At 47.1% G+C, this 115,343-nt stretch carries 101 protein-coding genes, 1 tRNA gene and 1 other RNA gene (1 of these 103 running past the window's edge); 49 read left to right on the plus strand and 54 right to left on the minus strand.

Features of this window, described 5'->3' with window-relative positions:
- The first annotated feature begins 394 nt into the window (after positions 1-394).
- The 9 genes from rsxA to ACED36_RS06995 all read left to right on the plus strand — a co-directional run bounded on the left by rsxA (position 395) and on the right by ACED36_RS06995 (position 10,786).
- Positions 395-976, plus strand: coding sequence for an electron transport complex subunit RsxA (gene rsxA, locus ACED36_RS06955; protein ID WP_016958374.1), 582 nt, complete (start codon positions 395-397; stop codon positions 974-976).
- Positions 976-1,566 carry an electron transport complex subunit RsxB gene (rsxB, locus tag ACED36_RS06960; RefSeq protein ID WP_016958375.1) on the plus strand — a complete coding sequence of 197 codons (591 nt, stop codon included), beginning with the start codon at positions 976-978 and terminating at the stop codon, positions 1,564-1,566. Before rsxA ends, rsxB begins: the two co-directional genes overlap by 1 nt.
- The gene (gene rsxC / locus ACED36_RS06965; protein ID WP_371732999.1) at positions 1,563-4,052 is read left to right on the plus strand and encodes an electron transport complex subunit RsxC; all 2,490 of its coding nucleotides are present in this window, start codon (positions 1,563-1,565) and stop codon (positions 4,050-4,052) included. Before rsxB ends, rsxC begins: the two co-directional genes overlap by 4 nt.
- Before the next feature lie 2 nt (positions 4,053-4,054).
- Positions 4,055-5,116 carry an electron transport complex subunit RsxD gene (rsxD, locus tag ACED36_RS06970; protein WP_016958377.1) on the plus strand — a complete coding sequence of 354 codons (1,062 nt, stop codon included), beginning with the start codon at positions 4,055-4,057 and terminating at the stop codon, positions 5,114-5,116.
- A complete protein-coding gene (gene rsxG / locus ACED36_RS06975) occupies positions 5,113-5,745 on the plus strand; it encodes an electron transport complex subunit RsxG (RefSeq protein WP_016958378.1) in 633 nt (210 codons plus the stop codon). The genes rsxD and rsxG overlap by 4 nt, the downstream gene beginning before the upstream one ends.
- Positions 5,742-6,434: an electron transport complex subunit E gene (locus tag ACED36_RS06980; RefSeq protein ID WP_016958379.1), complete on the plus strand. Its 693-nt coding sequence runs from the start codon at positions 5,742-5,744 to the stop codon at positions 6,432-6,434. Before rsxG ends, ACED36_RS06980 begins: the two co-directional genes overlap by 4 nt.
- Before the next feature lie 24 nt (positions 6,435-6,458).
- Positions 6,459-7,100: an endonuclease III gene (gene nth / locus ACED36_RS06985; RefSeq protein WP_016958380.1), complete on the plus strand. Its 642-nt coding sequence runs from the start codon at positions 6,459-6,461 to the stop codon at positions 7,098-7,100.
- A 117-nt stretch (positions 7,101-7,217) separates the two neighbouring features.
- A complete protein-coding gene (gloA, locus tag ACED36_RS06990) occupies positions 7,218-7,634 on the plus strand; it encodes a lactoylglutathione lyase (RefSeq protein ID WP_016958381.1) in 417 nt (138 codons plus the stop codon).
- Between the two features lie 254 nt (positions 7,635-7,888).
- Positions 7,889-10,786 carry an HD domain-containing phosphohydrolase gene (locus tag ACED36_RS06995; RefSeq protein WP_371733001.1) on the plus strand — a complete coding sequence of 966 codons (2,898 nt, stop codon included), beginning with the start codon at positions 7,889-7,891 and terminating at the stop codon, positions 10,784-10,786.
- Positions 10,787-10,875: 89 nt separating this feature from the next.
- On the opposite strand, the gene ACED36_RS07000 is transcribed toward ACED36_RS06995, so the two are convergent.
- Complete coding sequence (locus ACED36_RS07000) at positions 10,876-11,712, minus strand: OmpA family protein (RefSeq protein ID WP_241819056.1); 837 nt, start codon at positions 11,710-11,712, stop codon at positions 10,876-10,878.
- A gap of 228 nt (positions 11,713-11,940) precedes the next feature.
- Between ACED36_RS07000 and rnt the strand changes: the two genes are divergently transcribed.
- The 5 genes from rnt (at position 11,941) to ACED36_RS07025 (ending at position 19,828) form a co-directional block, all read left to right on the plus strand.
- Positions 11,941-12,621: a ribonuclease T gene (gene rnt / locus ACED36_RS07005; protein WP_017004804.1), complete on the plus strand. Its 681-nt coding sequence runs from the start codon at positions 11,941-11,943 to the stop codon at positions 12,619-12,621.
- A 273-nt stretch (positions 12,622-12,894) separates the two neighbouring features.
- Positions 12,895-14,217, plus strand: a complete 1,323-nt coding sequence (locus tag ACED36_RS07010; protein WP_016958385.1) for an outer membrane protein transport protein — start codon at positions 12,895-12,897, stop codon at positions 14,215-14,217.
- Between the two features lie 444 nt (positions 14,218-14,661).
- Complete coding sequence (locus tag ACED36_RS07015) at positions 14,662-15,909, plus strand: outer membrane protein transport protein (protein ID WP_017004803.1); 1,248 nt, start codon at positions 14,662-14,664, stop codon at positions 15,907-15,909.
- 22 nt (positions 15,910-15,931) lie between these two features.
- A complete protein-coding gene (locus ACED36_RS07020) occupies positions 15,932-18,340 on the plus strand; it encodes a VolA/Pla-1 family phospholipase (RefSeq protein ID WP_371733053.1) in 2,409 nt (802 codons plus the stop codon).
- Between the two features lie 165 nt (positions 18,341-18,505).
- Entirely contained in the window at positions 18,506-19,828 is a 1,323-nt protein-coding gene (locus ACED36_RS07025) for a Na+/H+ antiporter family protein (RefSeq protein WP_016958388.1), read from the plus strand.
- Between the two features lie 91 nt (positions 19,829-19,919).
- Here ACED36_RS07025 and ACED36_RS07030 read toward each other — a convergent pair whose 3' ends face one another.
- Complete coding sequence (locus tag ACED36_RS07030; protein ID WP_016958389.1) at positions 19,920-20,258, minus strand: Grx4 family monothiol glutaredoxin; 339 nt, start codon at positions 20,256-20,258, stop codon at positions 19,920-19,922.
- Positions 20,259-20,520: 262 nt separating this feature from the next.
- Between ACED36_RS07030 and sodB the strand changes: the two genes are divergently transcribed.
- The gene (gene sodB, locus ACED36_RS07035; RefSeq protein WP_016958390.1) at positions 20,521-21,105 is read left to right on the plus strand and encodes a superoxide dismutase [Fe]; all 585 of its coding nucleotides are present in this window, start codon (positions 20,521-20,523) and stop codon (positions 21,103-21,105) included.
- A 170-nt stretch (positions 21,106-21,275) separates the two neighbouring features.
- Here the strand turns inward: sodB and asd are convergent, their stop codons facing one another.
- On the minus strand, positions 21,276-22,394 hold the full coding sequence (asd, locus tag ACED36_RS07040; RefSeq protein ID WP_016958391.1) for an aspartate-semialdehyde dehydrogenase: 1,119 nt from the start codon (positions 22,392-22,394) through the stop codon (positions 21,276-21,278).
- A gap of 570 nt (positions 22,395-22,964) precedes the next feature.
- Here asd and nhaC point away from each other — a divergent pair.
- From nhaC to ACED36_RS07055, 3 genes are all read left to right on the plus strand, one after another.
- The gene (gene nhaC, locus ACED36_RS07045; protein WP_016958392.1) at positions 22,965-24,407 is read left to right on the plus strand and encodes a Na+/H+ antiporter NhaC; all 1,443 of its coding nucleotides are present in this window, start codon (positions 22,965-22,967) and stop codon (positions 24,405-24,407) included.
- Positions 24,408-24,806: 399 nt separating this feature from the next.
- On the plus strand, positions 24,807-25,535 hold the full coding sequence (locus ACED36_RS07050; RefSeq protein WP_016958393.1) for a nucleoside recognition domain-containing protein: 729 nt from the start codon (positions 24,807-24,809) through the stop codon (positions 25,533-25,535).
- On the plus strand, positions 25,535-25,996 hold the full coding sequence (locus tag ACED36_RS07055; protein ID WP_016958394.1) for a YjiG family protein: 462 nt from the start codon (positions 25,535-25,537) through the stop codon (positions 25,994-25,996). Before ACED36_RS07050 ends, ACED36_RS07055 begins: the two co-directional genes overlap by 1 nt.
- 161 nt (positions 25,997-26,157) lie before the next feature.
- Here ACED36_RS07055 and ACED36_RS07060 read toward each other — a convergent pair whose 3' ends face one another.
- From ACED36_RS07060 to yejK, 7 genes are all read right to left on the minus strand, one after another.
- Entirely contained in the window at positions 26,158-27,561 is a 1,404-nt protein-coding gene (locus ACED36_RS07060) for a TRAP transporter large permease (RefSeq protein WP_017004800.1), read from the minus strand.
- The gene (locus ACED36_RS07065; protein ID WP_017004799.1) at positions 27,558-28,127 is read right to left on the minus strand and encodes a TRAP transporter small permease; all 570 of its coding nucleotides are present in this window, start codon (positions 28,125-28,127) and stop codon (positions 27,558-27,560) included. The genes ACED36_RS07060 and ACED36_RS07065 overlap by 4 nt, the downstream gene beginning before the upstream one ends.
- A 54-nt stretch (positions 28,128-28,181) precedes the next feature.
- Positions 28,182-29,168: a TRAP transporter substrate-binding protein gene (locus ACED36_RS07070; protein WP_371733003.1), complete on the minus strand. Its 987-nt coding sequence runs from the start codon at positions 29,166-29,168 to the stop codon at positions 28,182-28,184.
- A 205-nt stretch (positions 29,169-29,373) separates the two neighbouring features.
- Complete coding sequence (locus tag ACED36_RS07075; RefSeq protein WP_083248034.1) at positions 29,374-29,697, minus strand: nitrous oxide-stimulated promoter family protein; 324 nt, start codon at positions 29,695-29,697, stop codon at positions 29,374-29,376.
- A gap of 96 nt (positions 29,698-29,793) precedes the next feature.
- Complete coding sequence (locus ACED36_RS07080; RefSeq protein ID WP_017004797.1) at positions 29,794-32,250, minus strand: ATP-binding protein; 2,457 nt, start codon at positions 32,248-32,250, stop codon at positions 29,794-29,796.
- A gap of 42 nt (positions 32,251-32,292) precedes the next feature.
- Positions 32,293-33,576: an Hpt domain-containing protein gene (locus tag ACED36_RS07085; RefSeq protein ID WP_017006682.1), complete on the minus strand. Its 1,284-nt coding sequence runs from the start codon at positions 33,574-33,576 to the stop codon at positions 32,293-32,295.
- 213 nt (positions 33,577-33,789) lie between these two features.
- On the minus strand, positions 33,790-34,803 hold the full coding sequence (gene yejK / locus ACED36_RS07090) for a nucleoid-associated protein YejK (RefSeq protein WP_016958400.1): 1,014 nt from the start codon (positions 34,801-34,803) through the stop codon (positions 33,790-33,792).
- A gap of 76 nt (positions 34,804-34,879) precedes the next feature.
- On the opposite strand from yejK, the gene ACED36_RS07095 reads away from it, so the two are divergent.
- The 5 genes from ACED36_RS07095 to ACED36_RS07115 all read left to right on the plus strand — a co-directional run bounded on the left by ACED36_RS07095 (position 34,880) and on the right by ACED36_RS07115 (position 39,934).
- Positions 34,880-35,098 (plus strand): YejL family protein, encoded by a 219-nt coding sequence (locus tag ACED36_RS07095; protein WP_016958401.1) that lies wholly within the window; start codon positions 34,880-34,882, stop codon positions 35,096-35,098.
- Positions 35,099-35,154: 56 nt separating this feature from the next.
- The gene (locus tag ACED36_RS07100; RefSeq protein ID WP_017004795.1) at positions 35,155-37,029 is read left to right on the plus strand and encodes a DUF3413 domain-containing protein; all 1,875 of its coding nucleotides are present in this window, start codon (positions 35,155-35,157) and stop codon (positions 37,027-37,029) included.
- Positions 37,030-37,161: 132 nt separating this feature from the next.
- A tRNA-Pro gene (locus tag ACED36_RS07105) sits at positions 37,162-37,238 on the plus strand.
- Positions 37,239-37,368: 130 nt separating this feature from the next.
- Entirely contained in the window at positions 37,369-38,127 is a 759-nt protein-coding gene (locus ACED36_RS07110) for a sulfite exporter TauE/SafE family protein (protein ID WP_016958403.1), read from the plus strand.
- 211 nt (positions 38,128-38,338) lie between these two features.
- On the plus strand, positions 38,339-39,934 hold the full coding sequence (locus ACED36_RS07115) for a diguanylate cyclase domain-containing protein (RefSeq protein WP_016958404.1): 1,596 nt from the start codon (positions 38,339-38,341) through the stop codon (positions 39,932-39,934).
- On the opposite strand, the gene ACED36_RS07120 is transcribed toward ACED36_RS07115, so the two are convergent.
- From ACED36_RS07120 to ACED36_RS07130, 3 genes are all read right to left on the minus strand, one after another.
- Positions 39,916-41,850, minus strand: a complete 1,935-nt coding sequence (locus ACED36_RS07120; RefSeq protein ID WP_016958405.1) for a DNA topoisomerase III — start codon at positions 41,848-41,850, stop codon at positions 39,916-39,918. The two genes, ACED36_RS07115 and ACED36_RS07120, sit on opposite strands and share 19 nt — an antisense overlap.
- 111 nt (positions 41,851-41,961) lie before the next feature.
- A complete protein-coding gene (locus ACED36_RS07125) occupies positions 41,962-42,510 on the minus strand; it encodes an NAD(P)H nitroreductase (protein ID WP_016958406.1) in 549 nt (182 codons plus the stop codon).
- A gap of 107 nt (positions 42,511-42,617) precedes the next feature.
- Positions 42,618-44,627 carry an NADPH-dependent 2,4-dienoyl-CoA reductase gene (locus ACED36_RS07130; RefSeq protein WP_016958407.1) on the minus strand — a complete coding sequence of 670 codons (2,010 nt, stop codon included), beginning with the start codon at positions 44,625-44,627 and terminating at the stop codon, positions 42,618-42,620.
- Positions 44,628-44,786: 159 nt separating this feature from the next.
- On the opposite strand from ACED36_RS07130, the gene sppA reads away from it, so the two are divergent.
- Both sppA and ansA read left to right on the plus strand, forming a co-directional pair.
- Positions 44,787-46,643 (plus strand): signal peptide peptidase SppA, encoded by a 1,857-nt coding sequence (gene sppA, locus ACED36_RS07135; RefSeq protein ID WP_016958408.1) that lies wholly within the window; start codon positions 44,787-44,789, stop codon positions 46,641-46,643.
- 86 nt (positions 46,644-46,729) lie between these two features.
- On the plus strand, positions 46,730-47,740 hold the full coding sequence (gene ansA, locus ACED36_RS07140) for an asparaginase (protein WP_026024047.1): 1,011 nt from the start codon (positions 46,730-46,732) through the stop codon (positions 47,738-47,740).
- Between the two features lie 90 nt (positions 47,741-47,830).
- On the opposite strand, the gene ACED36_RS07145 is transcribed toward ansA, so the two are convergent.
- Complete coding sequence (locus ACED36_RS07145; protein ID WP_016958410.1) at positions 47,831-48,115, minus strand: YeaC family protein; 285 nt, start codon at positions 48,113-48,115, stop codon at positions 47,831-47,833.
- A 396-nt stretch (positions 48,116-48,511) separates the two neighbouring features.
- Here ACED36_RS07145 and ACED36_RS07150 point away from each other — a divergent pair, with 396 nt between their 5' ends.
- Positions 48,512-50,278: a calcium-binding protein gene (locus tag ACED36_RS07150; protein WP_016958412.1), complete on the plus strand. Its 1,767-nt coding sequence runs from the start codon at positions 48,512-48,514 to the stop codon at positions 50,276-50,278.
- Between the two features lie 177 nt (positions 50,279-50,455).
- The gene (locus ACED36_RS07155) at positions 50,456-51,331 is read left to right on the plus strand and encodes a DUF2989 domain-containing protein (RefSeq protein WP_016958413.1); all 876 of its coding nucleotides are present in this window, start codon (positions 50,456-50,458) and stop codon (positions 51,329-51,331) included.
- Positions 51,332-51,415: 84 nt separating this feature from the next.
- On the opposite strand, the gene msrB is transcribed toward ACED36_RS07155, so the two are convergent.
- Positions 51,416-51,805: a peptide-methionine (R)-S-oxide reductase MsrB gene (gene msrB, locus ACED36_RS07160; protein ID WP_016958414.1), complete on the minus strand. Its 390-nt coding sequence runs from the start codon at positions 51,803-51,805 to the stop codon at positions 51,416-51,418.
- A gap of 586 nt (positions 51,806-52,391) precedes the next feature.
- Between msrB and gap the strand changes: the two genes are divergently transcribed.
- From gap to ACED36_RS07185, 5 genes are all read left to right on the plus strand, one after another.
- A complete protein-coding gene (gene gap, locus ACED36_RS07165) occupies positions 52,392-53,387 on the plus strand; it encodes a type I glyceraldehyde-3-phosphate dehydrogenase (RefSeq protein ID WP_016958415.1) in 996 nt (331 codons plus the stop codon).
- Positions 53,388-53,481: 94 nt separating this feature from the next.
- Positions 53,482-54,345: a D-hexose-6-phosphate mutarotase gene (locus tag ACED36_RS07170; RefSeq protein ID WP_016958416.1), complete on the plus strand. Its 864-nt coding sequence runs from the start codon at positions 53,482-53,484 to the stop codon at positions 54,343-54,345.
- 396 nt (positions 54,346-54,741) lie between these two features.
- Positions 54,742-56,676, plus strand: coding sequence for a PrkA family serine protein kinase (locus ACED36_RS07175; protein ID WP_016958417.1), 1,935 nt, complete (start codon positions 54,742-54,744; stop codon positions 56,674-56,676).
- Positions 56,677-56,713: 37 nt separating this feature from the next.
- Positions 56,714-57,985: a YeaH/YhbH family protein gene (locus tag ACED36_RS07180; protein WP_026024046.1), complete on the plus strand. Its 1,272-nt coding sequence runs from the start codon at positions 56,714-56,716 to the stop codon at positions 57,983-57,985.
- 46 nt (positions 57,986-58,031) lie between these two features.
- Positions 58,032-59,576, plus strand: coding sequence for a SpoVR family protein (locus ACED36_RS07185; protein ID WP_016958419.1), 1,545 nt, complete (start codon positions 58,032-58,034; stop codon positions 59,574-59,576).
- A 108-nt stretch (positions 59,577-59,684) separates the two neighbouring features.
- Here the strand turns inward: ACED36_RS07185 and fadR are convergent, their stop codons facing one another.
- Complete coding sequence (gene fadR / locus ACED36_RS07190; protein WP_016958420.1) at positions 59,685-60,536, minus strand: fatty acid metabolism transcriptional regulator FadR; 852 nt, start codon at positions 60,534-60,536, stop codon at positions 59,685-59,687.
- A gap of 671 nt (positions 60,537-61,207) precedes the next feature.
- Here fadR and nhaB point away from each other — a divergent pair.
- Positions 61,208-62,788, plus strand: coding sequence for a Na(+)/H(+) antiporter NhaB (gene nhaB, locus ACED36_RS07195; RefSeq protein WP_016958421.1), 1,581 nt, complete (start codon positions 61,208-61,210; stop codon positions 62,786-62,788).
- Between the two features lie 86 nt (positions 62,789-62,874).
- Positions 62,875-63,414, plus strand: a complete 540-nt coding sequence (dsbB, locus tag ACED36_RS07200) for a disulfide bond formation protein DsbB (RefSeq protein ID WP_371733004.1) — start codon at positions 62,875-62,877, stop codon at positions 63,412-63,414.
- Positions 63,415-63,505: 91 nt separating this feature from the next.
- On the opposite strand, the gene ACED36_RS07205 is transcribed toward dsbB, so the two are convergent.
- Together ACED36_RS07205 and ACED36_RS07210 are read right to left on the minus strand one after the other, a co-directional pair.
- A complete protein-coding gene (locus ACED36_RS07205) occupies positions 63,506-63,904 on the minus strand; it encodes a (deoxy)nucleoside triphosphate pyrophosphohydrolase (protein WP_371733005.1) in 399 nt (132 codons plus the stop codon).
- A complete protein-coding gene (locus tag ACED36_RS07210) occupies positions 63,901-64,545 on the minus strand; it encodes a YecA family protein (RefSeq protein WP_016958424.1) in 645 nt (214 codons plus the stop codon). Before ACED36_RS07210 ends, ACED36_RS07205 begins: the two co-directional genes overlap by 4 nt.
- 259 nt (positions 64,546-64,804) lie before the next feature.
- Between ACED36_RS07210 and ACED36_RS07215 the strand changes: the two genes are divergently transcribed.
- Positions 64,805-65,479 carry a hypothetical protein gene (locus ACED36_RS07215; protein WP_016958425.1) on the plus strand — a complete coding sequence of 225 codons (675 nt, stop codon included), beginning with the start codon at positions 64,805-64,807 and terminating at the stop codon, positions 65,477-65,479.
- Positions 65,480-65,607: 128 nt separating this feature from the next.
- Here the strand turns inward: ACED36_RS07215 and dusC are convergent, their stop codons facing one another.
- Both dusC and ACED36_RS07225 read right to left on the minus strand, forming a co-directional pair.
- Positions 65,608-66,594, minus strand: coding sequence for a tRNA dihydrouridine(16) synthase DusC (gene dusC, locus ACED36_RS07220; protein ID WP_016958426.1), 987 nt, complete (start codon positions 66,592-66,594; stop codon positions 65,608-65,610).
- A 2-nt stretch (positions 66,595-66,596) separates the two neighbouring features.
- Entirely contained in the window at positions 66,597-67,040 is a 444-nt protein-coding gene (locus tag ACED36_RS07225) for a YcgN family cysteine cluster protein (protein ID WP_016958427.1), read from the minus strand.
- A gap of 205 nt (positions 67,041-67,245) precedes the next feature.
- On the opposite strand from ACED36_RS07225, the gene ACED36_RS07230 reads away from it, so the two are divergent.
- The gene (locus ACED36_RS07230; RefSeq protein WP_017007410.1) at positions 67,246-67,509 is read left to right on the plus strand and encodes a YkgJ family cysteine cluster protein; all 264 of its coding nucleotides are present in this window, start codon (positions 67,246-67,248) and stop codon (positions 67,507-67,509) included.
- A 2-nt stretch (positions 67,510-67,511) separates the two neighbouring features.
- Here ACED36_RS07230 and ACED36_RS07235 read toward each other — a convergent pair whose 3' ends face one another.
- Positions 67,512-68,093 (minus strand): sugar O-acetyltransferase, encoded by a 582-nt coding sequence (locus ACED36_RS07235; protein ID WP_017004780.1) that lies wholly within the window; start codon positions 68,091-68,093, stop codon positions 67,512-67,514.
- 65 nt (positions 68,094-68,158) lie between these two features.
- Between ACED36_RS07235 and ACED36_RS07240 the strand changes: the two genes are divergently transcribed.
- Positions 68,159-69,598 carry a hypothetical protein gene (locus ACED36_RS07240; protein WP_017004779.1) on the plus strand — a complete coding sequence of 480 codons (1,440 nt, stop codon included), beginning with the start codon at positions 68,159-68,161 and terminating at the stop codon, positions 69,596-69,598.
- 120 nt (positions 69,599-69,718) lie between these two features.
- Here the strand turns inward: ACED36_RS07240 and ACED36_RS07245 are convergent, their stop codons facing one another.
- From ACED36_RS07245 to ACED36_RS07270, 6 genes are all read right to left on the minus strand, one after another.
- Positions 69,719-70,177, minus strand: coding sequence for a peptidylprolyl isomerase (locus ACED36_RS07245; RefSeq protein ID WP_016958431.1), 459 nt, complete (start codon positions 70,175-70,177; stop codon positions 69,719-69,721).
- Positions 70,178-70,384: 207 nt separating this feature from the next.
- A complete protein-coding gene (locus ACED36_RS07250) occupies positions 70,385-71,122 on the minus strand; it encodes a 3'-5' exonuclease (protein WP_016958432.1) in 738 nt (245 codons plus the stop codon).
- 9 nt (positions 71,123-71,131) lie between these two features.
- Positions 71,132-73,015: a DUF294 nucleotidyltransferase-like domain-containing protein gene (locus ACED36_RS07255; protein WP_017004778.1), complete on the minus strand. Its 1,884-nt coding sequence runs from the start codon at positions 73,013-73,015 to the stop codon at positions 71,132-71,134.
- A 98-nt stretch (positions 73,016-73,113) separates the two neighbouring features.
- The gene (locus ACED36_RS07260) at positions 73,114-74,748 is read right to left on the minus strand and encodes a BCCT family transporter (RefSeq protein WP_016958434.1); all 1,635 of its coding nucleotides are present in this window, start codon (positions 74,746-74,748) and stop codon (positions 73,114-73,116) included.
- A gap of 509 nt (positions 74,749-75,257) precedes the next feature.
- Positions 75,258-76,892 carry a BCCT family transporter gene (locus ACED36_RS07265; RefSeq protein WP_017005801.1) on the minus strand — a complete coding sequence of 545 codons (1,635 nt, stop codon included), beginning with the start codon at positions 76,890-76,892 and terminating at the stop codon, positions 75,258-75,260.
- Between the two features lie 293 nt (positions 76,893-77,185).
- Complete coding sequence (locus tag ACED36_RS07270; RefSeq protein ID WP_017004776.1) at positions 77,186-78,493, minus strand: dicarboxylate/amino acid:cation symporter; 1,308 nt, start codon at positions 78,491-78,493, stop codon at positions 77,186-77,188.
- Between the two features lie 371 nt (positions 78,494-78,864).
- Between ACED36_RS07270 and ACED36_RS07275 the strand changes: the two genes are divergently transcribed.
- Complete coding sequence (locus ACED36_RS07275) at positions 78,865-79,746, plus strand: LysR family transcriptional regulator (RefSeq protein WP_017004775.1); 882 nt, start codon at positions 78,865-78,867, stop codon at positions 79,744-79,746.
- Between the two features lie 59 nt (positions 79,747-79,805).
- Here ACED36_RS07275 and ACED36_RS07280 read toward each other — a convergent pair whose 3' ends face one another.
- From ACED36_RS07280 to ACED36_RS07290, 3 genes are all read right to left on the minus strand, one after another.
- Complete coding sequence (locus tag ACED36_RS07280) at positions 79,806-81,431, minus strand: methyl-accepting chemotaxis protein (protein WP_017006116.1); 1,626 nt, start codon at positions 81,429-81,431, stop codon at positions 79,806-79,808.
- A 380-nt stretch (positions 81,432-81,811) separates the two neighbouring features.
- The gene (locus ACED36_RS07285) at positions 81,812-82,657 is read right to left on the minus strand and encodes a LysR family transcriptional regulator (RefSeq protein WP_016958439.1); all 846 of its coding nucleotides are present in this window, start codon (positions 82,655-82,657) and stop codon (positions 81,812-81,814) included.
- 153 nt (positions 82,658-82,810) lie between these two features.
- The gene (locus ACED36_RS07290; RefSeq protein WP_016958440.1) at positions 82,811-83,134 is read right to left on the minus strand and encodes a hypothetical protein; all 324 of its coding nucleotides are present in this window, start codon (positions 83,132-83,134) and stop codon (positions 82,811-82,813) included.
- A 359-nt stretch (positions 83,135-83,493) separates the two neighbouring features.
- Here ACED36_RS07290 and ACED36_RS07295 point away from each other — a divergent pair, with 359 nt between their 5' ends.
- Positions 83,494-84,699 (plus strand): alanine--glyoxylate aminotransferase family protein, encoded by a 1,206-nt coding sequence (locus tag ACED36_RS07295; RefSeq protein ID WP_371733006.1) that lies wholly within the window; start codon positions 83,494-83,496, stop codon positions 84,697-84,699.
- A 22-nt stretch (positions 84,700-84,721) separates the two neighbouring features.
- Here ACED36_RS07295 and ACED36_RS07300 read toward each other — a convergent pair whose 3' ends face one another.
- The 4 genes from ACED36_RS07300 to ACED36_RS07315 form a co-directional block, all read right to left on the minus strand.
- Positions 84,722-85,750, minus strand: coding sequence for a hypothetical protein (locus tag ACED36_RS07300; RefSeq protein WP_371733007.1), 1,029 nt, complete (start codon positions 85,748-85,750; stop codon positions 84,722-84,724).
- 197 nt (positions 85,751-85,947) lie between these two features.
- Positions 85,948-87,423 carry an EAL domain-containing protein gene (locus tag ACED36_RS07305; protein WP_371733008.1) on the minus strand — a complete coding sequence of 492 codons (1,476 nt, stop codon included), beginning with the start codon at positions 87,421-87,423 and terminating at the stop codon, positions 85,948-85,950.
- Between the two features lie 342 nt (positions 87,424-87,765).
- Positions 87,766-88,836, minus strand: a complete 1,071-nt coding sequence (locus tag ACED36_RS07310) for a hypothetical protein (RefSeq protein WP_017004771.1) — start codon at positions 88,834-88,836, stop codon at positions 87,766-87,768.
- Positions 88,837-88,932: 96 nt separating this feature from the next.
- Entirely contained in the window at positions 88,933-89,982 is a 1,050-nt protein-coding gene (locus ACED36_RS07315) for a hypothetical protein (protein ID WP_016958445.1), read from the minus strand.
- Between the two features lie 494 nt (positions 89,983-90,476).
- On the opposite strand from ACED36_RS07315, the gene ACED36_RS07320 reads away from it, so the two are divergent.
- From ACED36_RS07320 to ACED36_RS07330, 3 genes are all read left to right on the plus strand, one after another.
- Positions 90,477-91,730, plus strand: coding sequence for an aromatic ring-hydroxylating dioxygenase subunit alpha (locus ACED36_RS07320; protein WP_371733009.1), 1,254 nt, complete (start codon positions 90,477-90,479; stop codon positions 91,728-91,730).
- A 118-nt stretch (positions 91,731-91,848) separates the two neighbouring features.
- Positions 91,849-92,964, plus strand: coding sequence for a hybrid-cluster NAD(P)-dependent oxidoreductase (locus ACED36_RS07325; protein WP_016958447.1), 1,116 nt, complete (start codon positions 91,849-91,851; stop codon positions 92,962-92,964).
- A 350-nt stretch (positions 92,965-93,314) separates the two neighbouring features.
- Positions 93,315-93,464 (plus strand): hypothetical protein, encoded by a 150-nt coding sequence (locus tag ACED36_RS07330; protein WP_016958448.1) that lies wholly within the window; start codon positions 93,315-93,317, stop codon positions 93,462-93,464.
- A 114-nt stretch (positions 93,465-93,578) separates the two neighbouring features.
- Here the strand turns inward: ACED36_RS07330 and focA are convergent, their stop codons facing one another.
- Positions 93,579-94,421 (minus strand): formate transporter FocA, encoded by an 843-nt coding sequence (gene focA, locus ACED36_RS07335; RefSeq protein WP_026024043.1) that lies wholly within the window; start codon positions 94,419-94,421, stop codon positions 93,579-93,581.
- 297 nt (positions 94,422-94,718) lie between these two features.
- Between focA and ACED36_RS07340 the strand changes: the two genes are divergently transcribed.
- Positions 94,719-95,972 (plus strand): DEAD/DEAH box helicase, encoded by a 1,254-nt coding sequence (locus ACED36_RS07340; protein ID WP_017004767.1) that lies wholly within the window; start codon positions 94,719-94,721, stop codon positions 95,970-95,972.
- Between the two features lie 138 nt (positions 95,973-96,110).
- Here the strand turns inward: ACED36_RS07340 and ACED36_RS07345 are convergent, their stop codons facing one another.
- The gene (locus ACED36_RS07345; RefSeq protein WP_016958451.1) at positions 96,111-96,593 is read right to left on the minus strand and encodes a DUF1456 family protein; all 483 of its coding nucleotides are present in this window, start codon (positions 96,591-96,593) and stop codon (positions 96,111-96,113) included.
- A 299-nt stretch (positions 96,594-96,892) separates the two neighbouring features.
- Here ACED36_RS07345 and ACED36_RS07350 point away from each other — a divergent pair, with 299 nt between their 5' ends.
- The 3 genes from ACED36_RS07350 (at position 96,893) to ACED36_RS07360 (ending at position 99,368) form a co-directional block, all read left to right on the plus strand.
- Positions 96,893-97,231 (plus strand): hypothetical protein, encoded by a 339-nt coding sequence (locus ACED36_RS07350; protein WP_016958452.1) that lies wholly within the window; start codon positions 96,893-96,895, stop codon positions 97,229-97,231.
- Positions 97,232-97,517: 286 nt separating this feature from the next.
- A complete protein-coding gene (locus tag ACED36_RS07355; RefSeq protein WP_371733010.1) occupies positions 97,518-98,666 on the plus strand; it encodes an iron-containing alcohol dehydrogenase in 1,149 nt (382 codons plus the stop codon).
- A gap of 303 nt (positions 98,667-98,969) precedes the next feature.
- Positions 98,970-99,368 carry a VOC family protein gene (locus tag ACED36_RS07360; protein ID WP_371733011.1) on the plus strand — a complete coding sequence of 133 codons (399 nt, stop codon included), beginning with the start codon at positions 98,970-98,972 and terminating at the stop codon, positions 99,366-99,368.
- 23 nt (positions 99,369-99,391) lie between these two features.
- On the opposite strand, the gene ACED36_RS07365 is transcribed toward ACED36_RS07360, so the two are convergent.
- From ACED36_RS07365 to ACED36_RS07425, 13 genes are all read right to left on the minus strand, one after another.
- Positions 99,392-100,810, minus strand: a complete 1,419-nt coding sequence (locus tag ACED36_RS07365; RefSeq protein ID WP_371733012.1) for a hypothetical protein — start codon at positions 100,808-100,810, stop codon at positions 99,392-99,394.
- A gap of 224 nt (positions 100,811-101,034) precedes the next feature.
- Positions 101,035-101,562 (minus strand): spermidine N1-acetyltransferase, encoded by a 528-nt coding sequence (speG, locus tag ACED36_RS07370; RefSeq protein ID WP_017005599.1) that lies wholly within the window; start codon positions 101,560-101,562, stop codon positions 101,035-101,037.
- Between the two features lie 223 nt (positions 101,563-101,785).
- Entirely contained in the window at positions 101,786-102,043 is a 258-nt protein-coding gene (locus ACED36_RS07375) for a hypothetical protein (protein WP_371733013.1), read from the minus strand.
- A gap of 252 nt (positions 102,044-102,295) precedes the next feature.
- On the minus strand, positions 102,296-102,655 hold the full coding sequence (locus ACED36_RS07380) for a hypothetical protein (RefSeq protein ID WP_017004761.1): 360 nt from the start codon (positions 102,653-102,655) through the stop codon (positions 102,296-102,298).
- A gap of 248 nt (positions 102,656-102,903) precedes the next feature.
- Positions 102,904-103,173, minus strand: coding sequence for a hypothetical protein (locus tag ACED36_RS07385; protein ID WP_017004760.1), 270 nt, complete (start codon positions 103,171-103,173; stop codon positions 102,904-102,906).
- 5 nt (positions 103,174-103,178) lie between these two features.
- Positions 103,179-103,832 carry a hypothetical protein gene (locus ACED36_RS07390; RefSeq protein ID WP_371733014.1) on the minus strand — a complete coding sequence of 218 codons (654 nt, stop codon included), beginning with the start codon at positions 103,830-103,832 and terminating at the stop codon, positions 103,179-103,181.
- Between the two features lie 358 nt (positions 103,833-104,190).
- The gene (locus ACED36_RS07395; protein WP_371733015.1) at positions 104,191-104,826 is read right to left on the minus strand and encodes a hypothetical protein; all 636 of its coding nucleotides are present in this window, start codon (positions 104,824-104,826) and stop codon (positions 104,191-104,193) included.
- A 234-nt stretch (positions 104,827-105,060) separates the two neighbouring features.
- Complete coding sequence (locus ACED36_RS07400) at positions 105,061-106,752, minus strand: DUF2326 domain-containing protein (RefSeq protein ID WP_371733016.1); 1,692 nt, start codon at positions 106,750-106,752, stop codon at positions 105,061-105,063.
- Positions 106,739-106,975: an ABC-three component system middle component 6 gene (locus ACED36_RS07405; RefSeq protein WP_019282689.1), complete on the minus strand. Its 237-nt coding sequence runs from the start codon at positions 106,973-106,975 to the stop codon at positions 106,739-106,741. Before ACED36_RS07405 ends, ACED36_RS07400 begins: the two co-directional genes overlap by 14 nt.
- Positions 106,962-107,513, minus strand: a complete 552-nt coding sequence (locus ACED36_RS07410) for an ABC-three component system protein (RefSeq protein WP_371733017.1) — start codon at positions 107,511-107,513, stop codon at positions 106,962-106,964. Before ACED36_RS07410 ends, ACED36_RS07405 begins: the two co-directional genes overlap by 14 nt.
- Before the next feature lie 17 nt (positions 107,514-107,530).
- Complete coding sequence (locus ACED36_RS07415) at positions 107,531-107,881, minus strand: hypothetical protein (RefSeq protein WP_371733018.1); 351 nt, start codon at positions 107,879-107,881, stop codon at positions 107,531-107,533.
- Between the two features lie 704 nt (positions 107,882-108,585).
- Positions 108,586-108,682: signal recognition particle sRNA small type (gene ffs, locus ACED36_RS07420), an RNA gene on the minus strand.
- 136 nt (positions 108,683-108,818) lie between these two features.
- Positions 108,819-109,553, minus strand: a complete 735-nt coding sequence (locus tag ACED36_RS07425; protein WP_371733019.1) for a hypothetical protein — start codon at positions 109,551-109,553, stop codon at positions 108,819-108,821.
- A gap of 194 nt (positions 109,554-109,747) precedes the next feature.
- On the opposite strand from ACED36_RS07425, the gene ACED36_RS07430 reads away from it, so the two are divergent.
- On the plus strand, positions 109,748-110,059 hold the full coding sequence (locus ACED36_RS07430) for an MGMT family protein (RefSeq protein WP_016958467.1): 312 nt from the start codon (positions 109,748-109,750) through the stop codon (positions 110,057-110,059).
- Positions 110,060-110,087: 28 nt separating this feature from the next.
- On the opposite strand, the gene cutA is transcribed toward ACED36_RS07430, so the two are convergent.
- Positions 110,088-110,435, minus strand: a complete 348-nt coding sequence (cutA, locus tag ACED36_RS07435) for a divalent-cation tolerance protein CutA (RefSeq protein ID WP_016958468.1) — start codon at positions 110,433-110,435, stop codon at positions 110,088-110,090.
- Between the two features lie 134 nt (positions 110,436-110,569).
- Between cutA and ACED36_RS07440 the strand changes: the two genes are divergently transcribed.
- A complete protein-coding gene (locus ACED36_RS07440) occupies positions 110,570-111,280 on the plus strand; it encodes a DUF1223 domain-containing protein (protein ID WP_016958469.1) in 711 nt (236 codons plus the stop codon).
- Between the two features lie 103 nt (positions 111,281-111,383).
- Here ACED36_RS07440 and ACED36_RS07445 read toward each other — a convergent pair whose 3' ends face one another.
- Positions 111,384-111,803, minus strand: coding sequence for a YbaY family lipoprotein (locus tag ACED36_RS07445; RefSeq protein WP_017005788.1), 420 nt, complete (start codon positions 111,801-111,803; stop codon positions 111,384-111,386).
- Positions 111,804-112,037: 234 nt separating this feature from the next.
- On the opposite strand from ACED36_RS07445, the gene tesB reads away from it, so the two are divergent.
- Positions 112,038-112,901, plus strand: a complete 864-nt coding sequence (gene tesB / locus ACED36_RS07450) for an acyl-CoA thioesterase II (RefSeq protein WP_371733020.1) — start codon at positions 112,038-112,040, stop codon at positions 112,899-112,901.
- 127 nt (positions 112,902-113,028) lie between these two features.
- Here tesB and ACED36_RS07455 read toward each other — a convergent pair whose 3' ends face one another.
- From ACED36_RS07455 to ACED36_RS07465, 3 genes are all read right to left on the minus strand, one after another.
- Positions 113,029-113,952, minus strand: coding sequence for a porin (locus tag ACED36_RS07455; RefSeq protein WP_017004753.1), 924 nt, complete (start codon positions 113,950-113,952; stop codon positions 113,029-113,031).
- A gap of 336 nt (positions 113,953-114,288) precedes the next feature.
- Entirely contained in the window at positions 114,289-114,597 is a 309-nt protein-coding gene (locus ACED36_RS07460) for a hypothetical protein (RefSeq protein ID WP_371733021.1), read from the minus strand.
- Positions 114,598-114,709: 112 nt separating this feature from the next.
- On the minus strand, positions 114,710-115,343 hold the 3' portion of the coding sequence (locus ACED36_RS07465; protein ID WP_371733022.1) for an ABC transporter transmembrane domain-containing protein. It continues 1,136 nt past the right edge of the window; 634 of the gene's 1,770 nt are visible here — the last part of the coding sequence; its start codon lies beyond the right edge, outside the window; it ends in the stop codon at positions 114,710-114,712.

The following is a 115,343-nucleotide window of genomic DNA, read 5'->3' on the forward strand; positions in this document are numbered from 1 at the left end:
GCGGACTGTTAATCCGTATGTCGCAAGTTCAAGTCTTGCAGGGGGAGCCACATTACGAAGGCCTTGTCGAAAGACGAGGCCTTTTTCGTTTGGGATTTTCACTGCGTGATTTGTTGCAAGCCTAGGCGTCCCCAATAAGTCTTGCAGGGGGTGCCACATTACAAAGGCCTTAACTAGGCGTCCCCGACGAAAGACGAGGCCTTTTTCGTTTGGGTTTTAAAAATCCCCTACCTAACTGTTATTAATCGTTTACTTGCATGTAAAACAAAGGGGCATTTCGCACAAAGATCGTTCATTACTCCCCTTTTGATGAAAAACCCTTCTGCCTATCTGTTGTTATAGCGGCGTCAAACGCCGATAATACAAAGATCTTTATAAATTTTCGAAGAATGGCATGACTGAGTATTTGTTGCTTCTTGTCGGCACTGTCCTTGTGAACAACTTTGTGTTGGTTAAGTTTCTTGGCTTGTGCCCTTTTATGGGTGTGTCAAAGAAACTTGAAACCGCAATTGGGATGGGGCTTGCGACCACCTTTGTACTGACTCTCGCGTCAGTAAGCGCCTATTTGGTCGAGACCTATATATTGGCGCCGTTAGGCTTAGAGTACCTGCGTACCCTTAGCTTTATTCTTGTTATCGCCGTTGTTGTACAATTCACAGAAATGGTCGTACATAAAACCAGCCCAACGCTCTATCGTTTGCTGGGCATTTTCCTGCCTCTGATCACAACCAACTGTGCCGTTCTGGGTGTTGCTCTGCTAAACATTAATGAAAGACATAACTTTATTGAGTCGATCATTTATGGCTTTGGTGCTGCCGCAGGGTTCTCATTAGTGTTGATTTTGTTCGCTGCCATGCGTGAACGCATTGCTGCAGCCGATGTGCCAAGCCCATTTCGTGGTGCTTCCATTGCAATGATCACCGCTGGTCTGATGTCGCTAGCGTTTATGGGCTTTACTGGGTTGGTGAAATTGTAATGACCGGAATTTTTATTGCGGTACTGGCTATCGCCGTTCTCGCCGCTATATTTGGTATTTTACTCGGGTTCGCATCCATTCGCTTTAAAGTGGAGTCCGACCCTATCGTTGAACAGATCGATGCCATCTTGCCCCAAACACAGTGTGGTCAATGTGGCTATCCAGGTTGTCGCCCTTATGCAGAGGCGATTGCTAACGGCGACACCATCAACAAATGTCCTCCTGGTGGTCAGGCAACCATCGAAAAGCTCGCCGATTTGATGGGCGTGGAAGTAACAGAATCCGCCCACGAAGAAGAGAATGTCAAAACCGTCGCTTTCATTATCGAAGACGACTGCATAGGCTGTACCAAATGCATTCAAGCCTGCCCTGTTGATGCCATTATTGGCAGCACAAAAGCCATGCATACTGTAATTAAAGATGAGTGCACTGGCTGTGACTTATGTGTTGCCCCCTGCCCGACTGACTGTATTGTAATGATCCCTTTAAAAACAACGCCTGAAACATGGAAATGGCAGTTAGAACAAATCCCAGTTGTTCAGCTCCCGAGCGAGACTAACAAAAACGACAAGGGGGTTAAGCAAGCATGATCGCCCTTATCGAAGAAATAAAACAAGGTCAAATCTGGGATTTCCATGGAGGCATTCATCCACCAGAAAACAAACGCCAGTCGAGTGAGTTCAGCATCCTGCCCGCAGAGATTCCAAACGAGATCGTTTTGCCGCTGAAACAACACATCGGCACAACAGGTCAACTATTGGTGGCTGTTGGCGAAAAGGTGCTAAAAGGTCAGCCACTGACCAAATCTGACATACTGCAATGCTGCCCCGTTCACGCGCCTACGTCAGGAGACGTTATTGCGATTGAACCTCGCACTATCGCGCATGCCTCAGGTTTGTCAGAAACCTGTATCGTGATTCGCCCAGATTTTGATGATAAGTGGTGCGACAAAGTCAGCATGTCTGACTTCCACACAGCCTTGCCAGAAATATTGATCGACCATATTCGCATGATGGGCATTGCCGGCATGGGTGGCGCGGGTTTCCCATCCGCCAGAAAACTGCAAACCGCGCTCGCACGCACAAAAGTGCTGATCATCAACGGTGCAGAGTGCGAACCTTACATCACGGCAGATGACCGTCTGATGCAAGAATATGCAAAAGAAATAATCCAAGGCGTTGAAGTACTTCAACGTATCGTCAGCCCGAAATTGACGGTGCTTGCGCTGGAAGATAATAAACCAGAAGCCATTACTGCGCTGAAGGCTGCTGTCGCGGGTAAGCCGGATATCCTTGTGCAGGTCGTACCGACCAAATATCCGTCAGGCGGTGAAAAGCAATTAATCAAACTGATCACCGGAAAAGAAGTGCCAGCCAAGTCAATTCCCGCGGCTATTGGCGTGATGATGCAAAACGTAGGAACTGTCTTCGCGATTAAACGCGCAGTGATAGACGGTGAGCCACTGATCGAGCGTGTCGTAACACTGACAGGCAATACGTTGCGTGAACAGCGAAACCGATGGGCGCTGCTTGGTACACCCGTCCGCTTCTTGCTGGATAAACACGGTTACGAACCAGAGAAAAAATTGGAACGTCTGATCATCGGCGGCCCGATGATGGGATATACCGTACCGCATGCAGATGTTCCCGTTACCAAAGTCACTAACTGTGTTCTGGTGCCAAGCCGACGTGAAATAGCTCCCTCACAGGGTGAAATGGCTTGTATTCGTTGCAGTGCTTGTGCCGAGGTTTGCCCAGCATCTTTGCTGCCACAGCAATTGCAGTGGTACGCCAAAGACCAAGATTTCGACAAGTGCCAGGAGTACGATCTGTTTGATTGTATTGAATGTGGCGCCTGTGCCTACGTTTGCCCAAGCGAAATACCCTTAGTTCAATATTACCGACAGGCCAAAGCTGAAATTCGTACTCGTGATGCGGAAAAAGTGGCTGCCGAACGCGCTCGAGAGCGCTTCGAAGCCAAAAAAGTACGCATGGAGCGAGAAAAACAACAACGCGAAGCACGCCATAAACTCGCAGCAGATAATCGCCGAAAAGCGATGGAGAAATCCGGTGACGGCGATGCCATTGCTGCTGCCATTGCACGTGTGAAGGCCAAGTCCGAACAAAGCAGCACCGAGACCGCCGTTAAACCTGCTGTGGCCGCAGCAATTGCAAGAGCAAAAGCCAAACAAGCGGAAGCTGCGTCGCAAGGTCAAAGTGAACCTGACAACAGCGAAATGAAGCTATTGCGTGAAGAGCGTAAACGTCAGGCGCGTGAACGCAAAGCGCAAATGGAGAGTATTGGCCCAGAAAAAGGCGCTGACGACTCCTCTGCGGGTTCTGAAAAGAAAGATGCTGTTGCCGCTGCGATTGCTCGCGCTAAAGCGCGCAAGGCCGCACAACAAACTGACTCTGAAACGCCGGCTCAAAACGCAGCTGTAGAAAGCGAAACGGCTGCTGATGTTGATCCAAAGAAAGCTGCGGTTGCCGCTGCCATCGCTCGTGCAAAAGCGCGCAAGACCGCACAACACGCTGACGTTGAAGCACCTGCTCAAGACGCAGATGTAGAAAGCGAAGCGGCTGCTGACGTCGATCCAAAGAAAACCGCGGTTGCCGCTGCCATCGCTCGCGCAAAAGCGCGCAAGGCCGGACAACACGCTGACGTTGAAGCACCTGCTCAAGACGCAGCTGTAGAAAACGAAACGGCTGCTGACGTCGACCCGAAGAAAGCTGCGGTTGCAGCAGCCATCGCTCGTGCAAAAGCGCGCAAGGCCGCACAACAAACTGACTCTGATGCGCGGGCTCAAGACACCGCGGTGGATAACGAAATCGTTGCTGAAGCGGACTCGAAGAAAGCCGCTGTTGCCGCTGCTATTGCTCGCGCCAAAGCGAGGAAAGCTGAACAGCAAACGCAAAGTTCAACAGAAAGCCATTCACAAGAAAAAGTGGACGCTGAAGCTCCTTCACCAACACCAGCCGCTGACGTCGATCCGAAGAAAGCTGCCGTTGCTGCTGCTATTGCTCGCGCCAAAGCGCGCAAAGCAGCGCAGAAAAAAACTAATGACGAGGATAAGTAACAGTGGCCTTTTTTATTGCCAGTAGTCCACATAGCCACAACCGCAAAAGCACCAGCGATATTATGATGATGGTGTTTTTGTGTGCCGTTCCCGGCATTGCTGCGCTTTGTTATTTCTTTGGTTGGGGTGTTCTGTTTCAGGTTGCTATTGCGTCTGTTACCGCCATCCTTGCAGAAGCCGCCATTGTCGCGCTTCGACAACGCCCCGTTAAACGCTATTTACAGGATAACTCCGCGTTACTCACTGGTATGTTAATCGGCGTTTCCATCCCGCCCTTCGCGCCTTGGTGGATTGCGGTTATTGGCAGTCTGTTTGCCATTGTTATTGCAAAACATCTCTACGGCGGGTTGGGACAAAACCTTTTCAACCCAGCAATGGTTGCATATGTCGTCCTACTGATCTCTTTCCCGGTTCAAATGACAACTTGGCTGCCACCCTCTTCGCTTTTAGCACAGCCTCTTGGCTTCTTGGACAGTGCATCAAGCATTTTCACGGGCTTAAGCACCGATGGTTTCAGCGTCAACCAACTGCGTGTCGCCGTAGATGGTATGACCATGGCAACGCCACTAGATACGATTAAAACGGCGTTGCTCGCAGGAAAAACCGTATCAGAAGCGGTGTTAGATCCTGTTTTTGGTACCTTTGCAGGACTTGGTTGGGGTTGGGTGAATGTAGCATTCCTCCTCGGTGGATTAGCGCTGCTAAAGCTGAAAGTGATTCAATGGCAAATCCCAACGGCAATGCTAACCACCTTGTTGGTTTTCAGTGTTATTGGTTACGCCATCAGTCCCGACGCTGTCGTATCACCGCTATTACATCTGTTTTCCGGCGCAACCATGTTAGGGGCGTTTTTCATCGCCACCGATCCTGTTTCCGCGTCCACCACCCCAAAAGGTCGCTTGGTATTTGGCGCAATGATTGGCGCACTGGTGTATTTAATTCGCACCTTCGGTGGCTTTCCTGATGGTGTCGCATTCGCCGTTTTGATCGCAAACATGTGCGTGCCTTTGATTGACTACTACACCAAGCCAACCGCCTATGGCTATAAAAAGGAAAGCAAATGATCCGCGCAATGCGAAACAACGGAGCGATTCTCGCTTTAGCGGCTTTGCTTTCAACGGGCTTGGTCGCCATAACAAACACACTGACGAAAGACACCATTGCGGAACAAGAACGTCTACAACTGTTACAAGTGCTCAATCAAGTGATCCCTAAAGATCTGCATGACAACGCCTTGGCACGACAATGTACTCTCGTGACGAATCCCGCTCTAGGAACGGATGCACCGATGCCAGTGTACGTTGCTACTAAAGATGGTCAGCCAACCGCTTTAGCCATCGAAGCCATTGCCCCCGATGGGTATAACGGCGCAATCAAGGTTTTGGTGGGTATTGATACCAACAACACCGTGCTGGGTGTTCGCGTACTTAAGCACGCAGAAACACCGGGGCTGGGCGACAAAATTGATCTCAACGTGTCTGATTGGGTACTGTCTTTCAGTGATAAACCCCTTGAAGGTGCAGACGACAAACGTTGGGCCGTTTACAAAGATGGCGGCCAGTTTGATCAATTCACTGGGGCGACAATTACTCCTCGCGCCGTGGTTAACGCAGCGAGAAAGGCTGCCTGGTATGCCATGCAAAACATAGACACCATTGCTCGTCAGCCGCTTGATTGTGGAGATGCAAAATGAGTCAAAATCGCGAACTAATGAAAAATGGATTATGGCTAAACAACCCGGCTATCGTTCAACTGCTTGGGCTTTGTCCGCTGCTGGCCGTTTCTGCCACAGTCACCAATGCACTGGGGCTGGGGATTGCCACATTGTTGGTCATGGTCGGCTCGAATCTTATCGTCTCCTTAGTGCGCGAGTGGGTGCCCAAAGAAGTCCGTATTCCTATCTTCGTGATGATTATTGCCTCCTTGGTAACTTGCGTTCAACTACTCATGAACGCCTACGCTTTCGGCCTGTATCAGTCGCTGGGTATCTTTATTCCCCTCATCGTCACCAACTGCATCATCATTGGACGAGCGGAAGCTTTTGCATCAAAAAATGCGCCTCTCCCTTCGGTGCTAGATGGTTTCTGGATGGGCATGGGCATGACCGCTGCGCTCGTCGTTCTGGGTGCAATCCGTGAGCTAATGGGCAATGGCACCTTGTTTGACGGTGCAGACCGCCTACTTGGCGATTGGGCCGCAGGGCTTCGTATTGAAGTGTTCCACTTTGATAGCCCTTTCTTGCTTGCCATGCTGCCACCGGGTGCGTTCTTAACTGTTGGCTTCCTGATCGCTGCTAAGAATGTAATAGATGCTCGCCAAGCAAAAAAACAACCGAAAGAAAAAGCAGTTATCGAACGTGTACGCATTACGTCTGCCGACTAACAACCCGATTTCAACGGATGAAGCATGAATAACCAAAAACGTGTTGAGATACTAGAACGCCTTCGCGCAGAAAACCCGCATCCAGAGACAGAATTAAAATGGCGTTCGCCGTTTGAACTTTTGATTGCAGTCTTACTCTCGGCGCAAGCGACGGATGTGAGTGTAAATAAGGCCACGGATAAACTTTATCCGGTCGCTAACACCCCCCAGACGATATTGGATCTGGGCGTCGATGGCGTGAAGGAGTACATCAAAACGATTGGGTTATTCAATTCCAAAGCAGAAAACGTCATCAAAACCTGCAAGATTTTGTTAGAGCAACACGGCGGTGAAATACCAGAAGATCGTGAAGCGCTTGAAGCCCTGCCCGGGGTTGGTCGAAAAACTGCAAATGTTGTGCTTAACACCGCTTTTGGCTGGCCGACCATTGCAGTAGATACCCATATTTTCCGAGTGTCCAACCGCACCAAATTCGCCGTGGGTAAGAATGTCGACCAAGTAGAAGAAAAACTACTCAAGGTTGTCCCAAAAGAGTTCAAAGTCGATGTGCATCATTGGCTTATTCTGCATGGTCGCTATACCTGCGTAGCCAGAAAACCCCGCTGTGGCAGCTGCATTATTGAAGACTTATGCGAGTTCAAAGACAAGGTTTATCCCGACGAATAACGTCGTTAGAAAACCAATGTATACGCTAGAATTTACGCCGCATAAGACACATCAATATACTGTTTCAGGCAAATCAAGCTGATACACTATCGTGCATTTAAATTTAAGGAGAGCAACATGAGCAACGGTCGTATTCTTCATACCATGATCCGCGTTGGCGACTTGGATCGTTCGATCGCTTTCTACACCGACGTCATGGGCATGCAACTACTGCGTAAAAATGAAAATGAGCAGTACGAATACACATTGGCTTTCGTTGGATATGGCGATGAGTCAACAGGCGCAGTGATTGAACTGACCTACAACTGGGGAACTACCCAGTACGAACATGGTTCGGCATTTGGTCATATCGCGATTGGCGTCGATGACATCTACGCAACCTGTGATGCACTGCGTGCTGCAGGCGCAAACATCACGCGCGAGCCTGGCCCAGTAAAAGGCGGTTCAACAGAAATCGCATTCGTCGAAGACCCTGATGGCTACAAAATTGAGCTCATCCAAAACAAAAGTGCATCAGCGGGTTTAGGCGACTAGCCTCGTTCTTTTGTAATGGGCCATGCCTCAAGCATCTTGTGGATGTGGCCCTGCTTCTCTCCTCCCAGCTTCCCCGCTCTCCGCTATTCCTCCTGTCTCCTTTTCAGTGCATAGAAGGCATCTTCACCATCACGACAAAGCATCATTTCAATTTCATCATTACGTGATGCAATTCAAACGATTAAATGAAATTACTCTAAGCGAAAAATGTTCTGATACGCTTTGTCTATATCTCACTTTCAAGACACCACCCTATGATTGAGCGCCGCTATACGCTTCAGATACATATTGCCGGCATTTTCTTTGTCGTTGTTTCTATACTTTCCATTCTTCTCATCGTATTGAGTTACCAAAACTCAAAAGCGCTCAATCATCAACTGGCGACCGAGCGAACAGAGCAGAATGTCGAGCAGGTAAAACTATCATTTCAAAGGCTTATAGCGCCAGTTACCACCTCTTTAGATGCGTTAGCCGTATCGGGTTATGGTCAAGACCCTAGCAGTTCAACCAACACAACATGGCTAGCAACCATCAATGCCATCATGGCAAAGAACCCTGATGTTTTATCAATTTATCTTGGCTACCCCGACGAGCAATCTGCTTTTGTACGTTCGACCAGTGCCGCGTTTATGCGCCAGCAATTTTCGACGCCCGTTAATAGCCATATTATGGTCGATATCAATACAGCCAACGGTCACCAAGAACGTACCTATTACGATGCAAACCTAAGCTACATTGGCAGCGATGTGAATAAGATTGATTATCTGCCAACAACAAGGCCTTGGTACCAAGTCGCACCCAGTGACGGTGGCATTCACATTACCGACCCCTATTTTTATTTTTTCATACAACGCATGGGGATTACGCTCTCACGTCAACTTCCAGACAACTTAGGCGTTATAGCGGCAGACATTACGTTGGCTTCGCTATCAAATTTCCTCGCCACACTCACTGACTCACCAGACACGCAATTGCTGCTACTTGATGAAAACAAAAATATTATTGCTCACAATGGCTTTCTGTCCCATGCTGATGCCGCATCACCAAATGAACGACTGTCATCGATGGCTCGCTCACCACTGAACCAACTCTATGCTGCTTCTGAACTGACGGAGTTAACCCGCAATGTCGAGCATATTGATCAAACGTGGATGCTCAGCCTCGTCCACATCAAGTTTGCGGGTGGCAAAGGATTGTGGCTCGCAAAAGCCATTCCTGAACAGCAACTGATCGGTAGCGCACTGAATGCGAGGAATAATCAAGTTGCCATCAGCGCCTTGGTACTCCTCTTAGGGACTCTTATGGTGCTTTGGGCATCAGCCCAGATCGCTAAGCCTCTACAATTACTCGGAAAAGAAACCCAGAAAATTCGCAATCTGGATTTTTCAAACATCTCTCTTCCAACATCCTCCATTGCAGAGGTCAAAACCTTATCCGAGTCCATTGGCGTCATGGCCGATACCATCAGTGGCTTTTTAGACACGTTACATCGTGTGTCAAACAGCTCTAATTTCGATTCATTGCTCAACGATATAGTCTCTCATTGCCACCACGCATCAGGGGCCGATTATGTGCTGATGTGGACGACATCATCTGAAGATAGCAACGCTTTATCTTTGACTGCTTGTTATCCTCAAAATGCCGATGACAATACAATTGATATCGGCATGCTCATCGCGGAGTCGCCCGAGATTTCCAATGCACTTGAATGCCAGCAGTTCTTCAGCTTTACCCCTTCATCAACAGATATTCAGCGAGGCTTTTTTCCCGCGGATCTCAAACGTGCTTGGATTTTGCCGCTTAACAACCGTGAAAATGAAAGCGTGGGATACGTGTTAGTCGGTTTCAATCGAAACGTCCCCGATCACCAAGAAGAAAAAATTCATTTCATTACGCAATTTTTAGGCTTTGCCTCCCTAATCAAAGAAAACTGGGATCGTGTTGCGGCTCAAAAGCTACTGTTTAAGTCTTTTGTCGAACTGATGGCATCTGCTATCGATACCAAATCGCCATACACAGGTGGGCATTGCCAACGCGTACCAGAACTCACATTCATGCTTGCCAATGCGGCGAGTAATGACACCAAGGATTTTCCCGATTTTACGCTGGATGAACAAAGCCAAGAAGCCTTGTATTTTGCAGCTTGGCTGCACGACTGCGGTAAAGTGACAACACCAGAGTATGTCGTCGATAAAGCCACCAAACTAGAAACTATTTACAACCGCATCCATGAAATTCGAACACGCTTTGAAGTCTTAAAACGCGATGCTGAAATTCGCTACTGGAAAAAACGGATTGAGGGCGAGAATGTTGCTGACCTCGATCGCTGGCTCAGTGAAGAGCACAAAGCACTGGATGCAGATTTTGCATTTATTGCTAAACATAACCTCGGCAGCGAGTTTATGGACAATCAAAACATCACACGTTTAGAAGAGATTGCATCAAGAACTTGGTATCGCACCATTGATGACATGCAGGGTCTGTCGTGGGAAGAAGAAGATCGCCGTCAGCCCAGACAAGAGCAGACATTACCCTGCAAAGAACATGTCATCACCAATAAGCTGGACCATCAAATTCCATGGCTATCCCAGCAGCTTGAGACTTTTAAAAACTGGGAGTTCAAGCTGCCCATTCCTGAGCTTCAATACAACCGCGGCGAGTTACATAACCTGTCTATTCAACGTGGAACGTTGACTAATGAAGAACGCTTCATTATTAACGACCATATTATTCAGACCATTAAAATGCTTAGGAAGCTCCCCTATCCTTCACACCTTCAACGCGTACCTGAGATAGCCGGTGGTCACCACGAGAAACTCGATGGCAAAGGTTACCCCTACGGCTTAGATGAAACCAACCTGTCTGTCGATGCTCGTATCATGGCCATTGCAGATATTTTTGAAGCACTGACCGCCAGTGACAGACCCTACAAGAAAGCCAAAACACTAAGTGAAGCGATGAAGATCTTAGCTTTCATGGCGAAAGACAAGCATATAGACCCGAAGTTATTCCGTCTATTTATCGAGCAGAAAGTCTATTTACGTTATGCAGAATCTTTCTTACCACAATCACAACAAGATACCGTTGACGAACAAGCATTACTTGCGATGATTACCCCTAAAGAAAAGGCTGAACCCGCCGCCGTAACGTAAATGAGCACTCGACATAGTCGCACTCAATATACAAAAAGCCCCGACGTTTTCACGCGGGGCTTTCAGTATGAATTTAACATTGTCACAAGTTAGATAATGGAACGCCCCAGCGAGATAACAACACGTCGGTTCTTGTTTCGCCCGATCGGACTATCATTATCCGCAATCGGCCTGCGCTCACCAAATGCCTCGACTTGAATGCGATCTTTTGGTAAGCCCAGCGACATGAAATATTCTTCCAGATTCTTGGCTCTTACTTCAGACATACGCTGATTCGCCGCCTTTGCGCCTCGACCATCGGTATATGTCGCCATCAACACCAAGTCGATATCTGGGCTGTATCGAACGAATTCAGCAATTTGTGCTAATTTCGCCATAGACGGCTTATTCAGTTCATCACCATTATCATTGTAATGAAGCACCGTAAATGCGATATCTTCAAACGAATAGGGCAATAAACCAGAGATACAGTTACTGAATTCATTATAAGGTTGCTGGAAAGACACGGCTGAAAGCGCGACCTCTACTCGCTTCCCACGGCTCTGCCACTCTTGAAAACTAAAAGTAGGAAAACGCCCATCTTCTAGTTCGGCCAACATACTCCATGCCGTTTGACCATCAACATAGCCGTCAAACTGCTTAAAAAATCGCAGTCGGTCAATGTATTCTGCAGCGTCGCCCGGCCGCCAAACTGCAGGCATAGAGACCAAAGCCACATTTTCTGTCTGTCCCATCGGACGGCGCATTTCCAGCTCAAAATCCAAATTGATTTTCTTGCTTGCACGTGAAGTAAATGTCGCCATGCCGTAGTTTGGGATCATGTGCTCTACACGGCACTCAATCGGCGTATCAACCGTGACTTGCCATTGAGATTCCAGCGGCTTCGCACCATAGAATTTGCTCGCATTAGCCGACAGCGGCAACATGCTTGCAGCGATGAGAAATGTCAGCAGTGGAGAGGTGTTTGATCTCTTCATGGCAGGGCAGTTTCCTGTTTCTCGTGGTGGCTCGAAGTGGAATGGTGCTGTTTACCATATCGGTAAGTGACGCCATATCTTTAGGGTTTATTTTAATCCGTAGAGCCTAAAGTAGAAATGAAAATACCCCGCGCTTCTGCCATAATACTCGCCTGATTTTTATTAGTTGCAAGAGACATGACTCAAGAAACCAACCTTAACACGCTAAGAGCACGATTCCGCGGATACTTTCCTGTTGTTATCGACGTCGAAACCGCAGGGTTTAACTCAAATACAGACGCTTTGCTGGAAATATGTGCCGTAACCTTAAAAATGGACGACGATGGTTGGTTGTCTCCTGATAAAACAATTCATTTTCATGTTGCTCCATTCGAAGGTGCAAACCTTGTCAAAGAAGCACTTGAGTTCAATGGCATTCGCGACCCCTTCAGCCCGCTTCGCGGCGCGGTTAGCGAAGAACACGCGCTAAAGGAAATCTTTAAGCTTGTCCGTAAAGAACAAAAAGCATCAGGGTGTCAGCGTTCAATCATTGTCGCGCACAACGCGAACTTCGATCACAGCTTCGTGATGGAAGCCACTCGACGCTCTCTCCTCAAGCGCAATCCATTCCACCCGTTTGCGACGTTTGACACGGCGGCATTAAGTGGACTGGCACTAGGACAAACAGTGCTCGCAAAAGCCTGTAAAACCGCAGGCATCGCCTTTGACAACCGCGAAGCGCACTCAGCACTTTATGATACAGAGCGTACCGCAGAGCTGTTTTGTGAGATTGTTAACAGATGGAAGACATTAGGCGGTTGGCCTGTTCTTGAAGTCGAGAGCGATTCCGAACAAGCCGCTGATGAACAAACAGATTAGACACATCTAAATAAATGGCGGAACTGATTGAAATATAAGACAGTCCGCCTTCCTTACCAAAATATCAAACACCAAATTCAAACAAAAGTTTGAATTCCTCAAAAATCCACCCCAAATAGCAATCAGATCTCGCGCAAACTATTGATAACAAAACATCTACATTTTTAATCTTGTGCCTATACTTTTTTTGACTAACTCGCTCTACCATTTTTGAGAAATAACGCAAAAAAGAAGCGAGAACCATACAAGGCAGTGACAAAGAGGCAAAATTAGATGAAACCAATAGCAAAACGTACCCTACTAGCTACCGCCGTTGCTTTAGCAGCATTTCAAGCACACGGTGCAGGCTTCCAAATTAGCGAACATTCAGCAAGTGGGCTAGGCAGAGCATTTGCCGGCGAAGCCGCAATTGCAGATAACGCCGCCGTCGCAGTTCGAAACCCAGCCGCTATGACCATGTTTGACTCCGCACAGGTTTCTGGTGGTTTGTCATTTATTCAGCCGGATGTAGATGCGACTGTTAAAACTGTCGGAACTACGCCAGCGAGTGCATTGCCATCTACAGTTTCATCAGATCACAGTGATGTTGCTCCTGACGCGATCGTCCCTTATTTCCACTATGTCAGGCCCATCAATGATAAATCTGCGATTGGATTTTCTACCTTCTCTAACTTTGGCCTCGCAACAGACTATCCATCTAACTCCTCCGCTGGTCCTATTGCAGGCCAAACCGAATTGCTTACCATTGATTTCAATCTCAATTTCGCGCACAAGGTTTCAGAACAACTAAGTTTAGGTGCTGGCCTGAATGCTATTTATGCGGATGCATCGCTAACAAGAAATGCTGGTGCTGCAGTATATGGCGCATCAGCGCCTACATTGGCTGCAATTGGGGTAACACAACCTACCGATGAAGTAAGTCATCTTGCAGGAGATGGCTGGGGGTTCGGCTGGAACATTGGAGCGCTATGGCAAATTAACGAAAAAAACCGCTTAGGGGTAGCGTACCGTTCTAAAGTCGACGCCACCTTAGAAGGGGATTACCGTGGCGTTAACACTGCTTATGTTGGAAAAACTGGGGCATCAGTGCCTGGTGAGCTTGAACTAAATTTACCCGATGTGTTGGAGTTATCTGGCTATCATGAAGTAGTACCAAAATGGGCAATTCATTACAGTGCGATGATGACAGGTTGGAGCTCATTCCAAGAATTAAAGGCAACAAGTACTAATACAAACTGTGGCAGCTCAGCGGGCAATTTCGATGGTGTCTGTCTGCAAAAAGATGAAAAGTGGGAAGATAGCTGGCGCTACGCTGTTGGTGCGACACATTACCTAGACAGTCAATGGACGCTTAGGGCTGGTGTTGCATATGATGAGAGCCCGGTAAAAGAAGAATACCGAACTCTCAGCATTCCTGATTCTGATCGTACTTGGTATAGCATTGGGGCAACCTATGCGAGTTCAGACGATTTAACTATTGACGCTGGTTTTGCATACCTGAGCGGTGATAGCGTAACGGGATCTGAAGATGGCTTCACATTTGAAGCAGGTGGAGACGCTTATATCTTCGCGCTTGGTGCCAATTACACCTTCTAACCGATTGTTTTAAATATGAGAAAAGCCGATTTTTTAATCGGCTTTTTTTTGTTGCCTATCACAAAAGTGAAATCTTCTCTTCCCTCCCGTCACTCTGTTATTTGGGTCAACAAGCCACCTTTCAAACAAACGTTCACTTAACCCGCAAGCCATTTCAAACAGTAACCCCCTAATAATAAAGCGTTCATGACAATCCATACCATTTTAGTGTTTTTACTTAAAACGCAAGTTTTAAAACTAGGCACCGATACCTGACATTCCATACAGAAGCATTGCTTTTAACAGGTATTTAACATTCCTGTGCAACATGACATATTGACTATTCAAAAGATCCGACCAGCTTGAATAGTGGCTTGCTTTAAGCTGCAACGTTTTTCAAATTATTGAAAAAAATGGACTTTGATTAAACAACAATCAAAAAGCTCAATTTGGACGAGAGGCTCTATGTCAAAAAAATTATCAAGAATCGCGATAGCGCTGGCTGTCGCACTCGCTGCCCCTAGTGCTTGGAGTGCGGGTTTTCAGGTATCCGAGCACTCGGCCAGTGGTTTGGGTCGGGCATACGCAGGCGAGGCAGCAATGGCGGATAACGCTTCTGTAATGGCTCGCAACCCTGCTTCAATGGCGTTATTCACTGAGACACAAGTGTCTGGCGCTCTTCACATTGTTGACCCAGAAATTGATATTACAGACAAAACAACTGGGCAAAAAGCATCTGACGTTGCTCCAATGCAGGTTGTTCCCGCATCATACTATGTCAATCCGCTAAACGATAAGTGGGCATTTGGTGTTGGCCTTTATACAACATACGGTGTAGCTACTGATTACCCAGATGCTTTCAACGCAGGCGATCTTGCAGGAGATACTTCTTTAGTTTCAGTGAACTTGAATCCAGCAGCCTCCTATCGAATTAATGACAAGTTCAGTGTGGGTGCAGGCCTCAATATTGTTTATGCCATGGCTGAGTTAAATCGCCATTACGGTATCGCTTCAACAGCCGTATCCAACGATTTTAGTGACAAACTGATAACCATGGAAGGTGATACCTGGGGTTTCGGTTGGAATGCAGGTGCAGTCTATGAACTCAGTGACAAGCATCGTTTTGGACTAGCTTATCGTTCTCGTATCGACCTCGAGTTTAATGGTGATTTCACCGATCACTCTGGAAACATCATCCCAGGCGGTGGCGAAACCAGTGGAGACCTAAACGTTCCCCTCCCTGCCATTGCCGAATTTTCTGGTTTTCACCAACTCAATCAAACTTGGGCCGTTCATTACAGCGTCATGTGGTCTCAATGGAGCAAATTTACAGAGCTAAAAGCCACGGGAACAGGCTGTTCATTAACCAATGGAATCTGTTTTCAAAAAGACGAAAAATACGATGATGCATTCCGTTATTCAGTCGGCACTACTTATACGCTTGATGAAACCTGGACGTTACGTACTGGTTTCGCCTTTGATGAACAAGCGGGTAAATCGACACTCAGTATCCCAGATACTGATCGCTATTGGTTTTCTGGTGGTGCCACCTATCAATACTCGCCACAACTCTCTTTTGACGTAGGTTTGACATATATCTACAGCAAGTCAAACACCTTAAAGGAAAGTAGCAGCGTATCGGGTATCGACTTTACCTTCGATGGCAAAGGCGCTGCGTATCTCGCGGCAATGCAAGCCAATTACACCTTTTAACATCAGTCGAGGGAGATGAATGATGTATTTAGACTTACCAAGCAATAAAACCCGACTAGCGCTGATGTTAACAGCTGCATTTGGTCTTTCCGCATGTGGAGAGTCCGAATTAAGTGGCAACACTGGCTCTGGCGTTTTTGAAGAAGCTTATATTCAAGAAAGCTTAAAAGCACCTACCAAGATCAGCTTTAACCTCTCTGGCAGTGATGCAACGATCCCTGGTCCTAGTTTCTTATTGATGGACACTAACGACGGCACATTAAATATCCCCACCAGCGATGCAAGTGCCACGCAATCCAGTATGAGTTCAGGTAATCGTGCTGCTCTAGCTGCAAATCTCGCCGATCCAAGAGCAGCAATGGGCACCATGGATGGTTGGCCTGTCTCGATGCCGATAGTCATGCCGTTTGAAGGCGCAGGGTTAGCTGATGGCGTGTTGGCATCAGGTGTCGTTGTTGCTCAACTGACTGAAGGATTAACAGGCTCTCCAAACCTTAAAAAAATGTTGGTAAATGGCACGGATTACCAAGTCATTTCTGATGCAAAAAACGATCGCCTCATCATTCAATTCGCCGACTCATTATCAGAAAAAGGTGAGTATATTATTGCACTCACAGACGACCTGAATGACGCCAACGGCGATGCACTCGGCATGTCGTCCTCCTATGCAACACTGGTTTCTAAATCAACAACCATTGTGAATGATTCTATCGCTACCGCCGCTCAAGTGACCAAAGGAATCAATGCAATCTTTGCTCAGTTGGGGACCGCGAACGAGGATATTATTTACAGTTCTTGGTTTACGACACAATCAGTCGGCGACACGCTATATGCGACTAAAGCTGCGATTGCGACAGGAGCTGGATTAGGAGACTTCGGTGCAGTCTGGAAAGATTCCGCTAACCCCAATGATGTTAGCTTAACAGGCGCTTACTTTATGTCGGTTCCTGCGTCAGGTCAGGATTATGCAACTGCACTGCCTGCCGACACCAATTTTGCTAGCTACATTGAAACGAACAACGGTAGCGATGCTGCAGCCTTGGTTACCGCTTATGCGCTCGGTACCGTGACTGTTTCAAAGGGCACAGTCAAACTGCCCTACTTCTTGGAAAAAGACGCTTCGACTTGGAACACAACACCGTTTGAATCGGCGATGCCGAGCTTGGCAATCGTTTCCAATGTACTCAATGGCGACAATTCCGATGACGCAAGTGCGGTTGGGCAACAACTCGTGGCGGCTGGTGTTGATTTAACCACATTGGCGACAGACCCTGCCGAACAACTCAAGCTTGTTGGCCTCACGTTAACCAAAGCAGACGGCTCACAACTAGATTCAGAGCGTGTTATTACTCGCTATAACCCTGTTCCTCAGCTTAAATCTTTGGAAGACGTGCCATTTATCCTCTTCACCCCAACAGCCCTGGTTGGCTCACCCGGTGACATGGAACTGGTGATTTATCAACACGGTATTACGTCAGCGAAGGAAAATGCCTATGCGTTTGCTGCCAATGTTATTAATGGCGCGAAAACTCTCACCAAAGACATTGCGGTTATTGCTATTGATCAGCCATTGCACGGTGAGCGAAGTTTAGATGCCACACGCTCAGCCAATGTTGATCCGACGGCTTTCTTGAACTTGACTTACCTACCTGTAGGTCGTGACAATTTAAGACAAAGTATGCTGGACAACATGGGCCTAAGGGCTGCAGCATCAATCACTCAGTCGGTTACCGCATTTGCAGGCACACCGTTGGCACCACTAGCAAACACTGCGGTGACAAACCCGTCTCTATTTGGTCACTCTCTAGGAGGTATCACAGGGTTTGGTACTGTCGCCATGGCGAATAGCACGCTTGACGATGCGGCAGGCGACGCCATATTTAAGTTCTCTCGTGTTGCGGCAGCCAATACCGGTGGTCAAATCGCCAACTTGTTGTTGGGCTCTAACACATTCGGCCCTGGCATCATTGCCCAGGTCACGAGTGGCACAACGGATGCAACAAAGGCGGCAGAACTAGTTAGTAGTTTTGCTTACGCGGCACAGACGGTTATTGATGCCGTCGACCCATTCAACTTGGTGGGTGAAAATGACCTCAATGGCACTAACGTTTTAGACGCGTTGCCGATTCATATGCAACAAGTGAAAAATGATGCGACAGTGCCAAACACGGTAACCGATGCGCCGTTTGCGGGTACAGAACCGTTAGCAACGAAGCTTCAGTTAACCACTGTTGATAGTGCGTCACAAACGACAAGCAATGGCAGAAACTTCACTAAGTTCAGTGATGTTGGTAAGCACAGCACTGTGATTTCTCCTCAAGAAGACGATTTTAGTGACCTTGGGCATACCACAGAAATGCAAAGCCAGTTGGTACAATTCCTAGCAGGCAGTTCCGATTATGCGGTGAGTGACACCAGCGTTCTAGAATAATCTCCCTAGACCTCCCCCAAAAGGCCAGCACCCGCTGGCCTTTTTTATTTCCGCTAGTCGCCCAATTTCCCCTCGACAACCTCAAAAATATCCGCAAACTGTGACCTTCGTCTTTTTGGGATAAATATTGGCCCGCATTTGGGCTGGAAGTAGGGATAAGAAATCATGAATCCAGTAGTCATTTCAGTTTGCGTGATGCTGGCATTAGCGCTGATGCGCGTGAATGTCGTTGTCGCGTTAACCTTTAGTGCCGTTCTTGGCGGCTTGGTCAGTGGCCTATCACTCACCGATACCATTGCAGCCTTTGAAGGCGGGTTGGGCGGTGGTGCGACGATTGCACTCAGCTATGCCATGCTGGGCGCATTTGCCGTCGCGTTGAGCCGCTCTGGCATTACGGATTTACTCGCTCATGGCATCATCCGAAAACTGCATGGTAAAGACAATGCCGCCGCATCAAGTGCACTCAAATATATGGTACTTGTCGCACTTGCATTGCTAGCTATTTCGTCGCAGAACGTCATTCCGGTTCACATCGCCTTTATCCCAATTGTTATCCCGCCGTTGCTGCATGTGTTTGCCAAACTGAATATGGATCGCCGCCTTGTTGCTTGTGTTCTCACCTTTGGTTTGATCACGCCATACATGGTGTTGCCTATTGGTTTTGGCGGGATTTTCCTCAACAATATTTTGCTCAAAAACCTTCACGACAATGGGTTAGATGTCGTCGGCAGCCAGGTGCCACAGGCCATGCTATTACCCGCTGCAGGCATGTTGTTTGGTGTGCTGGTTGCAACCTTCATCAGTTACCGTAAACCACGCCAGTATTCTGAAGAGAAGATCCTCGCAGCAGAGCCTGAAAAAACCGAATTCAAACCTCAGAATATCGTTGTCGCCGTTTTTGCTATTGCCGCCGCGCTGAGTGTGCAGCTTTATACTGGCTCCATGATTGTCGGTGCTTTAGCCGGCTTTATGGTGTTTACCTTTGGTGGCGTCATTAAATGGAAAGACACCCAAGACGTGTTTACCCGCGGTGTACATATGATGGCGATGATTGGTTTCATTATGATTTCCGCCGCAGGCTTTGCCGCAGTGATGAAAGCCACTGGCGGGGTTGAGACCTTAGTGGCGTCGCTGTCTGACGCGATTGGGGACAACAAACCGCTGGCGGCGCTGCTGATGTTGGTTGTTGGTTTACTGGTGACCATGGGTATTGGTTCGTCGTTTTCCACCATTCCCATCATTGCCACCATTTACGTGCCACTTGCGCTGGCATTCGGCTTCTCACCAATGGCAACCATTGCTTTGGTTGGCACCGCAGCAGCACTGGGTGATGCGGGTTCTCCAGCGTCAGATTCGACCTTGGGTCCAACATCTGGTCTCAATGCAGATGGTCAGCATGAACACATTTGGGATACGGTTGTGCCGACCTTTATTCACTACAACCTGCCATTAATTGCCTTTGGTTGGATAGCGGCCATGACCCTATAGCATTCAAACAGTGCTTCTAGCAAACAGACACAAAAAAGCCGCTGAATCAGCGGCTTTTTAACATTATAGCGTCACAGACTGACAAAACGGACTAGCTGTTTTCTTCAGTGTCACGACGTGCTGTCGCGTTTTTGATCAATGGCTGAAGTTCACCTTTCTGGAACATTTCCAGAATGATGTCACAACCACCAACCAACTCGCCTTCAATCCACAGTTGTGGAAAAGTTGGCCACTGTGCATAAATTGGCAGCTCAGCGCGGATATCTGGATTTTGCAGAATGTCTACGTAAGCGAATTTCTCGCCACACGCCATCAGCGCTTGGCTAGCTTGAGAAGAAAAGCCACAGCTAGGTAGCTTAGGTGAGCCTTTCATGTATAGCAGGATCGTATTTTCTTCAATCTGCTGTTTAATTTTATCAATCGTTTCCATTACTTCCTCGAACACCAAGTGTGATGATTACCTTGATTCTAACTGGGAAAGGGTTGGAAAAAAACGCCTAAAATCTTTAGGGTCAAATTCAGCCGCTTTTTTAAAAAATTATTCTTTTAATAAAGTAAAACCTTGCTAAACTGTTTCGCAGTCAGTCTATAAGTAGATACGTCACCTATAGGTAACACTCCTACAGTGTAAGACAAATCTACAGGAAGCAATAATGTCAGGGGGAAACCCCGCCATCATGGAGAATCGAGTAATGGCATTTCAACTACCAGCTCTTCCTTACGAGAAAAACGCGCTAGAACCACATATTTCTCAAGAGACTCTGGAATACCACCACGGTAAACACCACAACACTTACGTTGTTAAGCTAAATGGCCTAGTTGAAGGTACTGAGCTTGAGAGCAAATCTCTGGAAGAGATCATCAAGACCTCTACCGGTGGTGTTTTCAACAACGCGGCACAAATCTGGAACCACACCTTCTACTGGCACTGCCTAAGCCCAAATGGCGGCGGTGAGCCAACGGGTGATGTTGCTGATGCAATCGCTAAGTCATTCGGTTCTTTTGAAGAATTCAAAGCGAAATTCACTGATTCTGCAATCAACAACTTCGGTTCTTCTTGGACTTGGTTGGTGAAGAAAGCAGACGGTTCTTTGGATATCGTTAACACGTCAAACGCAGCGACCCCTCTTACTGAAGAAGGTGTGACTCCTCTGCTGACTGTTGACCTGTGGGAACACGCTTACTACATCGATTACCGCAACCTGCGTCCAGACTACATGAATGCATTCTGGGCACTGGTTAACTGGGAATTCGTAGCACAGAACCTGGCTGCTTAATTTTCCGTTCACCTTGTGTGAAAGATGATAATACCTCGCCTCGGCGGGGTATTTTTTTGCCCAAAATTCAACGTGATTGTTTCTATCCCAAATAACAGATACAAAAAAGCCGCTGACGAACAGCGGCTTTTTTTAATTATTTACAAACCTGTTATTTTTGCGAGATGCGCTTAAGCCACTTCTGACAAAATAATGCGCAGTGTACGGCGAAGCGGTTCTGCTGCCCCCCACAACAGCTGATCACCCACGGTGAACGCGTTGAGGAAATCATCACCCATGGTCATCTTACGCAGACGACCAACAGGAACAGACAATGTGCCCGTTACTTTCGCTGGTGACAGTTCTTGAACCGTGATATCACGTTCGTTCGGGATGACTTTCACCCAATCGTTATGTGATGCGATGATGCTTTCAATCTCGTCCATCGGCACATTTTTCTTCAGTTTCAACGTCAGTGCTTGGCTGTGACAACGCATGGCACCGATACGCACACAAGTGCCATCAATCGGTACTGGGTTATCTTGAATGCCAAGGATCTTGTTGGTTTCAACCGTACCTTTCCACTCTTCTTTGCTCTGACCGTTTTCACGCTTCACGTCGATCCATGGAATCAATGAGCCCGCAAGTGGCGCACCAAACTCAGATGTTGGGAAGCTAGAAGAACGCAGTGTTTCTGCCACTTTACGGTCGATATCTAAAATAGACGTCGAAGGGTTTGCCAACTCAAGACCCACTGAGTCGTTAACCACACCCATCTGGCTGATCAATTCGCGCATGTTTTTAGCACCTGCACCAGACGCTGCCTGATACGTTTGCGCGGTCATCCACTCAACCAAACCTTCTTGGTACAGACCACCAACGGCCATCAGCATCAGACTGACGGTACAGTTACCACCTACATAGGCTTTCGTGCCTTTGTGGATGCCTTCTTGAATTTGCTTAAAGTTAACGGGATCAAGCGTAATGATGCTGTCTTCTTTCATGCGCAGTGTTGATGCTGCGTCAATCCAGTAACCTTTCCATCCTGCTGCCAGCAGTTTTGGATATACAGCCTCGGTATAGCTACCACCTTGGCAGGTAATCACGATATCGAGTTTTTTCAGGCTATCAATATCAAATGCATCTTCTAACAAACCCGCGTCTTTTCCGTAATTCGGCGCTGGAATGCCAATTTGAGAGGTGCTGTAGAAAACAGGCTCGATAACATCGAAATCACGCTCTTCTACCATGCGCTGCATCAGTACAGAACCAACCATACCGCGCCAGCCGACTAAACCTACTCTTTTCATTCGCTCTCACACTCCTTGTTATAATCTTCTCGCCCTATCTTGAAAATTAACGACACAAATAACAAGCAAAAACTGCATCTTTTTGCCTAACTCAGCGAGGCAAATCAAGGCAATCATGCCGACAGCCAACGAATTAATGATATTACCCCTCATTGAGTGAAATATAGGGCATTACTCTCTGTTTTTTTAAGTTTTCGGGGGATCTCAAAATCCCAACCACATCAATAAAAGTGTTTATCACTGGTAATTATCATATGAAGGATTAAAAAAACAAAAATTTCTGCTTACTCAGAGAAATTCGTGAGTTTGAAACAAAAATTCACACATTAGAAAAACACCCACGAAACACATTTAAAACACTTAAATCAACAAATAAACCGTCAATTAGACACAGTAAACCATGAAAAATAACGCACCTGACTCAAAGCTCACATAAAACGAAATACTTGTTCACCCCTTCATCCCTGTTTCTATAAAGTATGCGTCGCCGCCAGGAAGGCAGTACCGACAGCCCCTATATGGATATTTCACCGGCAGGAGCCATTGGGCCCGACATAGAAGGTTTGAAATATGCAAAAACACTCGGCGCAACTCCCTTCGTTATTCCAAGTATTCACTGCGCTTGGTCTGTTTCTCTTACTGGCATTCTCTTTCACAGCAAAGCTGGATTTGCCTATTCAGTTAGCGCTTTATATCGGCTGGTTCATCGTTATCGGCCTTGGTATTAAGCTAGGGCACAATTACAAAGATCTCGAAAAAGCAGCCACACAAGGCATATCTAACGGCCTTGGCGCTGTGCTGATCTTGCTCGCGGTAGGCGCGCTCGTTGGTACTTGGATTGCAGGCGGCATTGTCCCCACCATCATTTATTACGGCTTGAATGCTATTCATCCGTCGATCTTCCTTGCCGCTACCATGGTCATTTGTTCGTTGACCGCATTGGCAACAGGCACGTCTTGGGGAGCCGCGGGTACAGCTGGCATCGCAATGATGGGGATAGGACAAGGGCTGGGCGTTCCAGCGCCTGTCACCGCAGGTGCGGTGCTTTCTGGCTGCTATTTTGGCGACAAATTGTCTCCGCTTTCAGATTCAGTGATCCTTGCATCATCCATGTCTGGCGTTGAAGTCGTTGAGCATATCAAGGGCATGTTGCCAATCGCTCTGATCAGTTACGTTATCACAGGGATTCTGTTTACCGCTCTGGGTCTTCATTATGCCGGCAATGTCGATATGGCTCAGGTCAATGACGTCATCATTGCAATGGAAAAACAATTTGTAATCACCCCACTAAGCTTCGTCCCTGTCGCCATTGTCTTGGTATTGCTCGCTTTACGTTTACCGTCTTTCCCCGTTATTTCACTAGGGTCTGTTCTGGGTATCGTATGGGCGATAGTGGTTCAAGACATGGCACCGCTGAAGGCCATCAATACGGCATGGGCACCGTTTTCCATTGAATCTGGGGTCAGCTTTATCGATGCAATTCTTAATCGTGGTGGCATGGAATCCATGCTTGGTTCTGTGGCGGTAATTATATTCGGCCTGGGATTTGGCGGGCTGCTGGACAAAGTCGGTGTGCTTGAAACCATTGCGAAAGTGTTTGAAAGCAAAGTGAACTCGGCAGGCAGTTTGGCTACATCAACCATTGGCACCGCGTTTCTGGGTAACGTGTTTGGCTCCGCCATGTATGTATCGCTGATCCTGACACCAAAAATCTGTGCGAAGAATTATGATCGCTTAGGTTACCAACGCAAGAACCTGTCGCGGAACGCAGAGTTCGGCGGCACCTTGACGTCTGGCATGGTTCCTTGGAGTGACAACGGCATCTACATGGCCAGCATCTTGGGTGTTGCGACGCTATCTTACGCGCCGTTTATGTGGCTAAGTTTTGTCTGTATTTTCGTCACCATATTGACCTCGTACATGGGCTGGTTTGTTGACCCTTGCGAAAAGCAGCCGACTCAGACAAACACTGAAAGTAACGAGCGTCTAGCGACGGTTTCTTCAACCAGCTAGCCACGAACTATCGACGTAGAGCCCACCTCACTCAACACAAAGAAGGTGCTTTTTGCACCTTCTTTGTTTTCCTTTCTTGATCCACTTTCCTTTCTTTTGTCTTCTTCCTGTTTTCTTTCCGATTAGCGACAATCAAGCTTCTTCCCAGATCACACATCTTTATTGTTACACGTCATTCACACCAAATAATTGAACTGTTAATCCAACAAACTCAGAATTCCAATCTACTCGTAACGACTAACTCCATCTCTATTAACGTAAAAGCAGACCAATACCTCACATTCATGCAAAAGAAAGCTTTCCGGTTCATTTATTCCATTCGGGTTGATGCCAATCAATTTCCCTTGCCCGCACTTAAGCACAATCAGGGTGACTAATTTTTCATTTTAGGGAACCATCATGTCGCAACCTGACCCGCAGGACCGCAAAGTTACAATAGGCAGTTACATTGCCCTCGCCTTTGCTGTCGTTTTCTTTTCTGGACTACTTCAATCTAACGAATGGTATGGCGTTTTTGACTTCACCACATTGAACGGATCATTCGGTAGTGTTGTTTACGGCGTCAATGAAACTGCTGACGGCATTCAAGCCGCCACAACTTCTATGCGCGGTAAAGGCGGCAGCGGTGCTCGTGATGGCTTCCTGTTTGCGTTGACACTGATCCCTACCGTGATGTTCGCCTTGGGCATGATCAACGTGCTTGAGCACTATGGTGCGCTTGATGCGGCTCGTAAACTGCTTACGCCGTTACTTCGCCCTCTTATGAACATTCCAGGTAACACAGGTTTGGCACTGATTGCGTCTCTGCAGAGTACCGATGCTGGTGCCGCGATGACACGACAGCTAAAAGATGAAGGCCATCTGACAAAACGCGAAACCGATATCTTCACCATGTTCCAGTTTTCTGCCGGCGCGACCATCGTCAACTTTTTCTCGTCTGGCGCAGTGCTGTTCACGTTGGTACTCATGGATGGTTCACTCGCAGTCACGTCTTCTATCGGCTTGGCTGTCGCCGTGATGTTTGTGTTCAAGTTCGTCGGTGCAAATTTATTCCGTGTTTACCTAAACATCACCGAAGGTAAAGAAGACAAGACCACAACACCGACGATGACCGAGGAGAAAGCATAATGAGCACAGCTAAAAACCCAATGATTACCGACATTTTCGTTGAAGGTGCAAAGAAAGGCTGGACCATCGCAACGACCTCGACAGTACCGAACGTACTGATGGCATTCGTTATCATTAAAGCCCTTCAGATCACGGGGGCGCTTGACCTGATGGGCACGCTGTTTTCACCGATCATGGCCGTATTTGGCCTGCCAGGTGAAGCTGCAGCCGTTCTTATCGGTGCATGGATGTCCATGGGCGGCGCTGTAGGCGTGGTGATTAGCCTGTTTGACCAAGGTATCCTTAATGGTGAACACATCGCCATCTTGGCACCGGCTATCTACCTGATGGGCTCACAAGTGCAATATCTTGGTCGCATCCTCGGCCCTATTGGCACCGAAGGTCGATACATTCCTGTCATGATCTTTATTTCAGTGATTAACGCACTGGGTGCAATGCTAGTCATGAACATTCTTGTTTAACCCCTTTCTATCACGCTGCACCTTGATGGCCTTCACGGCCTGAAAGCTCGACGTTGCTCACCAAACTGGCTTGCCGATCAAATATCGTCAATAACAGACTAAAATTAAAAATAAAAAAAGGGCGCTATTCATCAGCGCCCTTTCTATTTTTGTCAGCCTAACTAGGATTTATATCCTCGCAACGAGTCGAGATAGTTCGGCAAGAACAGTGATATATCTGGAATGTAAGTGATCAATATCAGGAAGAAAAGCAGCAAGCTTAGCCACGGCAGTGCCGCTTTAATGGCCCACCCCATGCTCTCTCCCGTGATCCCCGCCGTCACAAAGAGATTTAACCCCACGGGGGGCGTGAGCATCCCGATCTCCATGTTCACCACCATGATGATGCCAAGGTGAATAGGGTCGATACCTAACTGCATGGCAATCGGGAACAAAATAGGCGCCATGATCAGCAAGATGGCTGATGGCTCCATGAAATTCCCCGCGATCAACAGCAGAATATTTACTACGATCAAGAAACCCCACGCTGGCAGCCCCCATGCAACAATGGTTTCCGCAATGCTGTGTGGAATACGTTCCGTTGTGAGTACATGTGCAAACAGCATGGCGTTAGCAATAATGAACAACAACATGATGCTAACTTTCGACGCATCACGCACCACATTGCTCACTTCTTTGTCTGTGAAAGAACGCACCATGACCAAAGGCAGTAGCGCGAAGTTACGCAGCAACATGCTGATTGTCCCCTCACCCTCGTTACGCCAAGGCTTGGCTTTTAGCGGCCCTATATCACGATAGCCCCACACACTGACAAGCCATGCATACACCGCAGCCACAGAGGCGGCCTCTGTTGGGCTGGCAACACCGCCATAGATGGACCCCAACACAATAATAATCAGCATTAAACCACCCAGCGCACGAAGCCCTGAATGAACCAATGACATCACACCCGGAAATGGCTGAGAAGGTAACCCTTTCACAACGGCAACAATGTAGATTGCCACCATCAAAATACCGCCCATCATCAACCCAGGAATGAAGCCCGCCATAAACATACGAGAAGCAGACACTTCCGTTGCCGCAGCGTAAACCAACATGACAATAGAGGGAGGGATCAAAATGCCCAATGTGCCTGCATTAGCGATAACCCCAGCCGCGAATGCTTTGGGGTAGCCCGCTTTAACCATGCCCACAATGACGATAGAGCCAATGGCCGCAACCGTTGCAGGCGAACTACCTGATACGGCGGCAAAGAGCATACACGCCATCACAGATGCCATGGCGAGGCCACCACGTATGTGACCCACGCAATCAATGGCGAAGTTGATCAATCGACGGGCAACGCCACCCGTAGACAAAAAGGCAGATGAAAGAATAAAAAATGGGATAGCCAATAAGGTGTAGTGTTCACTGGTGGCTTCAAACAGCTTAAGCGCTATCGACGCCAGCGAATCATTGGAAAACAGAAGAATAGTGGAAACGCTCGACAAACCCAGTGCAATAGCAATGGGCATCCCCATGAACATGCATAGAAAGAGCATGCCAAATAATGCAGCGATGGTCATTTCTTGCGCTCCTCTTTGTCTTTGTATTCCTCTTCCATTTCACCCGCCAGTTCCTCGGCCAAATGCATGCTTTCTTTGGCCTCGTCAAACAAACCGAAACCTTGACGATTTCCTGTCCATACTTCATAGCCAATCGTGCAAACCCGAAGCGCCAACATACAAAATCCGAGAACCAAACAAGACATTGCTTTCCATTTCTCGATCGGCAGATCTTCCATTTCGATACCGATCATTTGCATTTTGCTGAGGTAAATCCAAGATCCATAAAGAAACAAACCGCAGTAAACCAAACACAGCGCAAGCGCTAGCAAGGTCACGGCTTTTTGCATCGAGGGTGATAGCAATTTAATGGCGGCATCCACGCCAATATGTGCGCCTTCACGAAGCCCCCAAGAAGCCCCCATAAGCACTAGCCATGCTGAAAGGTATAGCGTTAACTCTTGCGCCCAAAGCAAACCTTCATTGAAAAAGAAGCGCAATATCACTTCGAAAAACACTAACAGTGTCATTGTCACCAATAAGAGGCCGATGCCTGCCTCTTCAAAACGGTGTAATAACCGAACCATTTCCTACTCCGAAGATAAACGCCCAGCGCCATTACACGCTCTGGGCTTTATCACTTACTGGTTAGATGCCACTGCGGCTTGGATAATGTCCTCACCGATTTCACCTTGAAACTCACCCCAGACAGGTCTCATGACCTCAACCCATTGCTGACGCTCATCGTCGGACAAAGTGATGATCTTGCTGCGACCTGATTCCAGAATTTTCTGGCGATCTTTCATCGATTTCTCATTGGCAATGGCATTACCGTGAGCAACCGCTTCAGCGAGCGCTTTTTTCAATACAGCGCGGTCTTCGTCAGGCATCGTCATCCAAAACTCGGTCGAGGTTGTGACCATGTAATCCAACACACCGTGGTTTGATTCAGTGATGTATGGCTGCACTTCAAAGAATTTCTTCGAGTAGATGTTTGACCAGGTATTTTCCTGCCCATCGATGGCGCGCGTTTGCAGGAGAGTAAATACTTCAGAGAAGGGCTTTTTCAGTGGCACAGCATCAACAGCTTCAAACTGAGCAGCCAAGACATCTGAACTCATAATGCGGAATTTTTTACCGTCGGCATCACCAGGCACATGGAGCGGATCATTCGCTGACAATTGCTTCAAACCATTGTGTAAATAACCAAGTCCAATCAAACCTTTGCTTTTGACTGACTCCAGCAGTTGCTGACCCGCTTCACTCTGTTGGAATCGATCTACGGCTTCCATGTCTTTGAACAAAAATGGGAGATCATAAACTTGCAGTTTTTTGGTGTACTTGGAGAATTTAGACAAAGAAGGTGCAATAAAATGAACGTCTCCAAGCAACAGGGCTTCCATTTCTTTCCCATCGCCAAAAAGCTGTGAGTTCGGATAAACCTCCACCACGTATTTGTCGCCAATGCGCTCTGCAACTAAATCGCGGAACTTCAGCGCCATTTGTCCTTTAGGCGTATTTTGAGCAACCACATGTGAAAATTTAATGGTTTCAGGTGCTGCATGCGCAAATGCAGTCATTCCTGCACAAAGCGCTAACGCTGAAAACATCGTTTTTAGCTTTTTCATACCGTGTCCTCTTTCCTTGTGTCAGCCATGCCAATGCGGCACGCGATTTATTAACTCCCTATATGTTTAGTGGAGGAAACAAACAAGCACACAACTTGAAACAATTAATTAACAGAAAGAAAACAAAACTGAGAGCTGCAAAAGAAGAAATGGGTGTGATTCCACCCATTCATTAGTCAAAAGCAGAAAAGGAAAATAAAAGCAGTTAGCTGAAGAGTGCAGATAGGTAATATCGTGCCACCATCAGTGGCCTACGCAAGCGCATTTTAGGCTCAGCCCAGCGCACAATGTGATTGATCTCCAAACGAGTAGCATCTGGGTAGCACTGTCGATTACATTCTCTGCACGACGAGCCGCTTCCCTCATTACAGCATTGCATAACACGCTGTTCTTCAAATGTGATTAAGGCAGTACACTGCGCACATAACTGACTGCCACGGTGTATACGTTTGCAATATAGGGTCGCCATTGCGCGAACAAGCCAAACAGGTTGGCGACGTTTCACTGGCGTTATCGATACAGTTTTCATAGGCGCGCTATTTTCCCTAGGTGCTTACAAAAACCTTTGACGCTGATCAACATTTAGTGGGTAAAGCCCGTTGAAACTCACGTCAATCAGAGCGTTTTATACTTCGACCTCAGTAGACAGTGCTTTGATGCAAGCAATATAGATGTCATTTTCTCGAAGTGGCTTACCGATATGACCTTGCATACCATTGCTGATGCAGCGCCAAATATCATCTTTCAGCACATTTGCTGTCATTGCCACAATGGGGGTTTGGCGATTAAAACTGTCAGAGGCTCGAATTTGCCTCGTGGCTTCTAAGCCATCCATCAACGGCATTTGTATATCCATAAAGATGATGTCATAACCTTGCGTCTTAGTCTTTTCTAGTGCTGCAAGCCCATCTGTTGCCCTGTCCACAGAAAAGCCAAACTTCATCAGCATCTTTTCGGCAATCATAAGATTGATCGCATTGTCTTCAACCAGCAAGCAATGCTTGCCGGAGAAAGCATCATTGTGTTGCTTGATCAGCTCTCGACCTTTTAGTTCGACACTGTCTTTTTCAATTTGGAGTGGCAACATGACACTAAACTGACTGCCTCTCCCAACTTCACTGGTGACAGATATTTCCCCACCCATTAGATCAATCAATTGCTTAGTAATGGCCAGCCCAAGCCCCGATCCCCCATAACGGCGAGTCGTGGACGTATCCGCTTGTTGAAATTCATCAAAAATAAGGCTGTATTTTTCCTTAGGAATACCGACGCCCGTATCCGACACTCGAATATTAACGCCAGTGTATCGACCCCCTTGCTTATCAACCGTCACCTTGAGGCTTACCAGCCCTGTTTCCGTAAATTTCAGCGCATTTGATACCAGATTAAGCATAATTTGCTCGATGCGGTGAGCATCACCTAAGAAGCGCCGAGGGCACTCAGCTTCGTAGAAGAAATCAAAGACCAATTGAGGTTTATTGATAATGGTTGGCAACATCAGGTCTCGAATGTAGCTACCTACCTGTTCAAGATCGAATGGCGCTTCTTCCAGTTTCAGGTGATTAGACTCCATCTTGCTGAAATCTAAAATATTGTTAATAAGCGACATTAATCCGCGCGAAGAATGTGAAATAACAGACAGATATTCCGCTTGCTTACCAGACATGGGCTCATCTTGCATCAATGAAGCAGCACCGAGTATGCCGTTCATTGGCGTTCGTATTTCGTGGCTTATATTTGCAAGAAACAACTGCTTCGCCCGCGCAGCTTCTACCGCGCGTTCGCGGGTTTCTACCAAATTGGTACTGAGCTGATTAAACTCCCGAACCAACATGCCTAATTCATCTTGTTCCGGATAATCAATTGGGGAAAAAGGCACATCACCACGCTGACTAACAAGGGCGCTTCGTACACGAGCCATAGGACGAACGATTTGCAAATGGATGGCAATGTATGCCATTGCCACCAGCAAGATGGCCACCAGCACCATAGCGAAAAAGAGGTCGTTTTTCAGTTTTGTCGCTTCAACCAGTAACAGCCGCTCTGGCAATGCTCCAACCAGTAACCAATCGGTATCCGGCAGCGTCCGCCCGAAAACTAACGTTGCTTCATGTAAGATAGGATCTCGTTCGAGACGATGGATGAACAGACGCTCTGTGGGCTGAAAAACCGTCGGATTGGGGGTTAGTTCAGCAGCAACAGAGAGTGCATACCCCAAATCAATATCAGGGGACGAGGCAACAATAGACTTAGCCATCTCTTGTAAGTTGGGGTTGCTTTGGATCACCAGACGCTCACCTTGCGTGGCAAGACTAATGACTAATGCTAGCTCCGAAAAATCAGGTTGGGTACTCGCAATCTCGCGTACACTCGGCAAGGGTGTTAGGCGATCACCAGAAAGCGCATCAGGGTATGACATGATGCGGCCACTTCGGTCGAACATCACCATATATCCGCCCAATTTCTGCCCACTTCGAGACAGGAATGCCTGCAATTCGGCCAACCGAACATCAATGGTAACCACCCCAGCAAATTTACTCTGGTGATATATTGGTACGCTGCAAGTCACCATCGGCTCATTGGTGTAAGGGTCAATATACGCTCTCGACCAATAGGCTTCTTCTTGAGACAGTCGCGCAGGCGCATACCACTCCGCAACATGGTAAGGCGCAGAGGAAGGTTGATTGTAATCCTCTATACGTGAATACGTTCCGTCTTCATTAAATGCGATGAACACAGAGGCTTTTGATCGCTCAGCATCGTAAAGGTAAGGTTCAGGCCAGAACCCGCCACTGGCAACAATGCGTTTGATGTTCTTGTTGCTGAGCATGGCCGACAGCTTTTTTTCTATCTCTGCTTCGTTGTCATCAAGGAGCAAGGTATTGGCCAGTGACAATGCGATGGTCTCAACGTTATTTGATAGCTGCCCTAAGCTTTGAGCCACGGTTTCGACCTGTGCCTCAACGCGTTGGTTAGCACTGTCTCTCACCATGCTGTCACCGGTTGTTTCCAGCACATAAACAATAGTGATAACAACAACAGTCAGCATCAAAGCCACTATCCAAAGGGCTTTAACCCCCATGGTTTTATACCAGGGTAGATCCTTCGCAAGCACGTTCAGCCCTCAAGACACGGTGGTTTTATGAGACTGTTCCATATCTTTCAAAACAGCTTGGATGGTGAGGCTCAACAACTTTTGAAATTGTTTGACAGAGGCAAGGTCGATTGGCATTCCTTCTCTGAGCGTCGCTTCAGCGCTCGTGCAATACGCTTGTAACGCAGTCGCTCCGATATTGCCAGAAACACCCTTTAAGTTATGCATTAACGAACGGGCTCGAGCAATTTCACCCATTTCCACGTGTTTTTCGAGAGCGTGTCCGTCACCTTGGTGTTCCGCAACAAACATGGTTAATACCGATTCAACAGCTGACATGTCATCTTCTAGTTGCTCTTGCAAAATGGTGCCATCAAAAAGTGGTTCGGAAGGATCGATAGATTGGAATGGCCTAACCGCATTGGCCTCACTCACTTCTTTTTTCATGCTGTTAGTCTGCAGATTATCTGTCTGAGTGCTATCAACGCTATACCTCAGTATTACCTGAGCAATCAACAGAGTAAAAGCTAAAAACAGTGCTGAAATCGTATTATCAAGCAGCGCCAATACTTGTGTTGTCCAATAGGTTTGTTGCTGAGTCATTGAACGAACAAATTTATGATTGATCACGGCATCGACACTTTCAAACTGTCGATTAATACGCTCCAAACTCGTATACAAGGTATAAAGTTGCACGTGTTCAACGTTGGATTCCAACCTTGTCAGTTCTCCTTCAATCCCGGAGATATAGCGGTTAAAGCGCTCAACACGATCAGTCTCGGTGCCATGATTAAAACCATGCAGCTCGAATAAAAGATAACTACTGACGGATTGATACAGTGCCGTAAGCTCTGGAGAAGAGCGAGAATCCAAGAGATGCTTAAGCTGTTCAGTGACTCTCGATACGGCGTAAATTGATGCCAGTAGATTATCGACATCTTCAACAAACGCATCCGCATCTAACAACGTTTGCTGAATATCATCCCAATTGTCTTCGATAGTGTGCGATTTGGTACGCAGTAACAGATAACGAAAGTGCTGAACCTCTTGCTCAAGGTTCTTACGCTCTTTGTCTTGGTTCAACATGGAAGCCGACACCGTTTGGCGCAACTGTTGTGCGGCATTGTTCAATTTAACGATGTGCGTCGTGTGATCTTTCGTATGCTTCATATCTGTGTATGCAAATAGTGCATAGCAAAAAGACACAATAAACCCTCCCCACAGCAACAGGGACAACCAATGCGTCAGCGTGCGTCGGCGTGCGTTTAAGGTGAGCTTTTGGTTTAATTGAGACAATAGAGGAAGCGGTGTCACTGGCGGTCCTTGTTTTTTGAATTCAACCCTAATGAGTTCAGATGCCTACACATTTATCACGCACGGTCTGCGAGACAAAGTAATAGTTTTACAACACTTACTTAAAATTAGGTAATTTGTCTTATTTTGCAAACACATTGGGAAAAACTTGTATGATTGCGCATACGCATTGCTCGCAAAGGACATGACAAACAAGGCGTATGCACACAAGTGTTACTCTTCGACGTTTAAGCGGCGTGTTAATTGGTCTCGCAGATTTGGCGGGGTGCCTTTGATGGTCAGTGTATCAGTCGCTTGATCGTAAAAAACACGCTCTCCAAGCAGCATGCTGTCAAAATTAATCGACAAACCACCACCGCCGCCCACAAATTTAGTCAGCTTTCGCATGGATGTTCTGTCGGCGGGGAAACTCTCTTCAAGCTCATAACCTTGCTCAGAGGCGAACTGATAGAAATCAACACCCTGATCATTTTTTGGCAACTCACTCGCAAGCTCTTTGACGATCACTTCGTCACCAGCCTGAAGCTGACCGTTGCAGTAGTCATAAACTTGTTTGCGATATTCTTGCTTTTCTTCTTTCTCCAAGCGCGAATCCGCACAGTAATCCTCGACGGCCTGCATCAGAACAAGGTTTTGCTGCTTCGTATCCATGCCAACTTCGGCTTGCATGAAATCGAGGAAGAAATCTGCCACTTTGCGGCCGACACGCCCTTTGATGAAGGTCAAATAGCGGTTTGATTGCGCATCGGTTTCCCATGTTGATAAATCAATACGCGCAGCAATGTCCATTTTGGCCACATCAAGGTAGTCGGTCGAGCTGATCTCCAGATCATCCGTGACTTTCATGCTGGCTTTCGATTCTAACAAACCAATGAACAGGTATTCCGTTGCAAGTGAACGGTATTCCGCGATCACTAACACCCCTTCATCAGCAAAAGGATATTTGGATAACTCCGTTTTTAATCGCTCTGCTGATTGAGATGAAAATGATAGAAAATCGAGTTCTTGCTTACGGCATGCTTTCAACCAGCTGGCAACATCGCTTTCTTCGGCAAACTGGCCAAAACCTTTTGCCGCTTTGGCGTTGTACACACGATGGACTTCGCTGATCAAATTTTCCGTTGAAGGTGAATGAGTTAGCATCTGATCTCTCAGGTGCACGACCAATGAATCTTCACTATCTTTTTTAAGTTGATGAAGAATAACGTTTGAAAGCGTGAGGCTCATAATTGAAAACATTTTTCGTCAGACTAGAGTGTGAGGTATTATACGCGGCTTCTGCTGACACAAGACAAGAGTTTCTATGCCTGTTACTTCTAAATATCAAGATAAAAACGTTGAACAGATCCTCAACGATGTGGTCAATGTTCTTGAAAAGCACAAAGCTTCGACTGACCTTTCGCTGATGGTAGTAGGCAACATTGCTACTAATCTGATGAATAACAACCTGCCAGCTGCGCAGCGAAAAGTGATTGCGGAAAAATTTGCTCAAGCTCTGCTGTCTTCAATCGATACAGAGTAATAAGACCGCGTCGGAAATTTACGCGCACAGTAAAACAAAGAGAATAATTGGCCTTTATGGTAGACAGCGGAAATACATACAGGGACAAGGTGTCACAGCTGATAAGCTGGGGACACTGGTTTAGCTTTTTCAATATTATCGCAGCCATGTTGCTGGGGACGCGCTACATAGCGCAATCCGGTTGGCCCGAGACATTGATCGGACAAACTTATCAGTTGCTGACTTGGGTTGGTCACTTCGGTTTTATTGTTTTCGCTGTCTACATTCTGGTGATTTTCCCGGCAAGCTTCCTCATTCCGTCTCAACGACTCATGAGGCTGTTTGCCGTTCTCGTTGCCACAGCAGGCATGACAATACTGCTGTTGGATATTTACGCCTTCGAAACTTTACACCTCCACCTCAATCCATTGGTGTGGGAGCTGCTATTAAGCGGCGAAAAAACTGACATGAACGCCCACTGGCAATATTTATTTGTTGTCGTGCCTGCTATTTTCCTTCTTGAAATAGCCATGTCTGAATGGGTTTGGCGCAAACTCCGTAAGCTTTCTCGCAAGCGTGTTGGCGTGCCAATTGCCGCTGTGTTCGCCGTCTGCTTTCTTGGAAGTCACCTCATTCACATCTGGGCAGATGCATTCTTGTATAGCCCGGTGACCGCACAGCGCTCTAATTTCCCCATTTCTTATCCTATGACGGCCAAAACCTTCATGGAAAAATATGGCTTGCTTGATCGTCAGGAATATCAACGTCGTCGTGACGAACTCGGCAACCAAGAAAGCGAAGTCATTCGCTATCCGCTGGAAAAAATCTCATTCGCCGCAGATGCATCAAGCTACAAACAGAATCTACTGATTGTAATGGTTGATGGTCTTCGTGCCGATATGCTCGACCCAGTCGTCATGCCAAACCTCAGCCAGTTCGGCAAAGATAACATGACGTTTTCCCATCATTACAGCTCCAGCAATGATGCAATGGCGGGTATCTTCGGATTGTTTTATGGTCTGCCTGGCAGCTATGCACAAAGTGCTCGCACTGAAGGCCTAAGCCCTGTACTTATCGACACACTCGATAAAAAAGGCTATCGCTTTGGCTTATTTAGTGCCGACAGCTTTGAAAACCCAATTTACTACCAGAGTATTTTCGGCAAACACCTAGAAAACACGACGAAAGTTAACTCAAACGAGGCTTGGGTTGCTGACCATATGGCCGCCGACAATTTGGACAAGTGGATCAAACAAGGCGATAGCAAAAAACCTTGGTTTGCCTATCTTGAGCTAAAAAGCGTCACCGAGTATGAACAAGGTGGCGACTATGACCGCCCATTCCAACCTTCTCTAGACAATGAGCTTGCCAACGTTGGCGATCACACCGCACTCGTACTGAAAAACAGCTACAACAATGCGGCATATTACGTTGATGGCTTGTTGGGCGAACTTTTTGACACACTTGAACAGAATGGTCAGCTTGATAACACCGTGGTGATGGTTACCGCAAACCATGGCACAGAATTCAATGAAACCGGTTCAAACAGTTGGGGCGCCAATACCAACTACAGCCAATACCAGTTGCAAGTGCCTTTGGTCGTTCATTGGCCAAATCAAAGCCCACGAGAAGTCGACGCCTATAGTTCACACTTGGACATCGTACCGACGCTAATGGAGTCCATGCTGGCTGTAGACAGCCCTGCGGAGCTTTATACCAGCGGTCGCAATCTGTTCGAGCTTGCTGATAAGCCACGTCGATGGGTGATTGCAGGTGATAGCCGCGACATTGTCGTGGTTCAGCCAGACAAGACAACCGTGGTAGACAAATTTGGTAATTACCGCATCTATGACAGTAATTACAAGTTACAACCTGAAGGTAAACCTCAGCTATCTGTACTCATGCAGGTGATGCACGAACTCAAGCGGTTTTATCATCCAGACGAAAGCTAATGCAAAAACTGATGCATAGGCAGCCTAAGTGGCTGCCTTGTTTTTTTGTCCAAATGATTGAAATACGCCAACTAAATGAAGAAAGTCGATTGACACTCAAATCATGTGTTCGTAACATGACTTTCGTGGAGTCGGTCTGTAGCGCAGCTTGGTAGCGCACTGTCATGGGGTGTCAGGGGTCGGAGGTTCAAATCCTCTCAGACCGACCATTATTTTTAAAAAGCCCGCAGCATTTCGCTGCGGGCTTTTTCCGTTTTAGAAACTCAGCCATGCATCGGTTAGTATCAAAATGCGGTTGCTAAAGCGTTTCCCTTAAAGTTATTACTTTGGATTGAAGATATGGAAGTCTCGATTGAATTTGGCGTACTGCTGGTCGTTCTCGGGTTTATCGCCGGGATTATTAACACACTGGCAGGCGGCGGTTCGAACCTGACCATTCCAGCACTGATTGTCTTAGGCATGCCCGCTGAAATCGCAAATGCAACCAACCGTGTAGGTGTCCTGATGCAAAGTGTTGCAGGCGTAGCGGGTTTTCGTCACCACAAACGACTTGAGCAAACCGATCTTATCCCAATACTCATTCCCACGTTGATAGGTGGTGTTGCAGGAGCCTCAGCAGCAGCGTGGCTGCCTTCAAGCATTATTAAGCCAGTCCTACTCGGGACCATGCTACTTATGGCCTTCATCATGCTTGTGAAACCCAGCATGATCAGCCCCGATGCTAACGAACCCTTTCGGATGATGAAAGACACCCCAGCCTCATGGGTTGGGCTGGGCATGGCTGGATTTTACGGCGGCTTTGTGCAAGCAGGCGTCGGTTTCGTGTTGCTGGCAGCACTATGTGGAACCTTGCGCTATGATCTCGTGCGCGGCAATGCACTCAAGCTCGTCTGTACTCTCGCTTTCACTTCTGTCTCTCTCATCATCTTTATCTGGCAAGATCTCATCTTATGGCTACCCGGTGTACTGCTCGCTATTGGCTCCATGGCAGGGGCATGGTTGGCAGTGAAATTTGCCATCAAAGCCAATGCCAGCACCTTAAAATGGTTCTTGTTTCTAATGACTTTAGTGGGTTGTATTTTCGCGTACACATCGTGACGTCAGCCACATATTTTTCATTTAAAATTCAAGTGGCTACTAGCTGATATCAAAAACATTTACTTACATCACAACCTACAAATCTCAGCTGTGACGTCAGTCGAAGATGATAGACAATCAGCAAATTATGATACTAATTGCTGTCATACTTGCTGAAAAATATTAGAAGCAAAATCACACTTTTCGTCAGTCACTAAGGGAGTCATAGGGCATGATTGCTCTGGATTACGCATTCTGCCTCAAGGTAGGTGAAGCTATTTGTCCACAGAAGGATCTTAACGATTTCTGTCTGGCTCTTGGTCTCGCATTTACGAAGCAATTCACGGATGCGCGCAGCCAATTACTCATCAACGACGAAAATCATGCTGGTTGGCAGCAGTTGGCTGACATTAAGCCACGACACTTTCAGCTGTTCTCGCCCATGATACCCATCAGTGAACATGACGATTTATTGTTAACTAGTCTATTAACAGCAGAAAGCGATCACCTTTATAACGATGTGTTCAATCAACTAATCCCTCTTAAAATCAGAGGAAGCAGTTATGGCTATCTGCTATTAAAGACACCGCATAAATACCATGTCGACCGTCATGCCCTTGAGATGCTGTCTCTCTTAATTTCCGGTGCATTAGATAGCCACCTTCAACACCATGCATTTTTGTTAGAAAGATCTCATCATCAAAAGACCGAAGAAAAGCGAGTTCAAGAAGTCTGTTCTCAAAAAGGGCTACTCGAGCAGCTACATATTCTGCACAAGATCTCTCTACGTCTTTGGCACTCGCACTCTCTCGACAATATGCTTCACACGGCAGTCTACGAATGCATTCATGCGCTCGATTTCGACCGAATGGCGATATTTCTTCTTAATAGCCACACCGGACTAATGCGCGGTACCTACGGTACCGACATCAATGGCACTGTCACCAATGAGCAATGGTATTGCACTGCCATGTATGAGCACTATCACGCGAAGACGACACTTGATAAGAAACAGCACATCAACATCAACGAAGGTACAGCCCTGTTTCATGACAACGTCGAAGTGGGTAAAGGATGGAACGCGACGATTTCGCTTTGGGATGGTGACGAGCCTATCGGCTGGATAGCCTGCGATAATCTGATTACGCATACACCTCTCAAGAGTTACCATAGCGAGTTGCTGAAACTATTGGGTGTGACCATGTCACAACACCTTATTCAGCGTCGATCCCAAGACGAATTGAAGCTGCTCAACCTATCACTCGAACAGCGGGTTGCCGATCGCACAGCACAGCTAGAAGAAGTGAATAAGCGCCTAAACCAAATTTCGCGCGAAGACAGCCTGACCAAAGTTCCTAATCGACGTATGCTTGATGAGAAAATGGAAGAAGAGTGGCGTAGAGCCATGCGTTATCAAACACCGCTTTCTATTTTGATCGTCGATATTGACCACTTCAAACAGTACAACGATTTATATGGTCACGCCTTAGGTGACAAATGCCTCGCTCAAGTGGCTAAGACGCTAAGCCAAGTCGAACGAAGAGCTGGCGCAATCCTTGCGCGATTTGGGGGGGAAGAATTTGTCTTTTTGCTGCCAGGCAGCAACAGGGAAAATGCAAAATCCGTAGCTGACCGCGCATTGGACGCGATCACAGCGCTGCAGATCCCACATGATGATTCACCTATTTGCCCTTATGTGACTGTCAGCATCGGCGGGAAAACCTGCATTCCAGACAAACCTAACAGCCAGCAGCAATTGTTTATTGATGCCGATGTTGCGCTTTATGAAGCGAAAAGCAGCGGGAAAAATCAGGCCTTCGTTTTATAGCGTTTACGACCAGCGCCGCCGTTTCCTCTTTTCTTCTTGAATGGATTAGGCTGAGACGGCAGCGAACGCAGGCTCTCGGGTAGTGGCCCTTTCCTTACAGCATTCATTAAGTCCAACAATTCCGATTCCAACGCCGACATGAACGGCTGATAGGCCCCCTTCTTTTCGGCCATATCTTGCAGCTGGCGCTCCCAATGCGCGGTCATGTCAGGGTAAGCCGCTTTTTCTGGTAATGCATCAATAAGACCACACGCCGATGCAGTAGCTCTTATTTGCTTACCTTCACGCGAGAGTAAACGACGTTTAAACAACAATTCCAGAATGCCAGCGCGGGTCGCTTCTGTGCCTAATCCGTCTGTATCCCTCAGTATTTTTTTTAACGACGCTTCTTTCACAAATCGTGCAATGCCAGTCATCGCTTGCAACAACGTCGCTTCAGTAAAATGCCTTGGTGGCTCAGTCATACAATCTTTAATTTCACCTCGTGCGCACGTCAGCACAGTGCCTTTGTTTAACGGTGGCACCTGACTTTCTATATCTTCTTTTTGCGCTGCGTTATCTCGCGTTAACAATGCCCGCCATCCGGGCAGAGTCAACTGTTTGCCTTTGGCAATGAATATGCCTCCCGCAATATCAAAATCGAGCTTTGCTTCTACATATTCAGCCGCAGGGTAAAACTGCATCAGGTATTGGCGGGCGATCAGCTCATAAACATCACGCTCTCTGCCACTTAACGCATTGCTGCTCTTCCCTGTTGGAATAATCGCATGGTGCGCTTCTACTTTGCTGTCGTTCCACGCTTTGGATTTCAACGACAAGTTAGCGTTTTTCACCGCATCACTGAGCGAAGACACCGTGTTGCCAATTGCTGCTGTTACGGTAGACGCTTCTTTCAAATGATCTTTCGGTAAATAGCGACTGTCCGAACGCGGATAGGTGATGACTTTATGTTTTTCGTACAACGACTGACAACACGCTAATACATCAACCGCACTCATGGTGAAGCGTTTGGCGGCATCAATTTGAAGTGCAGACAGGCTGTAAGGCAGCGGTGGGGCTTGCTTTGTACCTTTGCGTTCAGACACGACAACCGTAGCAGGTTGATTAACAATACGCTGGGCGACATTTTCCACCAATTTACGCGAGAGTACCCTACCTTCTTCATCTTGCCATGGCTGGCACGATTCGCTCGGCTGCCAACGCGCCAAAATATCACTGCCTTGATAAGGAATGACTGCATCAAGCTGGTAAAAAGGTTTCGGCATAAATGCCGCGATTTCTCTGTCACGACGCACGACCAAACCAAGCACTGGGGTTTGTACGCGCCCTACCGACAACACACCCTGATACCCTGCCTGCTTACCCAGCAATGTGTATGCGCGAGACATATTCATGCCATACAGCCAATCGGCACGAGAGCGAGCCAGCGCCGAGACAGAAAGCGGGACAAAATCGAGGTTACTGCGCATGGCTGATAACGCTTTTTTCACGGCAGATACGTTAAGGTCGTTTATCAGCAAACGTTGTATGCGCTGTTTTTTCTTGTCCGCCAATTTGGCATAACTAAACACTTCATCCACCAACAGCTGCCCCTCTCGATCAGGGTCACCCGCGTGGATAATATCGTCAAATTGGCGGAGCAGTTTTTTTACCACTGAAAGCTGTTTAGCCGCAGATTTTCGTGGTTTCAGAATCCATGGTTCAGGCAATATTGGAAGATCGTCTAAACGCCATACTTTGTATTTTTCGTCGTAAGCGTCAGGCTCTGCTTGTTCAAGCAGATGACCAATACACCAGGTTACCGCGTCGCCATTGGCAGCCTGGACATAACCATCGTGATTTTTATGGGGCTTGGGTAAAGCGGCAGCGATTGCGCGACCAAGACTGGGCTTTTCTGCAACAAAGAGTCGGGCCATGGGAAACCATCAAACAGAGCAATTGTCGACAATTTAGCGAAATTAAAAGGGCTTAACAACAATTAACTGGATATTTATCCAGTTAATTGTGAGGTGGCATGAGGTGTAGCCTTAGAGGTAAGAAACGTATTTGCTGGTATCACGTTTGGGGGCATTAGCCGGTGTGCAATCTGGCGTCCCGATGTAAAGGAAGCCGACAATTTCATCATCGCCCGACACACCAAACGCTTCACGCACGACAGGATGATAAGCCCACTTCCCTGTGCGCCAAAAGCCTTGATAGCCCTGTGCAACGGCTGCCATTTGCATTGCCTGCGCAGCACAACCCGCAGAGATATGCTGCTCAATCACAGGTACCTTATCGTGCTGCTTAGTACGCGCTATTACGGTGATCACCATGGGTGCGCGAAAAGGCGAGTTCGCGGCTTTTTCCACCACGGCATCTTCTTCATTATCAGCTTGAGCAGCGCGTTTTAGGATGGAAGAAAGCTTATCTAAACCTTCGCCTGTCGCAACCACAAACTCCCACGGCGTTAACGCGCCATGATCAGGAGCACGAAGACCTGCCGCCAGCATATTTTCAAGCGCATCACCCTGAGGGGCTGGCGCAGACAAACGAGGAATAGAACGACGTTGGGTGAGTAAATGTAATGCGTCCATGAAGATCCCAATGACTAGTAAATAAAATCGCTGTTATTGCCCCTAAAAATAACACAAACCCGAAAGAACAACTCCCTCCGGGTTTTGTGGATTAATCGTCGATGTTCTTAAAGGGCTATCGCGAGTTCAACACCTTGACGAATGGCTCGCTTCGCATCAAGCTCACCGGCCTTTTCTGCACCGCCAATGATATGAGGCTTCTGACCTTGGCTTTCCAACTGAGCGGCCAAATCATTCACTGACTCTTGCCCTGCGCAGATGATGATATGATCGGCGGGCAAAATATGTAACTGCCCTTCCAACGTAATGTGCAGACCGGCATCATCTATTTTTTCGTAGCTCACACCACCCAGTAGCTCGACACCACGTTTCTCAAGTGTTCGACGATGTATCCAACCCGTCGTTTTACCGGGCCCTTTACCAACCTTGCCAGGCTTACGTTGCAGCAACCATACTTGACGCTGGGCAACATAATGAGGCTGTGGCAGCAACCCTCCCTCATGAGACATGGTTTGATCAATGCCCCAATCTTTTAGCCAATCTTCCAGCTTGTGATCTTCAGGCTCGGTGATCATGGTTGCCACATCAATACCAATACCACCCGCGCCAACAACCGCGACACGAGAACCCAGTGTGGGTTTGTCTCGAATGAGCGTCTGGTAATCAATCGCTTTCGGGTGATCAATGCCCTGAATAGCGGGAATACGTGGCTTCACGCCCGTTGCAATCACCACTTCATCAAACGCTTTGAGCATCTGTGCATCAACGCGCTGATTGAGCCTGACTTCAATATTGAATTGCGCCACTTTGCGAGTGAAGTAACGAATAGATTCTTTAAATTCTTCTTTGCCAGGAATTTGCATCGCCAAATTGAACTGGCCGCCTAGCTTGTCACTCTTTTCAAATAGCACCACATCAAAACCGCGCTCTGCTGCTGTCACCGCGCATGACATCCCCGCCATGCCACCACCAACAACCGCGACGCGTCGTTTGTTGACAGCGGGAGAAATCACCAGCTCAGTTTCGTAGCACGCTTGCGGATTAACGAGACAGCTAGCGCGCTTGCCTTTGAATACGTGGTCAAGACACGCCTGATTACACGCGATACAAGTATTGATGTCGTCGGCTTTATCTTGCTCAGCTTTGACAACAAATTCTGCATCAGCCAAAAACGGACGGGCCATCGAGACCATGTCTGCTTGACCGCTTGCCAAAATATTTTCAGCGACCTCAGGGGTGTTAATGCGGTTGCAAGTTACCAATGGGATAGATACTTCACCTTTTAGGCGTTCTGTCACCCAGCTAAAGGCCGCGCGTGGCACCTGAGTGGCGATGGTCGGGATACGCGCTTCGTGCCAACCAACACCTGTATTAATAATGGTCACGCCCGCCGCTTCAAGTGCCTTGGCTAGCTCAACCACTTCATCATGGGTGCTACCTTGCTCGACAAGATCGAGCATAGAAAGACGGAAAATAATGATGAAATCATGCCCTACCCGCTCACGAACAGCTTTAACAATCTCGATAGGGAAACGAATGCGGTTTTGGTAACTGCCGCCCCAGCCGTCATAACGTGTATTTGAGCGGGCGCAAATGAACTGGTTAATCAGATAACCTTCCGAGCCCATGATTTCGATACCGTCATAGCCCGCTTCTCTGGCCAATTCTGCGCTCTTTGAAAAATCCTTAATGGTATTCAGGATTTGACGCTCACTCATGGCAGACGGCGTAAACTTAGAAATAGGGGCTTTGATCTCGGAAGCACTAAGCGAAAAAGGATGCATGGCATAACGACCTGCATGCAACAATTGGAGCGCAATTTTTCCACCATGTTCATGCACCGCTTCGGTGATAGTCCGGTGTGCGCGTGCTGCTCGCCCACTGCTAAACTGCGCACTGAGAGGATGCAAACGTCCACGGAAATTCGGTGAGAAACCGCCCGTCACAATCAAGCCAACGCCACCTTTAGCTCGTTCAGCATAGAAGGCTGCTAGCTTTTTAAAACCATCGTTCGATTCTTCTAGACCAGTATGCATTGATCCCATCAGTACACGGTTTTTCAACTGCGTAAAACCAAGATCCAGTGGCGCGAGTAAGTGAGGGTACGGCAAGTTCATTCTACGCTTCCATCGTATTGTTATTCTGATTACACAACCATAAACCCGTCAAACAGAAGTTTCAAACGTTTGTTTACATTTTTACAACATAAATCAAAGCTAGGTTATCTAAACAGGATTAGTTACGATTACAGATATGAAAAGAAGCTGGGTAAACAAATGAAAACGCTTTTTAAATTCTTTGGCACCTTATTGAAATGGTGCTGGAAGATTCTAGGTTTCGCTCGTCAATTGGTGTTGAATCTGTTTTTCATCGCCGCCATTGTGTTGGTCTATTACGTCGTGACAGACGATGATGTCATCTCGCAAGAACCAACAGAACAACCGATTCAAGCGCTATTGCTTGATATATCGGGACCTATCGTCGAGAAGCAACGCAGAATTGATCCTTATGATTTTGCTACTCGCAACCTTTTTGGCCAGCAGGTTGAATTTGAAAATGTCCTCTTCGATATTGTTGAGCAAATTCGCACGGCCGCAAAAGACGATAACATTAACGGCATGGTACTGAGCCTGTCAGACATGTCTGAAACCAGCCTCACCAAGTTGCGTTACATTGCGAAAGCCATCAATGAGTTCAAAGCAACCGGTAAACCCGTTGTTGCGATTGGTGGCCACTACAACCAAAGCCAGTACTATCTAGCCAGCTACGCTGACGAGATCTACATGGCACCCGATGGTGCGGTACTGCTGCGTGGCTACGGTTCGTTCAATCTGTATTTCAAAGATCTACTCGATAAGCTCGATATCACTACGCATGTGTTTCGCGTGGGGACATACAAGTCGTTTGTTGAGCCGTATACGCGAACGGAAATGTCACAAGAAGCGCGAGAAGCTAGTTCTGTTTGGCTCAACCAGCTTTGGGGCGCCTATGTCGAAGACGTGGCGTTAAATCGCGAATTGAGTGTTGAGCAACTGTCGCCTGATACGCAAACGTTACTTGATGAACTCAAAGCAGTGAACGGTGATTTTGCGCAGCTTTCAAAACGCCTTGGTCTGGTCGATGAGCTTCTAACACGACAACAGATTCGCACTAAGCTTGCAGAAACGTTTGGTAGCAATGGAGAAGACAGCTTCAATTATGTCAGTGTTTATGACTACTCATCACTCCAGTTCCGCTTACCAAAAGCAGACCAAATCGCGGTCGTTGTTGCCAGCGGAGCCATCGTTGATGGCTTTGAATCTGAAGGCACTGTCGGCGGTGACACCACCGCAGCATTGCTTCGCGATGCTCGCCTTAACGACGCAGTGAAAGCCGTGGTGCTTCGCATAGACAGTCCGGGAGGCAGTGCATTTGCGTCCGAAGTCATCCGCAATGAAGTAGAGGCGCTCAAAGAAGCAGGTAAGCCTGTTGTGGTGTCGATGTCCAGCGTCGCAGCATCTGGCGGATATTGGATTGCCGCCAGTGCTAATCGCATTCTGGCACAACCGACCACAATCACAGGGTCAATCGGTATCTTTGGTATCCTGACCACCTTTGAAGACGCCTTAGCAAAATACGGCGTATACAACGATGGCATTGGCACCACACCGTTTGCGGGTGTCGGCGTGACGCGCGCATTGCCTGAAGGGGTTGCCGACATTATGCAACTTGGCATTGAAAACGGCTATCAGCGCTTCATTGGGCTGGTCGCAAGCCAACGCAACCTTTCTATCGAAGACGTTGATCAGATCGCGCAAGGTCGAGTGTGGACAGGCTACGACGCAATGAAGCGAGGCTTAGTCGATCAACTGGGTGACTTTGATGACGCCGTTGCCGTTGCCGCTGAACTGGCTAACATTGACGACTACTCGTTGAACTGGCTCGAAGAACCACTAACACCCGCTCAGCAGTTTATCTATGACATTGTCAATCAAGCCATAGTGAAGCTTGATTTGAACACAAACATCAAACTACCAGCAGCAGTACAACATTTTGCCAACACTGCAGCGACTGAAATAAATCACCTTAATAACTTCAATGATCCAAATGGACAATATGCTCTTTGCCCAAATTGCAGTTATTACGACAACTGAGAACTCCCCGGCAAGCGCCGGGGTTTTTTTAATGAATTCGATACGTATAATGCGCCCACGACCTTGGCAACAATGAATTTGTGATGATGGAAAGAAAACACATATATATCGCCTACACTGGCGGCACTATCGGCATGCTGAAATCCGAGCAGGGTTACATCCCCGTTTCAGGCTTCATGCAACAACAGCTCAAGCAGATGCCGGAATTCCATCGTCCTGAGATGCCAGAATTCACCATTCATGAGTATATCCCGCTCATTGATTCTGCTGACATGACGCCCGCTGAGTGGCAACGCATTGCTGACGATATACGCGACAACTACGACAACTATGACGGCTTTGTTATTTTGCATGGCACTGACACCATGGCTTATACCGCCTCGGCATTGTCTTTCATGCTGGAGAACCTGGATAAGCCAGTTATTGTCACGGGGTCACAGATCCCATTGGCCGAACTACGTTCGGATGGGCAAGCGAACTTGCTAAACGCCCTGCACATCGCAGCCAATTACCCAATCAACGAAGTCACCTTGTTCTTCAACAATCAATTGTTGCGAGGCAATAGAAGCACCAAGTCTCACGCAGATGGCTTCAATGCATTCACGTCGCCGAACCTACCACCACTTGTGGATGCGGGAATCAATATCCAATTGCATGGTGCTGAGATTGACAAAAAGCCGGAAGGGGCTTTCAAAGTACATACGATTACAGAGCAACCTGTTGCCATCATTATGATGTACCCAGGCATTTCTCCTGACGTAGTCCGAAATGCACTGAAGCAGCCAGTGAATGCGATGATCTTACTGACCTTTGGTGTGGGTAACGCACCGCAAAACAAAGAACTGTTAGGATTATTGAGAGAAGCAACCAATCGCGGTGTTGTTGTGCTTAACCTTACCCAATGTCTCGCTGGAAAGGTCAATATGGGCGGGTATGCTACAGGTTGTGCTCTTGCAGAAGCCGGAGTATTGAGTGGTTACGACATGACGCCAGAAGCTGCATTAGCAAAACTTCATTATTTACTCAGTCAAGATTTGCCCATTGAACAGGTTCGCAACTTACTTCAGCAAGACTTACGTGGTGAACTCACGCTCTAAGCCAAAGTACTGCGATAAGTAAATGGACAGTGACAGTCATAAAATAAAAAAACGGCATAAATGCCGTTTTTTATTTTATTCAAAATCCAATTACTCGTCGTTTACATTTTTCTGAATAATCGTTTCCTGATTTTTTGCGAATTCGCGCTGAAGCGCCGATTTCGATTTCAACGTAATGTCACCGCCAGCCGCCACCGTCATATGTTGTGGCTCGGTGTTATGACGCGATTGATAAAGCATGACAACTTGCATCGCATGGTCACGTTGCTCTTGCGACAAAGGCGTACCTTCAGGCCACTTCCCTGTTTCAACCGCAAAGCTCAAACGATCATAAGCTTCAGGCGTAATGCTGGACAACAACTGTTCAATATCCATGTCTATTCCCTGGGTTACATGCCTCGATATCTGGCTTAATTTGTATGCTAACTCGTACTATATCGTGGGCGTTCAAAACAATTAGGCAATAATAACGACAAAATCAATACCAGTCTTTTATCATGTATTGATACATGCCTTTACCATGCTTTGGTACTGGGTTAAGCAATTCAGCCAGTCCAATAGTAATGATTTTATAATGAATACGCACTTGCTTGCTTGAGCAAATCCACAGTTTTTGCCACCTTGTGTGACAGAGACAAGTGAAATGCGACGGGTTGCAGTGAACTCTTCCCAATACCAATACTACTAGTCCAACTATCTTTGTGGGGATATTTCCTCCTCAATTTTTGCGCAGCAATTTCTATCCCAAGAGCTAAAACTAAGGTAAAGAACATGGCCTCTATCACTGGCAGTAATTCGTCCGATAACCTCATCGGCACGGCTGACGATGACAGCATCTACGGCCTGCTAGGCGAAGATACACTTCGCGGTTATGCCGGAGATGATACGATTTACGGCGATTCTTCTGCGTCAGAAATTCAAGAACTTTCCTCAAACGGAGACGGCAGCTATACACTTCAAAGCGACACGTTTGTTTCTGTTTCTTTGTCTCAATTCAACTTTCCTGTCACAGACGAGAAAAGTTTGGGCTACGCCATTCTCGATGCCAATGGAGACGTCATTAGCAAAAACATTATTGTTGATTACGTAAACATCGCTGAACGAGGATCAGCTATCGACATCAATGTCGCTGGCGGTGCCAAATTAGTATTTTTTACGATTCCATCGAGCGAACTACCCAACTTCGAATGGACGCCCCTAGACCTTAATAACGTCGATACGAATATCGCGACGTCTCCTGTCACCATTACCGTAAAAGAAATCAACAGTGACAGCGCTACACACGGTGATGATGCCTTGTACGGTTATGAAGGCGACGACCAACTGTTCGGTGAAGGTGGGGACGATCGCATCGTCGGCGGCGATGGACATGACATCATTTCTGGCGGTGATGGCGACGACTCGGCGTGGGGAGGCAATGGAGACGACCACCTTCACGGTGGTAAGGGCGACGACAAGCTTTATGGTCAGAATGGCAAAGACAAACTAGAAGGTGGCGCAGGTGACGATGAACTGTGGGGTGGGCGTGATGACGACACCTTACTGGCAGGTAGCGGCGCAGATTACATCGAAGGACAAGATGGGAACGACACCGTACAAGCAGGCGACGGTGATGATGAAGTCTGGGGCGGAGCTGGCAACGACAATATTCGCGGCGACCAAGGGAATGACTACATCAATGCTGAAGACGGTGAAGACCTTGTTTTTGGCGGTGCCGGTGATGATGAAATTTATGGCGGCGACGACAATGATGATCTTCGCGGCAACGCTGGGAACGATAAAATCTACGGCGAGCAAGGAAACGACATTCTCAGAGGACAAGCCGGCAATGACTACCTCGATGGCGGAGATGGCAACGACGAGATATACGGCAACCTTGGCACCAACACCATGCTTGGTGGTGACGGGAACGACTACCTATTTGCAGGCTGGTTCAGTGCTGACAACTATCTTGACGGACAAGCTGGCGAAGATATCTTAATCGGCAGTATTGGATCAGATACCTTGATATTCGATGAGAATGATTTTCAAGGACAAGTCAAAACTCTTTCAAATGGTACTCAAATCAATAAGCATATTTATGATGCTTCGTCTGGGTTTGACACCTTGCTGATCACCGGTGCACAAAATGCTGATTTTACCGGCACCAGTTATCAAACCGACCCAAATGTAAAAGGCAATGTCGTCGCAGGGGTTGAAGCCGTGATTGGTGATAGTGCGGATCAAACACTGACCATTAACACACATGAAATCGATGCTCAGTCAGACAATACTGCAGGTGATGATTGGCAAGGCTTCATTGCATGGTTAGGTCATGGCGACGACACGCTTAACCTCACAGGTGTTGATTGGCAGTATGATGCAGCAGCAACATCAAACGCAGACATCACACCCGCGATGGTCGCCAAAATGGGGCTATCAGCGGCACAAGTCGCTGATCTACAAGCCTATGTGTTCAACGACCTCTATAGCAATGATCAGATCACCGTATGGACGGATGCGGAATCGATCACCTATTTGGGCACAGATATTGTGTAAAACACATATACACAAGCAAACTATCAGAGAAAATCATAGGCCAGCCATCATGCTGGTCTTTTTTATCTCTGTGGACTGACGCAAAACTCAGGAAATGAAGATAAACTGAAAGAAGATGTTTATGTTATAAGTCACTCGCATCGAATGAGAGACCAAAACTAAAGAGCCACGACCGTCATGAATAAAGGCCCTATTTCATTTCCATATAAAGTTGTCATTACGGCGATAAGCACCTTACTGCTTGCTGGATGTTTTGAAAGCAACCGCAGCACCGCGCAGCTTTGCGAGAACTACCCTCAGATCTGTAACAAACTAAATACTGAAGATGGCCAGTGTCGACATGAGCGCACTGACCTCATTTGGCTGCGTTTTGATGTGATTAAAAAGCCTTCAGATTTGAATAAATTTGACGAACTACAGCTCACGAAGAAATACGCCAAATGTATGTCGCTTGCCGCACAGATTGAAAGCACGACGTTAAAATCTAAAAAAACCCTGCGGACTGAAGCGCTTTTCCACGCATACGACACGATTGATCAACTAGAGCTTGAATTGAAAAGCTCCTACCAGCCTTCAATCATCTACTACCGCTGGACCCAAGGCGACCAAGAGGCTCTCGAGCAATTTTTAAAGCTAGAAGAAACCGAATATCTCGATTCCCCCGAAATGCAACTCGGTCTTGCAAGCTATTATGTCGACAAAGACAAGGTTCACACCATCAACCTTCTGATGAAATCTTTGACGCTTTATGATGGGCGCAGCAGCATGACAATGGAGAAAACAATTCCAGACGTCGTGAAGTCGCTTGCGACGGCCAATCACTCACTGGGTAAACTCGATGAGGCGTATATGTGGGCGTTAGTCGGAAGCGAGTTAGGTCTAGCGATTGCTAAAGAAGCGCAAATTAAATTGCTATATCCAATGATCGATGAAAGACGCGCACTGATCGCTGACATTTCAGATGATATCGCCTCGTCTATTGAAAGCGGTAATTTCGATAAGAGCATGTTGATACAACTTTCCGGACTGCCGCCACTGTCGAGAACGCAATAAATCGCCGACATTGATAAAACAAAAAAGCGTGCTGCGAGCACGCTTTTTTGTTTAGAGTCAGTCACTCATTTCGAGACCTATCCATCAACGTTCTGACTCTTCAAATGCCATGGACACTGAGTTGACACAATAACGTAGCCCTGTTTCCGTTGGGCCATCATTAAACACATGCCCAAGATGGCTGTCGCAATTTACACATCTTACTTCCGTTCGTAACATGCCATGGCTATTATCTTCAACGTACTTAACCGCCCCCTCAACCGCCAGCTCAAAACTCGGCCAACCACAGCCAGAATCGAACTTAGTGCTCGAATCAAATAGCAAAGCATCACAACACACACAATGATACGAACCGTTTTTGTGATTGTGCAATAAAGCCCCACTAAACGGAGGCTCAGTGTGCCCCAAGCGGCAGACCTTGTAGGCCTCGTCAGAAAGGTTTTCTTTCCACTTTTCATCAGAATGCGTTGTCATTACGTCCTCTAGTCTGGGAGTTTGGCGTCTACTACTCAATAAGCATCTGTATGACGCTCTATTTTGATGCTTACTGGAATATTCGCTCTTTTATTACCTTTTAATTGTGCTCAGTACCAGTTTGAACCCTAAGCATCGCTGACTGCATCACAACTTCCACACACTGGTGCTGCAAGCGTCACGGAAATGACATGTCACAAGAAACATCCAGAGCAACATGCGCTTTTCGTTTGTTTTTGATCAGTTTTACTTAACTTTTAACCACATAACTGCATAGCCGCTGAAACTGCGCCCAATTCTCAAAATTCGCACGCAATGGAACACACTTTCTTTCCATACTTTTTCGTTAGCCATAAACAATACAAGACACCCCTGTACACAAACGTAGCTAACAGTAAGTGGCACATTATTTTCAACATTCCGTGTAAAACACCAAAGAATTGTTTAGGTGATGTAAAAATAATCCGTACTATTTTTTGATTTTAAGCAATTTAGGTGGGTTTTTTGCTTGCATGGGTGGTACCGATTCTGTAATTTTACTACCAGTTTCATTTTTCACTAGATATCAAAGTTGTGGAGCAACGTAATGACTATCAAAGTAGGTATTAACGGTTTTGGCCGTATCGGCCGTTTTGTTTTCCGTGCATCTGTTGAGCGTAACGACATCGAAGTTGTCGCGATCAATGACCTGATCGACGTAGAATACATGGCGTACATGTTGAAGTACGACTCAACTCACGGCCGTTTCAACGGTACTGTAGAAGTTGTAGACGGTAACTTGGTTGTTAACGGTAAAACAGTTCGCGTAACTGCAGAACGTAACCCAACCGAACTTCAGTGGGACGCAGTAGGCGTTGATGTTGTAGCTGAAGCTACAGGTATCTTCCTGACTGATGAAACTGCTCGTCAGCACATCACTGCAGGCGCGAAGAAAGTTGTTTTGACTGGTCCTTCTAAAGATGCGACCCCAATGTTCGTAATGGGCGTTAACCAAGACACTTACGCAGGCCAAGACATCGTTTCTAACGCTTCTTGTACGACTAACTGCCTAGCGCCAATCGCTAAAGTACTGAACGACAACTTCGGTATCGAATCTGGCCTGATGACTACTGTTCACGCAACGACAGCAACTCAGAAGACTGTTGACGGTCCTTCTGCGAAAGACTGGCGTGGCGGTCGTGGTGCTTCTCAGAACATCATCCCATCATCAACTGGCGCAGCTAAAGCAGTAGGCGTAGTTCTTCCAGAACTAAACGGCAAACTGACTGGTATGGCTTTCCGCGTACCAACTGCAAACGTTTCTGTTGTTGACCTAACTGTTAACCTGAAAAATGCAGCAACTTACGCTGAAATCTGTGCAGCGATGAAAGCCGCTTCAGAAGGCGAAATGGCTGGCGTTCTTGGTTACACTGAAGACGAAGTTGTTTCACAAGACTTCATCGGTGAAGTTCAAACTTCAGTATTCGATGCGAAAGCTGGTGTTGCTCTGACTGACAAATTCGTTAAAGTTGTATCTTGGTACGACAACGAAATCGGTTACTCAAACAAAGTTCTGGATCTGGTTGCTCACATCTCTAAGTAATCATTCCGGATTGCCTATTAGGGCATGAGTGACAAAAGGCGGCTTATTGGCCGCCTTTTTTGTATCTAAATTTCACATTCAGAAGGCACATTTCATGGACGTTAAACAGCTCCCAACTACTGCTGTACTCTCTGACTATGTCACCATTTGCGAACTTGACGGCATCAAAGTGGTTCGCGTTATCCACCCAAAAGCCACCGCAGCAATCTCTCTCTTCGGCGCGCATGTACTTAGCTTTCAGCCATCAGGTAAGAAAGAAACCATCTGGATGAGCGAAAAAGCGGATCTGAGCGGCACGAAAGCCATTCGCGGTGGTATTCCAGTCTGTTGGCCTTGGTTTGGCAAAGCTGCGGAGCCATCACACGGTTTCGCGCGTTCCAGTGAATGGGCTTTGAATGAGCACAGAGAAAATGAAGAAGGCGTCATCATCAGCCTCACTCTGACCGACACTGCTGAGACTCGTGCAATCTGGCCGCATGCTTTTCGCGCTGAATTGCTGATGGAAGTCACTGACACACTCAAAGTCAGCCTGATCAGCACCAATACCGGAGATGCGCCGATGCAGATCGGAGGCGCTCTTCATACTTACCTGAATATTGGTGATGTTACCGAGACCACTGTGTCGCAATTGGGCAACGAATACATCGAAGGCGGTATCCGCAAGCCAAGTTCAGGCAATACCGGATTCGATCAAGAAGTTGATCGCATTTATACGCACGCCAATGAAACAGTCATGGTAGAAGACCCACGTTTTCAACGTCGTTTAGCTGTCACAAACCAAGGCAACAATGCCGTGGTTGTTTGGAACCCTTGGAAAGCGCTTTCTGCCAGCATGGGTGATATGGCAGACGACAGCTACGAAACCATGGTATGTGTCGAATCGGCAGTATATGACCGAAGTGTCAAACTAGAAGCTGGCGAAAACCATACGCTATCAACCTTGATTTCAAGTCAATAACAAGCCGCTCAATCAGGGTAACGTCAGGCCGGAGCTTTCCCAAGTTCCGGTTTTTTGCCTCCATGGCCCCAGCGACTACCCCCTCCTCCCATCAAATCCCAGCGCATATTGAACGCAATGAAGTCAGTTATCCCTAAATACTAAGCTCGCTTAGGTAGACATCCTTTGATGTTTCAATCCAAAGCGTGATTCACTCTGTAATGAAAAGTTCATCGCTATAAGAAAGTTACAGTCTGAATACAAAGCCTTATCACAAAAGGGAAAAATATCGAAAAAACAAGTAATTCAACCAAGCAAATTGATCAGTTGCTACTAGTCTTAAAAAGGTGAGGATATGAAAGCGACTGCGCCAATATCCTTTCTTATTGATAACAGCAAGATTTAGGGGGCAGGACCATGAGTATTTTCGACCACTATCGTCAGCGATACGAAGAATCTAAAGACGAAGAGCTGAGCCTTCACGAGTTTCTGGACCTTTGCCGGGAAGATCGCGGTGTCTATTCCAATGCGGCAGAGCGTTTGTTAACGGCCATTGGCGAGCCAGAAATGATCGATACCGCTCACGATCCTCGTTTGAGCAGACTTTTCTCTAACCGCATCATCTCTCGATATAAAACATTCGAAGATTTCTACGGGATGGAAGAAGCGATTGAACAAATCGTCTCCTACCTCAAACACGCAGCCCAAGGGCTAGAAGAACGCAAGCAGATCCTGTATCTGTTAGGCCCTGTCGGCGGTGGTAAATCATCACTGGCAGAAAAACTAAAAAGCCTGATGCAGAAAGTACCTATCTATATATTGACAGCAAATGGCGAGCGTAGCCCGGTCAATGACCACCCGTTCTGTTTATTCGATGTTGTCGAAGATGGTGCATTACTCGAAAGTGAGTATGGCATATCACAACGTTGCCTGCGCTCTATCATGTCGCCTTGGGCTGCAAAACGCCTGCACGAATTTGGCGGTGACATCAGCAAGTTTAGAGTGGTAAAGGTTCGTCCATCAATTCTCGACCAAGTCGGCATCGCGAAAACGGAACCCGGTGATGAGAACAACCAAGACATTTCATCACTGGTTGGTAAAGTGGACATCCGCCAACTTGAACATTTCTCTCAAGATGACCCCGATGCATACAGTTATTCCGGTGCATTGTGTAAAGCCAACCAAGGCTTAATGGAATTCGTAGAGATGTTTAAAGCACCGATTAAAGTGCTTCACCCGCTCCTAACTGCCACGCAAGAGGGCAACTACAACGGTACTGAAGGCCTTTCTGCATTGCCATTTGACGGCATGATCCTCGCTCACTCCAATGAATCTGAGTGGCAGACATTCCGTAACAACAAAAACAATGAAGCCTTCCTTGACCGTGTTTACATCGTGAAAGTGCCATATTGCTTACGCGTATCGGAAGAAATGAAGATCTACGACAAACTACTGCAAAACAGTGAGTTGTCAGCGGCACCGTGTTCACCGAGCACACTGGATATCCTGGCTAGATTCACTGTTCTCTCACGCTTGAAAGAGCCAGAAAACTCCAGCATCTTCTCAAAAATGCGTGTTTATGATGGCGAGACACTGAAAGACACAGATCCAAAAGCCAAGTCTTATCAAGAGTATCGTGACTATGCTGGCGTAGACGAAGGCATGAATGGTCTATCGACGCGATTCGCGTTTAAGATCCTTTCTCGCGTCTTTAACTTTGACCATTCTGAAGTTGCAGCGAACCCCGTTCATCTGTTCTACGTACTGGAACAGCAAATTGAACGTGAGCAATTCCCGCAAGATATTGCTGAGAAGTACCTGGAGCACCTCAAAGGATATCTGATCCCTAAATATGTCGAATTCATCGGCAAGGAGATCCAGACTGCCTACCTTGAGTCTTACTCAGAATACGGCCAAAACATTTTTGACCGATATGTCACCTATGCAGACTTCTGGATTCAAGATCAGGAGTATCGTGACCCTGATACTGGTCAGTTGTTCGATCGCTCTGCGCTCAACAGCGAATTGGAAAAAATCGAAAAACCCGCGGGCATCAGTAATCCAAAAGATTTCCGAAATGAAATCGTTAACTTCGTCCTTCGTGCTCGCGCGAATAACGAAGGTAGGAACCCAGGATGGACCAGCTACGAGAAGCTTCGTACCGTTATCGAGAAGAAAATGTTCTCCAACACGGAAGAGCTGCTCCCGGTCATTTCCTTCAATGCGAAAACCTCAAACGAAGAGCAGAAGAAACACGACGACTTTGTGGCTCGCATGATGGAAAAAGGGTATACCCGCAAACAAGTACGACTCTTGTCTGAATGGTACCTGCGCGTGCGCAAATCTTCGTAATCAGGCTGACAGTGAAGTAACGAAATACGGGGGGCTTATGGGGCATTTCATTGATCGAAGGCTCAACGGAAAGAACAAGAGTACAGTGAATCGCCAGCGTTTTTTAAGGCGTCACAAGCGACAAATCAAAGAGTCGATTGCTGATGCCGTTAATCAACGCTCAATCACTGATGTGGACAGTGGTGAGAGCATCACTATCCCTTCTCGTGACATCCGAGAGCCAACTTTCCGACAAGGCAAAGGGGGACAGCGTGATGCTGTCCACCCTGGCAACGACCAATTTATCCCTGGCGACCGCATCGAACGCCCACCTGGTGGTGGCGGAGGTGGCGGCGCTGGTGAAGGGCAAGCAAGCCCTGATGGCGAAGGTCAGGACGATTTTGTATTTCAAATCTCTAAAGACGAATATCTAGACCTCTTATTTGAAGATCTTGAGTTGCCGAATTTGAAGAAAAATCAGATGACGCAACTGGTGGAATACAAATCACACCGCTCTGGTTTTAAATCCAGTGGCGTACCTGCCAACATCGCCATTGTGCGCTCGTTGCAGAACTCTCTTGCACGCCGTACAGCAATGAGTGCAGGAAAACGCAGGCAACTACGCGAACTTGAAGCAGAGCTCGAAGCACTGCAACACACAGAGCCGGCTCAACCGTTGGAAGAAACGCGTATTCAAGAAGAAATCGACGCACTCAAAGGCAAAATTGCAGCGGTTCCATTCATCGATACGTTTGACCTTAGGTTTAAAAATTACGAGAAGCGACCACAGCCCAGCAGCCAAGCCGTTATGTTCTGTTTGATGGATGTGTCTGGCTCAATGGATCAAGCAACCAAAGATATTGCCAAGCGATTCTACATATTGCTTTATCTCTTTCTCACACGTACCTACAAAAACGTGGAAGTGGTATTTATTCGCCACCACACACAAGCAAAAGAAGTAGACGAGCATGAGTTTTTCTACTCTCAAGAAACCGGTGGCACTATTGTTTCAAGTGCACTGCGTTTGATGAACGATATTGTGAAAGAACGTTACCCATCCAATGAATGGAATGTGTATGCCGCACAAGCTTCAGATGGAGATAACTGGGCTGACGATTCACCAGGTTGTCGCGAGTTATTGCAAACGCAACTGCTTCCTGTCACGCGGTATTACGCCTATATCGAAATTACACGTCGTGCACACCAAACCTTGTGGCGTGAATATGAAGCTCTGAACGAAACTTACGAGAATTTCGCCATGCAAAACATTCGCACTGCAGACGACATTTTCCCCGTCTTCCGGGAGCTATTTAAGAAACAGGTAAGTTAACGCTTACCTCTCTTCTCTTTCAGTTTGAGATCCAAGGAGGACTTCCATGGCAGTCGCAGCTAAAAACAAAAAGAAGACACTCAGCGATGGTCCAGACTGGACATTTGATCTGCTGGACCAATATCACACAGAAATCAAACGGGTGGCTGAACACTACAAGTTAGACACCTACGTCAACCAGATAGAAATCATCACTGCCGAACAAATGATGGATGCGTATTCAAGTGTGGGCATGCCAATTAACTACAGCCATTGGTCATTTGGTAAAAAATTCATCGAAACAGAACGCGGTTATAAACATGGTCACATGGGTTTGGCTTACGAGATAGTGATCAACTCAGACCCTTGTATTGCATATTTGATGGAAGAAAACACCATCACCATGCAGGCCTTGGTTATGGCACATGCCTGTTATGGCCATAACTCATTCTTCAAAGGTAACTATCTGTTCCAAACTTGGACGGATGCAGGTTCTATCATTGATTACTTGTTGTTTGCCAAAAAGTACATCAGTGAGTGCGAAGAAAAATACGGTGTGGATGATGTTGAAAAACTCCTCGACTCCTGCCATGCGTTGATGAATTATGGCGTCGATCGCTATAAGCGCCCTCAAAAAATCTCAATGGCAGAAGAAAAAGCCCGCCAAAAAGCGCGTGAAGATTACTTGCAAACGCAAGTGAATGCCCTTTGGCGAACGATTCCGATCAGCGAGAAAGTGCTCGAGAAAACCGTAGATCGCTTTCCGTCCGAGCCACAAGAGAACATCCTCTATTTCTTTGAAAAGCACTCGCCTCTGCTTGAGCCGTGGCAACGTGAAATTGTGCGTATCGTGCGTAAAGTTAGCCAATATTTCTACCCGCAAAAACAAACGCAGGTCATGAATGAAGGGTGGGCAACTTACTGGCACTACACCATATTGAATCATCTCTATGATGAAGGCTTGGTCTCCGATCGCTTTATCATGGAATTTCTTCACAGCCACACAAACGTGGTGGCACAACCGCCTTACAACAGTAACTACTACAGCGGTATTAACCCGTATGCACTTGGCTTCGCCATGTTCAAAGACATTCGCCGTATCTGTGAAGAGCCCACAGAAGAAGACAAATATTGGTTCCCTGAAATTGCAGGTTCTGAATGGCTAGAAACCATGCACTTCGCCATGCATAACTTTAAGGACGAAAGCTTCATCAGTCAGTTCCTATCACCCAAAGTGATGCGCGACATGAAGTTTTTCTCCGTCAACGATGATGACAGACAGAATTTCATTGAAGTGACCAGCATTCACAACGAGGAAGGCTATAGACAACTACGCGAGAAACTGTCTGCGCAATACAACCTCAGCAATCACGAACCTAACATTCAGGTATGGGATGTGGATTTACGCGGAAATCGCGCACTAACGCTGCGCTACGTGCCTCACAATAGAATCCCTCTCGGTAACTCACATGAGGAAGTATTAAAGCACGTGCACCGTCTATGGGGTTTTGAAGTGGTGCTTGAGGAAGAGTTGGCAGACGGAAAAGGTAAAATCATCGCAACGTGCCCGAAAAGACCACAGTTTGATCCTGATTTCATTCCGGGAAGCTAAGCCCAAAATAGGCGCTAACGACTCCGATATTCTCAACAAAATAAAAAACCGCCAGTTCGGCGGTTTTTTTGATTCTTTCACTCGAAATTGGACGCTGAATTCGGCGTGTTACGCCTCTTCTTGCTCCATCAGTTTCGCAATGGTATCGCGGTTAACGAACCACATCGCGCCACTTTCGCGGCCATATTGTTTGATGCGTTCAGCAACATCGCCATGACGACCTTCAACGGTGATACTCAGCAGATCACGGTAAAACTGAAGGGCAAGTTCGCAAGCACGCTTGTCCATGAAGTAGTAACCACCAACGCGCGAGTAAATCTTACGCATACCATTCATCGTGAGTACGTACACTTTGTTGCCAGAAAGCTGCGCCATGCCTTGGAACAACATGTAGTCAAAATAGTTAAATGCACGACCACGGCACACTGCTTCACAGACTTCGGTGTCAACTTTACCGAAGGAGTCGAAGATTTTTTTCACGTCTTGTTGAATGGCGGCTTTTTCTTCCACCGTTTCAACAAAGCTTGCAAAGCTCTCGCTCGCTAGCAACGCTTCACAGCGGCTAATCACCTTTTCAACTAACGCTGTGCATGCCTCGGAATCACTTTTCACCGCATAGCGCATGTAAACGCCGCTGATGTCGGTACGTGCTGACAGGAGGTTTTCTAGCACACCATGAACATCTTCACCTTCAAGAGTCACCAAGGTATCCAAGATGCTTAAGCCAGATGTGTTCATGTAGTCATTAACACGCGTCGGTTTACCGTGTTGAATCGTCAACCAACCATCACGGGCCAAACGCTGAAGTACTTCACGAAGTGTGGTTCGGGTAACGCCAATCAGCTCTGACAGCTCGCGCTCTGCGGGAAGAATTGAGCCTTGCGGAAAATGATTATTCCAAATGCTCTCGATAATATATTTCTCAGCAAACGTTGCCGGACTGTCCGCCTTAATAACCATTTGTTGTTGTTTCCAAGTTGCTTCTTATCTTGATTAATAACTCATCATACCACTGATGGTCACAACCTAGAAACCTATCAATGTTGTCGTTTTCGCGCTTTTGGCTGCGAATTGACGGCATACATCACAGTTAACCACATTCCATAAGGGGGCGGGCAAATGCACCAATCTGGTTGGTATAAGACTATTTGCACTGCCCACATGACGTGTTTGTTATAGGTTTTCTTTCATTGTTGTTGTCTCTTTGTATCTGTTTTGTCTAAACAACTGATTAAATGCGCGCTTATCCGCAAAGTACTGATTAATCTTGATCCGCATCACTGTATACAACCGGACTCACGCATAAAATAATCGCGCCAAAATGTTACCAAATATTTCAAGTCATACGGGGTCGCGTCGCGTTTTTTCGTAACATACTCCAGTAATTTAATTAACATGCAAAGGATTGTTGACTGTTTGGAAAGTCGCTGTATTGTGTGCTCCGAGTTTGCCTATGCGATGGGTTTCAATAGTGTTTTTTACCGAGTAATCATTATTTTGTTGTTTGACTTCATGTCACCCACAAAAACGGAAAAAGTTACCTAACCATCACCCAATGCAACTGCTCATTTACACCTTCATTTCAAGCCCCCAAGAATATTTGCTTTTTCTATAAGAATAGAGACAAAAACATGGCCATTACGCTCAGGAACGCTTTTATCAAGAACTTTCTCGGTAAAGCGCCCGATTGGTACAAAGCGGCGATCATCGCGTTTTTGATTATCAACCCCATTGTTTTCGCAATTGACCCGTTTGTTGCTGGTTGGTTGCTGGTTGTTGAATTTATTTTCACATTAGCGATGGCTTTGAAATGCTACCCGCTTCAGCCCGGTGGTTTACTGGCGATTGAAGCCGTAGCCATAGGGATGACAAGCGCCGAGACAGTAAAACATGAACTGGTAGCCAACTTTGAAGTGCTACTCCTTCTGATCTTTATGGTCGCGGGCATCTACTTCATGAAGCAGCTACTGCTGTTTATGTTTACCAAAATACTGCTTGGTATTCGGTCGAAGTCCCTGCTATCTCTCGCTTTCTGTGCAGCAGCTGCGCTACTGTCTGCGTTCTTGGATGCCCTGACTGTTATTGCTGTTATTATCAGCGTAGCCGTCGGCTTTTACTCTATTTATCACCGTGTCGCATCGGGTGGTTCACCGGATAATGACCATACCTCAGATGATCACCTTGGCGATGATTTGAGCCGTGATGACCTTGAACAATACCGCGCATTTCTGCGCAGCCTGTTAATGCATGCCGGTGTCGGTACCGCACTTGGTGGTGTAATGACCATGGTTGGCGAACCGCAAAACCTTATTATTGCAGAAAAAGCCGGGTGGCAATTCGGTGAATTCATCATCCGTATGTTGCCAGTTACCCTCCCCGTTCTAGTGTGTGGTCTTGCAACGTGCTTTCTTGTCGAGAAATTCCGCATCTTTGATTACGGTACAAAACTGCCAGAAAACGTTCGTAACATTCTGTTGGAATTTGATGCTGCCGAGCGCGCAAAACGTACCAACATCGATGTTGCCAAGCTTGTTTCACAAGCGCTAATCGCCGTTTTCCTAGTGATCGCACTCGCTATGCACCTTGCGGCAGTTGGCCTTATCGGTTTGACCGTTATCATTTTAGCGACGTCTTTCACCGGCGTTATTGACGAGCACCACATCGGTAAAGCCTTTGAAGAAGCGCTGCCCTTTACCGCGTTACTTGCCGTGTTCTTTGCGGTCGTTGCTGTCATCGTTGATCAGGAACTCTTTACCCCAGTTATTGCTGCCGTACTAGAAATGGAAGGTGGCTCACAGCTAACCATGTTCTATATCGCGAACGGTTTGCTTTCTATGGTGTCAGATAATGTATTCGTGGGAACCGTTTATATTAACGAAGTGAAAGCTGCGCTGATGGACGGCATGATTTCTCGCGAACAGTTTGAACTGTTGGCTGTGGCTATCAACACAGGGACTAACCTGCCTTCGGTAGCAACGCCAAATGGTCAAGCGGCGTTCTTGTTCTTATTGACATCAACACTGGCTCCGTTGCTTCGTTTGTCATACGGCAAGATGGTGTACATGGCACTGCCATACACCATAGTGATGGGATTGGTTGGCCTTGCAGGCATTGAGTTCTTCTTAGTACCAATGACCGATTGGTTCCACCATGCGGGTTGGATCTCGCTAGGCACGGCTGATGCGGTAGGCGCAATAAGTACTGGTCATTAAAGATTGATTTTCAATCAAATAAACCTTTGAATACCAACGTCCCACAAACACGTGGGGCTTTGTGTTTTAAAACGGATTCTTAACCTATGTTGTCCTTCTTCAATGAAATATCTCGCGGGCGTGGCGCGTGGCTGCTGCTGATGTTGTCTGCGCTGGCATTTGAAGCCTGTGCTCTCTATTTTCAGCACATCATGAATCTTGCTCCCTGCGTCATGTGTATTTATGAGCGTGTCGCCATGATGGGTATTGTTGGGGCTGGTCTCATTGGCATTGTTGCACCAAAAAACGGCCTGTTTCGCTGGTTGGCTCTCACGGCTTGGGGTATTTCAGCAGGATGGGGTCTGAAGTTGTCGATTGAACACGTCGGTTACCAATTCCCAGATCCAAACGATCTGTTTGGTGCAACGTGCGATATCTTTGTGTCCTTCCCTTCTTGGGCGCCGCTGAATCAGTGGGTTCCGTGGATGTTTGAAGCCAGTGGTGATTGCAGCAAAATCGTTTGGGAGTTCATGACATTAACCATGCCTCAGTGGTTGGTCATTATTTTTGCCGCAATATTGGTGGTGTTTGTTGTCGTGATACTTTCTCAATTTTTCGGGAAACTCCGTGAGCGCCGTCTGTTCTAACAGATTCGGCGCAATAAGCAGTTATACCAATCAGAATAATCCCAGCTTTCGCTGGGATTATTCTTTAAATCTTCTGAGCTGACATTCAACGTTACTGCTGCTGAACTTGTCTCACCAACGGCTTATCTGCACCACTAAACGTATAGCGGCTAAGTGCTTCTGGTGGCACCCACGCCATGGCCTGATGACAGTGCAACGTCACATCGCCGTTGAGTACTTCACAAGAATAACTACGCAGTAGAATCGACTTGTTTGGGTAATGGTGAAGGGTTTCCAGCAGAAAATCGCCCACCTTAACCTCCACACTCAACTCCTCAATCAGCTCTCTTGCCAACGCTTCTTGGTCTGTTTCACCCTCTTCGACTTTTCCTCCGGGAAATTCCCAAAGACCTGCTTCGTTATCTTGATCATAACGTTGAGTGATCAATACGCGTTCACCATCAGCGATCACGCCAGCAACGACAAGGATTGGCGCGCTTTCTTCCATCATTTGTTGCCGCAACACTTCTTGAATTTTTTACCACTGCCACAAGGGCAAGGGTCGTTACGTCCAACAGACTTATATGGGTTAACTGCACGTGCTCCTGAACCTTGCTGAACTTCGTCAGCTGCAAGCGCGACTTCGTTAATCATCAGTGGCAGTTGCTGGTAGTATTTTTCTGGCGAAGGAAGTGAAGCAAGACCGGCCTCTTCCATTTGCGCCAGTGTTCCTTTTTCATCGTGCAGGAACAACATGGTAGTCATCAACGCTGACAGCATACGACGACTGCCGTCTGACACCGTCACTTCGCGCCATGCTGGTTCAATGTGAGGCCAGACCGCAAGGAAGCCTTCAGCAAATGCTTGATGCTCATCATTACGTGCTTCGTCTAAAGACAGTGAATCAGGCAATGCATATTCATGCTTCATCAACGCAACGTACTGCTGCTCAAAGCGCAGCATGATGCTTCGTTTTTGCTCAGCAGTGAGAGGCTCTATATTGTCTTCATCGACACCGCCTGTTTGCAAGATAGGCAGCCATACACAAGGATCTAAGGGTGCCGGAGACAGGTTTGCTGCAAGCAGCGCACCTTCAATAAAGGTAGCAGGCATGCCATCCCAGCTGTCTTGCAGTTCAACCAATGTTGTCATTGCGGTTCTCGAAAATTGAAAGGGGGAATAATATACCGAAACGCTGCAGATATGCAGATTTCTATCACGCCATGAATCAGCGAAGTCTAGGTTTGAAATCATAGACCAAAACCTGAAAACCCAAGCGAATGGCACCAGTTGGGGTCTATTTTAAACGTGCAACGGTTCGCGTTTCATTAAATATTGCGTTTAACATATTGAATCATTCTGTACAAACCGTGGTAGCCTTATCCGCGATAGAATACGGAAGGAAATTCTTTTGCCATCGTCTCGAAGTGTCATTCTGGCCGGAGCCACAGGCTTGGTCGGTGACGAACTACTCCATCAACTGCTGGGTGATCAAAACGTGACGCATATTCATGTGGTGACGCGTAGACCTATAGCCCTTGTGTCGGACAAAATTATCGTTCATCAAAGTCCGGACTTATCAGTGACGCACTGGCAACCCCAGTGGCCTGTGCCGTTGCAAGGCTACATTTCCTTGGGAACAACCAAGCAGCAAGCGGGCTCCAAAAAAGCATTGGAAGCGGTTGATTATCAACTGGTCGTAAAAGTCGCACGAATGATGGCGGTAATGGGCGTAAAACATCTCGCCGTCGTATCTAGCCTGTTTAGCCACCCTTGGTCACCCTCCCACTACTTGCGTTGCAAAGGCAAGATGGAGCGCGCGGTATCTGAAATGGGGTTTGAACGTTTTTTGATTGCGCGTCCTGGTCCATTGCTTGGTGAGCGCGAATCTCCGAGAAAAGATGAACAAATGCTGCAACGCTTTATGCCTGCACTTTCGCCTTTCCTCGCGGGTCCTTTGGCTGATTTGGAGCCCGTAGAAGCGGTTCGAGTAGCACGCGCGATGATCACCGCCTTGTCAGAAGAAAACTGGCCGGGCCGAATCGATAGGCGCACGCTTCCTGGTCGCATCCTCAACCAGTACTGATACCGTTATTGGGCAACACTGAACAAGACAAGACAAAGTAAGCAGCATATAAATGCAAAAAGGCAGACGTCTCGTCTGCCTTTCTTCCATCTGAACCTTATTGACCCAACGCGACGAAAAGCCGTGAATTAGACGAACACGCTCTCTTCACCATGGCGTTCGATGTGTTTTTCAACATCGTGCAACGCGTTGGTGATGATGTTCAGAATTTGCTGCTTATCTTTTAGCTGGCGAATCTCTGCAAACAACGCATTGGCTTGCGGGTATGGCACTTGTAAATAACGGAACCATTGCTTCACTCGGTTCGGGTAGTACAACCCCTTGTCACCACGAATTTCAAATTCAGAGTAGCGAACCAAAAGCGCTAACACGGCATGCCAAGACATGGGCGCCTCACCACGCTTGATATGCGCGCCTAAATTTGGCACGTTCAACGCACCTCGGCACACCATCAAGGTGTCACAACCCGTTACGGCCTGACAGCGTAACGCGTCTTCCTGGTTCCAAATATCCCCATTGGCAGTGACAGGAATGCGTAAACGCTTGGTGATATCACCAATTAAATCCCAGCGCACTGTGCCCGGCTTATAGGCATCCGCTTTGCTGCGACCATGCACCACAATTTCATCCGCGCCGGCCAATTGAACCGCGTCGACAATCTCTCGATACGATGAACAATCATCAAACCCTAAACGCACTTTGGCGCTGACCACGTTGCCCACAGGAACGGCATTACGCACGGCTTTCACCACTTGGAATAGCAACTCAGGCTCTTTAAGCAAAGCAGCTCCGCCTTTACTGCCATTGACCGTTTTGGAAGGACACCCAAAGTTGATATCGACCCCCGCAGAACCAAGCTCAATCACTTGCGCAGCGTTCTCTGCCATAAACTGTGGCGACTGACCCAGCAATTGCACGCGTACGGGCGTTCCTGATGGCGTTTTACCACCCGCCTCAAGCTCAGGACACATACGGTGATAGACACGCGGCGGAAGCAAGGCATCAACAATACGCACAAACTCAGTCACGCACAGGTCGTAACCGTTAATTTCGGTGAGCATTTTACGCATTAAGGCATCAAGCACGCCTTCCATTGGACCAAGAACAAGCTTCACGCTTACTTGCCTCGTCTCGGGTGGTTCAGAATGTGGTCTTCCCAGTCAATCACGTCGATTTCGTAAACCACTTTCTCACGCACAGACTCATCGGCGGCATGCATAGCATCTTTCGAGCCCGTGATTAACGGGTGCCACGCTGGCAGTGGCTTATCTTCTGCCAACAAGCGATATGCGCAGGTATCCGGCAGCCAGTAGAACTCCTCGATCTTGTCACGTGACAATTTCAAGCAGTCTTCGTCATAGCTAAAACGATTTTCATAGTCTTTGCATGAGCACGTTTTGTCGTTCAGCAAGCTACACGCGATATTGGTGTAGTAAAGCTCTTCGGTGTCTTCATCAATCAACTTATGAAGACAGCACTTTCCGCAACCGTCGCACAGTGATTCCCACTCCGCATCCGTCATGTCAGTCAGTGATTTTTGTTCCCAGAAAGGTGTCGTCATGTTTATGTGTACCGTTGATATTGAGATAAAACCAAGAGGCGCCCGTTATACCACCCAGCCCAAAAAGTTCAAGGACTATCCCCTCTCTCGCTGCGTATCGAACAAAGGAAAACCAATTATCAGGCAGTTATAAGCCGCCTTTGCCTAAATATGCGTTGAATGATAATGTGCGCGCCTTATTGTCACTGAGTGTTGGGCGCATCGGATGAAAGAGCAAGAAATGAGTTGCCGTTTAGGCTGTGGGGCGTGTTGTATTGCACCTAGCATTTCATCGGCCATTCCGGGAATGCCAAATGGAAAGCCAGCGGGTGAACGCTGTATTCAGCTTGATGACAATAATCTGTGCAAGATATTCGGCCAACCAGATCGCCCTGCTGTGTGCAGCCAATTCAAAGCCGACCGAGACATTTGCGGTGGAAGCAATCAATTCGCGATTGATGTACTCACCGAGTTAGAAGCACTGACTTAATCTTAATGACGTTCTGCCACTTCTTCTTCAGTAAGTTCACGCACCACACGCGCTGGGTTCCCCACCGCAACATGGTTGGCAGGTATGTCTTTCGTCACCACGCTGCCCGCCCCAATCACACAGTTCTTACCAATGGTCACGCCCGGTAATACAATCACACTGCCGCCAAGCCAGACATTGTCACCAATGGTGATAGGCAATCCGTACTCTTCCAGATCAATGACCCTACGCCCCACATCAAGAGGATGTGTCGCAGTAAGCAATTGCACGTTATTTGCCATCATCACACGGTTGCCGATGCGAACAGGTGCAACATCTAAAATTGTGCAATTAAAATTCATAAACACATTCTCACCAATTTCAGTGTGAATGCCGTAATCACAGAAAAATGGCGGCTCGATATACACATTTTCTGCTGCATTCGGCAAGAGGTCACGCTTAGCCGCTTTCCAATCATCACTTTCTGGTAAGCTCTGATTAAACCGATGCATGGCTTCTCGGCAGCGCATTTTATCCGCCACCAGCTCTGGGTCACTGGCAAGATAAAGCTCGCCACTTAGCATTTTTTGCTTTTCTGTTTTCATTTTTCTCGCTTAATTGCGCACACTTACTGATAAGAAAGAAAACATTACCTCAACCTGGAGATCCAATGCTGAGACCCTTGTCTGCCTTCTTATTTTTACTGCTCGGTTTGACAGGCTGCGCCTCATCACCTTTGCCACAGCTTTCGAAAGGAGCGACGGATTGTGAACAAACACTTTACCGTTTCTATCAAAACGTGGATTCTACACGCGACTACCTGTTGCCTTATCATCTAGACCCGCGATTTCCGCACCTTGCTTTTGATCGAATCAGTGCTTCTTTTGCAAACCAACTCGACAGTCACGCTTCGCGCACCGAATGGCTCAGCTATGTCTCAGGCCTTGGTCAGCAACAGCTCACCACTGCTTTGGCTTTATCAACGAATATCGAACCTGAACAACAAGCAGTATTAACCCAATGTCAGCAGGCACTCACTACCGTAAGCGCAGACAGCGACGATTTCTGGCAAGCCATTAGTGATGCCGCACCCATGCTGCCCACCGCGTATCAGCATTGGAAGCGCGTGTTGGGTGCTTATCCCATCGCCAGCAAAGTGGCACAATCAAGAATCGAACAAGAACAAGACCACATCAGAAGTGAATTTGGCCGCTCATTGGCCTATCCGTACCATTACAGCGAAGCCTCAAAGATATTGTCACAGCCTATGTCACAAGAGCAGATTGAACACATGATGAGAAGCATCCGCCGCTCTTCTTCACTGGGTTGGCCAATGTTCAATGAAACGCAAACACGACAACTCTTGAACCATTACACACCCATAGTGACCGTTGAAACCTTGACGCAGGATGACCTAATCGGCGCGCTTGGATTGGACGACGCAAACACGCCCTTCGTAAACACACAAGTTCCCATGATCTACCGAGGCATCAGCTATACGCGATTTGATGGTGATATTTTGCCTCAACTTAATTACGTGCTTTGGTTTCCCGCTAGAACCGCCAAAGGGACGTTTGACCCCTATTCGGGCGCATTGGATGCGATTAACCTTCGCCTGACTTTAGACACTGACGGCTCGCCACTGATCTTCGATTCTATCCATCAATGTGGCTGCTTCCACATGGTGTATGCCCTCAAGCCGACACTGCAATTCACGCAAAGCGATGATGAACGACCGATTGAGAACCACCTTCCTCAACCGAGCCCATCTTCTCGTCTTCATGTGTCATTGACCGGTGGCGAGCACATGGTCAATCAGGTGAGTTTTACCGATAACATCCCCGCCACGATTAGGCTTGAAGCTAATCCGCTAGCCATATTAATGACGTTGAAAACAAAAACGGGAAGTATGATGAGTCCGTTCAATCGCCACGGTGTCATCACGGAAAGCGCAAGAGGAGAAGAATGGTTCTTATGGCCGTTTGGGGTTCGCTCACCCGGCGCCATGCGCCAACAAGGGCAGCATGCCATTGCCTTTGTCGGTGAACGACATTTTGATGAGGCGTTTATGTTTGATGGCTTGTTGGAAAGACTTGAAGACGAAAGATGAAAAATGAAAAATGAAAAATGAAAAATGAAAAATGAAAAATCTGAAGCCCAGAAAACAAAAAAGCGAGCTGTTTAAGCTCGCTTTTTCTCACCCATAAAGGTGAATCGCCAACCGCACTGATTAGTGCACGTGGCCGTGTTCAATTTCTTCTGGCGTCGCGTCACGGACTTCGCGGACTTCGCCTTCAAAATGCAGCACCAAACCCGCTAAAGGATGGTTGCCGTCAATCGTGACTTGCTCGCCATCTATCTCTGCGATAGTCACTTGGATATCACCTTGAGGACCTTGCGCATTGAAGACCATACCCACTTCAATCTCTTCAACGCCTTGGAAAACACTTTTTTCTACCGTTTGGATCATCGATTCATTACGTGGGCCGTAAGCATCGTCAGGTTGGACGACTGCACTAAATGCATCGCCTACCGCTTTGCCGGTCAATGCATTTTCCAAACCTGGAATAATGTTGCCCGTGCCATGCAGATACGCTAACGGCTCTTTGCCTTCTGATGAATCAATCACTTGGCCTGATTCGTCTTTTACCGTGTAATCGATTTTTACAACTTTGTTATCTTCAATCATCTTGCCATCCTTTGTCGGCAGCGAATATGTGCATCTGAATTGACAGATACCGACTCCCCACAGTGGAGGGATACGTTGACTCTAACACAGGGAAAGTGACACTCGTATTGAAGGCCTAAATCCGTGAGATTAAATTCGAAAAAACGTGAACTTAGGCCTATCTGTGCACGAAAGCATGCAACATTCGCCGTATTGTTGAATCTTCGTTTATCGCCAAAGTGCCTTCAACGGACAATCAGGGCTAAAGCGGTGTGCCACTTGCGCTTGCAACAATTCTGCCGTCGCAATGGCATCTATCAATGCATTATGCCCTTGATAGAATGGCAAATTGTAGCGGCGTCGACTGTCGGCTAAACGAATTGAAGTCAACGGTTTACGCAATACACATGACCAAAATTTGTGCCTAGGTTTACGGTAAAACCATGACTCAATTTCCAGTGTATCAATCACAGGGAACAGTAACCCTTCACCCAATCGCTGCTTAATCGCCGAATCAATGAATTCACGCTCGATACGACGATAATGCACCACCACGATTTTGCCTTCTAAGGCCGCCAATACTTCTTCGAGAATACGGCGTAAATCGGGTGCATCACAGACATCGGAATGGGTAATACCATGAAACACGACCGAATCTTCATGCAAGGCTTTACGCGGTTTCACTATCCAATGTTTCGCGTCACGGCAATGAATACGTGACAAGGTAAAAGGCACCAACCCAACACTGATGATCTCGCTTTTCAGCGGATCGAGCCCTGTGGTTTCAAGATCAAGGGCGACAAACTCCAGCTCAGAAAGCGGCGTGTCTCCGTTGGTATTGGTCACTTCATAAAAGCGCCTCAGCAAAGGGACTTTTGCTTTTTGTTTTAATCGCTCAATCAACGTTGGCCAATCAGGGCCTGCATTCGCGGGTGTTGCTTGTTTAGGAGGAGCAAGATACAACATGATAACCCCCTAGTTACTGCGATTCGGTTGATAGCGATATTTCAAAAACTTCTGCGCATTACTTAGGATTTGGAACGCATCCTTCAGGTTACGGCGCTCAAACTCAGACAAGTTATCTGGTTCGATGTTGTTGTCCGGTTCAATATCCGCTTCGACATCTAATGCCTGATGGCGAATACGCACGGTGGAAATAAACTCCATCGCATCGCGAATATCTTCACCACGACCTTTTGGCAAAATCCCCGCTTCAATGATGTCATCAAGGCGCTCAAAGGAGTTCTGAGAACGAGAGTCCACTGCCAGCGCATGGACTCGGATTAAATCCGCCAGTGGCGCAGTGCCGCGTCGCTTCAAGTTCATGGAATTCTTGTGGCGACCGTCTTGTTCCATCACGAAGTTTTTAAAGAAACCCAATGGCGGCGTGCGGTTCAACGCATTGCGCGCCATACAAGCCAAAAAGCGGTTATTACGGCGAGCACGACGGCCAATGAAAGCTTTCAGCGTTTCCGCCCAGTTCGTCGCGCCATAAACCCCATCAAGATCGAAGAAGATACTACTGTTAAGCAAAGACTTAGGATTGGGTTGGTCAATCCAGTCAGCAAAACACGCTTCCCATTCCGTGCGAGTTTTACGCCATTCGGGGTTTGTCGCCATAATGTTACCTGTACAATAGCTGTAACCGCAGCGTGCAAGCCCATCACTGACAAACTTGGCTAAGTGAGCAAAATACTCATCGTGCTCAGCGGGGTCGTATTTGTCATCCAAGATCATGGCATTGTCTTGGTCAGTCACAATTAATTGCTCATCACGCGCCATCGAGCCCAGAGCCAAGAAACAATACGGCACGGGTGGCGGGCCAAATTCTTCTTCGCCCAACTCCAGCAAGCGCTGTTTGAAGCTGCGCCCGATAACCGCCATTGCAGAACCAATCATGTGCGAGTTGGCATCTTCAGACACCATGCGCGAGAAGCAAGCTGGCACGCCTTTGGCAATGGCTTCCAAATCATCAATGGTTTGCTGACGATAAATGCTGCTGACGATCACCAAACTGCTTTGAGACTCGTAACGAACAATGTCAGACAACGCAATCACGCCCACTGGTTTTTGGTGGCGGAGAATAGGCAAATGATGCAGGTTGTTTCTCAGCATCGCCAACATGGCTTCAAACACATAGGCATTGTGATCAAGGGTGATCAACTGCGGTGTTAAGATCTCTGAAACCTGCGTTTCATAAGGCAAACCCAAGGCGATGACACGAGAACGCAAATCGCGATCAGTGATAATACCTACCACGCGCGTCGTTTCCTGATCGTCTTCGTCTGTTTCCGTGGTCATGACCAACAACGAAGAGACACCTTCATCCGTCATGATTTTCGCGGCTTGTTGAATCGTCGCTTCACATTCCACGGTCACCGGATCACGAAGAATCAGGGAACTGACTTTCGAGGTTGTCAGGTCATTGCTGTCACTCTGGCTTTCAACTGCCTGACGCAAACGCGTGGTGTCTTCCGTTTCCATGAAGTCAGAGAACACTTCGAAACGCTCAAAGAGATCGTCAAATACCGTATCAGGAATGAAATACACCAAGCTGTCTTCAATGGCCTTGGCGGCATAACGAACCCGACGGTTCATTAATAGCCCCCATTGACCGAAGATCCCGCCTTCAGACAAGCGATTAAACAGCTCACCGTTTCGACGGTATATTTCGAGTACACCGCTTCTCACTACACACAAATCATGGATAGGTGCGCCGTATTCAAAAAGCTGCGTATCTGCACGAAAATAGGATATTTCCACCTGCTTGGCGACCTCGTCGACCACCTCTTCCGGCAAATGATTAAACGGTGCATGTTGTTTGAGAAACGCTGCGATTTCTATTTGTTCCGCTTCCATTAATTCTCAATCTCTTGGGGCCGAATTCGGTTCCCATTTAGCCAGACGAAACGGGGCAGACTCATCGCCTGCCCCGTTGCTTACACTCACCAGTGTGACTAACCTCGGGGCTCAGACATCAAGCCCTTTATCGTCGAAACACAGGCAACCAATAAAACAATGGTGAACGGAAAGCCCGTTGACACCGCCATGGCCTGCAAGGCAACCAAACCGCCCCCGAGCAGAAGCACAATCGCGACCAGACCTTCAAACGTACACCAGAACACGCGCTGTGGCATAGGAGCATCCACTTTACCGCCTGCTGAAATAGTATCAATCACCAGCGAACCGGAATCCGAAGACGTCACAAAGAACACCACCACCAGAATAATACCGATGAAAGAAGTGACCTGTGCCAGTGGCAACGCATCAAGCATAGTGAACAATTGCAATGGCAACGCCGATTCCGTTACTGCCATGTAGCCATCGTTGACCACTTGGCTGATCGCCGTGCCACCAAATGCTGTCATCCAAAGTACACAAGCGGTAGATGGGATCAGCAAAACACAAACGATGAATTCACGCACGGTACGGCCACGCGATACACGCGCAATGAACATACCGACAAATGGCGACCAGGAAATCCACCACGCCCAATAGAATGCAGTCCAACCTTGCGAGAAGTTGGCATCTTCTCGACCAAACGGCATAGAAAGCGCAGGGAGATATTCAATATAGGCCACCAGGTTACCGAAGAAACCACTAAGAATACCGATCGTTGGGCCCATCAAAATCACAAAAGACAACAACGCGATGGCCAACATCATGTTGATTTCAGACAAGCGCTTCACGCCCGCATCAAGCCCAGCGGCAACCGACACCAGTGCGAGTCCCGTGATAAATACCACCAGAAGGATTTCTGTGGTTGTCCCCAAGGGAATACCGAATAGGAAGTTTAACCCCGCCGCGGCCTGAGACGCACCAAAACCAAGGGACGTGGCCAAACCGAACAGCGTTGCAACCACGGCCAATATATCAATGATATGCCCCGTCCATCCCCAAACACGCTCACCGAAAAGTGGATAAAACACAGAACGCATAGTGAGTGGTAAGCCCTTGTTAAAGGAGAACAGTGCTAAACCTAATGCCAGAATGGCGTAAATCGCCCAAGGATGAAGACCCCAGTGATAGATAGTGGCAGCCATAGCCAAATCTGCTGCTGCACTTGCATCACCCGCAGCACCACCAAGCGGCGCCCAGTCCGTCCTCACGCCATCTTCAACCGATATGCCACCAAACGATGACGCATAGTGAGAAAGCGGCTCCGACACACCATAGAACATCAAACCGATGCCCATACCTGCTGCAAACAGCATGGAGAACCAACCTGGATAGGTATAATCCGGCGTCGCTTCAGTACCACCAAGGCGAACCTTACCCAAAGGGCTGACAATCAAAAACAAGCAGACAATGACAAAAATGTCACCCGCTGTAATGAAGAACCAGTCAAGGTTTGAGGTTAGCCAGCCGCGGATATCGCCAAAAACTGGCGCGACTTCTTTTTGAAAGGCAAGGGTAACAAAGACAAACAACGCGATGAAAAGCCCTGAGATAAGGAATACGCGGTTGTGGATGTCTAGCCCGAGTGGGCCAATTTTAAGTGCTATGTTGTCTTGACCCACCTGATAGTCGGTATCGATGGGGTTAACGTCACCATCAGGTTTCATTAACTCTTCATGACTTTTATCGCTCACAGTAAACTCCTTTGTCCGTTTAGCGAGTGATGTCAATGGCGTTGAATATGCGGGAAGAAGAGCCAATTACAACATCTGTCGACATCATACATATTGAACGCTCACTGGCAGACCGAGCACTGTAACATATCCTTAGTGTTCAATGCTTCAATAGTAAGATCTGCGTCGAAGCATTTGCCGCTTTCTGCTTCATTTCTAGCCATGTGTAGCAACTATCAGGCAGTTCACAGACGAATATAACCATTGAACCCTAAGCATTTGATACATCTAGTTCGAACAATAGTTTTATCTTTTCGCCTGCCAAGCAAGTTATGTAAATGCGTCTCTGACGATCTTAAATCAGCCAATGTGTCATATTGAAAATGATCAGGTGTTGCCAATGAAATGACCTCAACATGCTTGTTCTACTCGGCCTCTATAGCCTGTGAAATCTTGCTAAACAAGGATCTTGAGGTGACTCAGTGCGAGATACAAAAAATCCGGGCGTTTCCGCCCGGATTTTAGAGGTGTTACGAACGTGGTTCTGACATGAGTCCCTTCACCAAAGAGAAGGCACAGAGCAACAGAACAATACCAAACGGTAGACCGGTCGAGACCACCATGGCTTGTAGCGCGGACAGACCGCCACCCAGCAACAGTGAAATCGCAACTAGGCCCACAAATGAGCACCAGAAAATACGCTGTGGTACTGGTGAATCCACTTTGCCACCCGCAGAGATGGTATCGATAACCAATGAACCTGAATCTGACGAAGTCACAAAGAACACCACAACCAGAATGATACCAAGCAGAGAGGTAATGCTAGACAACGGCAAGCCATCTAGCATGCTGAACAATTGCAAAGGCAACTCAGCATCAACAACGGCCGTGTAGCCACCTTGAAGCTGTTCAATCGCTGTCGTGCCAAATGCGGTCATCCACATCACACAAACAGAGGTTGGGATCAACAATACGCAGACGATGAACTCACGTACGGTACGACCACGCGATACACGCGCGATAAACATACCCACGAATGGTGACCAAGACATCCACCACGCCCAGTAGAAGGCAGTCCAACCCTGAGAATAGTTGGCGTCTTCACGACCAAATGGCATCGACAGTGCCGGCAGATTCTCGAAATAAGCACCCATGTTTGAAACGAGGTTGCTAAAGATCGACAACGTTGGGCCTACCGCAATCACGAATACCATCAGTAACGTGGCCATCAACATGTTGAATTCAGACAGACGTTTGACGCCCGCATCCAAACCCGCAACCACTGAACTCAACGCAAGACCTGTAATACCGATGATCAACGCAATTTGCGTTGGCGTGCCGTCTGGAATACCAAACAGGTAGTTCAAGCCCGCTGCCGCTTGCGAAGCACCAAAGCCTAACGACGTTGCCAAACCAAACAAGGTCGCAACCACCGCAGTGATATCGATGATGTGGCCAGGCCAACCCCAAATGCGCTCACCAAAGATGGGGTAAAACACTGAACGCATGGTCAGTGGCAAACCTTTGTTGAATGAGAACAGTGCAAGAGACAAAGCAAGCAGTGCGTAGATCGCCCATGGGTGTAGACCCCAGTGGTAAATCGTCGCTGCCATACCCAGATCTTTCGCCGCGTCTGCGTTACCCATTGCGCCACCTAACGGTGACCAGTCAGTACGCAAACCATTGGCGCCTTCAACAACCCCACCCATTGACGCCGCGTAATGAGATAGTGGCTCAGACACACCATAGAACATCAAGCCGATACCCATGCCTGCTGCAAACAGCATCGAGAACCAACCCACATAGGTGTAATCAGGTTTTGCTTCCGTACCGCCAAGACGCACTTTGCCAAGCGGACTGACAACAAGGAGAAGACACAGAATAACGAATACGTTACCTGCACCAATGAAGAACCAATCCAGTTGAGCGGTTAGTGTGTTTCGCATTTCACTAAAAAGTGGACCGACTGACTGTCGAAACAGAAGGGTGATGACAACAAACAATGCCACCATAGAACCGGAAATCACGAACACGCGGTTATGAATATCCAAGCCAAACGGGCCGATATTCAATGCGATATTATCCTGACCTACCTGATAATCCGTATCGATAGGTGCCACAGCACCATCCGGCGACATCAATTCATCGTGGCTTTTATCACTCACAACGACAACTCCATTTTCTTTTGGCTGGTACAAAAAACCAGCAACAGATTAAATTAATGGCTAACTATCGTTGTTAGTGATTGTTCGGTAAAACGAAAATAAATCGTCGTTTCAATCGAATTCTCCAATACAAATCACCAAGCAAATGACAGCCGTAAAAAACATTCACCGCACGAATACCATGCGGAAATATTTGTAATGAAAATAATCAGTTAGATTGCAGCAAAGATAAATAAGCCTTCCAGAATAAAAAAACGCCAGGTTTCGCTGGCGTTGATCTTATTTAAGTAGGCTTACTGTATTGAAGGCTTAAAAACAATTTTCTCGTCTTCTTCACCCGCTTTCATGTCGTTGTAACGAGCCAGATCCAAGGAATCTTCACTTTTCGCCACAATACATGTCACCGCACAGTCACCGGTAATATTTACCGCAGTGCGGATCATATCCAGCAGACGGTCAACACCCATGATCAATGCAATACCTTCTAGTGGCAGACCCACCTGATTCAATACCATCGCCAACATGACTAGGCCTACACCCGGTACGCCTGCCGTACCAATCGATGCCAACGTCGCCGTCAAGATCACTGTCAGGTAATCCATCATCGTCAAATCAACGTTAAACGCCTGCGCGATAAAGACCGTTGCCACACCCTGCATCATCGCCGTGCCGTCCATGTTAATGGTCGCACCCAGCGGGATCGTGAATGACGCTATTTTGTTGTCTGCACCCATACGGCGCGTCGCGGTTTCCATCGACACAGGAATGGTGGCGTTAGAAGATGCCGTTGAGAACGCAAACATAATCGCGTCTTCCATCTTCTTGAGGAAGATGATTGGGCTAAGCCCCGAAAATACTTTAAGTAGCGTGGTGTAAGTCACCAAGGCATGCAGGATCAGTGCGCCCGACAACACCAAGAAGTACTCAGCCAAACTCATGATGGCTGACAACCCTAACGTGGTAAACAGCTTCGCCATCAAACAGAACACACCATAAGGTGCAAGGTTCATCAAAAGCGCAACCAGCTTAAGGATCACTTCATTCATATCACGGAAAAATGACGCAACACGCTCACCCGGCGCACCAGAAGCACTGATCGCAATACCAAACAACACAGCGAAAATGATGATTTGCAGCGTATTGCCTTCAGCCATCGAACTGATTGGGTTGGTTGGGAACATGCCCACAATCACTTGACCCAAAGTTGGTGCTTCCGTCGCCGCAAAGCTAGAAGCTGCGGTTAAGTCTGCGCCCTTACCTGGGCCAAACAGCAAAGCAAGGCTCATTGCCAGCGTAATAGCGAGCGCAGTGGTACCTAGATAGAACATCAGCGTTTTACCGCCCAAACGTCCCAAGGTCGCAATGTCTTTCAGCGCACTCGTGCCACATACCAGCGAGACGAACACCAAAGGCACAACCAGCATCTTCAGGCTGGCTACAAATATTTGTCCGCCGACATCAAAAAGACCGTTAACGATATACTCATTAACGAATCCTTCGTCAGCAAAAAGAAAGCGAATCGCAAATCCGGTCGCAATACCCATGACCATACCCACCAAAACGCGCGTGGTCAGGGACATCTTGTTTTTTTCTGCATTCATCGTTGAATACTCCATTTCTTGATTTACGTGCTTGTCACATACAAAGCGCAAAGAGATTAACAGCGGATCTGCAATTTGAGATACGTCCCTAATACGGGACAAATCATCAAACATGCGACAGATCACACATTTAAATGCGCGCGGCAACGTTGCAACCACAGAAAAATAACAAGGCGGCTATTTATTCGTTTGTTTATTGTTCAGTACAATTTGGGAGGGAATGATGAAATCGGTATATAAGGCGTAATTTCTTGAGTTTCTCCCCAAAAAATTGTTAACAAAAAGTCACCTGAGACGATTATCTCGCGACAGTTTGACGAGAGGATATTATCGATTATCATCATTTTAATAATCATAATTTATGAACAATCATGCTGAACCCAAAATGGCTAACCACATTTGAAACGCTGGTCAAAACCCAGAGCTTTACCAAAACAGCCGAATGCCTGTTTATGACTCAGCCCGGCGTCAGTCAGCACATTAAAAAGCTGGAAGATGCGCTCGGGGAAACGCTGATCTATCGCGAAGGAAAACAGTTTGAACTAAGCCAAGCGGGGATAATGCTCACGGAGTATATTGCGTCACAAAAGCAGCTCAAAGAGACATTTCTTGCCCAGCTAAAAGAAGACAGCCCCAATCAAGGGCCCATTCGCATTGCTTGCTCTGGTGCAATGGCGATGAAACTCTACCCGCTTTTACTCGCCCATCAGCAGCAGCACCCTGAATTATCCGTTCATCTCGAAGCCGCACCTGCCTCCCGCATTCACGCATTGCTCATGGATAATTCGATCGATATTGGCATCAGCACACAACCCATCGCCCACCCCTCGATTGAAGAAACACTGGTAGGTAAAGAATCGTTATGTTTGGTCGTGCCATCACAAAGCAAAGTCGACGCGCAAGATTACGACGCCCTTTGCCGACTCGGCTATATTCAGCATCCCGATGCGAGCCATTATGCCGATCTCGTGCTTTCCAAAAACTACCCCAAGCACTATCGCGGGCTAGACGGATTTCGTGACCGAGGCTACGTGAATCAACTGGCACAGATATTATTGCCAGTATCACAAGGACTAGGTTTTACTGTATTGCCAGAAGGTGTGATTGACAGCTTTACTGAGAGCAGCAAACTTTCTTGCCTTCCTTTAACTCATCCTGTTTATCAGCCCGTTTATCTAGCCCAAAAGCGTTACCGGAATTTACCTCAGCGCTACCAAACCGTCATTGAACTCATCAAAAAAGCCGTTGCATAAAAAAGCCGCCCTTGTAGGACGGCTATTCTTGAGCACTTTACTCGCGAGTCATTGCGTCGTTACAGACGGAAGAATGCCAGTTCTTGTTTTTGGTTTTCAGCCAATTGAGACAGCTCATGGCTCGCCTGCGCACTTTGACTGATACCAGTAACATTCTGCGTAATAAGGGTCGACACGTTAGTGATATTACGGTTGATGTCCTGCGTCACGGCTGACTGTTGCTCTGCCGCTGTCGCGACCAAGGTGTTCATATCCGTGATCTGCGCTACCGACTGCGTAATACCATTCAATGCATCATTCGCTTGTAGGCTCAGTTCCTGGGTGCGTCCGAGTACATCCATACACATGCCCATGCTATCACCTGCTTTAGAAGCCTGACCTTGTAACCCTTCAATGATTTTTTGGATTTCTTTCGTCGACTCTTCCGTTCGCGCCGCAAGCATACGCACTTCATCTGCAACCACCGCAAAACCGCGCCCTGAATGGCCAGCACGCGCCGCTTCAATTGCCGCGTTCAGTGCCAGCAAGTTAGTTTGCTCTGAAATACCACGGATCACTTCAACAACAAGGCTGATACGGTTTGATTGCTCACGCAAAGTAGACACCATGGTCGCCGTATTTTCTATCGATTCAGCCATTTGCACCGCAGCTTGCGCGCTTTGTTCGAAGATCGCCAAACCTTGTGACGCTAGCTCATCCGTTTGACGCGCCGCATGATCAGCATTCACGGCATTGTCAGACACATTGTCAGCCGTACTCGAAAGTTCTGTCACTGCTGAGGCAACTTGTTCAATTTCGCCTTGCTCTAGCTGTGCATTCGCCGTTGATTGCGTCATGACTGTCGCCAACTGTGTTGATGCTGCTGCGACTTGATCGCTGATGCTAAAAAGGGTTGTCACGGTATGACGTAGTTGATCAATGGTTTTATTGGAATCTTGGCCAAGACGTGCGAGCTCATTTGAACCTTCATCATTGGCTCTTGCGTTCAAATCCCCCGCGGCCAATCTACGCATCACATCTTGCAAAACAGCAAGTGGTCTCACAATCACACCTGATAACCACCAACCGATCATCATCGCAATCAGTATTGACGCCGCGAGCATACCGCCCGTCGTCATGATCGCCTGCTCCGTATTTTGATCAGCCAACTGTAAGTCGCGTTCGACTAACGGATTAATGAAAGCGGAGAGTTCAGCAATCGCGTTCATCATGTCGCTGCCCATGTAACGGTATTCGTTCACCATGGCGTTATAACGTGAGTTATCGACACTGTTCTCGAAAAATGCCCCAATCGTCGGTGCCGCAGTGGCACTGGTATAGCGAACATAATCGCCAATGCTTTTTTCGACTTGCTGCGCCAATTCACGTAATTGCGCAGTTTGCGCCATGTTACGAGTAATATCGAGCGCGTCTTGACCTAGTCGCGAAACGTTGTTCGCCATTTCCTTCGTTCTTGCTTGATCGTAGATGCCATAGATCGCTTCTACACGCATGCCCCAGGCAATGTCTGCAAGTCTGGATACATCATCTTTGTCTACTGCCGCTTGACGCGCCGTATTGCTGGTCATGTGCATGGAAGATTCCATTTCGCTTTTTGCGAAAATGAGAACCGAGAAAACGCTGAGAACCAGAATACAAATGGGGATCAGAATTTGGTATCGAATAGAAATATTGTTAAGTGACATATGTCGTTTAAACCTGAAGTTTTTCGTGTGCCAAGGTATCAAAATCCGCGGCATTATGTGATTTAACTCACTAAAACTCCACCTCAAATTCGTATTTCGCAACACTTAATTTCACTATTAATAACACGCGTCAAATAGCCGCCGGAAGTGTCAAAAAAACATGAAAATAAACCTGACGTAGATGGAAGAACGACCACAAATAGCTCGTTATTAGCACAGCCAGTAGAAAGGTTAATGAACATCACATCGCCCAGTTCTAAAGACAAAAAGTAGATGAGGCAATCGCCAGAAAGGAAGTGTTTGAGGGAAATCGGGAAAGCCTTGCGTACATATCTATATGACTTTATTTAACATACGCAAGGTTTGAAAATGAGTGCGGATCAACTCGCAGATAAAGCCGTGACAAGCTCTTCGATATCAGCATTTTTGTCATTGCTCGACAACCACACCATAAATAGCTCGCTCGCCGTTGAGGGGCTGTCTTTCACCAAATGTAATTCACCCGCTTCAATCCAATATTGAGCCACAGACAAAGGAAGAAAACCCACCCCTCCACGACTGAGCAGAAACTTCAGTGCAGGCTGACAACCATGGCTATGCAGAACAGGAGTGCGCTGTAGCGAAGGAATACGGCTGTGTTCAACACCAAAACGTGTTCCCCAATCTAAATACACCAGCGGTAATTCCGCGATGCTTTCCATGTCCTGATCCGGTTCGCTCGACACCAACACTAACTCAAAACTGGTCAGGCGGAATTGTTGCAGATCAGCCAATTTTGGCGGCTCACTGGTCAGCACCACATCCACCAGTTTTTCCAACAAGGCATTAGAAATTTGCTGGCGGTTTAACGATTCAGTGCGCAGTGCCCACTCAGGTTGCACCGTTTGCACATGCTCAAGCCAATCACTGCTGCTTTCCAACTCCCAGATCAGCGACGTTGCCCCTACGGTCAATTGTTGCTGATATGAATCAGTTAGCGCCACGTCTTGGCGGGCACGCCCCCATGTTTGGAGGATATTCTCCGCATACGGCACAAAACGCTCACCAGCGGCAGTTAAACGCAAGTCACCACGTTTACGGGTAAAAACGGGGGTGCCGAGTTTGATTTCAAGCTGACGGATGCGAAAACTCACCGCAGACTGCGTCAAATACAAGTTTGTCGCGGCTTTACCAAAATGACGGGTCTTATTGACTTCCAAAAAGGTGCGTAGTAAATCAGTATCCATATCAGCGCTATATCAAGGTAATATCATCTACTTGCGTTATCGTGCAAAAGCTAGTCTCGGTCAAGGTGAAAAGCCATAAATTGCCAACTTTCATTGCCATTTGGACGACTTATGTACCCAGAGGGATGAAAATTGAGAAATGACTTCGCTGCATCAAGCTCTGCGGCGGACTTCCGGCTTAGGCAAAGAAAAACAAACAGAGTAAACGCCGCCCCCCAAACACCAACCCAAAACGAACAATCCCCAGTGCTGCACCACTCCGCCAATCAGCGCAGACGCAATCATGAGGAAAAGGCAAAGCAGTAAAAGGTTAATAAAAGAGGCCAGTGCACGATTCGCTTTGAAGCTCTTTTGCACAAAAACAAACACGCAAAGATAAATAGCGGCCACTTGCTTGTTGTAAAACCTATCAAGGTACATGACGAGCCACAAGCCCCACAACGCACCTAATGCCACATCCAACCAAAGCTCAAACATCTGGCCTCCCACCGCTTTTCAACCGCGTATTGGTTTATTTAGCTAAGTGTAATCTCCCCCCTCTTTTGACACGTGTTCTATCAAAGAGAATGCAACCAATCCCATAACACCCGAACGTGATTAAGAACGAACATTGGACGCCTACGTGGTACGTCTGCCCGTACAGACCGTCACGAAAAGTGAATCGAGACCTGCATTTTTTATGGGTCTCTCGATTGTTGCCCGTTTTATCCATTTCAATGCAGCAGGCCGATCTTTCCCCACTTTAAGGCATGCTTCGCGTGGTAATCACAACACCGCTGTTTTAAGATGCCTGAACAGAAAGACATTGGACGTCACCACCTTACAGGAGTTATTGCGTGCGCATTTCCGCCCCAATCGTAGAATCATTAGACAGCATCTTGCCAGACGAACCTCTTTTAATGATGGGTGCGGGCCCAGTGCCAATTCCTGCCAAAGTCGCCGCCGCCAATGGCATCGTGATCAACCACCTTGGTGAAACCATGTCTCGCATTATCGAGCAGGTCAAAGCCATGTCGCGCTACGTATTCCAAACCGAGTCTTCACACATTTTGGGCGTGGCAGGCCCCGGCTCTGCCGCGATGGAAATGGCGGTTGCCAACTTGGTTGCACCGGGCGATAACGTCTTGTCTGTGTGTAACGGATTCTTCAGTACCCGCTTATCGGAAATGTCTGAACGCGTAGAAGGCAATGTCACGCGTTTTGTCATTGAAGAAGGCAAAGCGGCAGATCCCTTATTGGTTGAACAAGCTATCGCCAAATACTCGCCAAAAGTGCTCACCATTGTGCAAGGTGAAACGTCAAACACTGTGTGTAACAATGCCTTACCTGAGATTTGCCGCGCGGCGAAAGCGGCAGGCTGTCTGGTGATTGTTGATGCCGTCTGTACCCTGAGCACAATGCCACTGTACATGGATGAGTGGGGTGTTGATGCCGTGATCACGGGCGGACAAAAAGGCCTGAGCTGCATTCCAGGCGTATCCCTAGTGGCATTTTCTGAGCACGCATGGGACAAAATCACCTCACGCCAAGACACGCTGCGCCATTGGTGTTTGGACGCTAAACTGGCGGACAAATTCTGGTATCAAAGCTCTTATCACTACACAGCGCCGGTTTCCGGCATCATGGCGATTCATGAAGCACTGCGTCTGGTCTGTGAAGAAACCTTACCGGGTCGTTTCGACCGTCATTTGCGTTGCTCATTAGCACTGCAAGCAGGCATTGAAGGGTTAGGATTGTCATTGTATGCCGACAAAGCATCACGCTTGAACTCTGTGGTGGGTATTAATGTTCCGAAGGGGATTGATCAAAAAACAATTCTTGCACGCATTTCGAACGATTTTAAAGTCGAAATCTCAGGTTCATTTGGGTTAGATATTGTCCGTATCGGACAAATGGGCGAACAGTGTCGCGTGCACAATATTTTCCGCACGATTCACGCGTTAGGTTCGACAATTCAAGGGTTGGATGGAGAGGCTAACCTGCCTCGAGGTGTGGCGATGTTGGAAAAAGCATTGCAGGAATATCAGCCGCAGTTCGTCTAACGGCTATTCGTTGTGTTAATTGTCAGCTATTAGAACGATCAACCGATAACTCACCATCCTCTTGCGTAATTGAAAACACATGGTTTGGTGAGTGTGTCACTTCCTCTGATCCCAAACGCAAATACTCGCCGTCAGACTCATAGCCATGGTCGACCCATATGCGAGTCATCGATGCACGCTGCATGAACCGAGAAAGGTTGTTGTCTGCATTTTTTATCGAGACAGTTCTTTGCTTATCTGAGCCAAGAAAGTACAACGTAAAGCAGCGAGCAAGCATCAATAACTGAGATTGGTTCAGTTCAATTGTCGGTGTCACATCCCCAGCGACTTCTTCTATAGCGTTATCCGCTTTATCATCTCGTGCTTCAGTTTCCGCGTCCCCCCGATCAACATTGGCGATATTATCGAGAGAAAGATCCGACACAAGATTCACGCCCGCGACATAGTCAGCGTCAAGCTGATACTCATTCAGATACACCACCAAATCTTTCCCTTTGGTGATGTGTTGCTTTGCCTCAGCGGTGAACGCAACTAACGCTTCAGCTTCTTCGATTTCTTCCCCCCAATACGGTGACGGACAGGATCCCGTCGCAACCACATCACAGCAGAAGCCAAGGTTTGCCCCCACAGTGGAAAGAAAATCGTGGACTGACAGTGTGACGTTTTCAGACTCGCTTTTAAGCAAGGTCACAAAATGAGGTTCAAGGATGACTTTCGGCTTAGGCAAATCTTTGAAGAAAAAGTCAGCCAGTTTGACGGTGATCGAAATCTGTTTCGATTCAGCTCCCACCAGCAAATAGAATTTCATTTTTTTGGTAAAGAAGTTATAACTTGGACGTCTAAAATAATTAAAGCGAACCTTCTCTCTAAGCCCAAGTAAAAAGACTCTGGGATGAGAAAGCGTATGGCTCAAATGGCTTTTTAAATTCGCCCGGTAATCAACCACATATTGACTCAGGCTGCCAGATTCATCAGAAAATCGATCATCTACAAGCAGATCTGCCCAGAACATTTCGGTTCCGATCAACCCCGCTCGCCAGTGGCGCTTCATGCAAATTGATTCAGTCTGCTTAATCGCCTCCAAACGCTACTCTCTCTCTGACTGTTAATATCATTAAAAAAGAATAGTTTATATTTGCGAATAACATGAAGTTCAGTAGCACATTCCATCACTCTTAAAAGGCCTCTTTGCCTATTTAGACAGAAAAGTGACAATCGTTGGCGCCTCATACACCATCATCGAGCGACTTAGTGCATCAAATGGCGACTTCTCACTGCCTCAATCGACATGGGCTTATCGTGGAAATAGCCTTGTTGATATTCGCAGCCTCGGTCAGCCAAAAACGTCGCTTGTTCTTCGTTTTCTACCCCTTCAGCGACAATGTCGATGTTTAAGCGATGAGCCAGTTCGATGATCGATTCCAGCACCGGCGCATTAATGGAGTCGACCCCCACTGTATCAACAAAGCATTTGTCGATTTTGAGGTAATCAAACTTAAGCCGCTGTAACATAGACAGCGAAGTATGCCCCACACCGAAATCATCAATCGCCACGCGAACACCTAAATCACGCACAGCATCAATCTGTAAGATCGCTTTTTCATCGAGTAGTTGTCGCTCAGTCACTTCTAACGTTAACGACAGATTCACACGATCGAATTCTTTTAACGTTGCTTTCAACGTGTCTTCAAGGTCATCACTGCACATGAACTCCGGCGGCACGTTAACGCCTAAGTGATAACGCTGAGTAAAGTGAAGCGATGCCATGTCTTCGACGACAGTTTTAAATACATAACGCGTAAACGGCATACTCAGTTGCTGATTTTCGATTTCAGGAATAAATATTTCAGGACTGACGCTCCCCATTGTTGGGTGCTGCCAACGCGCCAACGCCTCAAAACCGTGCAATCGGTTATCTTTGCCATAAATGGGCTGATACTGCAGATGAAACTCTTTTCGCTCCATACCCCGTCTAATTTCTTCTGCGAGCGAAAAACGAGGCGTGAAAAAACGGATCAGCAGATGCGCCAAAAGGGAAAGCAACAACGCAATCGGCATGCTCGATAGTACAAACATAGCCATCGTCTTGTTCACATTGCTATCCGATGCTGATGCACCAATTCTGATATGGTATTTGTCGGAACTTACCGAATTTTCCATCGCCTGATCTGCATAGCATTCGCCAACCAAAGTCGCACTGCCGAACCAAATGGTTAGTTTGGAATAACGCGCAGAAGACGCCAGATCCAGATATTCATGAAACGCCGGCTTGGTCAGCACCACGAATCCTTGTCCGTTTTGCGTTTTTTCCGTGGCTACGACAAGCACTTTTTCACTGCTTTCGTCCGCATCAATTTTCCTGTAGCTGTGTATACCTGGCTCAATTTTTTTCTCAAGCAATGCCAGATCAACCCAGTCAAAAAACTGATTCGATTGACAGAGTATTTCTCCATCTTTGACCGTGATGTAATGCTCAACATTGGGCAAAAGCGCCATCCTGTCTTGGATGACTCGACAATTTTCGGGCTCACTCAGTGCCATACTGACCTGAGTAGCCAGCACTGTCGCTTTACGCTCGACGGCTTGTAGATAGAAGGCACCAAACTCTTCAGCATGTTTGTCTATGGTCAATTTGGACAAATACAGACCAAATGCAACAGAAAAAAACAACGGCACACAAAGCAAAACGAGGTAGTAAACCGCATCCTGTTTATCGAACTTCATTGATTCGGCAAACCTTCAAAATAGCAGATGTACCCAGCAAAAAGACCAGCAAGCTGTCTAACTTATTAACCACCCCTCAACATTGAGAACATGTAATAGAGCAGCTAGTTACAGATTTATTGGTCAAAAAAAATGGGCAAAATAAAAAGAGCGCGATATATATCACTCTTAAAATGAAATCGCCATGAAACAAACGATGTAACGACCAAATAGACTGGAAAGATTTGCGGACAGATGCAATGGATCACACAAAAGTAGCGAGGTTTGAGCTTTAGTGGCTCAAATGGTTGTTTCAAGCAACTATCTGCAAATGGCATCAAGATGCTTGGCGAGGCGAGATTGTTAGACTTCCCCCGATAAACTTTTCAAGAAAAGAAGCTGCTGGCGCTCTTGCTCCGATGGCTGATAAGACTCTTCTGACAGGCTATTGGCATTGAATGGACCCAACTCAATCACCGAGACATTCGACACACCATAGCGCGTTTTTTCTCCCGGAGAACCAGACATACGCTCCACTTGAATGTCACGAAGCTGGTACTCACCACTTTCACCACCAAATACGGATTGATGGGCTTTCACATCCATCACACTCTCCCCTTCGGTTAACCTTTGCTTACTGGTTAGCACCGCGACAGGCGTACCATCGACTCTGTAAAGATTGGCGCGCACGCGATATAAGCCGGCTTTTTTAGCATCAATATCCAGCGGGATCGTCCAGTCAGCCCCTTGCACATACGCAGGTTGCGCACCGAGTAGGTAAGCCACTGGGTTTTGATAGTTCACGTCGGCCGTTAATACATCCCCACCACCAGCAAACTGCACCTTAACGCGAAGGCGCACATTGGCAGGCCAATTCTCTTTTGCTGTTAGTTTCCCTTGTGCGTTCTCACTGTTACCGGAGGCCACCACTTCGCGTGTATCGATATCAATCAAGTCAAACTTCATGCCCGTGACAGGCAGGCCACTTTTCACCCTAAACGCGATGGGTTCAGGGAAAAAATAGCGATATTTATCGACCACCAGCGCCGCTGAGTGTTTACCGTCTAGAACGGGCATTTCAACCACCGCAAAATGGTTAGGCGTCAGATATGGGCTCGCTAAATCCACAATGGGCTGAGAATACGGCGGGTAATTCAACTCACTTTCAAATGTTTGAGCAATGCGGGAAAACTGCGCTGACATGGCTTCCGACACCACCACTTTCTCTTCGGTAGGTGCTGTCTCAACCCTAGGCGAAACATCGCGCTTAACATTGGCGATTCCCGTCGTAGCCAACACCATGGTTGAGCGCTTCTCTTCACTGTTTGCTGGCAGTAAATCCATGCGTTGAGGGGCGTTATCTTGCGTACCTGCAAACCAAAAAACGCCTAACCCAACACTAACTAGCGCAACCACCATCCACAACCGCTTCATCGACAATCCTTGTTCATACAAATAAGGGGAGTCAGACTCCCCTTTTCAAGCTGTATCTTCGTTGTACTCATGCTTTAAAGCTAAGTCAGCACGCGGTCAAAGCAAATCAGCAACCAGTTCTGACATGGTGTGATCGTCGGAGCCATTCACATGACGATACGTCGCCCATTTCCACCACGACCATTTATCCTGCGTAGCGACAGAAATCGACTGACCGTTAGCTAATACCGCACTTTTGCGTGCTGTCGTCACTTTTCCTTGATGGCGATCGCCAATTAACTCACCGTGACCATAACCGCTCCCCATTAACATCGGGTAATGGCGCGGCATAAAGCTAGAAACGCCATTAGATTGATACGCCACCTTGCCATCAAACGCCACCGACGTAGAACAACTGCCAAAGCTGCCCGCGCGGCTTGCACCACAGGTTGAATGCGACGACACAACACCATCATCATGACCGGGTAAGAAAGGCGACGTTAAACCAAAGTACTCAGAATCATCGCCGACAAAACGGACTCTTGGCACACGCCCATCAGGAAACGGTGCGATCTGGCGAGCATTCGATACTTTCAGATCGTTCAACACACCGACATTGCTGCTATTGGGTATGTCCCCAAGCCAAAGTGAGATAGCCAATCTCAGCGAGGCGTTTAAAACACCCCCACCTTCGGCAATATTTACCGCCAAATCTGCAAGCTCTGAACCACCACCCGCGCCTGCGAAATCAAACGTGGAAATAATATTTAATGGTGTTAAACCTTCGTTTAAAAGCCAGTTTTCTTGATTATCTAAAATATAACGGGTGACGAGATCTCCCGTTGAATGTGTAACAAAAATACAACCGTTCACACAGGTATTACTTTGTGCCAGTTGTTTTAATTTCGGCCACGCATAATCACTGGCAATTTTACCCGCAATCCTTTCATGGGAAGGCCAATCGATCCGCACATCAGCATGGGTGAGCCAGTACTCCTGCCAATAGACTTCTCCATCAGCACGAACCTCTGTCGCATCTGGTCTTGCCTGTAATTGTGCGGGTTGCAGCCCATGCACAAGAACGACGGGATGCTGGCCAATCGCGGCAAAAGTAGAAACGGAAAACGTTGCAGCAGCGAGTGAGAGCATTGCGATGAATCTCTTCATTTCAAACCATCCTTTTTTATTGGTTTCGAACAGCCTAGATGAGAGATTAAAATATAACAATTGATTAACATTGATCTTGATCCCATTCGCTTAACAAGGGAATTATCAAAGTACAAATCGAAGTATTTGAAGACAGGTATTGTATAAGTGCGACATTATTGACTGAAATATTTATATCTAAAAAACACTCACTGAAACTTATTTCATTATTTACTATACCCGCCTCAACCATCTTTAATTTATGAATAACGCTCACACTGTTCATGAGCCGTTCGTCTCGTTGCCACCCTGAACATACCTTGCATTTTCGCCTGATTTTTTTCTGCTTCTCCGTCGTAAAACGGCGCGAATCACGTCGTAATTACATAAATACCCCTATTTGAATCACGGCATTATCTGAAGAATATCCCCCTCACTATGGTTTGACCAAAGAAGGTTGACCGCAGTTTGAGACGGCTGAACGTTTTGATACGGTTGGAAGTAAGGAAAGGGCCATGAGTCATCTGCCTGTGAAGAACATCGACACCATGCCAATCAACAGAGAGATGGTGAAAACCATGCTTGAGCGGCGCATTCCCGACTACACACTAGAACAGCCCTTCTATACCAGTCCTGAACTGTTCCGCATCGACATGGAAGAGATTTTTGGCAAAGAGTGGATTTTTGCAGGCATGACCTGTGAATTACCCAAAAAAGGCAGCTTCATCACCTTAGAGCTGGGCGACAATCCCATCGTCATTCTTCGCGACAACAACAATGAAATCACCGCTTTTCATAACGTGTGCCGCCATCGTGGCTCTAAGCTTTGCCTCACGCAACGCGGGAAATCCCCCAAGCTGGTTTGCTCCTATCACCAATGGGCTTACGATCTGGATGGGACACTGGTTTATGCCGGATCCGATATGGGCGACGATTTTGATAAACAACAGTTTTCGCTTCACCCAGTGCACTGCGAATCCGCAGGCGGCTATATCTTTGTGTGTTTGGCAGACAACCCACCGCCCATTCAAGAGTTTCTTGATGACATGAACCTATACCTTGAACCGCATGGTATGGAAGACACCAAAATTGCGGTACAAAGTGAAATCATAGAAAAAGCCAACTGGAAACTGGTGGTCGAGAACAACCGCGAGTGCTACCACTGCGACGGCTCACACCCCGAACTGCTCGCTTCACTGCTGGAATGGGACGATAACAACGACCCTCGCTCGACACCAGAATTCAAAGCGCTGGTTGCCGAGAAACAAGCGCTATGGGATACGCTCGATATTCCTTACCTCTTCAAAGGGGCGTACAACAACCGAAACCGCCTTGTTCGTACCCCCTTAAAAGCTGGCACCCACTCCATGACGCTGAACGGCAAAGTGGCCAGCACAAAACTCATGGGACGCATTACCTCACCAGATCTCGGCGCATTGCGTATTCTGCATTTACCCAACTCATGGAACCATGGCATGGGCGACAACTTGATCGCATTTCAGATCATCCCCATCAGCCCACAGGAAACCCGTGTTGTTACGCGCTGGCTGGTTCACAAGGACGCCGTTGAAGGTGTCGATTACGACCCTGAAAACCTCGCCAAGGTCTGGACAGCCACCAATGCACAGGACAGATCGCTGGCAGAAAATAACCAGCGCGGCGTGAACTCCGTGGCCTACCAACCTGGCCCTTACTCCAAAACCTTTGAGTTTGGCGTCATCAATTTCGTCAATTGGTACTGCGAGCGGCTAGAAGAAAACTTAGGGTAACCCGTGTGGTTTCAGGTATGTCAGTGTCGTGTTTGCGTAACTCACAAACGGGAAAGCACAACAAAATCCCCTATAACTTAGAGACATTAATTTGTGTTAATTGATTAGGGATAAAGGCATGAGTGAACTGGACGCTGGCGCTGAAAACAGTCTCAACCCGGTAAACACACAAACGTGGGTCAATGGGCGCCACCTTGTTCGTTGTGTAAAAGTGATTCAAGAAACCCATGACGTGAAGACATTTTGCTTCGTGAGCCAAACGCCCATACTGTATTTCTTCAAACCGGGTCAGTTTGTCACGCTTGAACTAAACATCGGTACTGAGCAAGTCATGCGCAGCTACACCATGTCATCCTCCCCTTCAGTACCTTACAGCTTTTCCATTACCGTCAAACGCGTCAAAAACGGTCAAGTATCTAACTGGTTACATGATAACTTGCGGGTGGATGATGAACTCGCCGTGCATGGCCCTATTGGCAACTTTAACTGTATTGATCACCCCACCGACAAAGCCTTGTTTCTTTCTGGCGGCGTTGGCATTACCCCCGTCATGTCGATGGCACGATGGTGGTACGACACCAACGGCGCAGTAGACATGAAATTCGTTCACAGCGCCCAAACCCCCAAAGACATCATCTTTTTGAAAGAACTGGAGCTCATTGCCTCGCGCATTGATAACTTCGAAGTCAGCATCATCTGTGAGCGGTATGACATCGGCGAAAGCTGGCACGGCTATCGCGGTTTTTTAACCAAAGAACTCTTACAGCTCATCGCCTCTGACGTATTGCAACGGGAAGTTTACTGTTGTGGCCCTGAGCCGTACATGAGAGCCGTTCGCGCCATGCTGACTGATCTTGGCTATGACATGAGTCGATACCATGAAGAGAGCTTTGGCGAGACACCTGCTGATGCGATCGAAGATGCAGAAGAATCCGCGGAGTTGGCACAAATTGCTGATGAGCTTCCCGCGAATGGCTTTGCGGTTGAGTTTGTCGATGAAGGCATGTCTGTCACCTTGAGCGAGAACGAAACCATTCATGCTGCCAGTGCAAAGTTGGGCATTCACGTACCGAAAGCCTGTGGTATGGGGATTTGCGGCTCGTGCAAGGTTCGATTGCTTTCTGGTGAAGTGAACATGGAGCACAACGGCGGGATCAGCGACGAGGAAATGGAAGAAGGCTATATTCTCAGCTGCTGTAGCACCCCGATCAAAGATGTTTCTATTGAGACCTGATTAACCTGCAATCCACGCTAACAGACATCCCCCCCTAAATTGCCTCGTTGACTTAGAGGCAATGTACTTCTCACTCTGATCGTCTCTGTCTGAAAATTTCTGTTTGAAAACAAATGCCGATCACCGTGCTCTGCCCTCCCTGATTTTGATCACCGCTTCCAAATTATGCCTTGAACCAGAGCGTTTCACTTCGAACAGCTTATCAACGAATGTCTACTTTATTGGACTCATATTCCGCCTAACACAACCATCACCGAACCCTAACATTACCAACAAGAGTTTGAACCACAGTGTATTGGCTGCAGCAAAACACTTTTAACCCAAGACTCTAAAGGAAAGGAGAACAACCCATGAATATGTTCAAAACAATGATGTTAGCAATGGCGGTTTTATTTTCAGGCATGGCGTTAGCCACTGACACCAAAACGGAAACTTGTCCAGAAGGGTCAGAAGCGCCAGAGTGCCAAATGCAGAAAGACGATAGCGGTTCAACTAACTAAAGAACCTCCTATCTTCAATTTTGTCGCTTCGACCTCGACCTTCGAGCAACAAAAAAAGGCCAGTGGCATTTGCCATTGGCCTTTCCCGTTTTATCTGTTTAGCGCCTTCGCGCATTAATCGCGCAAGTAAATCATCCAATACCACATGCCCACAAACAAACCACCGCCGATAATATTACCCAACGTGACAGGCACAAGGTTGTTCACAATGAAGGTCATCATACTTAGGTCAGAGAATTGTGCCGCTGTCGTACCCGTCATCTGCCAAAAAGATTCTGGCGCGAAGAATTTAATCCCAATCGCCATGGGTACCTGAAACATGTTAGCGATACAGTGCTCAAACCCCGCTGACACAAACATCGCGACAGGCAAAATCATCACCATGATTTTATCGGTTAGTGTGCGACCGCTATAGGTCATCCACACCGCAATACACACCAGCACATTACACATAATGCCGAGCGCAACTGCTTGGAAGAAGCCATGATGGAGCTTATGCTCTGCAATCTTCATGGCATTAATACCCACTTGCCCGTTGTCGAACATGTACTGTTGAGCAATCAACATACACACCACCAACAACGCGGCACCAACGAGGTTTCCGGCGTACACCACCGCCCAGTTTTTGAATAAGGCTTTCCAGGTAATCTTACCACTGGCTCGCGCCACTAAAGTGAGTACCGAACTTGTGAAAAGCTCGCCACCGGTAATGATCACTAGGATAAGACCCAAACTAAATGCCAGCCCACCGACAAAGCGCACCATGCCCCAAGGCAAGTCGCCTGCACCCGTTGTGACTGTGGTATAGAAGATAAATGCGATACCGATATGAATACCGGCTGAAATAGCCAGAAGGAAAGATTTAGCCGGATCTTTCGTTGCCTTAGCAACACCAATTTCCGCCGCTCTTTCAGCAATCTGAGGAGGGGGTAACGAATCAAACTGAGTAAAGTTCATAGCTGATAACACTGAGTAAGAAACACGAAGGGCGCGGATAATCTCTCCTTTCCCTGCGTTTTTCAAGGGCTATTTTTTTAATCAATTTATGTTTTCAACAATACACACCAAACCGAACAACGAACACAAACAAGAAGGTATCGAATAAACAAGCTACTGCGCCCAAATGCCGCAATATTGCTGCGTTCGTGCCGAATTCATGAATCGCTTTCTAATAACACTTCTCCATGCCGGCAGATAGACTTCTGCTTACAGGCTGATAGACTTCGCGCCTTGAACCTCTAACCGTGAATGCCCATGACTTTTACTGCGCTGAACCTTACCCCTGCCGTGCTCAATGCGCTGCCAAGCCGCCTTTCTTCACCAACGCGGATCCAGACCCAAGCGATCCCCGCGGCGTTGGCTGGAAACGATTTGCTTGCCATGGCACAAACGGGCAGCGGCAAAACGCTCGCGTTTGGTTTGCCCCTGCTTCAGCGCGTGGAGAAAGACAACGGCGGTATTCAAGGTGTTGTGCTTGTACCAACTCGTGAACTTGCCGCGCAAGTCAGCACGGCGCTACAAGAAATCGCTTCGCCAATGGGTATTAACATCGTCATGTTATGCGGCGGCGTAGCGCCTGCATTACAAATTGCCGAGCTAGAAAACGCCCCGCAACTTTTGGTCGCCACTCCTGGTCGCCTGCTCGATTTCCTCAATCAGAACATCGTGAGCCTAAAAGGCGTAAACCAGCTGGTATTGGATGAAGCCGACCGTTTGTTGGAGATGGGCTTTTGGCCGGATGTTCAGCGCTTAATTGCCTCTATGCCCGCCAAACGTCAGACCTTGCTGTTCTCTGCCACCTTACCTGCTGAATTGGAATCTGCCGCCTTGGCGCTGCTTTTCAAACCTGTGCGTATTGAGGCCCATGAAAAAAACAGCGTGGTCGAAGACATTGAAGAGCGCCTGTATTTGGTGAACAAAGGCAGCAAAGCGCAAGCGCTGATCGCCCTGTTGAAACAACATGGCTGGCAACAAGTCTTGGTGTTCGTGAGTGAACGCAACGCCGCCGATGCGCTGGCAAAGAAATTAGCGAAAGCCGGTGTTTCAGTCGCGGCCTTACACGGCGACAAAGATCAGGCCGCGCGTGAAAACACGCTGGCAGAGTTTAAAGCGGGGAATATCAACGTGCTGGTGTCGACGGACTTACTCTCTCGCGGTATTCACATTGATGCGTTACCCGTGGTGATCAACGCCGACTTGCCACCCAATGCCCCGGTTTATGTTCACCGTGTCGGGCGCACCGCACGCGCTGGCGAAAACGGCCTAGCGCTGTCGCTAGTGTGTCATGGCGAGCAAGAAGCATTGAACGCGATTCGCACCCTCACTGGTCGCGCATTGGCACTTGTCGAGTTGGACGGTTTCCCTGTCACCGACAAACCTTCTGACGGTGTTTCATCAGAAGAGCGTAAACGCGCCCCTCGCGATAAGAAAGCCAACCGTCGCAGCAATACGAAACGCAGCATCAAACAGTTTAAGCCCAAAGCTAACCAAGAGAAGCCATCGCGCTAGGCGGCTAACTCGGTCAGTACGGCAAGAAAAGCCAAATCCCAGAGACAACAAAGCCCGAGCAAGTCGGGCTTTGTTTTCAGCTGAATATCATCACATGTTGTTTAACAGGTGTGGTTCAGCACATACGAGGTGAAACGATTACTCTTGGTATTCGGTCACGTCGTCTGGACGCAGCTGACGCTGAACACCCGTCAAGAAATTGCGCAGAATCTGGTCTTTACATTCACGGTAATGCTTGTTGTCCGGCTTGCGGAAAAACGCACTCAGTTCATGCTTACTAATGTTGAAGTTCACCAGCGCCAAGATGTCTAAAATATCTTCAGCTTTTAAATTCAACGCAATGCGCAGCTTTTGGAAAACCATGTTGTTGCTTAAACGGGCTTCTGGTTTAGGCTGCTCGCCTTCACGTTTGCCGCGCTTCAGGTTGATCAAACCATTCAAGAATGAAGAGAGTTCAACGCTGTTCATTTGCACGAACGCTTCATCTTCATCTTTTTTCAGCCAAGCTATCACTTGTTCTTTCGTTACAACGACTTCAGCAAGAGCGAAAATTTCTATCACTGCTTTATCTTTAAAATCGAAGGCATAACGAATGCGACGCAGAATATCATTATTAGTCAAAGCAAAATCCTAGTCTTAGGTAGTCCAGTGTAATCAACACGACTTACTGGAGAGGCCAGAAGTGTAACAGATATCACACTTCTCCCCAATTGATAGTTACTGAGCGAAGCATTAATACCGTCAAGCATACGCTCCCCGTCGTGCCCCAAAAAATACAGGCTCGGCGCTTCCTGCCAACAAGAAAGCTCGAGATACCAATGGATAACATCACTTCCCCTGCCGCCTGACAACACACTCAATTAGGCGCATATTCAAATTTTGAGTTATTCTTTTTTAAAATGTGTCGAGGAGCTTTTTGCATGGGAAATGCCGCTTTGCTACCAGAAGAGATGAAATTGAACGTGATTTGTCGACTCGAACCGGGCTGTTTAGGGCCACAAGGGGCGAGCAAAATTGACGATTTTTGCCAATACATTGAGCAAGACATGCAGGCTTTGAACAGTGACAGCGTGACGCTAAATGTCGTGCCAAGAAATGACAAAAGCTTGCCAGAGATCCAGTTCACTGTGATGGGAAAAATGATGAGTCGTTCCCAAGCTGCAAAATACCTAGAACGCTTAGATCAGAGCTTGGATGATTTTGAAGCCTTGTTCGAGGGTAAGCTAGAAACCTTGATTGATAAATACATGGGCTACTAAGTAGCCCTTTTATCTTCTCTATCTTCTCTATCTGCAGTAGATCTCATCCTTATCGCCAATGCCATTCACCAAAGCCACTCACCAAAGCCACTTGCAAATACCATTCGCCATTCTCGCGTTTCCCGAATTATCCCTGCTCGCTCAATGAGTTTGGCGTTCCTCATGCAACACACATACAAATAGGCAAACAATAGCGAGGAATTTTCTATCGTAACAAGGCGGGACGAGACTATTATCTTCGCAGGATAACGATCTGGCGACACGCCAAGAAAAGCATGAGGTTCAAATGCAATTTACTTACTCCAACCCAACACAAATCTTCTTCGGCCAAGGCCAAATTGCGGCTATTACAAGCGCCATCCCAACACAGAGCAAAGTGCTGGTCATTTACGGCGGCGGGTCGATTAAGAAAAATGGTGTTTACGACCAAGTCAGCGATGCCCTTAACGGCCACACTTGGCTGGAATTCTCAGGCGTTGAGCCAAACCCAACCAAAGAAACCTTGGACAAAGCCATCGCTATCGCCAAACAAGAAAAGGTGGATTACATATTGGCCGTGGGTGGTGGGTCAGTCGTTGATGGCTCGAAATACGTGGCAGCCGCAGCAAAATATGATGGCGACGGTTGGGACATTCTTATCGGTAAACACACCATCGAAAGTGCCCTGCCGATTGGTGCGATTCTGACACTGCCAGCAACAGGCTCTGAGTCCAATTCAGCGGCGGTCATCACCAAAGCGGCAACACAAGACAAACTGCCCTTCATGCACCCAAGCGTGCGCCCGCAATTTGCCGTACTCGACCCTGACGTGATGAAAACCCTGCCAGAGCGCCAGCTTGCGAACGGCATTGCAGATGCATGGGTTCACACCTGTGAGCAATACATCACACGCCCTACCGGCACCATGGTGCAAGATGGCTACGCAGAAACTCTGCTACGCACACTGAAAACCTTGGGTGAGCAATTTGACGATCGTGACAACGACGCATGGCGTGAAAACCTGATGTTTAGTGCCAACCAAGCACTGTTTGGCTTAATTGGTAGCGGTGTATTGCATGATTGGGCAACGCACATGATAGGCCATGAGTTCACCGCGCTATGGAATGTCGACCATGCCCGCTCGCTGACCATTGTTCAGCCTTCGTTGCTGCGTAACCAAATCGAATGCAAACGCGCCAAGCTCGAACAAATGGGCCGTAACGTATTTGGCCTCACCGACAGCGAAGATTTGGCAGAACGCACCATTGATGCCATTGAAGCTTTCTATCGTCAGCTTGGTTTAGAAACCCAATTCACCGCGCACGGCACAGACAAAGAAACTGCCATTAACGCCGTCATGGAACAGCTTGCCAAACACGGCATGACCGCGCTGGGTGAAAATCAGGCCATCACTCTAGAGAAAAGCCGCGAAATCTTAGAAAACGCTATCGCGTAATGTCCACACTGCTAAGTTCAAGTGAGTAATCACTTCCCATGTGAAGGGCTGACCAAATAGGCCAGCCTTTTTACTCCCTAACTTTATTCATTTTATTCGTTCAGTTTCAGTAACATCAATCCGCCGCTAAATCCTATCGGACATCCAACAGTTGCTACACTTAACTGGCCGTAATTCACGCATAATATCGGCGGCATAACGTAAGCTAATTGTCCTTACGCCTTACCGAAAAATTGCTCGCCTCAATGTCATCACAACACCATCCATAGAACATAAAACAAATACAAAATAAGAAGGGATACGATGAAAGAAATCACACGGATAAACCACGTAGGGCTTCGCGTTAGAGATCTGGAAATATCGAGAAAGTTTTACGAACAGCTTGGGTTTGAATTTATCGCAGGCCCTGTTGGTCCAGAGCCCGCTGCCATTGTTGAGCACCCATCAGGGATAAACATCAACTTTATACTCAATGCCTCTGACGATGCCCCTCAAGACAATATCTTGATGCGAAAAGACATGAAATACCCCGGCTACACACACATCGCACTTGAAATCACCGACGCCGATGCAGTATCCAAGCAAATAGAAGCACTGGGGATCACGATCACTGAGCGCGTAGAAATCAACGGCGCTAAGTTTTTCTTTATTAGAGATCCAGATGACAATGTTATTGAGCTGCATCAGCCTGCCAGCCGCTGAGCACACGCCAATGGTGGGCAACGTCAATACAACATAGTCACCGCTTGGTTGTAATTCACCGTTTCAAGGCCGATGCCCCCGCTGGCGCTAAATGAAAGCCCGAGATAGCGGATTGGGTAGTAACTAAACAATGCGCCGCTGCCCACATCGGCAACCCCTAGCGGCACACTGATGCTCGCGCCGTGAGCATAGCCACCGATGTTTGCTGAACCACTCTCAATGCCATCTTTCCACACACCGACACTCACACCGAGCCCGACGCTTAAAGACGCCCCTTTTGAATAGGCCATGACGCCATAAGGTCGCGTGTTGCCCTGCCAATCCAATGCAATGCCGTATTCCGTGGTTGCGCCCACACCGATTTCAAGTTCTGGTGCAGCGCCTAACGTGAGAGATTGATAGCCATTGGCGATCGCCGCATCACGCAGTGCAAGGTAACTCGGCATTGGTGAAATCAGCCGATACACGTCCTCTCCGTCTTTGTCTGATATGGCGCGTCGTAATTCATCATGCTTTGCCACTTCGGCGACAAACTCTGCGGCGGCTTGGCTCAGTGTGAGGTCTTCTTCAAGTTTGGTTCTCGCTAAATCGGTAACCACGGTTGCCATATCCAGCGGCGTACCGCATACGCGTTCATAAGGGGGGCCGAAATTTTGCAGTACCGCTGCAGGTGATGGCATCAGCGATAAGTCTTCATCACAATAAAATTCCGTTTTACATTCGGCACTGGGATTGAACGCCCACAAGAAGCTGACTTTTGAAGACCCTGTCGGGCAACGATAGCACTCGCCACCTTTTTCAAACTGCCCTTCTTCGCAGCCATAAGCAGACCGTACAAACGTGGCGTCCACCTTGTCTTTGTTAAAACCTACACCTCGTTCTTTGCAGCTTTCGTCTTTATGAATGGCTTTCCATGTTCGGCGATACCCGTCTGGGCAACGCCAACACTCTCCGCCCTCTTTTGGGGTGAAATAGAGATTCTTCCCTTTGCAGCCCCAATTGGTCGCATCCCCCACCAAGATGGCATCTATCTTGATTTCATCCCCACACGGCGGAGCCCCTTCTTCACCACAAAGCAGGTCTGGCGGCCCTAAACATTCGTCGAACGGCACGGGTGTGGTGTCCGTTGTTATTGGTGGAGCAGGCACATCAGGCGGAACACTCACTGCCTCCACACCCTCTTCAACAGTCAATGCTTCAACAGGTAAAGGCGGATCAACATTGTCTATTGGTTCTGACACGACGATGACGTCAGTCACTGTGGTTGATTCTGGAGATTCTGAGGGCTTAGTCGTTTGTGAAGAGATTGGCGGCGGCGAGACTGCACTCGGGGATGGCTCACTGTTAGAAAGAGGCTCGGTCGACGTGCCGCACCCAGCACTAATCAGGGAGAGGAAGAAAACCAACACGATGTGGCGATAATGAATCCACCAACGGTTCATAAGGCTGCCTTAAAAGCCCACTGCAACATGCAGTGTATTGGGCTTTACATACCGCATTTAATTATAGGTGGCGCATTACAAAGGCTGTGTTCACAAATGCGACCCACCCGCAATCAAGTGATGCACGTATCTATGCAAGCGTTTTACTTTCCATCTAGACGAGGGGTTTTTGACGCCGCGACCACCATACCGCTAATCAACGCGCGATCGCGGCAGTCACTGCATTATTGCTGATGACGATTCTTGAGATAGGTTTCTTGAAGAATGTACATACGCTTAATGTCGCAATACTCGCCGTTAACGAATATCTCTTTTACCAAGTGTCCTTCTTCGATAAAGCCACACTTTTCATACAGGTGGATCGCTTTTTCATTGTTAACCGCAACGCTCAGGTACACCTTGTGCAGGTTCAAAATGGTAAAGGCGTAATTCAGGGCTTTCTTAATCAGCGTTCGCGCATAGCCACAACCTTGGTAGTCAGGCGCAATAATGATTTGGAATTCAGCATTGCGGTGAATCGTATTTATTTCAACGAGTTCCACCAGGCCAATGGGCTGCTTTTCGTTATCTTCGGCGATAAAGCGGCGTTCATTACTGTCGTGGATGTGCTTGCGAAACAGCTCTTCCAGCTCATAGTAAGACTCATACGGCTCTTCGAACCAATAGGCCATGATTGAACGGTTGTTGTTCAACTGATGAATAAAGCGAAGGTCGGTTTGCTCAAGAGCACGTAGTCGGATTTGATTATCCATTTCACTTTCCATTAACAATTTAAAATATTACCTACAGCATAAAATACAGATTTTCATGCCAAGAAAGGAAAGTATCACTATTGCTTGCAGTGGGAAATGGAAATGTTGGCCCAAATACCCCGATACCTCTCTCATTCGCTTTATTCGACATCGGTGGCATCGATAGCCACTAAGCTGGCTATCACACAGGCAGTGCGCAGAGGATGATTAGTCAGTCGCTTATTTACATCGCAAGCGCAAACAAGGCGAGAGGGATACCAATCACGGACAAGTGTAAAACGTTGAACAATTTATCGCGATGTTGAACAGGCTTGAAACCCACAATCGCCAGTAGCGCGTCAAGAATCGTCATCTTCTGTCGCGTGACCATCAGTAAAAACAACAACAAGATGCCGCCTATAAAAATGAATTTAGCCGCAACACCATAAGGCGTCGCCCAAACGGCATTGAGGTTTTCAACAAAACTTTGATTGGCTGGCATTGATACTTACATCCTTGTTTACTGGTCTTTGGGGGCATCCTGCCCTTTGGGGCGACGTGAGGCGCAACCCGCGTTTCATCATCAAGAGACTATAGCGCGAATGGGGATCTGATAACGTTCCTGATTTGAAGAAAAAGCGTAAAGAGGAGAGGAGATGAGATGAAGGAGAAGTAAAAACAAAATAAAAAACAATCCGTCCAAAACACAAGCAGGTGCGTTGTTTATGGTGGTTTACACAGTTAAACCGTCACCTTAATCTCGGCTATATTTGCGACGAAGGCGAAGCTGTTCATCGTTAATTTTTTTCAATTCCAGTATCTGAAAGAGATGAATCACTAACTCATCGTCTTCTCTTCTGATGGTCTTTCCTTGAACCTCCGCAGAGCCGACTTCAAAATGTATGGTTCCAGCAATAGGCTCCTCGGGCACAACATCATTCTTAATGAGTAAACGGATACCATTCTCGGAAATCTCACACACGCGGAATGTATTATCACCGCAAACAATAAGCGGCATGTCCTGCTCTAAGTAACGAAGTCTAAAAAAGTCTCGCTTTTGCTCTTCTTCTTGGTCTTCGTTTTGACCTTGTTTCTGATTTTTATTTTCTTCCATCACGATAAGTCGCTTCCCTCGTCATGTGACCCTTGCAGCCACAAAGCACGCAATACCCTAATTTTAGCAAGCATTTCCATGTTGCAACTTAGGGTGTTTAGTTATGGGACGTGGCGACCAAAAAGGCAGGAATAAATAGAGATATACCCGAATGCAATAACACGCGCAGCCTCGTGGGTGAGTCCTGCTGTACGCGCCATTACCTAAGTGTCGTAACAGCGCATATCCATTTACATTGCATTGGCCTCTCAACGAATGGCGTCTAACACCTTTTTTAGCAGTTCGCCGCCTTCCTCTTTCAACGCTTCGATGCGCGACGTTAATAATGCTACGTTGCGATTATCCGCCGAAGCCTCTTGAATCGCTGAAATGAGCGCTGGGTAAGCCGCATGTTCTGTGATCTCAGGGCTGAGTCGGGATACGTCTAGGTCGGTATCAAGCAACAGGCTGGCTTCTTTTTCGGACAAATCACGGTCAGTCTTGTCTGCAGTGCGCCTTGCGCGTTCAAGCATGCTCATTATCTTCACTCCAAATGTTTGTTGGCTTTTTTATCGAGTTTTCGAATCTCATCCAGCCCTGTGGAGGCCTTTTCAGACAGGTCGGAAAGTTGCTGATTAATCTGGTTACGAACGGCTTCTAGCCCGGCGTTATCGAGCAAGTTATTTTGCACATCTTGCACTTCTCGAATGCTATTGAGGTGAGCCGTAATGGTTTGGTGGCCTTGCTGAATCAATGCAAAACTTTGGTTAATATCCGCGATGAGTTGTTTTTCTGCCTCATCCAACGGCGAGAGCAAAGACTGGCGTTTATCTTCAATTATGGTGATGGCACTGTCAGCCCACAGCACAATACTGTTTAGCTGCCCAACACTATCTGTAGTGCGGGTTTTCACAAAATCGGCTTTTTCCTCATCATAAATCACGTCTCCCTCAGCCATTTCTATCAACTGGCCGTCTTTCACCCAGCCTTTCACAAAGCGGGGAGTCCATTCATTTCGTAGGTAGTCTTCGCGCTGCTTTCGCAACACCTTGATGTGCTGGTGAACAAGGCTGGTATAACTTTCTTGCACGTGAGTCAGGTCTTGCTCAATACGGTAAGACAGTTCCACCACTTCTTTGGGAACCGTGGCACTGCATGCTGACAGCAGCACCAAGAGAAAAGGGAGTAGTTGTTTCATAGATCCTCATTGGTCAGTTTTTCACCATATTGATGAGTCAATAGGAGGAGTGCTGCGAGTGACTTTGCATTCGCCAAATTTCGCAATCTGTTGCATTTTTTATTGTGAAGTGGTCTGTGGGATGGAAGGAATGTCAGAGCGGTCTGGGCTGAATCGCTTGGTGATCACAATCGCTTGGTGATTACCCTAAAACGTTTTTGGACAATTTCGAGTTAGCGTCTTTGCCTGCAGCCGTCTACCTCGGATAACTTTTGCTTAGGGGAAATAGAGTAAATGGCTTTGTCGTGCGAGAGCATTTGGCTGCTGACGCAGCCAAAAATAATACAATTGTCTATTAACCTCTAATAGGTCATATCTGTTATACGTTTTTTGAACCTACATATATACCACTGGCATGGGATGCACTTTCGTAACGTTTAATGTTTGTTATTATGTACTTTATACTTTCTTCGTCGTCACCTAAACCTTTGGATATCCGCACCATAAAATACACGATCCGAGCCCATGCCTTGAAGTGGCTATCCGTTAATTCAGATGCTACTGGTAGCAAGTTACCAAAAGTGTTTAAATCAATGTCGCATTGAGCTCGGATTGCGTCAATCTCTTGAGTAGCCAAGCCATTTTCTTTGATAAAGTCGAACAAATTATCTAAATACTCAATATTCTTATGATGTTCTTCACCATAAAAATTACCCACACGATACCTACGTGGCAAATTTTTAAACCCGTGTCGTAAAAAGAATATTAGATACTCGCGTAGACGCTTTTCCTTGACAATTAAAAGCTGTATTCGGTTTTGCTCCTGCCAACGGTCAACAATGAATAATAAAATACATAGTTCAATCAACATTCCTGTTAACTCTGGAAGGAGGTTACCCGAGAAATAATCGGAAGGAATATTAATATAGAATCCGACTCGAACACATACTAATAGCAGGATAAAAATTACTATGGTAAACGTACCCTGCTTAGTATTTCCTGGCATCCAATTCATTACTTCACTTACCTATATCCAAACTCAATTATTTATCCGCATGAAAATCTCACATATTCAGTAATCGAAAGGGAGTTTCAAGAAAACCACTCACTGCACTAAATACAACATAAACCTATAAATTAAATCATCCAATTTTTATTACCGGCATAAAAATATAGCTTTAAATTTCTCACTAAAGCTTAGAGGGTTCATAACCTACTTTATCCCTCTAAGCATAAGTGGACTTTTTGTTTATATCTTGAAGAATTTGTTATCCTGAGAAAGTTCAAGGATGATGAATTCCTTGTACTTGGTGTAATCTTGCTCAACAAGCTTATCTGACAACATAGAAACAATGTGTTGCCCTGATAGTTGAATTGATTCATCAAACATTTTACGAACATGCTGTATGTCGATTTCATCAATCGAATCATGCAAGACAAAGTTAGGTCTTAATGCTTGTTGGTCACAAACAGTCTTAATGTATGCCAAATCAAATGTAACAACTTCCAGTCTTTTTAATCCACCCTCGTTGTTTGATTCTACGTCGTCGACATGTGGCGAGCACTCTCCCTTTTCTTTATCTAAATGAAGACTGAAGTTGTACTCAACTCCATAGAAATCGCGAGTGTAGCCTTTGAAATTTTCAATATACTTTTCTTCAAAAGAGGTTACGTTGTTTAGCTCAGTTTCAAGCTCACCAGCTAATTCAGTTAAGCTCTGTCTCTCAATTATTAGCTTTGAGTCGATATCATCCTTTTTGTCGATTATGGCTGTTAATTTGGCTAACTCTTTATCAAGCTTACCAATTTCCTTCATCGTGTCAGATATCTCTTCCATTTTCTTTTTCGATTTTAGTTCATCGAATAGGCTATGCTTCTGAATTTTGAGCTGGCCAAACTTGATAGTAGCCTTTTGATGCTGCTCTTGTAGTTTATCTAGTCCATGCGACACAAACTCTCGTTTGGTGCTCAACAGATGTTCATGGAAGGCGAGTGCTTGCTGATAATCTTCAAGAGTAGATTCTATCTTTACAGACGCATATTCATAGATTGACCGCAGTTCATCAAGTAGATGATGTTGCTCATTAGTCTTTAGTATTTCATTGGTTTTAATGACATTTTTTATTTTTAGATCTAGTGAAAGAATCTGGTCAGATAATGAGTTTTGTTCGTCATCAATTATGTTGATTTTAGATACAATCTCTAGCTTATCGATACCTTTTTCAGACGATAATAAAGACTTTTCTAACTTGGCTATTTCTTTCTTTATTTTAGAGACTGAACCAACAATTTTATCTTTAGAAATGACACTATTGAACGCTCTTAAATTTCTATCATAGCCTCTTATAGCGGTCTTTAACTTATGAACTTTGCTGAGTATCTCAGTGTCATCAAAGTTGAAAAAATAAAGAAAAACTGTGTTGATATCGGATTTAGAAACGTTTCTACCGTTGTCAAAGTTAACAGTCTTAGTCATGCGGTGTTGTGTGGTTCTAAAGAACTTTGGTGCAAGTTTTCTAATCGTTGGTTTAGCAGAGTAGACGTTGAAAACACTTCCCATAATGTGAGCAACGTACTCTTTGTTGGTTACTTCCTGTCCATCCAAAAAGTAGCTTTGTAGGTCAGTATCTGTAGATAGCCTGCGCTTAATAACACTGTACTGATTGTTTAGACCAAGATATTCGAGAGACACATATACTTCACTGTTTGTGAAAAGCTGCTCAATCTCTTGCTTTGGTGTTTGAAACTCATCATCGATGTAGATTGGACTCATTGAGCCATCAAACAAGTAGTCGAGGATTCTTCCTAAAGTTGACTTACCAACACTGTTACCAGATGCGTCAGATTTCTTTTTACTTGTAATGATGTTTAAGTTGTCTAAAAACGGTATCTCTCGTGTTTCTACACCGTCGATCTCTAAGAGAAACCTAAGTAGCTTCATTGATAAAAACCTCTTTGCTATCGTAACCAATAGCGGAAATGATATACAGCCAATCCAGCGCTAGAATTATGTGGTCTACAGATACAGAAAGTTCTTTAGTGCCGACCTTCATTAGCTGAGTGATCGTCATACGCTTTCTTTTGCGCTCATGAAGCTTTTTCAAGATAAAGCCACCAATATAGAGCACATTCATCTCTGGGTGAGAGCCTTTAGTTGGCAGCATTGTTAGGATTCTCCAGTACACAGCATTCAACAAACCCATGCGCTACAACAACATTTAGACCAATTTCTACTTGTTCTTTGTATTTAGTCACATTGGCTGAGCTATACACAAACTTTCTGAGTTGTTTGATTACATCGCTTATGATGTCGTCAGCGTGCTGTTGTACTTGCTCTATGTCAGGTTCAAAAGAATCAATGTCGTACTTATCTAATGAATTGCAATACATTTCATTGAGCAATTCCAGTGCTGTTTGTTTTCCATTGATTATGTTCTGTTCTGCGCGAGTGTAGGCTTTCTCGATATGGGAAGAATATGATTTGTACTGCAAGACTATACGACGCTTAGTCTTGAGCTTATTATGGTCAATCTTTGTTTTAACATCTGCTGGAAAAGTCCGATCTGATCGGTCAATTTTCACTTTAGCTGATGCGATATCACCAATGATCACGTTGATAATGGAATCAACATTATTTTCTGGAGACTCTATGTTGTAGAAGTCTCCTTCGATGTTTTCGATGTCAAATCTTGTTTCACACATAGACAAGCCTAGGACTCTTATTTGTTGTAAACAAAGTCGCCTTTGATTACACCTTGGTTAAAGTTGGTCTGGCCGTTTTGATGCACTTCTTGATAGTTATCGTGGATATCGTTCTTTTCGATCTCTACGATCTTCTGTTCTAATGAAGTGTTTTGAACTTGCAATGAGTTATATGAAATTTCTAAAGATTCGAATTTTTGTTGAAGCGTATTGTTTTCAACTTTTAGTTTGTTATGAGAAATGTTTAACTTATCGAATTTCTGTGTGATTTTAGTCACGTTGTTTTTTTGAGCAAAAGCATACAAGCAGCCGACGACGGTACAGATCCAAGCGATAGCTACAAAAAGTGGGGTGGCAAAGATTTCCATTCGAATCTCAACATCTAGACACACAAGCCGAGTATTGTACAGTTCATATGCATCATGTACCAATGAAAGCTGCATAACTTACTAATAACTATCAATGTTATCTTCTAGTCACCAAGCTGCTTCGCGTCGAGGCCAAAAAATGTCGTCACTTTGGTAGTTTGTTTTTTTTGGTGCTTAGGCTATGACTAAAGCACCGATTTATCTGTGAAACTGCTAGCTTAAAGTACTTCCACACACCTCATGTTTGGCATTAGAAAATCTAACGGCAGCTCTCAATTTTAAATTGAAGGAATATACTTCTTGCTAACGCGGAATGGGGCAAAACCAAGCTACCCCAACTCACTCTGGTCAAATCACGCCCGCCCAGAATCAGCCCGCTTCACCGCACGCGCCAGCAATAACACCGCTATTGCCACCAGTAGAAGCCCAAACCCAATAAACACCCATTGTCCGTCTGTCATCTTGATATCCTATTTGTGTGTATTCGAAGTACGCAGCGTCCTTCCCAGTCAATCTAGGAATGAAAGTTTTCTTACATATGATTATAGGGAAATATGACAGGCGTATTGAGGCAAGGTTTTGGTGGTTAACATAGGGGTTAGTGTCAGATCACATTGTTTTTTCATGTTTCTTTGAGTGTGTGGGTAAACAAAGGAGAGTGAAAATGTAGAAAGGGAATTTTTGAAACGCTAGAAGGGTGGAAGCCTCCCCAGCCACATCCCGGCACACACGTCCCAAGCGGGGGCTGCTTCCTTCCGGATCTGACCCAATACACAAGATAGTGTTGCGGGAGGACCAAGGAGGCCTCCATAGATTCTTTTACCGAACAATTTCTTATGAAAGAAACCGTTGGTTCGAGCGCATTATGTGTGAACCCTAAGCCCATTGCAAGGGGTTATCTGGCGATCACTGTCTAACTGGTGAGTTTTTATCCGCCCTACTCTTCTTCGTTTTCTGCATTGAGCAAGTAATCGCCTAACCATGCAATGGTGAGTGACAGTAACCACGCGACAAACACGGGGTTGGGCACGCTAAATTGCGGGAACACGACGATGGTAGCGAACGCGATGGCCGGTAAAATCACGCTGAGTTTGTCGCCCCGTGCTTCGCCGCCAATACGTTGTAATTCTTGCAATGTTATCACTAACACACTGCCGCAGAACGCGAGCAAGGCGGCTTGTGTCCAACCACCCGCCAAGAGTGCGAGAATGAATAGCGCAGGCCACCAACTGAGTTTTTTTATTGGCTTCCAGAAATAGGCGGAGACCCACACGGTGATCACACAGAGGATTTGCAGCAAGGTGTAGCTCATGGCGCCACCGAGCTTTTCATCCCCTTGCAATGCCAACACGCCGCATTCCATGGCAATCACCACGGAAATCACGAGCAATGAAACCTGCCAGTTACGACGTTCTCCAGTGATTAGTACTAAGGCAGGGAGGATCATCCAAAGGCTTAACGAGATGGCGATGGGTTGGTATGGCATGAGTGCGCCGAAGCCAATAAGCCCGATGGCGAGCAGCCAGACAGCAACGCCGCCTGAGCCAATAAAAAACAGCGCGGGGATTGCGAAGGCAATCAGCGGGATATTTCCATCGGCAATAGCAGCCGAGAGTGCGGCCCCAACAACCATGACGGCAGCGGTGACCATTAACATTGTCGCATACCACATAACCGCACCTCCTTGCGCCTTATGCTGACATCGAACCAATATCATCTTGGTGGGTTGTCTTTGTTTCTGCTTATCCTTGAGGGTTGTCTTCGCAGCGAAGAGAATCTGCTGCTTTCCTATCCACAATTTCTGTTCACAATTGATATGATAGCGAGCAATAACCCTTTTCCTTTTTCATTGTGCTCAATATCAATATGCCTAATTTTGACGATCAGATCTACGCGGTCTTGATACAGATACCCCAAGGAAAAGTAACAACTTACGGTGATGTCGCAAAAATGGCAGGCTTCCCGAGACATGCGCGGCATGTTGGCAAGTTATTAGGCTCCTTACCCAAAGATAGTCGTCTACCTTGGTTTCGGGTAATCAATGGGCAAGGCAAGATTTCGATGATTGGTGAACGCTTCGATCGTCAACGCGAAAAACTGCGGGATGACGGCGTTGAGGTAAAAGATAACGGCACGGTCTCGTTGCGACGTTTCCGCTGGGACGGTTTTCCGGTTTGATAAACAAGCGGCTTGGGTGATTCGAAGCTTATGGTTCTTGCTTCTTCTCCTGATCGCAACTCTCGCTTATCCATCCTAGATACGCATCTAGCCCTTGCTCAATTGGCAGTTGGATGATCTCTGGCACGTCGTAATCATGCAAACGGCATATCTCTAACTCTATTGTTTTATACAATGACTTTTTCGTTTTGATCATCACTTGCTTTTCGGCATCTTCTGCAATTTTCCCCTGCCAATGGTAATAACTTTGAATAGGCATGACCTGTATACAGGCCGCTAATTTTTTCTCTAATAACGACTCAATGATGCGCTTGCCGATGTGCTCGTTGGCAAACGTGGTTAACACGACAATGTAGGCGTCTTCTGATGCTGTCATGGCATACCCTCTCTGCGCTTGTGTGCTTTGTTCGGCCAATCTTTCACGTCTTGATGAAAGCAAAAAGACGTGAGTAAGGTCTTTGAATATACCCCCCACTCACGCCGAGTAACCTCAAGATGCAGGATGCTGTTATGCGAATCGCACTCTTATTGCTCTTATCCGTCTCCATGGGCACAACATTGCCTGCGCTTGCCCAAAGCTTTGAAAACAGCGGCTCACCTGCCACTGTGGTGGAGCTTTTTACCTCAGAAGGATGCAGCAGTTGCCCTTCTGCAGAAGCGGTTCTCAATCAATTAAAAGAAAGCGATGGATTGTGGACACAGGTGATCCCCATGGCGTTTCATGTTGATTACTGGAATGACATCGGCTGGCCGGATCGCTTTTCCAAACCTGATTTTAGTCAGCGTCAGCGCCAGAAAGTGTCGCAAAGTAGTGCCAGCGGCGTTTATACCCCCGGCTGGTTTATTAACGATCAAGAATGGCGCGGCTTTTTCGCCCGTCAGTCCGTGCCTTATGCCAATGGCCCTGCCGCATCGGTGCTAAAAGCCTCGGTGAACGGCAATACATTGCGGGTTGACTATGCAGGCAATGAGCGGCTAAACGCGAATTTTGCACTGTTGGCGATGGGATTAACCACGGAAGTGAAACGGGGCGAAAATCGAGGTAAAACCCTTGAGCACGAATTTGTGGTGGTGGATTTTGACGCCAAAGCGGGTCAGCGTCATTGGCAGTTTGTATTGGATGAAGACACCATCGAAACACCGTCTGCTATCGCGGTATGGCTAACGCCGCAAGGTGGGGGCGATCCCATCCAAACCGTTGCAGGCTGGCTTGAGCCTTGAGCAATTAAAGACAAAACATGCATCAACCGATCAAAAAAAGGGAGCTTAGCTCCCCTCTGTTATTCTGATTGCGTCGTCATTGAGCAACGCTTTTTTGTAGAGGCTATCGAGCTGCGCTAACAACCTGAATGCTGATGCTCTGCGTTTTCGCGGGGTCGTTGATCACGGGGTTGGCCGTGTCGCTGATAAACAGCAATTGCCCATCAAATTCGATGCGCGCGCTCACTGTGTAGGTATGACCCGGTTTAATTTCTGATGGCGAATAGCTTAAGCTAAATGGCAAAGGAACTTGTTGGCCTTCCGTCATGTAAGATTGGCTGCTAATCACTTCCATCGGTGCATCTGCGAGAGACACATCCGCAAGTGTCACGGTTAGCTTGGCGTTATCAGGAAGTGCAATGCGCTGTAAGTAATAAACATCACCGTTGACTGTCGCCATGACGGGTTCCTTTGTGAAGCCACTGCACGCGGTAAAAACCACAGCGACCAGCGCCAAGAAGAAACCATAAAACGCTTTTTTCATTACTTGTACTCCAAGGCGACCATATTATTGATAACAATAACAAGAGTTTAACACTGCAGGGGCGTATTCCTCCCTACAATTGTGGATTTAAGATCACAATCTGAAATATTATTTTGCTATTGATTAGAAGCATAAACCCATAAAAAGTTCGGTAATATACGGGGATTGAGAGAATTTTGTCAGTTTTCTGTCAACGCATTTGAAATCATTCCGTTATGTTTGGCTAGGAGCACTATGAGCACACAACTTGACGCACTTTTATCACTTCTGAACCTTGAACAGCTTGATGAAGGCTTATACCGAGGGCAAAGCGAAGACTTGGGCTTGCCGCAAGTTTACGGCGGTCAAGTGATAGGACAAGCGCTCTCCGCTGCAAAAGGCACTGTCGCAAGTGACCGTTTCGTGCATTCGTTCCATAGCTATTTCTTGCGCCCTGGTGACCCAGAAAAACCGATTATTTATGACGTCGAAAATCTCAGAGACGGACAAAGCTTTTCGACACGTCGCGTAAAGGCAGTACAAAAAGGCAAGCCGATTTTCTATCTAACGGCGTCTTATCATTTGCATGAACCCGGCCTTGAGCATCAGTTCACCATGCCGAATGTCGCTGGCCCTGAAGGTTTGATGTCGGAAAAAGAGCTTGTTGCTTCTATTGCACAGCATTTACCCAAGCACATCAGTGATACCTTCGGTGGTGACCGTCCAATTGAAGTTCGTCCTGTGGTAGTGGTTAATCCGCTAGCGCCGGAAAAGCAGGAAGCGAAGCAGTATTTGTGGATCCGCGCGAACGGCAAAATGGTGGACGATTTGCGCATTCACCAATATCTGCTCGGCTACGCCTCTGATTGGGGTTTCTTAGTCACTGCCATGCAACCGCATGGCGTCACACTGATGACACCGGGCATGAAAGTGGCGACGATTGATCATGCCATGTGGTTTCACCGCGAATTCCGTATGGATGAATGGCTACTGTTTGCTATCGACAGCCCTTCTGCCAGTGGTTCACGTGCCCTGGTTCGTGGCAGTATCTTCAACCAGAAAGGCGAGTTAGTGGCATCCGCGGTGCAAGAGGGCTTGCTGCGTAAGCGCAAAAACTAAGTTCCGTTAAGCACGATAAACGCACAGAATAAAGGCCAGCAGTGATGCTGGCCTTTGCTATTTTCCAAGGGCAGTTGTTAGGAAGAAATAGCTTTCAAGAGAAGATAACCATCAAGAAACGGGACGATTAGAAATCGTAACGAATACCGGCTTGCAGTTGGTCGTCTTTGCCAGAGATGCCTTCAAACTTGTAACCCGCGTAAGTGCGTAAGTGACCGTTGAATTTGTACACCGCTTCAACTGCAATGTTGTTGGCTTCTTCTGTGGTCGTGTTATCAAACTCACCAAAGTTATATACACCCACGACAGCAAGTTGCTTGGTCGCTTTATATTGCGCTGACAGTTCGTAGCCTGTGTAATCTACGTTGCTTTTAGACGCCATGGTGTAAAGTGCGCCCAAGGTAATCGCATCTTGCTTGAACTGTGCAGCAAGGTTGATTTGGTCGTCGCTGTCAGTCCCCGCATCTTGAGAGACATAACCCGCACCAACGGCGAATGCACCGATGCTGTAAAGCGCTGAAATGCCCACACTGTCCGCATCTTTCTCATCTGCTGCGATGTAGTTCGCTTGAATGCTCAAGCCGTCAAACTCACCAGCGTATAAGAAATTGTTTTCGCGCTTATCTTTGTTGCCTGAAACCACATCTGCTGCGTCAGCACCAAACGTTGCCATGACATCAGTGATATCCGTTAGTTGCACTTGCGCAGAATCTTGCTTGCCGTAAGAAAGCTCGCCTGCTGAGAAGCCTAAACCTGCAAAGAAGTAACGGTTTTTCAGGCTGTCAGCATCTGAAAATTCTGCTTCGTACTTACCAAAACCATACAGCTCATCTGAAATTTCAGTTTTACCTTTCAGGTTTACACGAGCACGAGATTTGTCTTTGAACGAGCTATTTTCAGTGCTTTCGTTGTTATCAGAAATGTTGAAACGCGCTTCCGCACGACCGCCTACTTTGAGTGTTGTACCGTCTGCATCGTATACCGTTGCAGCCATTGAAGGGGCTGATACCAACGCACAAAGAATTGCTGAAGCGAGTGCTGCCTTTTTCATTTTCTAACGTCCTTTTAAATATTGGGCTTTCTGCCATCTCATTTTCGAGAAGGCCAAGGTAGACGTTGAAAATGAAGCTTGGGTGACTAAACGGTGACATTTCATGGCGAGTCATATTGCAGTTTGATGACCGCAAACATGGCTCGCAAAATGGCGCAACGTATTGATAAATTTCAGTTGTGTTGGACTAAAAAAAGAGAAAAAAGAGAACAAAGAGGAGAAGAGGAAAAATAAAGGGAAAGAAAGAGATTAACAACGAGAGCCGAGAAAAAGCCAAGGGGCTGACGGTATTCCGCCAAAGCCCCAAGTTGAAGAATCTGTTATGCGCGTGTCGTGCTATTCAAGTGACAGGTTTTCTTTTTGATAGTCCGACATCTCACTGCCATCTCGGTTTTTCAAGTTGTTGAGTTCTTGCTCATGCAGGTACGGCTGTTGCTCGTCTTGCTGACGTTGATAATCCGTGACAGCCTCTGGCAGTTGAGAATGACCAGGCTCTAACGCAGGTTGTGGCATGGGGTCAGATTGAAGACTCATGGGGGGAATAGCGTCTGGGGTGTTCATTTCATCTAAATTTTCTGCCGCATCTGGTGCCGAAAAAACAACCAGTGGCAGCGCCATCAACAACAAGGCAAGTTTTGTGTTCATAAGTGGCACTCCGATAACGAGGTTTATCACCGATCACATACGGTATAGTTCTCTGTACACGCTAACGGTGTGCCACTTTTAAGCTTATCTTTTATGACCAGTGAAAATCGCGTTATTCCGCTTCACCACTGGCAATTTGCTCCAACTCCACCAGATGGGCTTTCGTCTGTTGTAGCTGATACATCTGCCAATATCGCCCCTTGTTAGCCAGCAACTGCTGATGGCTACCCTGCTCTTCGACATGCCCGCGATGCAGCACCAGAATCTTATCTGCATCGGCAATGGTCGAGAGTCGGTGCGCAATCACAACAATGGTCATGGTATGACGAAGGGACGACAACGCGCGCTGCACCCGCTCTTCCGTCCCCGAATCAATGTTCGCTGTGGCCTCATCCAAGATCAAAATACGTGGACGTTCCACCAGCACACGCGCAAGCGCCAACAACTGTTTTTGACCCGCGGACAAAGTGACATCGCCGGTACCAATCGGCGTATCAAGCTTGGTAGGAAGATGCTGAACATAATCCGCCAAATCGACTTGCTCCAGCGCCTGCCAAATATGGTCATCAGATATCTTGCGCCCTAGCGTAACGTTTTCACGAAACGTGGCTGACAACACATGCGGGTCTTGCTGCACCATGGCAATGCCTGTGCGCATCGCGTTTTGCGTGAGCGATGAAATAGCCCGACCACCGAGTTTTAACTCGCCCGCTTGCAAAGGGTAAAAACCCATCATCAGCGACGCT

Source organism: Enterovibrio sp. FF113 (assembly GCF_041439165.1).
GTDB lineage: Bacteria > Pseudomonadota > Gammaproteobacteria > Enterobacterales > Vibrionaceae > Enterovibrio > Enterovibrio norvegicus_A.

Bases quoted from the DNA above. Each gene is read 5' to 3' on its own strand.
- ACED36_RS07375 (WP_371733013.1), bottom strand. From the start codon at position 102,043: ATGCCAGCCAATCAAAGTTTTGTTGAAAACCTCAATGCCGTTTGGGCG.
- ACED36_RS07390 (WP_371733014.1), bottom strand. From the start codon at position 103,832: ATGAAACAACTACTCCCTTTTCTCTTGGTGCTGCTGTCAGCATGCAGT.
- ACED36_RS07405 (WP_019282689.1), bottom strand. From the start codon at position 106,975: ATGCTGCCAACTAAAGGCTCTCACCCAGAGATGAATGTGCTCTATATT.
- ACED36_RS07270 (WP_017004776.1), bottom strand. From the start codon at position 78,493: ATGAATGCAGAAAAAAACAAGATGTCCCTGACCACGCGCGTTTTGGTG.
- ACED36_RS07255 (WP_017004778.1), bottom strand. From the start codon at position 73,015: ATGGAAGCGGAACAAATAGAAATCGCAGCGTTTCTCAAACAACATGCA.
- nhaC (WP_016958392.1), top strand. From the start codon at position 22,965: ATGCAAAAACACTCGGCGCAACTCCCTTCGTTATTCCAAGTATTCACT.
- ACED36_RS07205 (WP_371733005.1), bottom strand. From the start codon at position 63,904: ATGATGGAAGAAAGCGCGCCAATCCTTGTCGTTGCTGGCGTGATCGCT.
- ACED36_RS07245 (WP_016958431.1), bottom strand. From the start codon at position 70,177: ATGATTGAAGATAACAAAGTTGTAAAAATCGATTACACGGTAAAAGAC.
- ACED36_RS07285 (WP_016958439.1), bottom strand. From the start codon at position 82,657: ATGGATACTGATTTACTACGCACCTTTTTGGAAGTCAATAAGACCCGT.
- ACED36_RS07155 (WP_016958413.1), top strand. From the start codon at position 50,456: ATGAATAAAGGCCCTATTTCATTTCCATATAAAGTTGTCATTACGGCG.
- ACED36_RS06995 (WP_371733001.1), top strand. From the start codon at position 7,889: ATGATTGAGCGCCGCTATACGCTTCAGATACATATTGCCGGCATTTTC.
- ACED36_RS07050 (WP_016958393.1), top strand. From the start codon at position 24,807: ATGTCGCAACCTGACCCGCAGGACCGCAAAGTTACAATAGGCAGTTAC.
- cutA (WP_016958468.1), bottom strand. From the start codon at position 110,435: ATGACAGCATCAGAAGACGCCTACATTGTCGTGTTAACCACGTTTGCC.
- ACED36_RS07455 (WP_017004753.1), bottom strand. From the start codon at position 113,952: ATGAAAAAGGCAGCACTCGCTTCAGCAATTCTTTGTGCGTTGGTATCA.
- ACED36_RS07125 (WP_016958406.1), bottom strand. From the start codon at position 42,510: ATGGACGCATTACATTTACTCACCCAACGTCGTTCTATTCCTCGTTTG.
- focA (WP_026024043.1), bottom strand. From the start codon at position 94,421: ATGAACTTTACTCAGTTTGATTCGTTACCCCCTCCTCAGATTGCTGAA.
- ACED36_RS07100 (WP_017004795.1), top strand. From the start codon at position 35,155: ATGGTAGACAGCGGAAATACATACAGGGACAAGGTGTCACAGCTGATA.
- ACED36_RS07065 (WP_017004799.1), bottom strand. From the start codon at position 28,127: ATGGTTCGGTTATTACACCGTTTTGAAGAGGCAGGCATCGGCCTCTTA.
- ACED36_RS07320 (WP_371733009.1), top strand. From the start codon at position 90,477: ATGAGTCATCTGCCTGTGAAGAACATCGACACCATGCCAATCAACAGA.
- ACED36_RS07235 (WP_017004780.1), bottom strand. From the start codon at position 68,093: ATGAAAACAGAAAAGCAAAAAATGCTAAGTGGCGAGCTTTATCTTGCC.
- ACED36_RS07415 (WP_371733018.1), bottom strand. From the start codon at position 107,881: ATGGAAATCTTTGCCACCCCACTTTTTGTAGCTATCGCTTGGATCTGT.
- ACED36_RS07130 (WP_016958407.1), bottom strand. From the start codon at position 44,627: ATGAACTTGCCGTACCCTCACTTACTCGCGCCACTGGATCTTGGTTTT.
- ACED36_RS07355 (WP_371733010.1), top strand. From the start codon at position 97,518: ATGCAATTTACTTACTCCAACCCAACACAAATCTTCTTCGGCCAAGGC.
- ACED36_RS07305 (WP_371733008.1), bottom strand. From the start codon at position 87,423: ATGAAGTTCGATAAACAGGATGCGGTTTACTACCTCGTTTTGCTTTGT.
- sodB (WP_016958390.1), top strand. From the start codon at position 20,521: ATGGCATTTCAACTACCAGCTCTTCCTTACGAGAAAAACGCGCTAGAA.
- ACED36_RS07180 (WP_026024046.1), top strand. From the start codon at position 56,714: ATGGGGCATTTCATTGATCGAAGGCTCAACGGAAAGAACAAGAGTACA.
- ACED36_RS07115 (WP_016958404.1), top strand. From the start codon at position 38,339: ATGATTGCTCTGGATTACGCATTCTGCCTCAAGGTAGGTGAAGCTATT.
- ACED36_RS07380 (WP_017004761.1), bottom strand. From the start codon at position 102,655: ATGGAAGAAAATAAAAATCAGAAACAAGGTCAAAACGAAGACCAAGAA.
- ACED36_RS07070 (WP_371733003.1), bottom strand. From the start codon at position 29,168: ATGAAAAAGCTAAAAACGATGTTTTCAGCGTTAGCGCTTTGTGCAGGA.
- ACED36_RS07395 (WP_371733015.1), bottom strand. From the start codon at position 104,826: ATGAATTGGATGCCAGGAAATACTAAGCAGGGTACGTTTACCATAGTA.
- ACED36_RS07210 (WP_016958424.1), bottom strand. From the start codon at position 64,545: ATGACAACATTGGTTGAACTGCAAGACAGCTGGGATGGCATGCCTGCT.
- ACED36_RS07150 (WP_016958412.1), top strand. From the start codon at position 48,512: ATGGCCTCTATCACTGGCAGTAATTCGTCCGATAACCTCATCGGCACG.
- yejK (WP_016958400.1), bottom strand. From the start codon at position 34,803: ATGAGCCTCACGCTTTCAAACGTTATTCTTCATCAACTTAAAAAAGAT.
- ansA (WP_026024047.1), top strand. From the start codon at position 46,730: ATGGAAAGAAAACACATATATATCGCCTACACTGGCGGCACTATCGGC.
- ACED36_RS07310 (WP_017004771.1), bottom strand. From the start codon at position 88,836: ATGAAGCGGTTGTGGATGGTGGTTGCGCTAGTTAGTGTTGGGTTAGGC.
- ACED36_RS07410 (WP_371733017.1), bottom strand. From the start codon at position 107,513: ATGTGTGAAACAAGATTTGACATCGAAAACATCGAAGGAGACTTCTAC.
- ACED36_RS07350 (WP_016958452.1), top strand. From the start codon at position 96,893: ATGGGAAATGCCGCTTTGCTACCAGAAGAGATGAAATTGAACGTGATT.
- ACED36_RS07020 (WP_371733053.1), top strand. From the start codon at position 15,932: ATGTATTTAGACTTACCAAGCAATAAAACCCGACTAGCGCTGATGTTA.
- ACED36_RS07280 (WP_017006116.1), bottom strand. From the start codon at position 81,431: ATGTCACTTAACAATATTTCTATTCGATACCAAATTCTGATCCCCATT.
- ACED36_RS07010 (WP_016958385.1), top strand. From the start codon at position 12,895: ATGAAACCAATAGCAAAACGTACCCTACTAGCTACCGCCGTTGCTTTA.
- ACED36_RS07385 (WP_017004760.1), bottom strand. From the start codon at position 103,173: ATGAGCATGCTTGAACGCGCAAGGCGCACTGCAGACAAGACTGACCGT.
- ACED36_RS07000 (WP_241819056.1), bottom strand. From the start codon at position 11,712: ATGTTGCCGCTGTCGGCTAATGCGAGCAAATTCTATGGTGCGAAGCCG.
- msrB (WP_016958414.1), bottom strand. From the start codon at position 51,805: ATGACAACGCATTCTGATGAAAAGTGGAAAGAAAACCTTTCTGACGAG.
- ACED36_RS07340 (WP_017004767.1), top strand. From the start codon at position 94,719: ATGACTTTTACTGCGCTGAACCTTACCCCTGCCGTGCTCAATGCGCTG.
- rsxB (WP_016958375.1), top strand. From the start codon at position 976: ATGACCGGAATTTTTATTGCGGTACTGGCTATCGCCGTTCTCGCCGCT.
- rsxC (WP_371732999.1), top strand. From the start codon at position 1,563: ATGATCGCCCTTATCGAAGAAATAAAACAAGGTCAAATCTGGGATTTC.
- rnt (WP_017004804.1), top strand. From the start codon at position 11,941: ATGACTCAAGAAACCAACCTTAACACGCTAAGAGCACGATTCCGCGGA.
- ACED36_RS07275 (WP_017004775.1), top strand. From the start codon at position 78,865: ATGCTGAACCCAAAATGGCTAACCACATTTGAAACGCTGGTCAAAACC.
- ACED36_RS06980 (WP_016958379.1), top strand. From the start codon at position 5,742: ATGAGTCAAAATCGCGAACTAATGAAAAATGGATTATGGCTAAACAAC.
- ACED36_RS07225 (WP_016958427.1), bottom strand. From the start codon at position 67,040: ATGACGACACCTTTCTGGGAACAAAAATCACTGACTGACATGACGGAT.
- fadR (WP_016958420.1), bottom strand. From the start codon at position 60,536: ATGGTTATTAAGGCGGACAGTCCGGCAACGTTTGCTGAGAAATATATT.
- ACED36_RS07240 (WP_017004779.1), top strand. From the start codon at position 68,159: ATGCTGAGACCCTTGTCTGCCTTCTTATTTTTACTGCTCGGTTTGACA.
- rsxG (WP_016958378.1), top strand. From the start codon at position 5,113: ATGATCCGCGCAATGCGAAACAACGGAGCGATTCTCGCTTTAGCGGCT.
- sppA (WP_016958408.1), top strand. From the start codon at position 44,787: ATGAAAACGCTTTTTAAATTCTTTGGCACCTTATTGAAATGGTGCTGG.
- nth (WP_016958380.1), top strand. From the start codon at position 6,459: ATGAATAACCAAAAACGTGTTGAGATACTAGAACGCCTTCGCGCAGAA.
- dsbB (WP_371733004.1), top strand. From the start codon at position 62,875: ATGTTGTCCTTCTTCAATGAAATATCTCGCGGGCGTGGCGCGTGGCTG.
- nhaB (WP_016958421.1), top strand. From the start codon at position 61,208: ATGGCCATTACGCTCAGGAACGCTTTTATCAAGAACTTTCTCGGTAAA.
- ACED36_RS07445 (WP_017005788.1), bottom strand. From the start codon at position 111,803: ATGAAAAAAGCGTTTTATGGTTTCTTCTTGGCGCTGGTCGCTGTGGTT.
- ACED36_RS07330 (WP_016958448.1), top strand. From the start codon at position 93,315: ATGAATATGTTCAAAACAATGATGTTAGCAATGGCGGTTTTATTTTCA.
- ACED36_RS07095 (WP_016958401.1), top strand. From the start codon at position 34,880: ATGCCTGTTACTTCTAAATATCAAGATAAAAACGTTGAACAGATCCTC.
- ACED36_RS07175 (WP_016958417.1), top strand. From the start codon at position 54,742: ATGAGTATTTTCGACCACTATCGTCAGCGATACGAAGAATCTAAAGAC.
- ACED36_RS07440 (WP_016958469.1), top strand. From the start codon at position 110,570: ATGCGAATCGCACTCTTATTGCTCTTATCCGTCTCCATGGGCACAACA.
- ACED36_RS07300 (WP_371733007.1), bottom strand. From the start codon at position 85,750: ATGAAGCGCCACTGGCGAGCGGGGTTGATCGGAACCGAAATGTTCTGG.
- ACED36_RS07120 (WP_016958405.1), bottom strand. From the start codon at position 41,850: ATGGCCCGACTCTTTGTTGCAGAAAAGCCCAGTCTTGGTCGCGCAATC.
- ACED36_RS07080 (WP_017004797.1), bottom strand. From the start codon at position 32,250: ATGGGGGTTAAAGCCCTTTGGATAGTGGCTTTGATGCTGACTGTTGTT.
- ACED36_RS07230 (WP_017007410.1), top strand. From the start codon at position 67,246: ATGAAAGAGCAAGAAATGAGTTGCCGTTTAGGCTGTGGGGCGTGTTGT.
- gloA (WP_016958381.1), top strand. From the start codon at position 7,218: ATGAGCAACGGTCGTATTCTTCATACCATGATCCGCGTTGGCGACTTG.
- ACED36_RS07075 (WP_083248034.1), bottom strand. From the start codon at position 29,697: ATGAAAACTGTATCGATAACGCCAGTGAAACGTCGCCAACCTGTTTGG.
- ACED36_RS07425 (WP_371733019.1), bottom strand. From the start codon at position 109,553: ATGTGGTATGCGACAATGTTAATGGTCACCGCTGCCGTCATGGTTGTT.
- ACED36_RS07015 (WP_017004803.1), top strand. From the start codon at position 14,662: ATGTCAAAAAAATTATCAAGAATCGCGATAGCGCTGGCTGTCGCACTC.
- ACED36_RS07460 (WP_371733021.1), bottom strand. From the start codon at position 114,597: ATGAACACAAAACTTGCCTTGTTGTTGATGGCGCTGCCACTGGTTGTT.
- ACED36_RS07170 (WP_016958416.1), top strand. From the start codon at position 53,482: ATGGACGTTAAACAGCTCCCAACTACTGCTGTACTCTCTGACTATGTC.
- ACED36_RS07365 (WP_371733012.1), bottom strand. From the start codon at position 100,810: ATGAACCGTTGGTGGATTCATTATCGCCACATCGTGTTGGTTTTCTTC.
- ACED36_RS07145 (WP_016958410.1), bottom strand. From the start codon at position 48,115: ATGGATATTGAACAGTTGTTGTCCAGCATTACGCCTGAAGCTTATGAT.
- asd (WP_016958391.1), bottom strand. From the start codon at position 22,394: ATGAAAAGAGTAGGTTTAGTCGGCTGGCGCGGTATGGTTGGTTCTGTA.
- ACED36_RS07290 (WP_016958440.1), bottom strand. From the start codon at position 83,134: ATGTTTGAGCTTTGGTTGGATGTGGCATTAGGTGCGTTGTGGGGCTTG.
- ACED36_RS07325 (WP_016958447.1), top strand. From the start codon at position 91,849: ATGAGTGAACTGGACGCTGGCGCTGAAAACAGTCTCAACCCGGTAAAC.
- rsxA (WP_016958374.1), top strand. From the start codon at position 395: ATGACTGAGTATTTGTTGCTTCTTGTCGGCACTGTCCTTGTGAACAAC.
- ACED36_RS07360 (WP_371733011.1), top strand. From the start codon at position 98,970: ATGAAAGAAATCACACGGATAAACCACGTAGGGCTTCGCGTTAGAGAT.
- speG (WP_017005599.1), bottom strand. From the start codon at position 101,562: ATGGATAATCAAATCCGACTACGTGCTCTTGAGCAAACCGACCTTCGC.
- ACED36_RS07110 (WP_016958403.1), top strand. From the start codon at position 37,369: ATGGAAGTCTCGATTGAATTTGGCGTACTGCTGGTCGTTCTCGGGTTT.
- tesB (WP_371733020.1), top strand. From the start codon at position 112,038: ATGAGCACACAACTTGACGCACTTTTATCACTTCTGAACCTTGAACAG.
- ACED36_RS07060 (WP_017004800.1), bottom strand. From the start codon at position 27,561: ATGACCATCGCTGCATTATTTGGCATGCTCTTTCTATGCATGTTCATG.
- ACED36_RS07315 (WP_016958445.1), bottom strand. From the start codon at position 89,982: ATGAAGAGATTCATCGCAATGCTCTCACTCGCTGCTGCAACGTTTTCC.
- ACED36_RS07250 (WP_016958432.1), bottom strand. From the start codon at position 71,122: ATGTTGTATCTTGCTCCTCCTAAACAAGCAACACCCGCGAATGCAGGC.
- ACED36_RS07055 (WP_016958394.1), top strand. From the start codon at position 25,535: ATGAGCACAGCTAAAAACCCAATGATTACCGACATTTTCGTTGAAGGT.
- ACED36_RS07185 (WP_016958419.1), top strand. From the start codon at position 58,032: ATGGCAGTCGCAGCTAAAAACAAAAAGAAGACACTCAGCGATGGTCCA.
- ACED36_RS07025 (WP_016958388.1), top strand. From the start codon at position 18,506: ATGAATCCAGTAGTCATTTCAGTTTGCGTGATGCTGGCATTAGCGCTG.
- ACED36_RS07430 (WP_016958467.1), top strand. From the start codon at position 109,748: ATGCCTAATTTTGACGATCAGATCTACGCGGTCTTGATACAGATACCC.
- ACED36_RS07030 (WP_016958389.1), bottom strand. From the start codon at position 20,258: ATGGAAACGATTGATAAAATTAAACAGCAGATTGAAGAAAATACGATC.
- gap (WP_016958415.1), top strand. From the start codon at position 52,392: ATGACTATCAAAGTAGGTATTAACGGTTTTGGCCGTATCGGCCGTTTT.
- ACED36_RS07400 (WP_371733016.1), bottom strand. From the start codon at position 106,752: ATGAAGCTACTTAGGTTTCTCTTAGAGATCGACGGTGTAGAAACACGA.